We start from the raw sequence: 110,103 nt of genomic DNA, 5'->3' as shown, positions 1-110,103 counted from the left end.
AGTTGTCGACGAGCCTGTCGGGTTCGATTCCGGTGCAGGCGGCGCTGGCAGCGTACCTCCAGGAAGGTGGTTACGACCGGCATTTGCGAGGCCTGCGAATGTCCTTGCAGGCGCAGCGCAACAGCCTGTTCGACGCGGTGAACCGGCTTTTTCCGGACGGAACGCGGGTCGTGCGGCCGGCGGGCGGCTATTTCGTGTGGGTCGAGCTGCCCAGCGGCGTCGACGCGATCGCCTTGCACGGCGCCGCGCTGGCGCAGCACATCAGCCTGGCCCCGGGGCCGATGTTCTCTGCGCGGGCGGAGTTCCGGCACCACATCCGGTTGACCTGCGGCCAGCCCTGGAATGAAACGCTGGAACGCGCCATGCGCACGCTGGCAAGGCTGGTCGACGACGCACCGCGCGACGCGACGGCTTCTCGACCGTCGATCTGATCCGGTCGTTCGAGCCCGCAGCTGCACACGCCGCCAGCAGTGGCTGCGGGACAAACTGGTGCCATGCCCAAGAAACACGCCCTGCGGGGTGATCCGCGCCGCGGTGCAGCGCTCACGCGCATGGCGGCCAGTCCCACATCGGCGGGCCCGCAGATGACCCTGCAGGAGGTGCTGGACCGTCTGGGCCCCTCCATCTTCGCCGGGCTGCTCGACCCCGACGGCGTGCTGCGCTATGCCAACCAGGCGGCATTGCAGGCCATCGGCAGCGCGCCGGAGCAGGTGCTCGGCCAGCGTTTCGACGCCACCCCCTGGTGGCAAGCCTGCGAGGTCTCGCGACAGCGGCTCCAGCAAGCGCTGGCCGGCGCGGTGCGCGGCGAGGCCTCGCGCTTCGACGTGCGAGTGGCCACGAGCGGCGGCGCCACCTTGTCGATGGACTTCTCGCTGCTGCCGCTTTACGACCAGGCTGGCCGCGTGGTGTGGTTGATCCCGTCTGCGCGCGACGTGAGCGAACGTGAGCAGGCGCAGCACCAGTTGCAGCTCACGCGACAAGCCGTCGAACAGGCCAACGACGCGCTGTTGCAGGTCGGGCCCGATGGTGCCTATCGCGATGCCAACGCAGCGGCCTGCCGGCTGCTGGGCCTGGACCGCGAGCAACTGCTGCGGCTGCGTGTGCCCGACATCGAAACCCAGATCGATGTGGCGCAGTGGCCGCGGCGCTGGCGCGACTTGTGCGACCGGGGTTCGCTGCGTTTCGAGACCACCGTGCGCCACCAGGCGGGGCATGAGATTCCGGTCGACGTCTCCGTCAGCCTGGTGACCAGCGGCCAGGCGTCCTTCGCCCATGTCTGCATCGACGACCTGCGCGAACGCCGTGCCACCGAGCGGCGCATCCTGCAACTGCTGCAGTTCGACGAACTGACCGGGCTGCCGAATCGCCAGCTGCTCCTGGAGCGCTTGAACGCGACGGTGCAGACCAGCCTCCAGACCGTGGTGCTGGTGCTGGAGCTCGACCGTTTCAAGCGTATCAACGACGGTCTCGGCGCAGACATCGGCGACGCTGTGCTGCGCGAAGTGGCGCAGCGCCTCAGCGCCACCGTGCGCAGCGGCGATCTGGTGGCGCGCCGCGGCGGGGACGAGTTCGTCATCGTGATGCCGGCGCCATCCGTGCCGGTGCTGCACACGGCGCAGGCGCTGCTCGACAGCATTGCCCGTCCGATGCCGATCGCGGGGCAGGAAGTTCATATGACCTGCAGCATCGGCATCGCCACGGCACCTGCCGACAGTGACCACGCGGACACCTTGTTGCGCCGCGCCAGCGCCGCACTGCACCAGGCCAAGATGCTGGGACGCAACCAGGCCAGCATCTACGCCGGTGCACCGCACGACGACGACCCCGACCGGCTGGCGCTGGAGACAGCGCTGCGCAAGGCGCTGCGCGACGAGCAGCTCGATCTGCACTACCAGCCGCAAGTCGACCTTGCGCATGGCGGCATCGTGGGCGTGGAGGCATTGCTGCGCTGGCAGCACCCGACGCTGGGCCGCGTCGCGCCGGATCGCTTCATCCCCATCGCCGAGGAGACCGGCCTGATCGTCGCCATCGGCGACTGGGTGCTGCGCCGCGCCATCGAGCAGGCCGCGGCCTGGCAGGAGGCCGGGCTGCCGCCGCTGCGCATGGCCGTCAACCTGTCGGCGCGCCAGTTGCTGCATCCGGACCTGGCACGCCGCATCGAAGGCCTGCTCGCCTCGGCAGGCCTCGATCCCCGGCTGTTCGGCGTCGAGGTCACCGAGAGCATGCTGATCGGCAACTTCGACCAGGCGGTGCAGCACCTGCAAGCGCTGCGCGCGCTGGGCGTCGAAGTCTCGCTCGACGACTTCGGCACCGGCTACTCGAGCCTGAGCTACCTGCGCCGGCTGCCGGTGGACGTCGTCAAGATCGACCGTTCGCTGGTACCCGACGTCACCGCGCTGGCAGAAGATGCGTCGATCACCCGCGCCATCATCACGATGGCACACCAGCTGCAGATGAAGGTGCTTGCCGAGGGCGTCGAAAGCGAAGGCCAGGCGGCCCTGCTGGCGGCGCATCAGTGCGATCAGATGCAGGGTTACTGGTTCAGCGCGGCGCTTCCTGCAGCTGCAATCGAAACGATGCTTCGCGAAGATCGCAAGATCGATCCAGCGCTTCTCTTGTGGCGCTAGTTGGCGACACGCACGCCTCCTGCGGCCGATCGGCCGTTCTGCACTATGCCGCTCGGTCTTGCGCCTCGCCCTGCACCAGTGCTTGCGTGGGCTTCAGTTCGGTCGGGCTCAGGCGGAACTGCACGGCAACCTGCGCCAGCCGTCGCCCGGGCGACGGGGCCGCGGGCTCGTCGACCATGGGCAGAGCAACCGCGTCAGGCCATTTCAGGCGCGTGGCATTGCGCTGCTCCGGCGGCACCATCCGCGCCGTGGCTCGAGCACCGGCGGGCCCGGGCTTCCAAAGCGCATGCGTCTGCAACCGGCCCTGCGCGACCAGGCGCAGCGAGGCACCGATCGCGTCCGCGCCGATGCGGTCCGGCGGAAGCAGCATGACGCAGCGCGCGCAGCGCCTCAGCCCTGGACGCTCTGGACCACGTAGAACTTCGCCACGCGGTCGCTGCTTTCCCATCCGATGGGTGCACCCTGGGGCACGAACAGTGCATCGCCCGTGTCCGCCGACAGCACGCTGCCGTCAGGGGCGGCGAAGCGCACGCTGCCTGCCAGGAGATGCATGAACTCGTTCACGCGATGCGGGCGAACGATCCGGTGGTAGGGCGTCGAGTCCCACGTGCCGGCGCTGTACTGCGCACCGTCGTCGATGAAGACGTTGTCGCTGCGGCACGCCGGCGAAGGGCCCAGCAGCACGTCCGCGGGCAGCGTGGCGGAGGGCTTGAAGTCGGCGTTGGCGCTCAGGGGAAAGAGGCCGCGCCGGGTCGGCTTCTCGCAAGCAGCGGCGCAGAACACGAATCGCACGCGGGACCCGGCCTGCACGCGCAGCGAGGTACCGCATCCGATGACGGCGCCCGCCTGGGGGCCGACCACCACCGGGGCCGCGCCGTCCGCTGTCAGCGTCAGTTCCCCCTCGACCACGACGATGGTTTCGATGTGGGGATAGCTTGCAATGTCGAGCTCGCCGATGAAGCTGGTGCGGCCCGCGCTCATCGCGCCCGGGCCTTCCCACGCGATCTCGCGATGCCGTGCAAAAGGATCGTCCGTGCCGAAGGCGGCCCTGCGGAAGGCGGTTGAAACGGGCGCGCCGTCGGCGCGATGCAGTACCAGGGCCTGGGTCATTGATTGTTCCTGCGCGATGTCGTCATTGAAAGCCGTGAGCCCAGAGCTTAGGCTGCGAGCCCCTGGTGCCGGTGCTTCAATGAGGGCCCTGCGCAGGGCAGGCTGCCGTTGTGCGGGCCGCCACGGCAGATCCTGCCGTCGGCCGGACGGTCGGGCCTGCGTGCCCTCAGCGGGCGGAAGCACCGCCATCGATGGGAATGACCGCGCCCGTGATGTAGCTCGAAGCGGGCGATGCAAGGAGCAGCGCCAGGCCCTGGATTTCGTGCAGTTGCGCGACGCGCCCGAGCGGAATGTAGGTTCGCATGCGTTCGGCGGACTCGGGCAGCTTCAGGCGTCCGCCGTTGATCTCGGTTGCGAACGGGCCCGGCGCGATCGCGTTGACCAGCACGTTGAAGGGTGCCAGCTCGACCGCGGCCTGGCGAACCAGGTTGTTCACCGCCGCTTTGGATGCGACGTAGGCGTAGCCCGAAAGCGGCTCCGCGCGGATGCCCGCAATGGATGAGGTGACGATGATTCGTCCCTGGCGCCGCGGCTTCATGTGCCGTACCGAGGCGCGAAGCGTTGCCAGGACACCGTCCAGGTTGATGCGCATGACGCGGTCCCAGGCAGGGCGCTCGACGTGTTCGAGCTGGCCCGCCTCCACCGCGAAGCCGCGGCCCGCGCTGATGCCGGCATTGGCGAAGACGCAATCGAGCTGGCCGTAGCGGCGCACCGCGTCATCCACCACCGCATCCACCGCATCGGGGTCGGCGACATCCAGCACCGCCCCTTCGGCCAGAGGATGCTGCTTGCGCAGCAGCGCGACGCGCGCGTTCAGCGCGTCTTCGTCCACGTCGGTCATCAACGTGCGCGCGCCCGCAGCGAGAAGGGCCTCGGCAATCGCCGATCCAAGCCCGCTGGCGGCGCCCGTGACCAGCGCGGTCTGTCCGCCGAGATCGAAAAGTTGGTGAACGCTCATGCGGGCTGCCTCGTCTTCTTCATGGGCAGGCTCGACTCCCAGTGCTCGGCCGCTTCCACCATGTAGTGGACGGTGAGCACGACCTTCTTGAACATCCACCGGCCATCGACGCGAACATACTCGTCATCGAAACGACCGACCACGTACATGCTGCGGTCCCCGTGCACGGGGCGTCCGTCCAGGTAGCAGTGGCCGATCGCGGTGTCTCCACGCACCTCGACCTCGTGCTGGTGGATGAACTGCCGCGCGTACTGCACCGGGAAGTTCGCAAAGAAGGCGCGGATCGCCTCGCGCCCGAACACCTCCGGGCGACCGTTGTAGATCACGCTTGCGTCCTCCGAAAACAGCTCGTGGAGACGCTGGCCCTCGTCTTCGTTGACAAAGACGTGATAGCGGGCGCGCAGCGTGCGTATCGCGTCGCGGCTTTCCATTTCGTCGACCCGCGCTTGCAGTCTCGCCAGCCGGTCCTCGAGTTGCGCGAAAAGTTGGATCTCAGGATTCATTCAAGTTGCTCCGGGAAAGGTGCCGGCAGGGAAGGCGGCGTGTGGACGGGCAGAGCGCGCGCGCGTCATGGAACACCGGTGTGTTGCGCATCGAAGTCACCGAGCATCGCGTCCATGCGCCGGCGGATCGAGCCGCCGGTTTGAACGTGCGGGATCACATAGAAGCGTCCCGCGTGAACCGCCGCAAGCGTGGCCGCGGCAACGTCGGCCGCGTCGATGGGCGAAGCGGCCATTCCGAGGCGCACCCGGTCGTTGTATGCAGCGGCGGGTTCGACAGTGTCTGAAAGATGAGCCGGCCGGCTGCGCTGCGCCTGATGAATCTGCGTGGGTACCAGCGAAGGACACAGCACGGAAACGCCGATCGGATCGCCCGCCTGCTCGAGGTCGCGCGCCAGGCATTCGGAAAAGGCGACGACAGCGTGCTTGCTGGCGCAATACACGGCGGAGCCCGCGAGCGTGGCCAGGCCGGCGGCCGATGCGGTGTTGATCACACGGGCCGCAACACCGCGAGCCCGCATGCGAGGAACGAAGCTGCGCACGCCGTTGGCGACGCCGCGCAGGTTGACGCCCAGCACCCACTCCCAGTCGGCGTCGGTGGCCGTCCAGGCGGGCCCGAGCACCGCGACCCCCGCGTTGTTGAACAGCCAGTCGACCCCACCAAAGACCTTCTCGCAGGAAGCGGCGAAAGCCTCGACGTCGCCGGCGCGAGCGACGTCGCACTTCTGCGCGAACGTCGGCACGCCCAGCGTGCGCGCGAGCGCTTCGGTGGCCGCGAGGCCCTCGATATCGATGTCGGCCAGCGCGAGGGCCATGCCTTCGCGCGCACAGGCCAGCGCCAGTTCCCGTCCGATGCCACTGCCCGAGCCCGTGATCGCGGCAACGCGATGGCCGGTCATTCGAGCGACACCCCGGCGGTGCGCAGCACTTCGGTCCACTTGGCGGCCTCGCGTGCCACGTACGCCTGGAACTCCGGGTGGGGCATGTCGATGATGAAGCTGCCCACCGCATCCAGCGAGCTCTTGATTTCGGGCGACCGGAGCGTCTCGGTCACCTCGGCGGACAGGCGCTTGACGATGGCCTCCGGCGTCTTCGCCGGCGCGAAGAGACCGCCCCAGCTGAGGGCTTCGATGCCGGGGTAACCCGCTTCGGCCATGGTCGGGACGTCAGGCAGCATCGGCATGCGCTGGCCGCGCGTCACGGCCAGCGCCCGGATCTTGCCGTTGCGAATATGGGGCGCGGAGGTCTGGACGAAGTCGAACATCGCGTCGACGTTGCCCGAGATCAGATCCACCAGCGCGGCCGAACTCGCCTTGTACGGAACGTGGGTGAACCGCGTGCCGGTGCGGTTCTGCAGGAGTTCGAGACACAGGTGCCCGGACGTGCCGTTGCCGCCGGATCCGAAGTTGAGCTTGCCCGGGTTCTTCCTGGCGTACGCCGCCAGTTCGGCCACCGTGCCGATGCCCAGATGCGGGCTCACCACCAGCACGTTGGCATTGCCGGACAGGCCATGAATGGCCACGAAGTCCTTCACGGGGTCGTAGCGGATGGTCTTGTAGAGCGCGCTGTTGGTGCCCTGGGTGCCCTGCGTACCCACCAGCAGCGTGTAGCCATCGGGCGCGGCGCGGGACACGAACTCGGCACCGATCGAGCCGCTCACGCCGACCTTGTTGTCGATCACGAAAGGCTGGCCGAGCCGGGTGCTCAACACGCGCGCGATCACCCGTGTCTGCTGGTCGACGACGCTGCCCGCCGAGAAGGGCACCACAAGGGTGATAGGCCTGGCCGGATAGGCCTCCTGCGCGCGCAGCATCGGCGACAGGGAAAGCAGGCCGGCGGCGGCGGAAAATTGGCGGCGATTGATGGTCATCCGTGTGTCTCCGGCGAATCAGTTCTTGCCCAGTATTTCGGACCACCGGCCGTGGCTGTCGAGCACGTTGCCGTCTTCCAGCTCGACCTCGAAGTTCTCCAGCACCCGGCACACCAGCATGTAGTAGCCGATCGTCATCACGACCTCCATCAGCTGCTGCGGCGGCAGAAGGGCGGCCAGCGCGTCGAACATCTCGGGCGGCGCCTTGACCTGGCGCACCACGGCGTCGGTGAAGTCGAGCACGCGGTGCTCGAGACTGTCGAATGGTTCTTTGTCGGCGCTGCCTTGCGGGTGGCCGAGCACCGCTTCGACCTGCGCTGCGGGCACGCCCGCCTGCGCGGCCACGCGCCGATGCTGGGTCACTTCGTAGGTGGAGCCGCACAGCGCGCCGACCCGCAGGATCACCAGCTCGCGCAGCCTCGCGGGCAGCGAGGAATGCCGCAGGATGCTGGAGCCCAGGCCGAGGAAGCCCTGCGCGGTGGCGCCGCCGTGGGCGACCATGCGGTAGATGTTGAGCGGAGGGCGCCCGTCCAGCAGCGCGTGGAGTTCCGGCGGTGCCTCGGCCAGGTCGAAGTAGGGAATGCGAGCCATGGGTTTTTCAATCCAGTCGGATGCCGGCGGTGCGAATCACCTCGCGCCACCTGGCGGTTTCATTGCGTGCGAACTCGGCCAGGGCTTGGGGCGTGCCGCCCTGGGGCTCGATCGTCAGTTCGCGCATGCGATCGGCCACCGCCGCGGTCTGCAGCGCCCGGTTCACTTCGTGGTTGAGCCTTTCGATGATCGGCGCCGGCGTGCCGCTGGGCGCCCACAGGCCGCCCCAGGCCGCGAGTTCGCAATCGGGCAGGCCCAGTTCCTCGAAGGTCGGCACCTGCGCAAGCAGCGGCAGCCGGCTGCGCGACGTCACGGCCAGCGGGCGAATCTTCTCGCTGCGGATGTACGCAAGGTTGCCCGCCACGTTGTCGAAGATCGCCGGCAACTGCCCGCCCATCACATCGGTGATGGCCGGAGCGCTGCCCTTGTACGGAATGTGCGCGAGCTGCACCTTGGCCGCGCGATTGAGCAGCACCAGCGACAGATGGCCGCTGGTGGCGTTTCCGGGCGTGGCCACGGCGACCCGGTCGGGGGCCGAGCGGGCCAGCGCGAGAAAGCTCTTCAGGTCCCGCGCTTCGAAGGCCGGGTTGACGCAGAGCACGTTGTAGACCTTGCCTTCTAGCGCAATGGGCGCGAAATCCTTCACCGGGTCGTAGTCCAGTTTCGGATACAGGCTGACGTTCATCGCGTGGGTCGCGTTGGTGCCGTAGAAGAGCGTGTAGCCGTCGGGCGCACTGCGCGCCGCGACCGCGGCCGCGATGTTCCCGGAGGCACCGGGCTTGTTGTCGACGACCACCGGCTGGCCCAGCTGGCGTGCCAGCTGCTCGGCCAGTCGACGCGAGGACTGGTCGGCCGAGCCGCCCGCCGGGAAGCCCACGACCAGGCGCACGGGCCGGCCGGGATAGGCATCGGCCTGGCCCGCGACGGCGAAGCCAAGGTGCGGCGCCGCGACGGCGCAGGCGGCCGCCTGGAGGACGCGACGTCGTTGGAGCGTCTGCATGGCTGCCATCAGGCGCGCGGCGCGGCGATGCCGCCGGTCAGGCCGCCGTCCACGACGAGCGCATGGCCGTTCACGTAGGAGGCCTCGTGCGACATCAGGAACAACGCCGCATAGGCCACTTCCCAGCCTGTGCCCTGGCGCCCGAAAGGCAACGGCATCGCGAGGCGGTCGGACCTGCGGCGCGTCGCCGCACGACCGATGGGCGTGTCCATCAGGCCGGGCAGGATGCTGTTGCAGCGCACGCCTTTGGCCTGCCCCGCCATCGCGATCGAGCGCGCCAGCGACACCTGGGCGGCCTTGGTCGTTTCGTAGGCCGGGTTGAAGCTCGAATTGCGCAACGCGGCGATCGACGACAGCAGCACGATGGAGCCTCCGGGCGCCATGTGCCGCAATGCCTGCTGCCCGAACAGCATGCAGGAGCGCACGTTGGTCGCGTGCTCGCGGTCCCAGGCTTCGGCGCTCTGGTTGTCCAGGGAGAGTCCGCTCGCCACGCCCACCACCATCACCAGGCCGTCCAGCCCGCCCATCTTGTGCACCGCGCGCTCCACGGTCGACGCGGCGGCATCCGGCTGCGCGACGTCGGCCACCTCGGCATGGGCGGTCGCGCCCGATGCGCGCACCAGATCGCAGGTGCGCTGCAGCGACTCGGGATTGATGTCCACACAGGTCAGCGTTGCGCCCTCGTGGGCGAACAGCAGGGAAATCGCGCGTCCGTTGCCCACGGGCGGATCGGGGTCGTCGATGTCGCGTTGGCCCGCGCCCACCACGAGGATCCGGCGTTGCTCGAGGCGTCCGGCCGAGGGGCGGAGGTCACCGAGTGCTTCAGCGAAGAGCTGGAGCCCGGGCTGGATGGCTGGCGAGGTCATGCATGTTTCCTTTTGCGCGTTGGGTGCGCCCATGGTTGGTTTTTGGAAACGTTTCCGAAATGGTGGAAACCCTTGCAGGCTGTCACCTAAGATGCACCCCATGCTCTTGCCCCAAAGGGAAAGTCCCTCCGAATGAATGCAGGAAAACAGAAGATCGATCTGCGCGACGTGGCTCGGCTGGCGGGGGTGTCGCTGGGCAGTGCGTCTCGGGCGATGAACGGCGCGGGTGCGTCGGCGGCCACGCAGGAAAAGGTGAGCCAGGCCGCGGCGGCGCTGGGCTACCGTCCCAACCATGCGGCGCGGGTGCTGCGTTCGCGGCTCAGCCGAACCGTCGGCTGCCTGTTGCCCGACATCTCGAATCCGCTGTACGCACAGGTGTTTCGCGCCCTGGAGGACGAATTCCTTCGGCACGACTACCTGCTGCTGCTGGCCAACGGCGCCAACGACGCCGAGCGCGAAGTGAAGGCACTGGGAACGTTCACGCAGCGTGGCATGGACGGCGTGATCCTCGCGCCCGGCAACGAGCGCAACGCGCAACTGGTGGAGGCGTTGCGGATGCTGCCCATGCCGGCCGTCGTGTTCGACCGGGAAGTCAGCGGCGCACACGACGCCGTGCTCATCGATCACGCGGGCGGTGTGCGGCGCGTGGTCGAGCGCTTGCTGGGTCTGGGGCACCGGGACATCGCACTCGTTCTCTGGCAGGGTGACACACGGCCCGTGCGGCGCCGCGTGCAGGGCTTTCGCACCGCGTTCCAGGCTGCGGGCCTGCCGGTGCCCGACCTGCTGGTGCAGGCGCGCAGCGTCACGGCCTCGGTCAACGCGGAGGTCACCGAACTGCTCGGTCGCCCCGACCGACCGAGCGCGCTCATCGTGCAGGGCACGCACATGCTCAACAGCGCACTGCGGGCCATCTCCGCCCGGGGCCTGCAGGTGCCGCGCGACATCTCGGTGGTCGCCATCGGCGACACGCCCTTCGCGGCCGAGCACGAACCCGCGGTGAGCGTGCTCGACATCGACCAGGCCGAAACCGCGCGTTGCCTGGTCGACCTGCTGCTCACCCGGATCGCCGAGAACGGGCTGCCCCAGCGCAAGGCCCGCATCGCGCTGCGTTACGTGGAGCGCGATTCGGTGGCGCCCCCCGCGCGAGCCTCGCGCTGAGGCCGGGCCTCAGGAGCCCGTCACGCCGGCGCGCTGCCGCGGTATTCCCGGCCCAGCGCATCCACCAGTTCGGCGACCGTCGGCACGGCGCGCACGCCGGACACCGAATGGCCCGCGCTCCAGATGTCGGTCCAGCGCTGGCTCGGCGCCGCATTGGCGCCACCGCCGTAGCGTCTCCTCGCTTCTTCCACCGAGATGCTCTCGTCGAGCGCGGAGACATCGATGCCCAGCCTGCGAGCCGACGGCGCGAGAAAGCTGGCGGGCAAGCCGGTGAAGCCGCGCGTGAGCAGCACGTCGTCGATCGAACTGTCGACCAGCATCTGACGGTACTCCCCGCTCGCCAGGCTCTCCCGCGTGGCAATGAAGCGGGTGCCCATGATGCCGAGGTCGCAGCCGAGCGTCTTCGCGGCCCGCAGGGCCACGCCGTCCGACAGGCCGCCGGCCAGCACGATCGGGCCGTCGAACACGTCGCGGACCGCGCGCACGAAGGCGAAGGGGTTCGCCCAACCGGTGTGTCCGCCGGCACCCGCGGTGAGCAGCACCAGTCCGTCCACGCCCGACTCGATGGCGCGCACGGCATGGTGCAGCGAGGCCACGTCGGCGAAGACGCGGCAGCCGGCCTCGTGCAGGCGCGGCACCACGGCCGCGGGCGAGCCGACGCTGGTGATGACCATTTGCGCGCGGTGCCTGGCGATCAGTTCGACCTCGGCCATCACCCTGGCAGGGTCGCGCCGCATGATGAGGTTGGGGCAATAGGGCGCCGTGCGTGCCGGCGCGCCGGCGGCCTCGTCGTCCAGGCGGGCGAGCCAGGCGTCGAATTCGTCGAGCGTCTGGCAGTTGGCTGTCGGAAAGGCGCCGATCACGCCGGCGGCGCAAGCGGCGGACACCAGTTCGATGCCGGAGACCCGCAGCATGGGCGCCGCGATGAGGGGCAGGGCCAGCCGGTCGAGGAAGGAAAGGGCGTGGGTCATGGCAGTGCAGTCGATGCGCTCAGGTGCGCCAGGGCGGCGCGTGTTTGCTGGATGAGTTCTTCCACGATCGCCGACAGCGGCTGTATGCGCGTGGCAAAGCCGATGGCCGGCCCGAGGGAGAGCATGCCGCTGTGCCAGTCGCCGCCGCCGTAGCAGCGTTCGCGCGCCACGCGGCTGTCGAGCAGGTGGCCGAATGCGGCGTGGTCGGCCGCGCCGGCGCGCTCGATCGCGTCGACCTGGAGGGCCGTGTCGTTGCGCAGCACACGCCAGGTGTTGCCCAGCGTGTGCAGCAGGCGCATGGTGCTGTGTTCGTCGCAGCCCAGCAGGTGCTGCTTGTAGGCGGCGTGGGCGGACACCTCCTCGCTCACGAGGAAGCGGCTGCCCATCAACACCCCGTCGGCCCCCAGCGCCAGGGCAGCGGCCAGCTGGGCGCCATGGCCGATGCCGCCGCCCAGGACCAGCGGGACATGGAACTGCTGGCGTGCCGTGGCCAGCGCGCCCATCAGCATGGTGGGCAGCTCGTTGGCACCGGGATGCCCGCCTTCCTCCATGCCCACCAGCGCCACCGCGTCGGCCCCGGCGGCCTGCGCAGTTAGGGCATGCCGCACGCTCGATGCCTTGTGAATCACCACGCCGCCGCCCGCGTGGATGGCCCGGATCAGCGCATCCGGCGCATGGCCGGCAGTCTCGAAGTGGCGCACGCCGTGGGCCAGCGCGATCTCCAGCGCGCGGTGCACGCCCGTGTTCGCTTGCGGGCGCGCCGACAGCGTGAGGTTGACGCCGTAGGGGCGACCCTCCGTCAGGTCGCTGCAGCGCCGCAGCTGGTCGCGCAGCGCATCCTCGCCGTCGAAGGAGCGTGGCGTGATGAAGCCCATGCACCCCGCGTTGGTCAGCGCGCCGACGTAGCGGGCGTCCGAGAGCCACATCAACCCGCCGCCGAGGATCGGGTAGGCGAGCCCGAAGAGCCGCGTCAGGCGGGTGGACAGCGGCGGCTGGCTCACAGCTGCTGCCGTGCGTTGTCCAGGGCCGGCGCATCGGCCAGCGCCGCCGGATCGACGCCTGCCAGCGGCACCGGAAAGCGCACCAGCGACAGCGCTTGCGTGCCGTTGAACAGGCCGCGCCCCGCGAACTGCGGCAAGGCGGCCAGCGCGCCGGGGGCCACCACCGGTGCCACGGGCAGGTCGCTGCGCGCCAGTGTCTCGAAGGCCTCCGCCGAATCGCGCTGCGCGAGCTGCTGCGCGATGCGCTCGTTGATGGCCTGCGCCTGCTTCTTGCGCGCACCCAGCGTCCGCCAGCCCTCGTTCGCGAAGTCGCCCATGTCCAGCACGCTGCAAAGGCGTGCCCAGAAGTGGTCTTCCAGCGCCGCGACGCTCAGGAACTGTCCGTCACGGCAACGGAAGCTGCCGTACGCGGGCTTGACCTGCGTGGCGGCGCGCTGGCTTTCGAGGCTGGTCGCGCCGTCCGCGCGGTAGGCGCCCAGGCGCGGGTTCATCCAGTGCAGCACGCAGTCGGCCAGCGCCACGTCCAGGTGCTGGCCCCGGCCCGTGCGGTCGCGCTGCAGCAGCGCCGCCAGCGTGGACGAGAGCGCATACATCGAGCCGCACAGGTCCGCCACCGGCAGGCCGAAGTTCTGCGTCGGCGGCCCGCCGGGCTCGCCCGAGACCGCCAGCGCCCCCGCCGCGGCCAGGTAGTTGATGTCGTGGCCGGGCAGATGAGCCCAGGGGCCTTCCTGCCCATAGCCGCTGAGCGACACGTAGACCAGGCGCGGGAAGCTCTCGCGCAAGCTGGCGTAGTCCAGGCCCAGGCGCGCCATCACGCCGGGGCGGTAGGACTCCACCAGCACATCGGCCTGAGCCACCAGCTCGCGCACGCGGGCGCGCTGGGCCTCGTCCTTCAGGTCCACCAGCAGGCTGAGCTTGCCGCGGTTGACCGCTTCGAAGCCGCCCGGTCCCATGCGCCGCGCGTTGTCGCCGCCGGGCGGCCGCTCGATCTTGATGACGCGCGCACCCATCTGCGCCAGGTTCTGCGTGAAGAACGGTCCGGGCAGCAGTTCGCTGAAGTCGAGGACGGTGATGCCCGCGAGCGGGCCGGGGGCACTCATGCCACGCTCCTTTCGACGACCACCGCATCCAGCGGCAGCGCGCCCTCGCCCTCGGCGCCGACCCAGATCGGGTTGAGGTCCATCTCTTCGATGCGTTCGGCGTTGGCCATCACGAACTCGGACACGCCCATCAGCAAGCGTTCCAGTGCGGCAACGTCGGCCACCGGCCGCCCGCGCGCGCCGGCGAGCACGGGAAAGCAGCGCATCTCGCGCACCATGGACGCGGCGTCGGCGGCGCTCAGCGGCAGCAGGCGGCGGGTGACATCGCGCAGGATTTCCACATAGACCCCGCCCAGGCCGAAGGTCATCACATGCCCGAACACCGGGTCGCGCGTCACGCCCGCCATCAGCTCGACGCCGCCGCTTGGCGCCATTTTCTCGATCAGCAGCCCGTCGATGGCGGCATCGGGCTTGTGATGCCTGGCCGAGGCCATGATGTCGTCCCATGCCAGTTCCACCTGCAGGCCATGCGAAATGCCGACCTTGACGCCGCCGATGTCCGACTTGTGCAGGATGTCGGGGCTGGCGATCTTCGCGACCACGGGGTAGCCCATGCCATCGGCCAGCAGGCGCGCCTCGGCCCGGGTGCGGGCCACGGCAACCGGCAGCAGCGGGATGCCGGCCTGCCCGAGCAGCGTCTTGGCTTCCAGTTCCGACAGGTTGCGAACGGCGAGCGCTGATGCCAGGGGCATGGAAGCGGGGCGACGGCGATCGGATGGACCTGCCATGCCGCGGTGCCGCTGGCCCCATTGCGTCCAACGCTTGATGGCGCTGATCGCCTTGCCGACCGAGCGCGGCGGCGCGAAGCCTGCCGCCACCAGCATGCGGTAGCCCTCGCCCAGCCGGTCGCTCATCCAGATCGGGACGATGGGACTTTGCACACGTGCCTGCGCGGCGATGATGGTCTGCGCCATGCGGATGGTGGTTTCGCCGTAGTCCAGCGCAATGGGCGCAATCACGCAGCCCAGGTTGGGATCCGCGGCGACTGCGCCCAGCGTGCTTTCGATCAGGTCGGCGTCGCTGAGCACGGCCGCTGTCGTGTCGACGGGGTTGTTGACCGCCGCATAGTCGGGCAGCTTGCTGCGAAGCAGCTCGGTGGTGTGCGGTGCGAACTCCGCCAGGGTCAGCCCCGCCAGTCCCACCGCGTCGGCGGTCAGGGCGGTGGTGCCGCCGGACGAGCAATAGACGCCGATCGCCTCGCGCTCGCTCGGCATGGCGCGCGCGAAAAGCCAGGCGGTGTCCACCAGTTCGTCGATGTCGTCCACCTCGATCACGCCGTACTGGCGGAACACCGCGCTGTTGACTTCGGCCGAGCCCGTCAGCGAAGCGGTGTGCGACTGCGCGGCGCGCTGGCCATACGCGGACTTGCCGACCTTCAGCGCGATGACCGGCTTGCCGTTGTCGGCGGCGCACTGGAGCGCGGCCAGGAAACGCGGGCCGTCCTTGATGCCTTCCAGCAAGGTCACGATCACCTTGATGTCCGGCGCGGTTGCCATGTATTGGATGAAGTCCGCCACCTGCAGGTCCACCTCGTTGCCGGTGGACGCCCACAGCCCGATGCCGATGCCGCGCTCCATGGCCTGCATCACGTTGCGGCCCAGCCCGCCGCCCTGCGTGGCCAGGCCGATCGGGCCCTTGACCAGGTCATGCGGAAAAGAGGGCGAGAAGGTCATGCCCAGGCGCTGGTTGACGTTGGTGAGGCCGGGGCAGTTGGGGCCGTAGATGCGCATGCCGGCCTGATCGGCGATTTCCTTGAGGCGGGCCTGCGCCTGCTCTCCCTCGGCGCCGGCTTCGCCGAAGCCGGAGGTGAGGATGATGGCGAACGGCACGCGCCTGGCCGCGCATTCCTCCATCACGGCAAGCACGCCCGATGCGGGCACCGCGATGACGGCGACGTCGGGCGTCTGCGGCAGCGACGCGACGCTGGGCCAGCAGCGCCGGCCGCGCAATTCGGCCTTGGTCGGATTGACCAGGTAGAGCTCGCCGTCGATCTGCGAATGGTCCAGCAGGTTGCTGAGGGTACGCCCGCCGATGCTCTGTGGCCGATCGGACGCCCCGACCAGGGCGATGGAGCGTGGATGGATGAGGCGCGACAGGTCGGTGCTGAAGGTCGGATGGGTCATGCTGTGCAACTCCGGCGACGTTCAGGCAATGGCGGAGATGCCCAGGATCTCGCGCCCGACGATCAGGGTCTGCACTTCGGTCGTGCCTTCCGGGATGGTGCCGCCGCGGGTGTCGCGGAAAATCCGCTCGATCGGGTAGTCCGTGGCGTAGCCCAGGCCACCGTGCACCTGCAAGGCCATGCTGGCCACTTCGTGAGCGGCCTCGGTGGCGTAGAGCTTGGCGATCGACGCGGCGGTGCGTGCGCCGCTGCCGGAGTCCAGCGCGGCGGCCGCGCGCAGGCCCAGCGCCCGCGCGGCTTCGACGCGGATCGTCATGTCGACGATCAGTTTCTGCACCAGCTGGAAGCTGCCGATGGGCTTGCCGAATTGCGTGCGCGTGCGCGCGTAGTCGATGGAAAGATCGAGCGCCGACTGCGCGGCGCCCACGGCACCCATGGCGATGTTCACGCGCGCGCTGTCCAGCCCGATCAGCATCTTCTTGAGTGCGCCGCCTTCCTCGCCCAGCAGGTTCTCCCTGGGCACCTTGACGTTGTCGAAGCCCAGTTCCGCCGTGCCCGTGCTGCGCAGCACCATGGTGTCCACGCGGCGCATTTCGTAGGGCGACACGTCGCGCTCCACGAGGAACGTGGAGAGCTGGCCCTGGCAGTCCGGGCTGAAGGTGCGCGCCACGACGATGCCGAAGTCGCCGAAGGCGCCGTTGGTGATCCACAGCTTGCGGCCGTTGAGCACATAGTGGTCGCCCTGCAGGTCCGCGCGGGTCTGCACCTGCGCGATGTTGGAGCCCGTGCCGGGCTCGCTGATGGCGCTGAAGCAGCGGCGCTCGTTGGCCAGCAGGGGCTGCAGGAAGCGCTCCTTCTGCGCGGGCGTGGCTTCGGCCGCGAGCTTGTTGATCGCCGCGTTGGTGATGTTGAGCATCGTGCGCAGGGACAGCCATGCGTAGCCTGCCTCCTCCATCAGCATGGCCCAGGTGAGCTGGTCCAGCCCCATGCCGCCTTCCTCTTCCGCCAGCCGGCCGCCCAGGTAGCCGAACTCCGCCAGGGGCTTGAGCAGCTCGAAGGGGAAGGTGCGCTCTTGGTCGTGGCGGGCAACGACGGGTGCGACTTCGCTCTTCATGAAGCGGCGGATGCTGTCGCGCAGCATGGTTTGTTCTGCAGTCTGGGTGTACACGGGGTCTCCTGGTTTTTGAAGGTGAAGTTGAGCGGCGCTCAAGGCTCGTCGGGAGGCGGGGCCTTGGTGCCGCGGCGGGAAGATGTGGAAGAAGAAGAGGAGGAGGCAGGCGACGACACCGGCTGCTGCTCCCGGAAGACGACGGCCTTGACCTCCTGCAGCGCCTCGATGCAGCGCTCGCGCTGGTCGCGCATGCGGTGGGTCAGGCCGGCCACCGACAGGGCCAGGGTCTCGCCGCCGATCTGGCCGGCCACCGCCACGGCGGTCAGGCCTTCGCTGCCTTCGTTCTCGACCCAGATCCAGCCCTGTTCGCGCGCGCGCGCCACCTGCGCCTCCAGCTCGGACAGGTCGGTGATCGTTCCGGAGGCCAGCGAGCGCAGCGGCTTCAGTCGCAACTGGCGCGCCGCTTCTTCGGGCGTGCCGATCGCGAGGATCGCCTTGCCCAGCGCGGAGACGTGCAGCGCCAGCTTGTCGCCCACGTGCTGCATGTAGCGCAGCGCATGGCGGCCCTCGCTCAGCGCGATGACTTTCACGACGCCGCTCTCCAGCCTGCCGCACAGCCCGGTCTCGCCGGTGCGGTCGCGCAGCAGTTCGCACGCCTCGGCACCCACGGCATAGAGCGGGTCGCTTGCCGAGATTTCCTTGGCCACCGTCAACAGGCGCGCGGTTGGATAGAAGCGCCGGCTGCGCGCGGTGCGCAGCAGATAGCCCAACTCGTGCAGCGTGTGCAGCAGGTCGGAGCAACTGCTCTCGGGCAGGTCCATGAGCCGGGCCAGGTCCGAGTTGGACAGCTCGCGCTTTTCTCGCGCAAAGACTTCGAGCAGGGTCATCGTGCGGGTGGCCGCAGGAACGATGGTGGGCATGAATCCTCCGATAGGTCGTAGAAGTTGTCGATCATAGCGACGACATTCCCGACTTTCACGGATTTTCCATCCTGGGCGGCGATCAAAAAAGTCAGAAAGCACGGTTGTCAAACAACGAAGGGTTGAAGTAGTCTACGTCCATTCGTAGAAAAAACACAAACGAATCGAATTCCAAAACCAGGAGACAACCTTGAAAACCTTCCTCAAAGCCATTGCCGCTCTCGGCTGCGCACTTCTTCTTTCCGCCCCCGGGCACGCCGCCAGCGAGGCCGACGGCTGGCCGTCCAGGCCGCTGACCTTCGTCGTGCCGTTCCCGCCCGGAGGCATCACCGACAACACCTCGCGCCTGCTGGCGCAGAAGCTCGGCGAGAAGCTCGGGCAGCCCGTGGTCGTGGAAAACCGGCCCGGCGCGGGCGGCTCGATCGGGGTGGACTCCGCGGTGCGGCAGCCGGCAGACGGCTACACCCTGATCTACGGCACCCAGGGTACGCACGCCGCCAACCTGGCGCTCTACAAGAACGTGCGCTACGACCCGGTCAAGGACTTCACCGCCGTGCACGGCATGTCGGAGTCGCCGCTGATCCTGGTCATCAATCCGAACAAGCCGTTCAAGACGGTGCCCGAGCTGGTGGAGTACGCCAAGAAGAACCCCGGCAAGCTCAACTTCGGCTCGGCGGGCGCGGGCACGGCCACGCACCTGACGGCGGAGCTCTTCCAGACGACCGCGGGCATCAAGATGACACACGTGCCCTACAAGGGCAGCAGCCCCGCGTTGACCGACCTGATCGCCGGCAACCTCGACCTCGCCTTCGACTACGCAGCCGTGGTGCTGCCCTTCGTGCAGTCGGGCAAGCTGAAGGCGCTGGCGGTCACCGGCAAGTCGCGGCTGTCCAGCGCGCCCGACCTGCCGACCGTGGGCGAACTGGGCTATCCCGGCGCTGCGTCGAGCGCGTGGGGCGCGATGTTCGTCTCGTCGAAGACGCCGGCGCCCATCGTCAAGCGCCTTGCCGACGCCATGGCCGAAGCCATCGTGAATCCAGAGCTGCTGGCCGCCACCGAGAAGTTCGGCAGCGTGCCGATGCGCGGCATGCGCGGCGAGAAGCTGGACGCTTTCGTCAAGTCGGAAATGACGCGCTGGCGCGACGTGGTGCAGAGCTCCGGCGCCAAGCTGGAGTAGCCACGCGCTGCCCGCCCCCCGCCCCCCGCCCTTTTTGCAAAACCAGGAAACCAGTTCCATGACCAATGAATTGCGTGGCCTTCAGCCACAGCATCCAACGCTCTACCAGCTTGCGCCCGACGGTGCGTCGCTGGAGTTCCTCTTCGCGCAGTGCGCGGCCTGCGGGAAGCTCGCCTTCCCCGCCAACGTGCCCGGCTGCAGCCATTGCGGCGACCCGCTGAGCAACGCCAAGAAAGTCGCGCGACCAGGCGGCGGCAAGCTGCTGGAGTTCGTGACGCTGCATGTGCCGCTGCTGCCCGGCATGGAGGTGCCGCGCATTGCGGCGGACATCCTCATCGAGGACGGAATCATCGAAGAGGGCGTGATGGCCGGATCGGACGAGTCGTGCCTGCGGGTCGGCATGGCGCTTTGCGCCGTCGCCGTTGCGTTGCCCGGCGGAGAGACTTTTGCATGCCGCTTCGTGCCGGCCGAAGGAGCGGCGCGATGAGCAACTGGATCGACGACAACGACGGCGTGTACGTGGCCGGCATCGGCATGCATGCGTACCAGTTCCCGAGCGACACGCCCTACACGCACCTGGGGCTCGCCGCAGTGCGGGGCGCGCTGGCAGACGCGGGCCTGGCGTGGCCGGAGGTCCAGAGCGCCTATGTCGGAACCACGTCCATCGGCATGGCCGCGGGGCGCGTGATGTTCCGGCACCTCGGCGCCACGGGGCTGGCGGTCACGCAGGTCGAGAACGCGTCCGCATCGGGGTCGTTCGCGTTCCGCCAGGCCTGCATGGAGGTGGCGCGCGGCGTGAGCGACGTGGTGCTGGCCGTCGGCGTGGACAAGCACGGCGATGGCCGGCGCGCCGCCGACAAGGAAGGGTTGGCACGGCTGAGCGACACCGCCACGGTGCCCGCCGTGAAGTTCGCCATGATGGCGCGCACCTACCTGAGGGAGCGTGGCGCCGACGCGCAGGCGATGGCCAAGGTTGCCGTCAAGAACCATGGCAATGCCTCGCGCAATCCGTATGCGCAGTTCCGCAAGCCGCGCACCCTCGAGCAGGTGCTCGGCTCGCCGCGCGTGGCGGGGGATCTGACGGTCCAGCAATGCTGCCCGCGCGGCGAAGGCGCGGCCGCCGCGATCCTGGTGTCGGGCCGCGCGCTGCGCCGCCTGGGCCTGGATGCCGCTCGCTGTGTGCGCGTGCGCGCCTCGGCAGCGTGCAGCGAGACGCCGGAAACCAGCTACGGCGCCGCCGCCGTCGACCTGGTGCGCGCCAGCGCAGGCGCCGCGCTCGCGCAGGCGGCCATTCCCGCGTCGCGCCTGGATCTGCTGGAACTGCATGACGCCTTCTCGGTGGAAGAGTTGCTCTACAGCGAGGCCGTGGGTGTCTGTGAGCCGGGCGAGGGCGCGGCCTTCCTGCAGCGCGGCGACTCGCAGATCGGCGGGCGCTGCGCGATCAATGCGTCGGGCGGCCTGATCGGCATGGGGCATCCGCTGGGGCCCACCGGCATCGGCCAGATCGCGGAAATCACCCGGCAGCTTCGCGGTGAAGCCAGCGGACGGCAGCACGAGGGCGCCAACTGGGGCATGGCCCACATGATCGGCCTGGGATCCGTCGCGATCGCGCACGTGCTCTCGCGCGGCACCGCCTGAACGAAATGGAGACACCCATGACCGACAACACGCATCCTGACCACGTCGAGCTCCCGACGCTGGACTACGCCGTCCAGGGCCACGTGGCCGTCGTGACGCTCAATCGGCCCGATCGCATGAACACGCTCGGCGGCACGATGAAACCCGACCTCGCGCGCGCGTTCTTCGAGCTGGCGCGCGCGGATGCGCGCGTGCGCGCGGTGGTGCTCACCGGCGCCGGCGAGCGTGCGTTCTGCGCGGGTGCCGACATCAAGGAGCGCGCGGACCACCAGATCTGCGCGCCCGACTTCTTCGTCGCGCAGAAGACCACGCACGACCTGTTCCGCGGCATCGAGGAGTTCGAGAAGCCCACCATCGCGGCGATCAACGGGGTGGCACTCGGCGGCGGGCTGGAGCTTGCGCTGTGCTGCGACATCCGGATCGCGGCGGACCATGCCCGCCTGGGGCTGCCCGAAGTCCGCCTGGGCGTCATTCCCGCGGCCGGTGGCACGCAGCGGCTGCCGCGCCTGATCGGCGAGGCGCGCGCCAAGGCGCTGATGCTGACGGCCGAACAGATCGATGCGGCTCGCGCGCTGGACTACGGGCTGGTCACCCAGGTGATGCCGGGCGCCGAACTGATGTCCGGCGCCCTCGCGCTGGCGCGGCAGATCGGCGAGATGCCGCCGCTGGCCGTGCGCTTCGTCAAGCGGGCGGTCAACCGCGGCATGCAGACCGACCTGGACAGCGGCCTCGAGTACGAGCGCTATGCCGCGGCCCTCCTGGTGGACAGCGAGGACCGCAAGGAGGGCATGCGGGCCTTTGTCGAGAAGCGAAAACCAGTGTTCCAGGGCCGCTGAGCGCCGCCCGCATCTTCATTCATCCAACAGCAAGGAAAGTACACATGAAACTCGGTTTGGAATCCCAGGTGGCCCTGGTGACCGGAGGCGGGCAGGGCGTCGGACGCCAGATCTGCATCGAGCTCGCCCGCGAAGGCGCGCGCGTGGTCGTCAACGACCTGTTTGCCGAGCGCGCACAGGCCGTTGCGCGCGAGATCGAGAGCGAGGGAGGCCAAGCGCTGGCCGCGCCCGCGGACATCACGCAGGCCGATCAGGTGCAAGGCATGGTGGACGCCGCGCTCCGGCATTTCGATGCGCCCGTGCAGATCCTGGTGAACAACGCAGGCATCATTCCCGAGCGGCGCGAAAAGGGAGGGCGCACACCGGCCTTCGTCGACATGCCCGTGGCCGATTGGGCCAAGATCGTCAATCTCAACGTCTACGGCACCTTCCACTGCTGCCATGCGGTGCTGCCCGGCATGGTGGCGGCCAGGCGCGGACGCATCGTCAACATCATCTCGGAGGCGGGCCGGATCGGGGAAGCCAACATGGCCGTCTACTCCGGCGCCAAGGCCGCGATTGCCGGCTTCGCCAAGGCACTGGCGCGCGAACACGGCCGCCATGCGATCACCGTCAATTCCATCGCGCTGGGTGCGGTGTCGCATGAAGGCATCAAGGACGGCCCGCTGCACATCGACGCGACGCCGCAGAACAACGAACTGCTCGCCAAGATGGTGAACATCTATCCGATCTCCAAGGGCGTCGGGCGGCTGTCCAGGCCGCAGGACGTGTCCGGCCTGGTGGCATTTCTCGCGTCCGACCGGGCCCTCTTCATCACGGGCCAGACCGTCGGAGCGTCGGGCGGCTTCGCGATGATCTGACGCACCAGCGCGGTCTCAGTGCGCCCGCACCGCGGCCGATGCCGCGGCACGCAGGCCGAGCAGGTAGCTGTCCACGCCGAAGCCGCAGATCTGTCCCTTCACGATCTCGGCGAACACCGAGTGATGGCGAAACGTCTCGCGCGCATGGATGTTCGACATGTGCAACTCGACGACCGGCACGGTGAGGATCGCCAGCGCATCGCGAATGCCGTAGCTGTAGTGCGTCCAGGCACCGGCGTTGATGAGCACCGCGTCCACGCCCTCGGTGAAGGCGCGATGGATGCGCTCGCACATCGCGCCTTCGCAATTGGTCTGGAAGCTCTCGACCGCGGTGCCGAGCTCCTTGCCGAGTGCCTGCAATTGCGCGTCGATCTCGGCCAGCGTCACCGTGCCGTACTGCTTCGGGTCGCGCTTGCCGAACATGTCGTGGTTGATGCCGTGCAGCATGAGGATCTTCATGAGGTCGTCTCCAGGTCGTCGGGTCAGACCAGGGGAATGGTCATGCGGTCGATGAGGCTGCGCGTGTCGGGCCGCACGCCGCGCCACCACAGGAAGGCTTCCGCCGCCTGTTCCACCAGCATGCCGACGCCGTCGGCCAGTTTCGGCACGCCGGCGTTCTGCGCCAGGCGCAGGAAGGGCGTCAGGCCCTTGCCGTAGGCGAGCTCGTAGGCGAGCTTCGCGCCCTGCAGCGCCTGTGCGGGCAGGGGCGGCAGTTCGGCCCGGAGGCTGGCGGAGGTGCCGTTGATGACGATGTCGAAGCGCTCGCCCGCCAGATCGCCGTACCCGCAGCCTTGCACGCGGCCATGCCCGGCAAACTGTTTCGCGAGGTCGACGGCCTTGGCCTGCGTGCGGTTCGCCAGCACCACCACGCCCGGTTGTTGCGCCAGAAACGGCTGCAGTGCGCCACGCACCGCGCCGCCCGCGCCGAGCACCAGCATGCGCGCGCCCTCGAGCGGAAAGCCCAGGTTGCGCTGGATGTCGTTGGTCAGGCCCACGCCGTCGAAGTTGTCGGCAAGGATGCGTTCGCCTTCGAACTTCAGCGCGTTGGTGGCGCCGGCGAGCTCGGCGCGTTCGAGCCGCTCGGTGGCCAGTGCGAAGGCCTGCAGCTTGAAGGGGGCCGTGACGTTCATTCCGCGCCCGCCTGCCTTGCGGAATGCGTGCACGTCGTCGGCGAAGCGCTCCAGCGAGCCTTCGATCGCGCTGTAGTCGATGTCCTGGCCGGTCGCCTGCGCGAAGCTGCCATGGATCATCGGCGACTTGGTGTGTCCTATCGGGTTGCCGATCACGGCGTACTTGTCGGTCATGGCTGTTTCCTTACTTGCTGTAGAGCACGCCGTCGGCCTGCATGTCGGCGATCTGCGCGGCATCGAAGCCGAGGCTCGCCGCGATCTCCGCGTTGTGCTCGCCCAGCTCGGGGGCCACCTGCGTGATCGAGGTGTCGCAACCCGACATGTGGAAGGGCAGGTTTGGCAGGCGGATCTTTCCGAGCACCGGATGCTCCTGCTCGACCACCATGCCGCGCGCATGGATCTGCGGATCGGCCAGCACTTCGTCGATGCGCTGGACCTTGGCGGCCGGCACGTCGATGCCGTCCAGCAGCTTCAGCACCTGCGCGACCGGCCGCGCCGCCACCCACGGCTTCACCACGTCAAGAATTTCCGTGCGATGGGCATTGCGCCCGGCCGACGCGTGCAGCCGCGTGTCGCTGCCGAAACCCGCGGGGCCGCCGTTCTGCTCGACCAGCGCGGCAAAGCGCTTCCAGGCGTCGTCCACCTGCGCGGCGATCACGAGATCGCCGTCCTGCGCGCGGAACACGCCGTAGAGCGTGGAATTGGGCATGTCGTGCCCGGTCTGCACCGGCACCTCCTGGCCATTGGAGAGCGTGTAGCACTGCACCGCGTACTCGTGCATCGACACCAGCGTGTCGTACAGCGCCATGTCGATGTGCTGCCCGCGGCCGGACTTCACGCGCCCCAGCAGCGCGGCGTTGATTGCGGCGACCGCGTGGATGCCGGTGTACATGTCGCCCAGCGAGATGCGCAGCAGCGGTGGTGCTTCGCCCGGATTGCCGACCATCTGCATGATGCCGCTCTTGGCCTCCGCGATGAGGCCGAAGCCCGCGCGGTGCGCGTCGGGGCCGGTGTGGCCGTAGGCCGAGATCGAGCAGTACACCAGGCCGGGGTTGGTCTCGGCGAGTTCGGCATAGCCCAGGCCCAGCTTGTCGAGCGCGCCGGGGCGGTAGTTCTCGACGAACACGTCGGCGCTGTCGACCAGCTTCTTCATCAGCGCCCGGCCGCGTGGGTCCTTCGTGTTCACGCTGAGGCCCTTCTTGCCCATGTTCTGCTGCAGGAAATAGCCGCTGTGTTCGCCGACGAACCACGCATGCTGGCGCCCCGCGTCGCCCGTGCCGGGACGCTCGACCTTGATGACTTCCGCACCGAGCGCGGCAAGGCAGCGCCCGACATAGGGACCGGCCAGGAAGTGGCTGTAGTCGATGACGCGCAGGCCTGCCAGCGGCAGCGCCTGTTTCGGTGACGCGCTCATGCCGGCTTCCTCGGCACCATCACGCGGTGCTCGCCCTTTTGCACGACCTCGTCGCGCTGGTTGATGAGTTCGGACGGCAGCACGAGGATGCCCCAGCCCGGCTTGCTCGCCGATTCGCGCTTGCTGCCGACGTGGAATTTCACGCGCACCGTGTCGCCGAGCTTGATGGGGGCCACGAAGCGCCATTCCCAGCCGAGCGACATGCCCGGCATGAAGCGCATGTCGCTCTTCGTCTTGAGCCCGTCGGCCACCGACAGGCCGAACAGCCCGTGCGCCACGCGGGTGCCGAAGGGCGTGGTGCGCGCATAGGCTTCGTCGGTGTGAACGGGGGTGTGGTCGCCGGTGAGGTCGGCATACGCCATCACGCGCGCCTCCGTCACTTCATAGGGCGGGCTGATGCATTCCTGGCCGACGACGGCGTCGTCCCAGTATTTGTCTTCGATGGTCAAGGCGCTCATGGTGTGTGTCTCTCTGTATGGGTGGCGGATCGTCAGGCGCGGGGATCGACGGCGAGCACGCGCGCGACGGCGCCGGCGCTGGCCTGGATGAACTCGACGGCCAGGCCGTCCGGCAGGCGCAGCCAGTTGCGGCCCTGCGGCATTTCGGTCACGCCGAAGGCCTGCGCGGCGGCGAGTGCGGCTTCGAGGTCTTCGCACATCACCCCGAGATGGCCGAGGCGGCCTTCAGGCCCTGCGTAGTCCGGCTTGGCCATGAATTGCAGGCCGCCGAGGGTCCAGTACTGCACCGGCTCTTCGAGCGTGCCCTGTACTTCGCGCATCGTCATGCCGCAGACGTCGTGGAAGAACCTGATGTGCCAGTGGATGTCCTTCACCCAGATGGCGACGTGCTCCACATAGGCGCGCGGCGTGCTCATTTCGCCTCCAGCCGGCGTTCGATGCCCTTGATGGCCGCAACCAGCGTCTGGTTGACCGGCGTCGGCACGTCATGCTGCAGCCCGCCGCGCACCACCGCGCCGTTGATGAAGTCGATCTCGGTGATGGAGCCTTTCTCCAGGCTTTGCAGCATCGAGGTCTTGAATTCGTAGGGCAGGCCTTCGGCGGCCATGACCCATGCGTCGCGCGGCGACTGGATCGACAGCTTCACGCCGCTGGCCCGCGCGACGGCCATGGCCTCGGCCACCGCGGCGACGGCCGTGGCCTCGATCTCGGGCACCGCGTAGAGGCTGCCGTACACCTGGCCCGTGATGCCGCTGAGCGCGCCGGTCGAGACGTTGATGAGCAGCTTGTCCCACATCACGCCCAGGATGTTGTCGCTGACCTCGCAGGGGAGTGCGGCGCGCTCGAATTCGGCCGCGATGGCCCTGGCGCGTTCGCTCACGCTGCCGTCGAGTTCGCCGATCACCGTGCGCTTGCCGCGCGTGCCGGCAATGACGCTGCCCGGGCCGAGCAGAACGCCGCCGACGTAGGTCTTGCCGGCCAGCACGTGCGCGCGGCCGGCGACTTCGGCCAGGATCTCCTCGTGGCCCATGCCGTTCTGCAGCGACATCAGCGCGGTGCCGGGGCCGACGATCGACAGCGCGCCTTCGATGGCCGAGCGCGTGTGGAAGGACTTGACCAGCACGATCACCAGGTCGGCCGGCGGCAGGCCCTCGACGCTGTTCGCCGCGCGCACCGTGACCCGGCGTTCCGAGTCGCCTTCCTTCATGAGGAGGCCGTCGCGGTTGATGGCGTCGACGTGCGCCTGGAAAGGATCGATGAGCGTGACGTCCGACCCGCCGGCGGCGAGCGTGCCGCCGATGGCGCAGCCGAGCGCGCCAGCGCCCAGGAAATAGATCTTCATGCCTGTCTCCACAAGGAATATCTCGAAGGAATGCGCTGAAGATAGGTTGCGAGCAACATCTCGTCCATGACATGGGACGAATGGTCTACATTCCGTTTTGAAATGAACGCCGACGACGACAACCTCGATGCGGGCACGGGCCTGCTCAGCCTCAAGCTGCTGCGCCTGTTCGACTTGATCTACACCACGCAGAGCGTGACGCGCGCGGCCGACCAGCTCGGCCAGAGCCAGCCGACGGTGAGCAACTGGCTGGGCCGCCTGCGCCGGCACCTGGGCGACGAGCTGTTCGTGCGCACCGCGGCGGGCATGCAGCCCACGCCGCGCGCGGACGAGCTGATCGTTCCGGCGCGCGAGGCACTGGCGGCGCTGCGCCGCGTGGCCGCGCCGCAGGAAGTGTTCGATCCGTCGAGTGCGACGCGGCGCTTTCGCATCTGCATGACCGACGCCAGCCACATCACGCTGCTGCCGCAACTGCTGGCCCATGTGCGCGCTGTGGGCCCGGGCATTCGCCTGGAGGCCGCGCGCATCGACGAGCAGACCGGGCAGGCGCTGCAGTCCGGCCAGGCCGACCTTGCGATCGGACTGGTGCCCTGGCTCGAATCAGGCTTCTACCAACAGGTGCTCTATCCGCAGGATTGGGTGTGCCTGGTGAATGCACGGCATCCGCGCGTGGGCGCCAAGGGCATGGGCCTGCGCGACTACAAGGCCGAGGCGCACATCGGCATCGTCGGCGGCACGGGCGTGCAGTTGCTGGAGGCGGCGCTGCTTCGGCACCGTGTGGCGCGCCGCATCCTGCTGGAGCTGCCAGGCTTCCTGGGCCTGGCCGCGATCGTCTCGACCACCGACCTCGTGGCCACCGTGCCCCGCCAGATCGGCGAGACGCTGGCCCGCACCAACGGGCTCGCTGTGTTCGATTGCCCGGTGCCGGTGCCGCCCTTCACCGTCAAGCAGCACTGGCATGCGCGCTACAACCAGGACCCCGCGAACCGCTGGCTGCGCGGGCTGTGCGAGGGGCTCTTTGCCAGGAAATCGAAAGCGCGCGGCTAGCCTGATCCTCTGCGGCGATGGTTGGCCCCGTGCCAGGGCATGCGAATCAGCCGAACCTCGGCTCCTGCAGCACCAGGTCATGGCGAACGGCCTGGGCTTCGAGGCGCAGGGGAGCCGGCAAGCGGTCTCAGCGCACCAGATCCTGAAAGCGGTAGTACGCGCCGACCACGGGAAGGAACCACGGCTTGCCGAAGTGGCCGGGAATCGCCGGCCAGTCGAAATCCCGCCACGGGTTCAGGTCGGCGCGGCCATCCAGCACCTCGGCCATGATCGCACCCATGTAGGTCGACATATGGGTTCCGTGGCCGCTGTAACCCATCGAGTAGAACAGCCCGTTGCGCTCTCCGGCGCGCGGCAAACGGTCCCGCGTCATGTCGACCATGCCGCCCCAGCAATAGTCGATGCGGGTGTTTCCCAGCTCGGGAAAGACCTCCGCGAGCGATCGTTGCAGGATGGCGCCGCTCTTCATGTCCGACTTCGGGTTGGTCGTCGCGAAACGCGCGCGCCCGCCGAACAGCAGCCGGTTGTCGGGCGTGACACGGAAGTAGTTGACGAAGTTCTTCGTGTCCGTCGTCATCCGGCGCCGCGGCGTCAACCGGTCGAGCACGTCGACCGGCAGCGGTTCGGTCACGATGATGAACGCCCCGACGGGCACGATGCGTCGGCGAAACCAGGCCAATGGCCCTACGGCCGAAGTCCCGGTCGCCAGCAGCACCTGCCTGGCGCGAACGCTGCCGTCGGGCGTTTCGACCTGATGGATTGAACCGCTTTGGCGCTTGAGCGCGATGACCGGCGAGTTTTCATAGATGCGCACGCCGCGCTTGGCCGCGGCCATGGCAAGGCCGTGGCCGTAGCGGCCCACGTGCATGCCTGCGCTCTTGCCGAAGATCAGGCCCCCGAAATACCGGTCCGATCCGATCTCGCTGTGCAGTTCGGCACGCGTCACCATGTGGGTGTCGGGATCGCACTCCTTGGCCATCAGCGCCTGCGCGCGGGCCAGCTTGTCGTAGTGCTCCGGCTTGGCAGCCAGCTTGAGCTTTCCGACACGCTTGAAATCACAGTCGATGCCTTCCTCGGCGATCAGCGACTCCACCTTGCACACGCCCGCGTCGAAAGCGCGATAGAGCATGTTGGCGCGCTCTCGCCCGAGCTTGCCCGACAGCGCACAGTAGTCCTGTGCGAAACCGTTGTTGCACATGCCGCCGTTGCGGCCCGAAGCGGCACTGGCCACGGTGGCGGCATCGAACACCGCCACACTGGCGCCTTTCTTCGCCAACGCGATTGCCGCGGACAAGCCGGTAAAGCCCGCACCCACCACCGCCACATCGACGTTGCCGCCGGGCGCCTGCGTCTGACCTCCCGTGAATCTGGGAGAGGTATCGAGCCAGTAGGGCATCAGCTTCATGAAAGAACTTTCGTCATCTCTTGGATGTCATTGCATGGATGGCGCGACTCAGCCGAAGGACTGGTTGGCAAGGGCGAACAGGCGGGTGTTCGCATCGGCGCCGATCGGGCGAGCCCGGGGGTTGCGCACCATCGGCACGGCGTGGCCGACGCAGGGCAACCCCATGTCGCTCAGCCATGTGGAGAGACCGCTGTCCTCGGTCACGTCGATGCGCACGAACCGGCCGCGAGCGCGCAGGGCGAGGGCGGCGATGAGGTCCATCGCATCGACGGCGGCATCTTCGCCCGAGGCGACCACCGGCCCGATCACCACGCCGTGCCCGAATTCCCTCAGGCAGGCGTACGCCGACACACCAGCGCGCCGTTCGGCAACCATCGTCGTTCCGGCAGCGAACAATGCATCCAGCAATGCGGTCCGCTCCATCCCCGTGGCGGCCAGGTCCAGTTGGCGCAACCGCTGGTCGTCTGCGGCCTGCATGGCACGGATGCTCGACGGCGTGGTGGCAGGAAACGCCTGTGCCGGCAGCACCGACTGATGCTGGAACACGTGTGCGCGCGCGACAAACCCGAGCTGTGCGTAGAGAGGCAGCCCTTCCTGGGTGGCGTTCAGCAACACCGTGCGCTCCCGCGCCTCGTGGAGCAACTTCTGCGTCAAGGCACGCCCCAGGCCTCGTCCTCGCATGGCCGGGTCCACGATGATCATGCCGACCGAGGCATGAGTCTGGCCATAGGGCCACCACATCGCGGTGCCCACCAGGCGGCCATCGACTTCGACGGCGAAGCCGCTGCCGAGATCGAAGGCGAAGCGCCAGTCGTCTTCCCGGTATGGCCAGCCCAGTGCGCAGGATTGCCTGACTGCGTCCGGCAAGTGATCGATGCGCAACGGGGTCAGGCGCGCAATCATCTTGTCGGCCGGTGCGTGCGGGCCGCCGCGGCGCTCGGGCGTCATGGCCGTCCCTAGAAGTCCGCGACCTTGCCCCACGCCGACGACAGGAATCGGTCCGGGTGATAGGGCCGTGGATCGACGAGGGGCGCGGCGCCGCTGACGATGTCGGCGATCAGATGGCCCGCCCCGGGCCCGATGCCGAAGCCATGGCCGCTGAAGCCGGCCGCCAGCACCAGTCCGCGCAGGCTCGACATCTCGCCGATTCCCGGGACACCGTCGGGCGTGCTGTCCACATAGCCCGCCCAGGCGGCCGTGACGGGACTGCCCTCCAGTGCCGGCACGAGTTCCACCGCGCGACTGTACGTCAGCTCGACCGCCGCCGCGTCCGCCTTCGGATCCAGAATGCGCATCCGCTCCATCGGGGTCGGCTTGTCGAGCCGCCAGCGGGACCAGCCTTCATGGCCCGAGCGCACGCCCTCCAGTCCGCCGGGCGCGAGGTTGCGCCACCTTCGCTGGAACATGGGCAGGAACTGCGGTGCGAAACGCAGAAGCTGCGGTGTCGGGTCCACCCGTCCCCGGCCGCTGACGGCCAGCGTGTAGCCCCCGTCGACGCGCCGTGTCATGGAAACGCCGCTCGTGTGGAGTGCGGCCGGTATGTCTTTTTCGCCCGTGGACACCGACAGCGCCGTCTGCCGGATCGCAGCCTGGGGAAACCGGATGCCGTACTGGCGGCAGAACGAGGATGCCCAGGCACCTCCGGCGAGTACCGCGACCTGTGTGCGGATCGATCCGTGCTCCGTGACCACTGCCGAGACCCGCCCGCCCTCTGTCTCCACGCCCCGCGCCGCGCAGCCCTGGTGCACCGTTGCGCCGAGTTTCAGGAGCGCCCGGGCCACCGCCGGGGCCGCGCGCGAAGGGTCCGCGGTGCCGTCGGTGGGAGCAAAGACGCCGCCCTTCCAAGGCTTGCCGGTGGCGCGGCCGCGCTGCGCCGCTTCTTGCGCACTCAGCATCTGGGTCTTCACGTCGACCGTGCGCGCGAACTCGCCCCAGCGGGCCCAGCCAGCCAGCTCCTGCTCGCTGTTGCTTAGATAGAGCAGGCCGCATCGCTGAAAGCCGGTGACCTCACCGGTCTGCGCCGTGAATTGCTCCCACAGGTCCAGGCTCTTGGTGGCCATCGGCAACTCGCGGGCGTCCCGGTTCTGCTGGCGGCACCAGCCCCAGTTGCGGCTCGACTGTTCGGCGCCGACGCGGCCCTTTTCCACCAGCGCGACCTTCATGCCGCGCCTGGCCATGTAGTAGGCGGCGAAAACGCCGATGATGCCGCCGCCGATCACGACGACATCCGCGTGCGTCGGCAGGTCCGGGCTGGAGGCTACGGAAGATAGTGGTGCGGGCATTCTCGGAATATTCGTGAGCGGTCAGTGAAAGACTGCAGGCATGCTTGCCGTTCGTCGCCGGATGCTGAAGACGGGATCAATAGCCGACGACAGCCTTGGTCTCGAGGTATTCCTCGAATCCGTGGACGCCGTATTCGCGGCCGTTGCCGGACCTTTTGTAGCCACCGAAAGGCGCGTGGCCGTTCCAGGCCGGATAGTTGATATGCACCTGGCCCGCGCGCAGCCGGGCCGCCACGCGGCGCGCGCGGTCGCGGTCGCCGGACTGCACGCTCGCACCGAGCCCGTAGACCGTGTCGTTGGCAATGGCGATGGCCTGCGCCTCGTCGCGGTAGGGCATGACCACCAGCACCGGGCCGAAGATTTCTTCGCTCGCCACGCGCATGGCGGGCGTGACATCGGAGAACACCGTCGGGCGCGCGAAATAGCCCCGGCCCAGCCCATCGGGCCTGCCCGGACCGCCGCAGACCAGCCTGGCGCCGTCTTCGATGCCGCTGGCGATCATTGCCTGGACCCTGGCGTATTGCGCGGCATTGGCAATCGGCCCCATCGAGGTCTTTTCGTTGCGCGGATCGCCGAGCGTGATGCCGGACACCGCCGCAAGTGCCAAGGCTTCGACCTCGGCGAGCCTCGATTCGGGCACCAGCATGCGTGTGGGCGCGCTGCACGACTGGCCTGCGTTGCGCATGCCCGCCAGTACGCCCTTCGCGACGCCCTGTTCGAAATCGGCGTCGTCGAGAAAGAGGTTCGGCGATTTGCCGCCCAGTTCCTGCACCACGCGCTTGACCGTCACCGCGGCCGCCTGCGCCACGAGGACGCCGGCGCGCGTCGAGCCGGTGATGGAGATCATGTCGACGTCGGGGTGCGCCGCCAATGCCGCGCCGACCACTTCGCCCGTGCCGCCGACCAGGTTGAAGACCCCGGCCGGCGCGCCGGCGTCGTGCATCACCTGCGCAAAGAGCTGGGCGCTGTAGGGGGACAGCTCGCTGGGCTTCAGGACCACCGTGCACCCCGCGGCAATCGCGGGCGCGACCTTGGCGGTGATCTGGTACAGCGGCCAGTTCCAGGGCGTGATCAGCGCGCACACCCCGATCGGCTCCTTCGAGATGGCGAAGCCGTCCTCGATGGAAAGAAACTTGTAGCGCCGCAGCACTTCCATCTGGGTGCGCACATGCGCGATCGCGAAGGGCACATGGGCGGACCGCGCGAACCCGATGGGCGCGCCCATCTCCGTCACGATGGCCTGCGCGAACAACTCCGCGCGCGCTTCCAGCAGCGCCAGGACGCGGCCCAGCAGCGCCAGCCGTTCGTCGACCGTGCTTCGCGAGAAGGTTTCGAAAGCCCGCCGGGCTGCAGCGACGGCAAGGTCCACATCCGCCGTCGAGCCGGCCGCGACATGCCCGACGATCTCTTCGGAAAAGGGATTGACGACCGCGATCCTCGCGGCGTGGCTGCGTTCTTCCCAGCGTCCGTCGACATAGAACCGGGCGTCGTCCCCGCTGCGGTCGTCGGATGCCGTCATCGAGTTTCGCTCCACGGGTAGGTCGACAGCTGCCCCTGGCATACGTACTTGATGTGCATGTAGTCCTCCAGGCCATGCACCGAGCCTTCGCGGCCGTAGCCCGATTCCTTCACGCCGCCGAAGGGCGCCGCCTCGGCGGCCAGGGCCCCTTCGTTGATGCCGACGATGCCCGACTCCAGCGCATCGGCCACGCGCCAGATGCGCCGCACGTCGGTCGAATAGAAGTACGCCGCGAGGCCGAAGGGCGTGTCGTTGGCGGCGGCGATCACGTCGGCCTCGCTCTCGAAGCGCGTGACCGGCACCACGGGCCCGAAGGTTTCCTCGCAGCTGCACTCCATCGTCGCGTCGGCATTCACCAGCACCGTGGGCGCGTAGTAGTTGGGGCCGTCGCGTCGCGCATCGCGCAGCCGCTTGCCGCCGACGACGATGCGCGCGCCCCGCGAGACGGCATCGTGCACGTGGCGCTCGATCTTCTCGACGGCGCGCGCGTTGATCATCGGACCGATCTGCGAGGACTCGTCGCTGGCAGGCCCGACGCGCAGCGCGCCGACACGTGCCACCAGCTTGTCCACGAACGCATCGTGCACGGCAGCCTGCACGAACACGCGGTTCGGGCACACGCAGGTCTGGCCGCCATTGCGGAACTTCGCGGCCATCAGGCCTTCCACCGCGGCGTCGAGGTCGGCGTCTTCGAACACGATGAAGGGGGCGTTGCCGCCGAGCTCTAGGGACAGTTTCTTCAGCGTGTCGGCCGAACGGCGGGCGAGGTGCTTGCCCACGGGCGTCGAACCGGTGAACGTGATCTTGCGCACGCGCGAGTCGTCGAGCCAGGCGTCGACGACTTCCGGCGTGCGTTCGCGCGAGGCGGTCACGATGTTGAGCACGCCCGGGGGCACGCCCGCTTCCTGTGCCAGCTTCACGAGCGCGAGCGAGGTCAGGGGCGTGTCTTCGGCCGGCTTGCACACCACGGTGCACCCGGCGGCGAGTGCCGGCGCGATCTTGCGCGCGATCATGGCCGCCGGAAAGTTCCACGGCGTGATCGCGGCGACCACGCCCACGGGCTCCCTCAGCGCGAGCATGCGGCGGCCCGTCACCGGCGCCGGGATCACCTCGCCGTTGGCGCGCGTCGCTTCTTCGGCGAACCATTCGATGTAGCTGGCCGCATAGGCCACCTCGCCGCGGCCCTCGGCCAGCGGCTTGCCCTGTTCGCGCGAGATCAGCCGTCCCAGGTCTTCCTGGCGGGCCATCACGAGGTCGTTCCAGCGCTTGAGGATCTGCGCGCGCTGCTTCGCGGGCACGGCGCGCCATGCGGGGAAGGCCGCATGCGCGGCATCGACGGCCGCGCGTGCATCGGCGGGCGTGCCGTCGGGCACGCTTGCGAAGACGCCGTCGGTCGCGGGGTCGGTGACGTCGAGGCGGCGCGCGTCGCTGGCTTCACGCCACTCGGCGCCGATGAGATGCCGCCCGGGCATCAGGTCTGCAGGTTGGAGTTCGGTGGTCATGGTTGAAAAGTCTTTCCTGGTTTCAGGCCGCCGCGACGCGCTCGGCGATCGCAAGGCCCACTTCGGTTGTGCTCGCGGAACCGCCGAGATCGCGCGTGCGCGGGCCGTCGCGCAGCACCGCCTCGATGGCTTCCAGGATCGCGTCGTGCGCGGCCCGCCCCGCGCCTTGGCCCTGGGTGAGGAAGTCCAGCATCAGCGCGCCGGACCAGATCATCGCGATCGGGTTGGCGATGTTCTGGCCGTAGATGTCGGGCGCGGAGCCGTGCACCGGCTCGAACAGCGACGGGAACCTGCGCTCCGGATTCAGGTTGGCCGAAGGCGCAAGGCCGATGGTGCCGGTGGTCGCGGGCCCGAGGTCGGAGAGGATGTCGCCGAACAGGTTGCTCGCCACCACCACGTCGAAGCGCGTGGGCTGCAGCACGAAGCGCGCCGACAGGATGTCGATGTGCTGCTTGTCGATCGTCAGCTCGGGGTAGTCGAGGCCGACCGCGTCGGCGCGCTTGTCCCACCACGGCATGCTGATGGCGATGCCGTTGCTCTTGGTGGCCACCGTCAGGTGCTTGCGCCGGCGCGCGCGCGCCGTCTCGCAGGCAAAGCGCAGCACGCGGTCGGTGCCGTGCCGGGAGAACACCGATTCCTGGATCACGATCTCGCGCTCGGTGCCTTCGTACATGACGCCGCCGAGCGAGGTGTACTCGCCTTCGGTGTTCTCGCGCACCACGAGGTAGTCGATGTCGCCGGGCTTGCGGCCGGCCAGGGGGCAGGGCACGCCCTCGAAGAGGCGCACCGGCCGCAGGTTGATGTACTGGTCGAATTCGCGGCGGAACTTCAGCAGCGACCCCCAGAGCGACACATGGTCGGGCACCGTCGCGGGCCAGCCGACGGCGCCGAAGTACAGCGCGTCCACCCCCTTGAGTTGCTCCTTCCAGTCGTCCGGCATCATCTGGCCGTGCGCCGCGTAGTGGTCGGCGCTCGCCCAGTCGATGGTGCGGCAGTCGAGTTCGAAGCCGAAGCGCTCCGCGGCGGCCTGCACCACGCGCAGGCCCTCGGGCATCACTTCCTTGCCGATGCCGTCGCCGGCGATCACCGCGATGCGGAAGGTGGGCGTCATTTCGGTCCTGCTCATGATGCGATGGCATGGGGGCGGTCCATGCGGTCCATGTCGTCGAGCCAGCCCTGGCGCAACTCCGGCACCGAGCGCGCCAGCAGCTCGTAGTAGGGGTGGTGCGGGCCGCGGTCGTAGTCGGCGCGCGCCACCTGCGCGAGCTTGCGGCCGTGCTGCATCACCACGATCTCGTCGCACACGGCGCGCACCGTGTGCAGGTCGTGGCTGATGAAGAGATAGGACACGCCGAGCTCGCGCCTGAGCTCCGCGATCAGGTCGAGCACCGCGGCGCCGACCACCGTGTCGAGCGCGGAGGTCACTTCGTCGCAGAGGATCAGGTCGGGCTCGGCCGCCAGTGCGCGCGCGAGGTTCACGCGCTGCTTCTGCCCGCCCGAGAGGCCGCCGGGCAGGCGCCCGGCGACGGTCTGCGGCAGCTTCACCAGGTCGAGCAGTTCACGGATGCGCCGGCGCAGCGGCTCCCCGCGCAGGCCCTTGTAGAACTCCAGCGGCCGCGCCAGGATGCGCTCGATGGTCTGCGACGGGTTCAGCGCCGTGTCGGCCATCTGGAACACGATCTGGATGCGGCGCAGCTCGTCGCGTTCGCGCTGCTGCAGCGTCGGCTTCAGTTCGCGGCCGTGGAAGAGCACGCTGCCGCTGCTGGGTTTCAGCAGGCCCGCCACCGCGCGTGCCAGCGTGGTCTTGCCCGAGCCCGATTCGCCGATCACGCCGATCGCCTGGCCGCGGTAGAGCTTCAGGTCGATGTCCTGCAGGATCGGCTTGGCCGGGCGGCCCTGCGCGTCGGCCGGGCCGTAGCCGGCCGAGAGCTGGCGCACCTCGAGCAGCAGTTCGCGGCCGTCGTCCGTGGCACCGGCCGCAGCGCGCGTCTGCGGGCGTGCCGCGGCCAGCAGGCTGCGCGTGTAGTCGTCGGCCGGCGCGGCGAGGATCTGCCCCGTCGCGTTCATCTCGCGCATGCGGCCGTTGCGCAGCACCAGGATGTGGTCGGCCATCTGCGCCACCACCGCCAGGTCGTGGCTCACGTAGACGGCGGTGGCGCGGCGCTCGCGTACCACGCGGCGGAAGGCGCGCAGCACCTCGATCTGCGTGGTCACGTCCAGCGCCGTGGTCGGCTCGTCGAGGATCACGAGATCGGGGTCGCCGATCAGCGCCATCGCAGCCATCAGCCGCTGCAGCTGGCCGCCCGAGACCTGATGCGGATAGCGCGCGCCGATGCCTTCCGCGTCGGGCAACGCCAGCTCGCGGAACAGCGCCACGGCCTTGGCCTGCGCCTCGGCCCGCTTGCACAGGCCGTGGATCACGGTGGGCTCGATCACCTGGTCCATGATCGTGCGCGAGGGGTTGAACGATGCGGCCGCGCTCTGCGCAATGTAGGAGACGGTGCGCCCGCGCAGCGCGCGCTGGGCGCGGGCATCGAGCGACAGCACTTCCGTGTCGCCGATGCGCACCCGGCCGGCCGAGATGCTGCAGCCCTGGCGTGCATGGCCCATCAGCGCCAGCGCGGTGGTGGTCTTGCCCGAACCCGACTCGCCGATCAGCGCCAGCACCTCGCCGGGCTGTACCGAGAAGCTCAGGTCGTCGACCAGTGTGCTCGTGCCCGCGCGGATGCTCAGGCCCTCGACGGTGAGTGGTGCTCCCATCAGCGTTTCCCCATTTCGCGCGCGGCACGGCCGGGCAGGTTGTCGATCACCAGGTTGACCGAGATGGTCAGGCTCGCGATGGCCAGCGCCGGCACGATGACCGAGGCGCCGCCCATGGCCAGCGCGCCGATGTTCTCGCGCACCAGCGAGCCCCAGTCGGCCGCCGGCGGCTGGATGCCCAGGCCGAGGAAGCTCAGGCTCGCCAGCAGCAGCACGATGTAGACGAAGCGCAGGCCCAGGTCGGCCAGCATCGGGCCGACGATGTTGGGCAGGATCTCGCGCAGCATGATGTAGAGCGTGCCCTCGCCGCGTGCGCGCGCCACCGTCACGTAGTCGAGCGCGTTGATGTTGACGGCCAGCGAGCGCGCGATGCGGAAGGCGCCCGGCACGTAGATGATGGCCGCGGTGGCGACCAGCATCGGCACCGAGGAGCCGAAGCCCGCCACCATGATGAGCGCGAACATCTTGCTCGGGATCGCGGTCAGCGTGTCCAGGCCGCGGCTGAGCGTCGCGTCGAGCCAGCGGCCGCTGGCGGCGGCCAGCAGCGCCAGCGTGGTGCCGATGCCGCTGGCCACGACCGTGGCGAGCAGCGCCACGCCGACCGTGTAGCGCGCGCCCTGGACCACGAGCGCCAGCATGTCGCGGCCGAGGTAGTCGGTGCCGAGCCAATGCGCCGCGCTGATCGGCATGAACACGTTCGAGGTGCCCGTCGCCGCCGTGCCGAACGAAAGCAGCCAGGGGCCGAAGGCCGCCGCGAGCACCCAGAACAGCAGCACCGCGAGGCCGAGCAGGCCGGAGGCGCCAAAGGCGCCGAGCCAGCGCCTCGCGCCGCCCCGGCGTTCTTGCGCCACCGGCGCCAGGGAGGCCGCGGCGTTCACGGCCTCGGGAGTTGTGGACGTTTCCATGACGCTTCCTTCAGCGGTGCCGCAGCCGCGGGTTGGCGACGATGCCGCAGATGTCGGCGGCGGTCACCAGGATCAGGTAGGCGCTGCAGAAGATCATGGCGCAGGTCTGCACCAGCGGCATGTCGCGCTGCGAGACGCCGTCCACCATCAGCTTGGCGATGCCCGGGTAGTTGAAGATGGTCTCGACGATGATCACGCCGCCCAGCAGGTACGACAGGCTCAGCGCCACCGCGTTGGCGATCGGCCCCACGGCGTTCGGCAGCGCGTGCGCCAGCACCGTGCGCATCGGCGAGGCGCCCTTGAGCCGCACCATCTCGATGTAGGGCGCCTCGAGCTGGTCGATCACGGCGGCGCGCGTCATGCGCATCATCTGCGCGACGATCACGCAGCACAGCACGAGCACCGGCATCGCGAAGGCCTGCAGCATCTGGCCGAGCGAATCGATGTCGCTGACGAAGGACAGCGCCGGCAGCCAGCGCAGCTTCACCGCGAACACCAGCACCGCCAGCGTGGCGACCAGGAACTCCGGCACCGACACCACCGCCACCGCCGAGGTGGAGGCCGCGCGGTCGAACCACGAGCCGCGCCATACCGCCGAGGCGATGCCCAGCGCGAGCGCGATGGGCACCGAGAACAGCGCGGTGACGGCGGCCAGCAGCAGCGAGTTGGGCAGGCGGCTGGCCACCAGTTGCGACACCGGCATCTGCGTGGTCGCCGAGCGGCCCAGGTCGCCCTTTGCCATGCCGAGCAGCCATTGCGCATAGCGCCTGGGCGCGGGAACGTCCAGGCCCATCTGCACGCGCAGCGCGGCGAGGGCTTCCGGCGTTGCGTCCTGCCCGAGTTGCTCCTCGGCCGCGTCGCCCGGCAGCACCGCCGTGATCGAGAACACGATCACCGACACCGCCAGAAGCGACAGCAGCGCCAGCGCAACGCGCTGCACCAAGAGCTTGAGGATCAGTCGATTCATCTCAGCAATCCCATTTCACCGGAGGCAGTAGCGCACCGACGCGGCCGGCGGAGCCAGGCCCCTTCGGGAAACACCGCGGAACCGGCTTTGCCGGGCCGCAGGTGTTGCCCCCGGAAGGGGGTTGGCGAAGCGACACGAAGTGCGCGAAGCCTGGGGGCGAGTCATGATTCAAGCCAGACGTTCTCGGCGAAGTTGTAGCCCATGAGGCCGCCCAGCGGAATCGGCGACAGCCCCTTGAGCTTGGCGCTGTGCCCGTCGATGCTCGCGAGGAACAGCGGAATGCCGATGCCCGCGTCCTGGTGGATCATGGTCTGCATGTCGGCATACATCTGCTTGCGCTTGGCCAGGTCGGTCTCGGCGCGCGCGGCCAGCAGCAGCTGGTCGAATTTGTCGCTCTTCCAGCGCGACTCGTTCCAGGCAGCGCCCGACTGGAAGAACTGCGTGAGCAGCACGTCCGCGCTCGGGCGCGGGTTGACGTTACCGAAGCCCACCTGGCTGTTGAGCCAGTGGTTCGACCAGTAGCCGTCCGCCGGCATGCGCTTGATGTCGATCTCCAGGCCGGCGCGCTGGGCGGTCTGCTGCAGCAGCAAGGACATTTCCACCGAGTACAGCGCGGCGGGCGAGGCCACCATCGACACCTTGCCGGTGACACCGGATTTCTGCAGGTGGAACTTGGCCTTGTCGAGGTCGAAGGGGCGCTGCGGCAGGCCGGCGAAGTGGAAGCGGTTGGTCGGGTCGATCGGCTGGTCGTTGCCGACCACCGCGTAGTCGAGCGCGATGGTTTTCTTCATCTGTTCGCGGTCGAACAGGTGCTTCATGCCGAGCACGAAATCGGGGTTGGCGCCGGGGCCCACGTCCTTGCGCATCACCAGGTCGGAGTACTGGCCCGACTGGGTCACGAAGATGCCGAAGCCGGGCGTGCCCTTGACGCGCTCCACCGAGCGCGGATTGACCGAGGCCACCAGGTCCATGCCGCCCGACAGCAGCGCATTGACGCGCGCGCTCTCGTCGCCGATGCCGACGAACTCGATCTCGTCGAGGTACGGCTTGCCGGGCTTCCAGTAGGCCTCGTTGCGCACCACCAGCGAGCGGATGCCGGGCTTGAACTCCTTGAGCTTGTAGGGGCCGGTGCCGATGCCGGCGTTGAAGTCGGTGGTGCCGTCCTTGACGATCTGGAAGTGGAAGGTGCCCAGGATCACCGGCAGGTCGGCGTTGGGCGCGCTCAGCACGATCGTCACTTCATTCGCGCCCGTGGCCTTCACGCTCTCGATCTGGTCGGCCAGCACCTTGGCCTTGGAGGCGACGGCGGGCTCCTTGTGGCGCATCACCGAGAAGACCACGTCGGCGGGCGCGAGCGCCTTGCCGTCGTGGAAGGCGACACCCTTGCGCAGCGTGAACACCCAGGTCTTCGCGTCCTTCGTGGTGAAGGATTCGGCCAGCGCAGGTTGCGGCGCGAGGCTGCCGTCCAGCGAAGTCAGGCCGTTGTAGAGCATGTTGCAGCGCGAGTAGTCGGTCTGGTTCGACTGCTTGGCGGGGTCGAGCGTGTCGGTCGCGGCGGCCGTGGCGCCCGCCACCCGGATGCGGCCGCCGCGCCGCGGCGTCTGCGCGTGCGCCGACACCGCCATGCCCGCGAGGCTGCCGGCCAGCGTGGCCTGCATGCCGCCGGCCATCAGCATCGCCAGGATGTCGCGCCGGGAGGCGCCGCGCTTGAGCGATGCCATGACACGAAGGCTTTCATCGGGGCCGACGAGGTTTTCGAAGCTCTTGTTGCTGCTGTCGCTCATGGTGGGTGCTCCTGGGAGGCCGTGGGTGGAAGAAAAAAGCGGAAACGAAAGAAAGAAGGGGCGAAGGCAAGCCTCAGGCCAGCCTGTCCTTGAGCCGGTAGTAGAGGCCCACCGCCGGAAGGAACCACGGCGGGCCGAAGTGGCCGGGAATGGCGGGCCAGTCGCGGCCCTGCCACGGGTTGGCGCCCGCATCGCCGTTCATCACGGCGGCCATGCGATCGCCCATGTGCACCGACATCTGCGTGCCGTGGCCGCTGTAGCCCATGGCGTAGTAGAGGCCGTCGCGTTCGCCGGCGTGCGGCAGGCGGTCCTGCGTCATGTCGACCAGTCCGCCCCAGCAATAGTCGAGCCGCACCTCGCCGAGCTGCGGAAAGGTCTGGGCCAGCCCTGCGCGCAGGATCTCTCCGCTGGCGGCGTCCGACTGCGGGCTGGAGACCGCGAAGCGTGCGCGCCCGCCGAACACCAGCCGGTGGTCCGCCGTGAGCCGGAAGTAGTGGTGGATGTTCGCGATGGTCGTGTAGGTGCGCTGTCCCGCGAGCAGCGCCTGCGCGCGCTCCGCGCCCAGCGGCTCGGTGACGACGATGAAGCTGCCGATCGGCACGATGCGCCGGCGCAGCCAGCCGAAGCTGCCGTACCCGCCATGGCGCGTCGCGCCCGTGGCCAGCAGCACCTGCTGGGCGGCGACCGTGCCGCGCGCTGTGTGCAGCCGGTGGGCGTGGCCCTGGCCCACCCGTTCGATGCGGCGCACCTCGGTGCCGGTGTGGATCTGCGCGCCGCAGCGCTGCGCTGCCGTCGCCAGCCCGTGCGCGAAGCGGCCCATGTGCATCTGGCCGCTGCGCCTGTAGAGCAGGCCGCCGTGGAAGCGATCGCTCTGCACTTCGGCGCGCACGCGTGCCGCGTCCAGGATCTCGATGTCGCTGTCCACGCCATCGTCGAGCAGGCGCCGCGCGCTGTGCGCGAGCGCGCTCATCTGGTTCGCCCGCGTGGCGAGCTTGAGCTTGCCGTGGCGCATGAAGTCGCAGTCGATGGCTTCCTCGCGCACCAGCCGCGCCACGGTGTCGACCGCGGCGTCGTACGCGTGGTACCAGCCGCGTGCGCGTTCGACGCCCACCTTGGCGGCCACATCGGCGTAGTCGACCGCCAGCCCGTTGTTGACGTGCCCGCCGTTGCGCCCCGACGCTTCGGCCGCCACCCGCGCGCCGGCTTCGAGCACCGCGACACGCGCGCCCCGCCTGGCCAGCGCCAGCGCCGCCGACAGGCCGGTGAAGCCGCCGCCGACGATGGCGACGTCGACCTGCGCCGGCAGCTCTCGCGCTTCGGGCACGAAGGCAGGTGCCGAATCGGTCCAGTAAGAGTCGAGCTTCATGGCTGGGGGCTGGTGCGGTGGAGAAGAAAGATCAGAGACCCACGACGCCGGGCAGGCCGCCGATGTCCTTGATTTCCGTGTAGCGGTACGCCGGATTGCCGGGCCCGTGGCCGCGGTTGACGAACACCTTGTTGACGATGCCCAGGTCGTCCGCCGACATCAGGTCGTAGCGCAGGCTGGACGAGACGTGCAGCACGTCTTCAGGGTTGCAGCCCAGCGAGTCGAGCATGTACTCGAAGGCCGTCAGGCGCGGCTTGTAGGCCTGGGCCTGCTGCGCGGTGTAGACGCGGTGGAAGGGCGCGCCCAGCGTCGCGACGTTCTTCTGGATCTGGTCGTCCGATGCGTTCGACAGGATCACCAGCGGAATTTCCTTGGCCACCTTGGCCAGGCCGGCGGGCACGTCGTCGTGCGGGCCCCAGGTGGGCACCGCGTCGTAGATTTTCTGCGCGTCGATGTCGAAGTACTGGATCTTCCATTTGCGGCACAGGCGTCGCACGGCGTTCTTCAGCACCACCTCGTAGGGCTGCCAGGCGCCCAGCACCTCGTCGAAGCGGTAGGCCGCGAAGTCGGCGATGAACTGCGCCATGCGCTCGGCCGGAACGCGGTCGGCAAAGAGCTCGTGGGACATCTCCGCCATGCGGAAGCGGGTCAGCGTTCCGTAGCAGTCGAAAGTCACGTACTTGGGTTTGAAGGTCATGGTCTCTGGTCCTGTGTGTCGTTAGTTCGTCGGCCTGTTGGAACCGGTCGCTGGCCACTTCTTCAGACGGCAATTGCGACAAGCAAATTACGGATTGATTGCAGCACGCAGCAAGGCAGCAGTTGTACGGAAATACGTTGCCCGCCGCGATGAAGCTGCGGTTTGGAGGGCCGGCGACGGCATGCCATGCGGTCTGCCCTGCGCAGGTGCGGCGTGCACCTCGGTGCGCCGCCGATGCACGGCGATGCGGCCGGCATCGGCCGGGAAGATCTGTCGCGTCTGGAAGGCTTGCATGGGCGTGTGATCGGTGGGACTGCGCAAGAGCGGCGGTCCATGCTAGGCAGGTTGGCGCAGCATTTGTATGCGTACAGCGGCGCCCCACCGCAGCGAATTGCAAAACCGGGGCGCTCGGCAGCCGAAGCTTGCAAGTTGCGTCGCGGGTCGCTTCCGGTCTGGCAACGCGCGCCGATGTCGTCCAAGATGGAAGGGAAATCCCTTTGCTGCGAGACCCTTCAATGCCCGACCAGACCCCGAATGCACCCGCCGGCGACGGCGTGGTGCTCAGACCGATGACCCCCTCCGACCTGCCGTCCGCGCAGGCGCTGACCGACCAGTTGCGCTGGCCGCACCGGCTGGCGGACTGGGAGCAGGTGTTCGCGCATGCGCAGGGCGTGGTGGCCGAGCGTGACGGCGAGATCGTCGGTTGCGCGCTGCGCTGGCTCTGGGGCGAGCGCCACGCAAGCCTGGGCCTCGTGGTCGTGACGCCGGCCTGCCAAGGCCGCCGCATCGGGCATCGCCTGATGAGCGCGGTGCTCGACGGCCTGGAGGAGCGCACGGTGCTGCTGCACGCCACCGCCGAGGGGCGCGGCCTCTACGAGCGCCTGGGCTTCGTGCGCACGGGCGAACTGCGCCAGCACCAGGGCCTCGCGCAGCCCGCGCCGCTGGTGGCCCTGCAGCCCGGCTGGCGACTGCGGCCCGCCGGTGTCCACGAGGCCGCCGCGTTGCAGGCCCTGGACGCCGCGGCGCGCGGCATGCCGCGCGATGCACTGATCAAGGATCTGCTCGCCAGCGCCGACGCCTGCGTGGTGCTCGACCAGGACAACGAACCGCGCGGCTTCGCAATGCTGCGCCGCTTCGGGCGCGGTCATTCGATAGGGCCGGTGGTCGCGCCCGATCTCGATGGCGCCAAGGCGCTGATCGCGCACCTCGCCAGCGTGAATGCCGGGCACTTCACGCGCATCGACATCGACTTCGACAGCGGACTGGCCGAATGCCTGGAGAGCATCGGGCTGCTGCGCGTGGATGCGCCCACGACGATGGTGCGTGGTGCGCCTCTCGTGACGCCGCCCGGCGGGCCCTCGCTCTTCGCCGTCGTGACCCAGGCCGTGGGATGAGCGCGTGCTGTTCAGGGCGCGAGCGCGCCGACCGGGTACCAGCCTGAGCCGATCTCCTCATGAAAACCACCTTCCTCTACAAATCCGACCCGGCAAGAGGCCGTCTGTGGGCCGACGTGTTCCGTCGACGCGCGCCCGACATCGACTTCCGCATCTGGCCCGACATCGGCGATCCGGCGCAGGTGCGCTTCCTCGCGGCGTGGGAGCCGCCGGACGACCTGGCGACGCGCTTCCCCGATCTGCAGGTGCTGTTTTCTTCGGGCGCGGGCGTCGACCAGTTCGACTTCGCGTCGCTGCCACCTGCGCTGCCCGTGGTGCGCATGGTCGAGCCCGGCATCGTGCGCGGCATGGTCGAGTACGTGACGCATGCGGTGCTCGGCCTGCACCGTGACATGCCGCAATACCGGCGCCAGCAGCAGGAGGGCCTCTGGAAGCCGCTGACGGTGCGCCCTGCGAGCGAACGCCGCGTCGGCGTGCTCGGGCTGGGCTCGCTCGGGCAGTCCGTGCTGGCACAGCTCGTGGCGCTGGGCTTCGACTGCGCGGGCTGGAGCCGTTCGCGCCATGCCGTCGACGGCGTGCAATGCCATGCCGGCGCGGACGAACTGCCGGCCTTCCTCGCGCGCACCGACATCCTCGTGTGCCTGCTGCCGCTGACCGATTCGACGCGCGGTTTTCTCGATGCGCGGCTGTTCTCGTTGCTGCCACCGGGCGCCGGGCTGGTGCATGTGGGGCGCGGGCCGCAACTCGTGGATGCCGACCTCCTGCGCGCACTCGCCAGCGGACAGATCGGCGATGCGGTGCTCGACGTGACCGATCCCGAGCCGCTGCCGCCGGAGCATGACTTCTGGCGCCATCCGCGCATCCAGCTCACGCCGCACATCGCGAGCATGACGCAGCCATTGAGCGCGGCGGAAGTGGTGCTCGACAACCTCGCGCGCTTCGAGGCAGGCAAGCCGATGGTCGGGCTGGTCGACCGCGCGCGCGGGTACTGAGCGGAGGAATCGCAGGCCGCCGCACGATCTGCTGCACGCCGCATGCACAACCGCAGGCTGCTGCGTGCGGCACCCCCAAAGCAGCACCACCTCGCAGGGCGTGCCGCCTAAGCTGAAGGCATCGAAAGCTTCCTCCGCTCTCGCTCCTTCACAGCCCATGACGCACCCCACCGCACTGCCCCAGCAAGCCGCGCTCGACGCCGTCGACCGCGCGCACCTCATCCACCCCGTCTCGCCCTGGCGCGTGCACGAGCAGCGCGGGCCCACCGTGCTGGCCTCGGGCCAGGGCGCCTGGCTCACCGACGGCAACGGCCACCAACTGCTCGACGCCTTCGCCGGCCTGTGGTGCGTGAACGTGGGCTACGGGCAGGAGAGCGTGGTGCAGGCCGCCACCGAGCAGATGCGCAAGCTGCCGTACGCGACCGGCTACTTCCACTTCAGCAGCGAGCCGGCCATCCGCCTGGCGCAGAAGCTGGTGCAGATCACGCCCGCGTCGCTGACCCGCGTGTACCTCACGCTGGGCGGCTCCGAGGCGGTCGATGCCGCGGTGCGCTTCATCGTGCAGTACTACAACGCGACCGGCCGGCCGTTGAAGAAGCAGTTCATTTCGCTGGAGCGCGGCTACCACGGCTCGTCGTCCACCGGCGCGGGCCTCACGGCGCTGCCGGCCTTCCATCGCGGCTTCGACCTGCCGCTGCCCACGCAGCACTACATCGCGTCGCCCTATGCCTACCGCCATGCCGACGGCGCCGATCCGCAGGCACTGATTGCCTCGTCGGTCGCGGCGCTGCGCGCCAAGGTGGCCGAGCTGGGCGCGGACAACGTGGCGGCCTTCTTCTGCGAGCCCATCCAGGGCTCGGGCGGCGTCATCGTGCCGCCCAAGGGCTGGCTCAAGGCCATGCGCGAGGCCGCGCGCGAGCTGGACATCCTCTTCGTGGTCGACGAGGTGATCACCGGCTTCGGCCGCACCGGCCCCATGTTCGCCTGCGAGGCCGAAGGCGTGGAGCCCGACCTGATGACCATGGCCAAGGGCCTGACGGCCGGCTACGTGCCGATGGGCGCGACCATGATGTCCGAGAAGGTCTACGCCGGCATCGCCGACGGCGCGCCTGCGGGCGCATCCATCGGCCACGGCGCGACCTATTCGGCGCACCCGGTCGGCGCCGCTGTCGCGCTCGAGGTGCTGCGGCTCTACGAGGAAGGCGGCATCCTGGCCAACGGCCAGCGCGGCGCGGCGCATTTCTCGGCCGGGCTCGACGCGCTGCGCGCGCATCCGCTGGTGGGCGACGCACGCCACCGCGGCCTGCTGGGCGCGCTGGAGCTGGTGAGCGACAAGGCCAGCAAGCGCGGCTTCGATGCGGCGCTCGGGTTGTCCGACCGCATCTTCGCAGCCGGCTATCGCAACGGGCTGGTGTTCCGCTCCTTCGGCGATCACATCCTCGGCTTTGCGCCCGCGCTCACCTTCACGCAGGACGAGTTCGCGCAGCTGTTCGCGCGCCTGAAGAAGACGCTCGACGACGTGCTCGACGCGCCCGACGTCCGCGCTGCGCTGGCGACTTGAAAGGACTGCCCCGGCATCGCGCCGACGAAGCAGAATCGAGGCCTCTTTCGCTTTTTTCAGGATTGCCATGTCTGAAGCTTTCAAGATCGACCGACTTGACCTGCGCATCCTGTCCCAGTTGCAGAAGAACGGGCGCATGACCAACGTCGACCTGGCCGACGCGGTCGGGTTGTCGCCCAGCCCCTGCCTGATCCGGGTGAAGCGACTGGAGCAGGCCGGCTACATCGCCGGCTACGGCGCGCACCTGCGGCTCGAAAAACTCGGCGACACGCTGACCGTGTTCACCGAGGTCACCCTGTCGGACCACCACCGCGAGGATTTCGTGCGCTTCGAGGCCGCGATCCGCGAGGTCGACGAGGTGCTCGAATGCCATCTGGTCAGTGGCGGCTACGACTACCTGCTGCGCTTCCTCACCCGTGGGGTGAACCACTACCAGGAAGTGATCGAGGGGCTGCTCGAACGCAACATCGGTATCGCGAAGTACTTCAGCTACATCGTCATCAAGTCGCCGTTCATCAAGACGCACTGTCCGATCGAACGGCTCTTTCCCCACGAGCGCTGACCGGCGCCTGCGCGATGCAGGCGACGGCCGTGGTGCTCAATGCCCGGCTTCGACCGCATCGGCCAGTTCGGCCAGCGTGTGGAAGCGGTAGTCGGGCACGGTGTGCTTCGACTCGATGGTGCCGCCCGAACCTTTCTGCGCATGACGGCGCTCGATCCAGCAGGTCGTGATGCCCAACTGCTTGGAAATGCCGATGTCGTGGTACTGGCTCTGTGCCACGTGCAGGTTGTCGGCCTGCTTGAAGCCCCAGGCGCCTTCGAAGCGGCCGCGTGCATAGGCGAAGTAGCGCGCATCGGGCTTCTCGCACAGCGCGTCGTCGCAGCTCAGCAGCATGTCGAAAGGCGAGCCCAGCGTCTTGTCGAAATGCGCCAGTGCCCAGGCCTGCGCATTGGTCATCGTCACCAGCTTGAAGCGCTTGCCGAGCCGCTTCAGCGCTTCCACCGCATCGGGGAAGGCCGGCCATTGCGAGACCGAATCGCGCAGGCCCTGGGCAATGGCGTCGTCATCGGGCAGGCCCAGCGCGGGGGCGACCGCGTGCCAGCAGCGCGCCAGGTCGTCGGGATACCAGCCGGCGTTGCCGTCGGCACGTGCGCGCCGGTAGGCGGCGAGGAAGTCGTCGTCGCTCACCCGGGCATCGGGCGCCACGCTGCGCAGATAGGCGAGCATGCCGCCCTCGAAATCGATCAGCGTGCCGACGACGTCGAAGGTGAGGACCTTGAAATCTTTCAGGGACATGGAACAGCTCCAGGAAGGAAGTGGGATGGCTTCGTCGAGCATAGGTCCGCCACCGGGAGCACGGTCCTGAACTGGGGTTACGCCGCGGCACAGGATGTCGTTGTCGGCGGCCCTCCAGCATCTTCTTGCGCAAAGGGTGAATGGCCCGGCGGCCTGCCGCCTCGGGGCAGTCGCAATCAACCGGCCTCGGGATCGCGAGGCAGCCCGCCATTTGCCCGACGAGCGAGCATCGAACGAAGCTTGCACGATGCCATCCCGACGTTGGCGGCGTCCTTCAATGCATCCTGAAGCCTGGGCAGCAGATCGGGAACGGAACCGAGCGCAGATCGGGCGGCCGGCTCAAGCACCGAACTGCGCTCCAGCGTGCTTGGCCGCAATGCGTGATCGAGCTCGCAGACGACTTGCGCCAGAGCGTTGCCGAGTGGCGCGGGGCCGGGCGCTCGCCCATGCAACGTGAGTGAAAGCCGCGCGTTCGAGAGATGCGACATCAGGTCGTAGGCCGCTGCCAGCCACAGTGTCAGTTCCGCGGCGGGGAGCCGAACGGAAGCCGGTTCCGCCAGGGTTCGCGACTGGGTTGCCCCGATCGCGCGGATCGCGTCGTATGCGCGTTGCCGGGTGAATCTTGGCAAGCCTGGAGATGCTTCGTCCAGCTTCAGGATCTCCGCGGCGTAGGCGCGGATGGCCTCATGTGCCTGGCGTAGATCGTTCGACAGGCGGCGTCTCTCCCAGCTGGGCAATGCGTAGCTCGCGGCCCATCCGACGAGGGCGCCGATCACGGTGTCGGCGACACGCTCCAGGATGCTGAAGTCGGTGCCGTGCGCGACGAGATGCGCCTGCAGGACCGCCATCACGGCGGCCGCGGCGGCGGTGACCGAGTAGCGCACACCCAGGTATGCGTGGGCAACACCCGCAGCGACCAGAAAGCACAAGGTCAGAAAGAGCGTCGAGGAGCTCCACGCCAGAAGCGCCACCACCACACACCCCGACAACGTACCCCATACGCGGGCATTGCGTCGCACGAGCGTCTGCGCCAGACTGCCTTGCATCACGACCGTGACACTCAGAAGTACCCACTGCGGATGCGCAGTCCAGGGCAGGAGCCGGCAGATGGCGTAGGCCGATCCGGCAGCCAAGGCGGTCCTCACCGCGTACCTGAACGTGGGAGAGTCGGGCCGCAGTTGCGTCCAGATGGCAGCCCATCGCCACGCGTCAGGCGCGATGTAGCGGCGAAGGTCCGAGCGCCGACACGGCAGCCGGGGCTGCTCGATGGCGGTGTGCATTGCCTGTATCGCCCGAACGTGGGCGAACTGGCTTCGAAGGATCTCGGCGACGACCCGTCGCGCGTCATCGCGTCCATCGCCGGCTCGCGCCTCCAGCGCATCGAGAAGGCGCCCGATCTGCCGTTCCACCGTCGCGTCGAGCGGCTGCAGCCTGGCGGTTCGGACATGCTGCGCGACACCTTCCATAGCAAGCGCCATGTGCTGGAGCACGTCGGCAAAAATCAGTCGCTCCTGCAACGAGGCGGTGCCATGCCGGACAAGCGCCGTGTCGATCTTTCCGGCAATGGCGAGATCGCGCAGGTCCGTCAATCGCAGAAGAACGCAGGTTTGCAGGTGCGCCGCAGGCCCGTCGGTGTTCGCGAAGATCAGATCCCGCGCGGCTTGCATCTGCTCGGCAAGCTTCGCTTCCTGGCGCACGACCTGTTCCTGCACCTGCAGATCGGCGGGATCGCGCGTGCGCGCCGCCAGTGCACGAAGAAGACCGGCCATGTCCTGCACGACTGACGCCAGCGCCAGTCTTCGCCAGGTCGGTTGCAGGAGATGCGCGGTGAGGACAGCCCAGATCCAATAGCCTATGGCGCCGACCAGCCCCCAGGCGGCGGAGTCGACCGTCAGGCCTTGCGACGCTGGAACGGACATCGCGAAGACGAGTGACATGGTGGTCGCAAAAGAAACCGTCCCGGCCTTCGGTCCCCAGGCTTGGAGGAGCATGGCAGCGAACACGATCAGAACGACGGTCGGGATCACGATCGCTTCGCAGGGCCTGACTGCCAGGAACAACGTTGCGCAGACGGTACTGGCGATGACTGCCGCCAGCACGCGCCGTGCCACGCGGTCCGTGGTGGTCACGACGTCGGCCAGGCTGGCACAGACGCCCGTTGCAATCGCGGCTTGCGCCGCATGGGCACCTGCCATCAGCAGTATGGAGCCTTGCACGAGCATCAGCCCTGATGCGACAGTCAAGCCGTTGACCACCCAGGCCGGCATCCGGAGTAACGCCCGAAGCGGAAGATGAATGCGGCGGCCGCGGGGCGCGGAAGCGGGGACAGCGCTCATGATCGGCCTCGTCACCTTGAGCCGGCGTTCAACGCGCCAAGCACTTCGGCTGCAATGGCGGAGGCGCTGATGGCCGAGGGGAATCCTCCGTAGAAGGCCAGGTGTGTGATGAGCGCCGATATCTGTGGCTTTTCCAACCCGTTGTCGATGGCGCGCCGCAGATGTGCCGGCAGTTCCTCCGGCCGGTGCAAAACGATCAGTGCGGCGAGCGTCGCGAGGCTGCGCTCTCTCGCAGAAAGGCGATCATCCGCCCACACTTGCGAGAACAGCGGATCTTCGACGAGCGCCGAAAGTTCAGGCGTGAAGGCGCGTGCCGTCTCGCGCGGCGACTGGTTGTGGTTGTCGCTTTTCATGAGCTTGCATCAAGGGTGTTGTGCGCGCGGCCAAGACGTCGGACGCGGAAGCAGCGACACCGCGCGGTGTCGCCGCCGACGCTTCTTCCTATGCGGCGACAGCCGTGGCGTTGGCCAGCGCCGCACGGGCGATGCTCTGTGCGAACAAAGGCGTTTCGCGGCTGTTGTGGTCCCCGGAGGCCACCTGACGATCGTGCGATGCCTGCTCGAAGGTCACCCCGTGGCTTGCGATGAAATTCAGGAAGTCCTCCGTCGGGTGGGACACCACCGAGTTCGTGTACTCGGTGCGTCCGTCGCTCAGGCCCTTGGCGCTGAGCTCCCAGATGACCTGCACCCGCGTGCGGCCCGCCGGTGTGAAGACATCCGAGGTGGAGACCATGAGACAGCGGCGCTTTCCGACGACTTCACCCACGTAGTGCTGGATGACCAGACCGGTGCCGATCTGCTCCACATTGATGGACATCGGACGACCATCATCGGTGCGGGTCGTGCCGCACGAGATGTGGTCCGGCGGCGCGCACCGCTGGTACTCGGCTTCGGCCAGGCCGAAGAGCCATTTGCCGATGTCGATCTGCTCGATGGGGACGTCGATGATGTGGCTGAAGGCCGATTGGGAGAGGACGAGGTCGCTGCGGATGATGTCGGTCATGAGGACTCTTTGAAAGGACATTGGATGGAGGCGAAAGTGCCAGCCGGTGTTGGAAACTGCGCGCGGCGCTGTTGCCGGGATCCAATGTCTCAAGCCCGTGTTGCGGCGGGATTCCAGCCGCGCCGTCGAGCGTTTCAGCTGTAATCGCCCGGGCAATCAACCACCGGGCAGCAGGAGAATCTTCCCGACGCTCTCGCCCGATTCCATGCGCCGATGGGCCTGTGCCGCCTCGCAGAGCGCATAGGTGCTGTCGATCACCGGACGGATCACGCCGCCCGCCAACGCATCGAGCCAACGCTGCGCGAAGCGCTGGACCATGGCCTGCTTGACCTCGGGCGGACGCGACTTCATCACCGTGCCGAAGATCTGCAGGTGGCGGTACAGCAGCACGTCCATCGGCAGCACGGCGCCCTCGGTGCCTCCGAGCAGGCCGACGACCACCAAACGCCCGCCCACTGCCAGCGAACGCACGTTGCGCTCCAGGTAAGAGGGGCCGACGAAGTCGATCACGACGTCCACGCCTTGGCCGTGCGTCTTGCGGGCCACCACGGACTGGAAGTCGTCGGTGCGGTAGTCGATCACCTCGTCGGCGCCGAAACGCTCGACGGCACCGCGCTTGTCGCCGCCCGCGGTGGCGAACACGCGCGCGCCGGCGGCGTGTGCAAGCTGTACCGCGGCGGACCCGACCCCGCCCGCCGCTGCATGGATCAGCACCGATTCGCCGGCTTGCAGGCGGGCCAGATGGAACAGCGCCTCGTGCGCCGTCACGAACACCTCGGCCACCGCGCCGGCCTCGCGCAGCGCGAGGCCGGGCGGGACGTGCATGGCCATGCGGTGATCGATGCGCGACAGTTCGGCATAGGCGCCCCCGCCCACGATGCCCATGACACGGTCCCCGATGGCGTAACCCCGCACCTGCGACCCCATGTCCACCACCGTTCCGGCGATTTCCAGGCCCATGATGTCCGAGTCACCGAAGTTGGCGCGCCCGTAGGCCCCTTTGCGATGCGACATGTCGGCGCGGTTGACGCCGATCGAGGCATTGGCCACCAGCAGGTCATGGGGCCGAACCTCCGGGCGGGCAACCTCGCGGGTCGTGAGCACTTCGGGTCCGCCGAACTCGTCGAAAACGATGGCTTGCATGGCTTGTTTCTCTTTCATTCCAGAACGAGGTGAAGGCCCTTGACCGCTTCGGCCCAGACCTTGTCTTGCTGCGCAAGAAATTGCCTGAACTGCTGGGCGCTTCCCGTGTCGGGCTGCATTCCGAGTTGCTCCAGGCGCTGGCGCAACGCGGGATCGGCGAAGGCCTGCGCGGCGGCCTTGTTGAGCTTTTCCACGTTGGCGGGAGACAGTCCCCGGGGGCCGAAGAAACCGAACCAGCCCTGCACGCCGAAACCGGGATAGCCCGACTCGGCCACGGTGGGCACGTCGGGCAGCACGGAGACGCGGCTCGGGCCGGTGATCGCCAGGACCTTGATGCGCTTGTTCGCGTGGTACGTCATGGTGGTGGCCAGCGATGTCTCGAAGGACAGGTCGATATGGTTGGCGAGCAGGTCCTGCATCGCGGGCGCGGCACCCTTGTAGGGGACGTGGACCATGTCGACCCTGGTCGCCTTCGCCAGGATCTCGGCGCTCAGGTGCGGGATCGAACCCGGACCCACGCTCGCATAGGTGACCTTGCCGGGATTCGCCTTTGCGTACCTGACGAACTCGGCGAAGGTGTTGAACGGCGCGCCGGGCCCGGCGATGACGGCGCCCGGGGTGTTGACCAGGTTGGTGATCGGCGTGAAGTCGCGCGCCGGGTCGAACGGCAGCTTGCGGCTCAGGTGGGGACCGATCGACAGCGCGCTGACGGTCAGCACGCCCAGGGTGTAGCCGTCTGGCGCCGCCCTTGCCACGGCCTGCGTCCCGATGTTGCCTCCAGCGCCTGCGCGGTTGTCCACCACGACCGGTTGTCCGAGCGCCGTTGCCATGCGATGTGCAAGTTCACGCGCCACCACGTCGGTCACGCCGCCCGCCGGAAACGGGACGACCAGCGTGATCGGGCGGCTGGGGTAGGTGTCTTGCGCGAGAGCGTGGCCGCAGAGTGGTCCGAATGCAATGGCAAGCGCCACGATAGCGCTGGTGCGAATGCCTCGCGTGGTGAGCTTCATGGTGATGTCTCCTGTTTTTTCTGTGCCTGCGTATCAGACCTGGCTGATGAACTTCGTGTGGAGGTAGCTCTGGATGCCTTCGGCACCACCTTCCGAGCCATGGCCGCTGTCCTTGATGCCGCCGAACGGCAGCTCGCAAACAATCATCTGCGCGTGGTTGATGCCGATCATTCCGGCCTCCAGCTCGTCACCCACGCGCAGCGCGGTACGCGCCGACTCGGTGAATGCGTACGCCGCCAGCCCGTACGGCAGCCGGTTCGCTTCGGCGAGGGCTTCGTCGATCGTGTCGAACGGGCGCACCACGGCCAGCGGACCGAAGGGCTCCTCGTGCATGACCTTGGCATGCGCCGGCACATCCGTGAGGATGGTGGGCTGCCAGAACAGCCCGGGACGGTCGATGCGCTCGCCGCCGGCGCGCACCGTGGCGCCGCAGGCGCGGGCGTCGGCCACGAGCGCCGCGATGGCCTCGATGCGCCTTGCGTTCGACACCGGACCCACCTGCGTTTGTGGATCGAGGCCGTCGCCGAGCTTCAAGGCCTGCGTCTCGGCGATGAACCTGCTCAGGAACGGCTCGTACACCGTGCGCTGCACCAGGATGCGCGTGGGCGACAGGCAGATCTGCCCGGTGCCGCGGAACTTGTTGGCCGCCAGCAGCCGGGCCGCCGCGTCGATGTCCGCGTCGGCGAACACCAGCACCGGCGCATGCCCACCCAGTTCCAGCGTGATGGGCTTGAGCGCCTGGCCGGCCTGGGCGGCCAGCAAGCGTCCGACCGGCACCGAGCCGGTGAACGAGACCTTGCGGATCACGGGCGATTCGATGAGATGCCGCGAGATCAGCTCGGGCACGCCGAACACCACGTTGAGCACGCCCTTGGGCAGGCCCGCGTCGTCCAGCGCGCGCGCGATGGCCAGGGCCGTCGCGGGGCACTCCTCGCCCGGCTTGATGACGACCGAGCAGCCGGCGGCCAGCGCGGCCGCGATCTTGCGGCTGGGCGTGATGGCCGGAAAGTTCCAGGGTGCGAAGGCCGCGACCGGGCCGATCGGTTCCTTGTGCACGCGCTGGTGCACCTCGGGGCGCCGCGAGGGGACGGTGCGGCCGTAGACGCGGCGGCCCTCTTCGGCAAACCACTCGAAATAGTCCGCCGAACTCGCCAGCTCGTACCGAGCTTCATGCAAGGCCTTGCCCTGCTCCAGCGTCAGCTGCCGGGCGATGGGCTCGGCGCGTTCGCGCAACAGCGCGGCCGCGCGGCGCAGCACCTGGGCCCTGTCGTAGGCCGGCGTGCGGCGCCATAGCGCGAAGCCGCGATCCGCGGCCTCCAGGGCGCGATCCAGGTCGGCCTGGCGTGCATGCGGCACGTGGCCGATCACATCGCCCGTGGCCGGGTTGAACACCGCCGACGTGTCGCGGCCGGTGCCGTCGATCCACTCGCCGTCGATGAACAGAAACAACTCGTCGTAGGGCTCGGTCACGGGGTCTCCTTTGCTTTGCATGCTTAAATCGGTGAAGTGGGGGAATCGTAGGCAGGCACCTGCCAGCGAACAATCACCCGCCCCGCGAAACATCTTTGCAAGGAGCGCAAATGTGAGCCAGGCTCGAACCATGGAAAACCTGGAAGTCTTCGTCGACACGGTGCGTGCCGGCTCCTTCTCCGCCGTGGCGCGGCGCAGGGGTGTGGCCGTGTCGTCGGTGGCGCGGCAGATCGACGCGCTGGAACAGGAACTGAAGGCGTCGCTGTTCACGCGCTCCACACGGGCCATGCGCCCCACGGACGCGGGAGAGCTGCTCTTTCGCCGCGCCGTGCAGATCCTCAGCGACCTGGCCGATGCCCGCAGCGAGGTGAGCTCGGTCGAGGCCGCGGTCGAGGGCGTTCTGCGCGTGAGCTGCCTGCCCACCTTCGGGCGGCGCTATGTGGTTCCTTGCCTTGCCAGGCTGTTCGAGGCCCACCCGGGGTTGAGCGTGGAGCTCGACCTGACCGAGCGCATCGCCGACCCGACCACCGAGCGGCTGGATCTGGCCATCCGCTTCGGCCATCTGCCCGACAGCGCGCTCGTGAGCACCAAGCTCGCCGACCAGACCTACGTGGTGTGCGCCGCGCCGGACTACCTGCGGCGCCACGGCCCGCTGCAGTCGCTCGACGCCCTGGGCACGCACCGGTTGATCGACAAGCGCCGCAGCCAGAGCCAGCTCGGCTGGCGCGAAGTGTTGGGTGACGACCTGCCGCAGCACGGCTGTTGCGTCTTCGAAGCGGACGACTACGACGCCCAACGACACGCGGCCGTCGATGGCGTCGGCATCGTCCGCCTGCCGGACTGGGTGGTCGGGCACGACATCGGCCGCGGGGCGCTGGTGGCGCTGCAACCGCAGGGCTTGCCACCGGCCGAGGTGACCGGCATCCACCTGGTGCGGGCACTGCCACGCCCCAGTGCCCGCTTGAAAGCCTTCGCCACGGCATTGACCGACTTCGTCGGCCGCCCGGCGAGCTGGCAGCGCGCGATGGCACAGGGCGCCTGAGGACGCAGGCCCTGCTCACTTCGCGCCGGGCAGGTCCGGCGTGCCGCCCTGCTGTGCGGGCTTGCGGTCCGGGTGGCGCGCTTCGCGCGATGCGACGCGCGTCTGGCCCGACTTGGCGGACTTGTCGCTGCCGATGCTGTCGTCCTCGGCCGTCTTGAGTTCGTCGCCGCCCACGGCCTTGACCTTGCCGGGCGTCCTCGCGTCCTTCTTCGCTTCGGCGCGCAGTTGCGGCTTGCTGTCGAGGATCGGCGAACGCGTGGACGATGCGTCGCCGCCGGCCTGGGCGTGGGCCAGGCCGGCCGTGGCTGCGAGTGCGAAGGCTGCGAGCGTGTAGATAGCTTTCATCTGGAGACCTCTGTGTGCTTGTCGGTGAATGGATGTGTGATGCGCTGTTCGCTCACCACGCCGTGATTCTTCAAGCGCGCGGCTTCGCATTCATTTCAGGCCAGGGGTCGCGGATTACGTGTGTAACTCAGCCGGCCGGTACCGTGCCTTGCGGCCGCAGCGGCGGGACCGCGGTCTCGCGCATCACCGCTTCCGTCGAGCGATAGCGTTCGGCCATGGCGCGCTCGGTCGGCGTGCTGAGCTGTGCCTGCATGTAGGCGCCGAGTGCGCGCGCGTGGTGCACGATGAAGCTGCCTGCCTCCCGGCGGCTTCGTTCGTAGGCTTTCAACGCGTCGGCAATATCCACGTGGCTGTCGAGTGCGCGCACCAGCATGGCCGCATCGCTGCCGGCCTTGGTGACGCCCATGCCGCAATGGGGCCGGGCGACGAATGCCGCGTCGCCCAGGAGCGCGACGCGCCCGAAGGCCAGGCGCTCGCTTTCCAGGTCGAAAATGGGCTGGAAGAAGAGGTTGTCGGTTTTCTCGACGACCTCGGCGAACTGCGGTGCGAGCACGTCCTGGGCGGCCTGTCTTGCCGCGGCCAGGACCTCGGGGCGAATCAAGGGCGGCGGAATGCCGTCGGGCCACGTCTTGCCGGACGCGTCGGTCAGCATCTCGCGCAGCGTGGTGGCCTGGTCGGCGGGCCGGTACCAGACGAAGTTGTAGCGACGTTTGCCCGGCGCCACGCTGTTGCCGTGTCCCGCGACCGGGTAGGCGATCATCTGTTCGCGTGGCGGCAGGCCGAAGGCGAAGAACGGGAAGAGTTCCTCCAGCGTGCGGGGCGAGAGGCTGGCTTCTTCGACCAGGCCGCGCCACGCCACGTAGCCCGCGTACTGCGGCATCGCCTGCGGCAGCAGGACCTTGCGAACCGTGGAGCGCAGGCCGTCGGCGGCCACCAGCAGATCGCCGCGCTCGACCTTGCCGTCGGAGAACACGACGCGCACGCCCTGCGCATCCTGCTCGAACGACACCAGCTGCTTGTCGTTGTGGTAGCGCTCCGACGGAAAGGCCCGGCGCAGCACCTGGTAGAGGCGCCCCCAGGCAGTGAGCGTCTGCGGCAGCGGCCTGGAATCCTCGCGCGTGCCGTCGCGCGCAAGCGTGATCCGCTCGCGCACCTCGACGCCGATGCCGTCCGCGACGTCGACACCGGCCGCCGTCAGTACCTCCATGAGCTCCGGATGCGTCACGACGCCCGCACCGCGGCTTTCGAGATCATCGGCCACGCGTTCGTACACATGCACATCCCAGCCGCTGCGCAGCAGCAGGTTGGCCGCGAACAGCCCGCCGAGCGATCCGCCGATGACCAGGGCCTTGCGAGCCGGTGCAGACGACGCGCTCATGCCGCAGCTCCCGGCGCAGTGCCCGCGGCGAGCGCCCGCGCCTCTTCCGCAGCGAAGTTCAGTTCGATCGTCACGCCTGACGGGTCTTCCACGAACACCTGGTGCAGCCCCAGGCTGGGAACGGTGCGCTCGCGGAACGCCAGGCCGGCGTCGCGCAGACGCTGGTGCACATCCGGGAGATCGCTGGCCAGGAATGCCAGGTGGTCGACAGCGGCACTGCCATGCAGCGATGCCTGCGCCTTGTCGCCGAGGTAGGCGATCAGGCCTTCGGGCGAACTGGCATCGATGCCGATGATGTGCACCACACCGAACTGCGCCTCGTCGCCCCCTTTGTAGAGCCACAGCCCCGGAAAGTCGAAGGGCGGGCGAAACCCTTCCTGCAGGCCGAGCACGTCGACATAGAAGCGGCGCGACGCGTCGAGATTTGTCGTGCGAACCGAATAGTGCGCGAGGGTCTGGATGGTCATTGTGTCCTTTGGGCAATGAAGACGAATGGGGAAAAAAGAAGAGAACCGCGCGCCTCAGCCCGCGGAGATGAGCGCTGCCAGGCGTTCGGCCGTGAGCGGGAGGTCGCGGGCACGCAGGCCCAGCGCTTGGGCCACGGCATTGGCCACCGAAGCGGCTGCCGGGCCGGCGGCCGCTTCGCCCACGCCGAGGCTCGGCTCGTGCGGTCTGTCGATGACGTGCACGGCGAGTTCGGGGATCTCGTCGAAACCCAGGATCGGGTAGTGGTCCCAGTCGCAGGACGTGATGCCCGTGGCGTCCCATGTCACGCTTTCCTTGAGCGTCCAGCTCAGCGACTGGATGAGTCCGCCTTCGATCTGGTTGACGAGGCCGTCGGGGTTGATCGCCGCGCCCGCATCGACGGCGACCCAGGCCTTCTCGACCCGGATCTTTTCCTCGACGCTGACCTGCGTCACCACGGCGCAGTAGGCGGCGTGGTTCTTGTAGCGCCCCAGTGCAATGCCCAGGCCGCTGCCCGAGCCCGCCTCGGTGCGCTGCGACCATCCGGCCATGTCTGCCACTGCCTGCAGCACTTCCCTGGCGCGGGGATCGGACAGATGGCGCAGCCTGAAGGCGACGGGGTCTTCGTCGCGCAGCGCGGCCAGTTCGTCCATGAAGCACTCGATCGCGAAGAGGTTGGCGTAGGAGCCGAGCGAGCGCAGCGCGGAGACCCGCACGGGCGAATCCGCAATGAAGTGATGGTCGACCTGCTGGTGCGGCAGGTCGTAGATGGCGATCGCGTTGCGGTGGCCGCCGCCCATCGGCAGCGGCATGTCGCGCGGCACGGACGGGTGTTGTGGCGGCTCGAGCGCCCAGGCGCCCAGGAGGTTGACGCCTTCTCCCCAGCCGGGGCGGTTCATGTGGGTGTGGCTCCAGATGGCCATCTCCCAGCGCTCGATGCGCCCCGTGTCGTCCAGGCCCGCCTGCAGCCGCACCGCGCTCGCCGAGCCGAAAGGTGCCACGGACATCTCGTCTTCCCGCATCCACTGCACCCTCACCGGCAGGCCGGTGCGCGTGGCGATGAAGGCCGCGTCGAAGGCCACGTCGTCGGCGCCGTTGTGTCCATAGCAGCCCGCGCCCGGCGCATGGATGACTTCGACCGTGCCGGCGTCGCGCCCCAGCGCGCGGGCGATCTGGCCGCGCAGCGGAAAGACGCCCTGCGTGTGCGACCAGACGCGCAGCACGTCGCCGCGCGGGTCGGCCACCGCGCACGACGGGCCGATCGACGCATGGGCCAGATACGGCCGCGAATAGGTGGCGGTGTGGGTTGGGCGGGAGGCGGCAGGCGAACCCTCTTCATGCACCCGTTGCGCGTGGCTGGGCATGTGCTGCAGCAGCGACACGGTGTCCTCGCTGGCGTGCGGCAGCGGCACGTCGGTGAATTCGAGCAGCTTTCTGGCCTTGGGCAACGCACGGACCAGCGCGCCTTCATGGGGTCCCACCAGGGCCAGGAAATCGCCGCAGCGCACCACCTGCGCGACACCGTCGAGCGCCTGGAGCTGCGCCAACGGCAGCGACTTCAGGCGTTGGGCGGGATGCCGTCCGCGCAGCATGCGCGCATGCTGCATGCCCGGAATCACGAGGTCCTGCAGATAGGCCGCGCCGGTGAGCTTGGCGGCGAAATCCAGCCGCGGCAGCGACCGCCCGGCGTAGGGTGTCTCGGTGCGGCGAGGAGCCGGCGGCGGCGCCAGGATGCCCACGTCCAGGCTGACGCCATCGCTGAGGGCCCAGTAGCTCGTCTGTCGGCCGCCGCCCGCATCGCGAAAGCATCCGGCTTCGGCATGGACCTGCGCGGGCGCGACGTTCCAGCGTCTTGCAGCCTCTGCGCGGAACAGGGCAAAGGCGTACGCGCAGGCCCAGCGCACGGCGGCCCCGCCGTACTGCACCGACAGGCTGCCGGCCGTGTAGCCCTCGTCGGGCGACAGTTGGGTGTCGCCCGCCACCAGCGCGACCTGTGCCGGCGCCAGGCCCAGCGCGTCGCAGGCGATCTGGACCAGAGCCGTCGCGATGCCCTGACCCAGTTCGACCTTGCCCGTGAACACGGTGAGCTGTTGTCCCGGCCCCACCCGCACCCACTGGTTCAGCAGCGGGTGCGCCTGGATGGCGGGTGGCGGGGTCTCTCCGGGGCTCATGCCGAGGCCTCCTCAAGCAGGCGGGCGGCCGCGGCCTCGATGGCCCGCAGGATCCGCGCATGCGCGCCGCAGCGGCAAAGATGGCGGTGCAGCGTGTCCTGCAACTGCGCCGGCGTGGGCGAGGTGGTGCGGTGAAGCAGTGCCGTGACCGACATCATGATGCCGTTGATGCAGTAGCCGCACTGGGCCGCCTGCAATTCCACGAATGCGTCGAGCACCACGGCGCCGACCGGGTCGCCGGCCAGCTGTTCGGGGGTCGAGAGCGAGCGTCCGGCCACGCCCCACATCGGCATGTCGCACGACTGCACGGCCCGCCCGTCCATCAACACCGTGCAGGCCCCGCAGTTGCCGGCGCCGCAGCCGAAGCGAACGCCCTTGCAGTCCAGGTCGTTGCGCAGCACGTAGAGGAGCAGGTCGTTGTCGCCGGCCTGCACGCGGTGGCTCACGCCGTTCACTTGGATTTCGATGGAAGGGGTCATGGGTGGACTCGAGCGTTGGAAGGAGCGGGCATGCGTCAAGCCGCAGGCATCGCCGGCGGCTTGCGCAAGCCGGCCGCGCGCCGGTAGGGCGGCGGATAGAAGGGTTCGACACCCAGCGTCTCCGCCGCGCGCCATACCCAGCGCGGGTCGGCCAGGAAGGGGCGTGCCAGGGCGACCTGGTCGGCCTGGCCCTGCGCGATGATCGCGGCGGCCTGGGCGGGCTCGGCGATGCCGCCGACCGCCCGCGTGACGATCCCGGTGCGCTTGCGCACCTCGTGGGCCAGCCCGACCTGGAAGCCCGGGCCGAACGGAATGCGCGCGCCCGGCACCACGAAGCCGCTGGAGACGCACACGTAGCCGAAGCCGATGGCCTGTAGCGACTGCGCGAGGCGCACGGCATCGTCGATGCCGAGCCCGCCCGCATCCCAGTCCGTGCCGGTGATGCGCGCGCCGAGCACGCGGCCCGCCGGTGCAAGACCGCGCAGCCGCTGTGCGATGCGCAGCGCCAGGCGGTCACGACCCGCCTGATCGGCGCCCCACGCGTCGCTGCGGCGGTTGGACAGCGGCGACTGGAACTGGTGCAGCAGGTAGCCGTGGGCACAGTGGAGCTCGATGACGTCGAAGCCCAGCCGCACGGCCCGCCGCGCGGCGTCGACATAGGCCTCGACGAGGCGATCGATGCCCGCCTCGTCGAGCGCCTGCGGCGTGTCCCATCCTTCGGCGAAGGGCACGGCGGATGGTGCGGCGCACTGCCACGGGAGCGCTTGCGAGGTCGTCGGCCGCAGCGGCCCGCCGCCTTCCCACGGCGCATGGGCCGACCCCTTGCGGCCCGCATGCCCGAGCTGGATGCCGAAGCGCGTGCCCGGTGCCGACACGGCGCGTGCCGCATCCAGCACCCGGCCCAACGCCGCTTCCGCCTCGTCGCTGTACAGGCCGAGGCAGCCGTGGGTGATGCGCCCGCGCGCTTCGACCGCCGTGGCTTCGACCATGACCAGGCCGGCGCCCGACATGGCGAGCTGCATCAGGTGCTGCAGATGCCAGGTGTTCGCCATGCCGTCGATGGCCGAGTACTGGCACATCGGCGAGACGACGATGCGGTTGGGGAAATGGACATCGCCGATGCGCAGCGCTTCGAACAGAGGGGACATGGGGGTGTGCTCCGCGGGGTGCTCAACGCACCGGCGTGATGTTCAGCAGCTTCACCGCATTCAGCCCCTCGATGCGGGCGACCTCGTCGGCACTCAGGTCCTTCACCTGCGCGATGAGTTCGCGCGGATGCTCCTCGCCCATGTCGTAGGGGTAGTCGGTGCCCATGAGGACGCGGTCGGCGCCGAAGGTGTCGACCAGGTGCCGCAGCATCTCGGGGTCGAAGACCATGGTGTCGACGTAGAAGGTCTTGAGGTAGCTCGAAGGCGCCCGGTCGATCACGGTGCGGCAGTCGGGGCGCGCGCGCCATGCGTGGTCCATGCGCGCCCAGTAGTGCGCCACGTAGCCGCCGCCGTGCGCCGCGATGAACTTGATGTTCGGATAGCGGGCCACCACCCCGTCGAAGATCAGATGGCTCACGGCCACCGTGGTGTCCAGTGGGTTGCCGATGACGTTGTTGAAGTAGTGGTTGGTCAGCCGCGCACCGTCGGAGTACCCGACGGGGTGCAGGAACAGCACGGCGCCGAGCTGGTCGGCGCGCGCGAAGAAGGGTTCCAGGCCGAGCGACGCGTCCGTGAGGTTGCGTCCGTTCACGTTGGTGTTGATCTCGATGCCGCGCAGGCCGAGGGTGCCGACGGCGTGGTCCAGTTCCTGGATCGCGAGCTCGGCATTCTGCAGGGGCACCGAGCCGAGGCCGACGAAGCGCTCGGGCGTGGCGGCCACCAGCGTGGCGATGCCCTCGTTCACCTGGCGGGCCAGTCTGGCGCCGCGCTCGGGCGGCGCAAAGTAGAAGTAGTGGAACGGTGCCGGGCTGACCGCCTGGATGTCGATGCCCATGCGGTCCATGTCTTCGAGCCGCTGGTCGATGCCCGTGAGCTTGGGGGCGCGGTCGCGCATCTGTGCGACGTTCGTCTGCCGTGTCAGCTCGTTGGCGTAGATCACGCTGGGGTCGTGCGCGCCGACGTCGAGGTCCGCGCTGGCCTTCACCACGTCGGGGTTGAGGTAGTGGCAATGGACATCGACCACCGGGTTGCGCTGGCCGCGCGCGGGCGTGGAGGCACTGGCCGCGCGCGGCGCGGAGAGCGCCGACGCGCGACGCCTCGGCGCGTTGGTGGCACCGTGCGCATGGGTCGGGTCGGTGCAATGGGGCGAACAGGTGTAGAGCATGGGGGTGTTCCGTGGATAGCGAAGAAAGAGGTGTGAGAAATTCAGAACACGCCGAGGTGGCGCGTGGCCAGCGTCGGCTCGGCCCGCACCGCCTCGGCCGTGCCGGCATGCACGACTCGGCCGGTGTTGAGCACGACCACGTCGTCGGCGACGTCGAGCGCCAGGTGGAAGTTCTGCTCCACCAGCACGATGGAGAGCCGGTCGGCTTTCAGCGTCTTGATGGCCTGCGCCACCTCCGCGACGATCATGGGCGCCAGCCCTTCGGAGGGCTCGTCGAGCAGGAGCACGCGGGGGTTGCCCATCAGCGCGCGGCCGATCGCGAGCATCTGCTGCTCGCCGCCCGACAGGGTGCCCGCCCGCTGGCGCGAGCGCTCCCGCAGGCGGGCGAAGGTGGCGTATACACGCTCGAGCGTCCAGGCCTGCGCGCACGGCGTGGCGCGCGGGGCGGCCTGTTGCGCGACCTGCAGGTTCTCGAGCACCGTGAGGCTCGGAAAGATCCGCCGCCCCTGGGGCACCAGCCGCATGCCGGCGCGCGCGATGCCTTCGGGCGACATGCGCTCCACGGCCATGCCGCCGAGCCGGATGGTCCCGGCCCGCGGCGACAGCAGCCCCGCGAAGGCGTTCAGCGACGTGCTCTTGCCGGCGCCGTTGCGCCCCAGCAGCGCCAGCACCCGGCCTTCGCCCAGCGACAGGGACAGCCCGTGCACCACCTGGCTCTGCCCGTAGCACACGTCGAGCTTGTTCACGTGCAATGCTTCAGTGACCAAGATAGATCTCCTTGGTTCTCGGATGGTTCACGACCGTCTGGCGGTCCCCTTCGACGATCACCTGCCCGTAGTGCAGCACGGTGATCTGTTCGGCGAACTCGAGCGCGACATCCATGTCGTGCTCGATCATCAGGATGGCGGTCTCGCGCGACACCTTCGCGATGAGCCGTTGCACCACGGTGCGCTCGTCCTGCGACAGGCCCGCCAGCGGCTCGTCGAGCAGCAGCAGGCGCGGGCGCTGCGCCAGGCCCAGGGCGAGCTCGACCCGGCGCTGCTCGCCGTACGACACGTCGCATGCCCGCTGCAGCGCCTTGGCCCCGAGGCCCACGCCTTCGAGCAGTTCGACCGCGTGGTCATGCAGGTCGGTGCGCTTCGACAGGTCGACGGCCGCGTTGTGCCGCAGTGCCATCGGTGCCAGCAAGCCCAGCACCACGTTGTGCGCGAGCGTGTCCCTGGGAAACAGCGTGATGATCTGGTAGGTGCGCGACAGCCCGCAACGTGCGCGCGCCGGCACCGGAAGGCGCGTCACGTCGGTGCCGAAGATGCGGATCGAGCCCGCGTCGGGCCGGATCTCGCCGGCGATCAACCCGAACAGCGTGGTCTTGCCCGCGCCGTTGGGTCCGATGATCAGCCGCCGCTCGCCCGGCTGCATGGTCAGCGAGACGTTCTGGGTCACGGCAATGCCGCCGAAGGACTTCTTCAGTCCCCGGACTTCGAGCGCGGCGGTCATGCGCGGTCTCCCTTGGCTCGGGCAAACAGCGCGCGCACCCCGGGCACGATGCCGTGCGGCATCACCAGCACGATGAAGACGAACACCGCGCCCAGCAGCATGTTCCAGCGCTCGACATAGCCCGAGGCATAGTTCTTCAGCAGCACGACCAGCAGCGCCCCGATGGCCGGTCCGGCCAGCGTGCCCGCGCCGCCCGCGATCACGCTGAGCAGCACCTCCGCCGAGGCGGTGACCGACAGCACGCTGGGATGCACGTACTTGTGGAAGTAGACGTACAGCAGGCCGGCCACCGCGCCCAGGAAGCTGGCCCCCACGAAGGCGCACCAGCGGATCGCCCAGACGTTGTAGCCGAGCGAGCTCATGCGCCGCGCCTGGTCCCGCGTGCCGCGCAGCGACGCGCCGAAGGGAGAGTCGACCAGGCGTGCGACCACCACCAGCACCAGGGCCGTGATCAGGAGAACGAACCAGTAGTAGGCGTTGCTGTTCTCCATGTCGATGCCCAACGGCATGGGCCGCGTGAGGCCGGACAGCCCGTTGTCGCCGTTGGTGACGGCGGTCCACCGGTAGGCCACGCCCCAGACGACCTGCGACAGCGCCAGGGTCAGCATCAGGAAGCTCAGGCCCGAGGCGCGTAGCGCGATCCAGCCGAACACGCCGCCGATGGCGGTAGTGGCCAGCAGCGTGAGCGGTGCCGCCATGGCATGCCCGAGGCCGAGGTGCAGCGCCAGCCAGCCGGCGATGTACGCCGACAGGCCGAGGTAGGCCGCATGACCCAGCGAGGTCAGGCCGGCATAGCCGACCAGCAGGTTGAGGCTGGTGGCGAAGATCACGGCGATCAGGATCTGGCTGCCGAGGTTGACGTAGTACTCGCCGAGCACCGCCGGCAGCAGCGCCAGCAGTGCCAGCAGCAGGAGACATGCAAGCTTCTTCATGCGCGTGCACTCCCCAGCAGGCCGGCAGGGCGGAAGGCCAGCACGACGATCATCGGCAGGAAGAGGATCACATACGCCAGGTCGGGAACCAGCGCGGTGCCGAAGGTGTAGATGAACCCGATGATGAAGCTCGCGATGAAGGTGCCCACGAGGCTGCCGACGCCGCCCAGGATGACGACGATCAACGCCAGCGGCAGCATGTCCGCGTCCAGGCCCGGATAGGCCGAGAGCATCGGTCCGCCCACGGCCCCGCCCAGTCCGGCAAGCGCCGCGCCGAGGCAGAACACGCTCGTGAAGAGCGCCGAGGCCCGGATGCCCACGGCGCGCGCCATCGGCATGTCGTCGACGCCGGCGCGGATGCGCGCGCCCAGGCGGGTGCGCTCGAGCAGCAGGAACAGCACGGCCGCCGCAACGACCGCGACGACGATGACCGCCAGCCGGTAGCTCGGAAAGCTGAAGCCGAGGACACTGGCGGGGCCCGCCAGCAGGGAGGGCGGCGCGACCGGTATCGGGTCGCCGCCCCACAGCACCAGGCACAGGTCCGCCGCAATGAACGACAGCCCCAGCGTGGCAAGCACCTGCGCCTGCGAATTGCCGGTCAGGCGTCGCAGCACCAGCCGCTCGATGAGGCCGCCGATGGCCGCGGTGGCGAGCGCCGCGGCCACCACCGCGGCGGCGAATCCCCAGCCTGCGCGCGCCACCTGGGCCGCGACGTAGGCGCCCATCATGAACAGTGCGCCGTGGGTGAGATTGGCGATGCGCATCAATCCGAAGATGAGCGCGAAGCCCGACGAGAGCAACAGCAGCAGGCCGCCGAGGGCGAGGCTGTTGAGTGTTTGGGTCAACCAGAATTGCATGGTTCTGCCGGTACGCTGGGGTGCTTCGGCGCGTTCAGCCGACCAGATTGCGCGCAGGCGGCCAGTCGCGCGAATAGACCGGTTCGGCCAGGAACTTCTTCGGGTCGTAGTTCCAGAACTGGCTCACGTTGTCGTAGGTATCGATGATGCTGTTGACCAGCCGGCCTTCCTTGCGCTCGACCTTTCGCACATAGACGTTGCCCACCACGTTGCCGTAGCTGTCGAACTTCACCGGGCCGCGTGCCGTCATCGCCTGGGTCTGCTGCAGCGACGCGCGCAGCTGCTCCTTGTCGAAGGACTTGCCCTTCATGGGCGCCAGTGCCGCATCGAGCACCGAGGCGCTGACGTGGGTGCAGGCCGCATAGAAACCGGGGTCGTAGCTGTAGGCCTTGCGAAAAGACGCGACGAACGCAGCGTTGACCGGGTTGGCGAGTTCGGCCGAGTACCAGTTCACCGTGACGATGCCCAGTGCCTCGTCGCCCATGTTGCGAAGCACGGCCTCGTCGAGTGCGGTCATGCCGCCGACCAGCGCGAGCTTGCCCCGCAGGCCGTACTCGTTGAACTGCCGGATGAAGCGAAACCCGTTGGAGCCGGCGAAGCCGAGGAACACCGCGTCGGCCTCGCGGCTGAGCTGCGCGAGGAAGGTGCCGTAGTCGGGCGCGGTCAGGGGCGGGAAGAGCTTCTGCACGACCTTGCCGCCCGCCTCCTCGAAGACCCGCTGAAAACCCGCGGTCATCTCGTGTCCGTACGCGATGTCGTCCGCCACGAGCACCATGCGCTTGTACTTGAGCTTCTTCGCGCAGTAGTCGGCCAGCGGATGGGCGCATTGCGCCGACGTCGAGCTTGCACGAAACAGCCAGGGGCTGGCCTTGCGCTGCGTCATGTCTTCGGCCGCGGCCACCGGGAACACCGGGATCTTGCGGGCGCGCATGTAGTCGTCGGTGGCCAGCGCCTCGAACGCGGCCAGCGGGCCCATCAACACCTGCGCGCGTTCGCGCTCGACGAGTTCCTGTGTCTTGGTGCGTGCCGTCGACGGCACGCCGCCGGTGTCGGCGACGAACAGCTCGACCTTGCGCCCGCCCAGCATCTGCCCGTTGGCGGCGAGGTAGGCCTGCAGCCCGCGCTCCATGTCGAGGCCGCCCGAGGCGAACGGGCCGGTCTTGGCCGTCAGCAGCCCCAGGCGCAAGGGTTCGGCTGCGCCCTGGGCGCGCGCCAGCACGGGCAGGCCGAGCGTGGCGCCGGCAGTGGCGGCGGTGGCGATGAAGCGCCTGCGGTCGATGGTCATGGTGTCTCCGATCTGTGGGGGTGGAACTCGTCCTGCGTCGATCGTCAGTGTCTTTTTAATGATCGATTGATCAATAGTATTCGCTGAAAGGCACTGCGGCAAGACCGAATCGAGGCCGGAGAGGACGGGTTTTCCCGGATCAGCGGTGCATGGCCCGCGCTTCCTTGGTGATCGGTCGATAGCGTGCGCCGCATGGCTGTGCCCAGTGAGCGGAGGCTCGGCGTGCACGGATGTGCCCGGATTCGGAGGGTGCTCGGATCAGACCCGAAAAGTCCGACATGCAGAGAAATATTGTCCTTTTCGGACGTCAAGACGACATTGATCATTTGATCAACGCCGCGCTTCGGACAGGACCGGCGGACCTCGAATGCGAGCCTCGCTCGCCAACTTCCCGACGTTATTGGCTTACGAAATGACTGCTACTCTTTCCGCGTCCGTCCAGCGAAAGGTGATCCGGCGCATCGTCCCGATCCTGATGCTGATGTACACCATGGCCTACCTGGACCGCATCAACATCGGCACGGCCGCCCTGCGCATGAATGCGGAGCTGGGCATTTCCCAGCAGGTCTTCGGCCTGGCCGCCGGCCTGTTCTTCATCGGCTACCTGCTGCTGGAGATTCCCAGCAACATCATCCTGCACAGGATCGGCGCGCGCGTCTGGCTCACGCGGATCATGGTCACCTGGGGGCTGATCTCCGCCTGCACCGCCTTCGTGCAGAACGGCTGGCAACTCGTCGCGGTGCGCATGCTCCTGGGCTTTGCGGAGGCGGGACTTTTCCCGGGGCTGATCTATTGCCTGGCACTGTGGTTTCCGCCGAGCATGCGCGGGCGCATGCTCGTGATCCTGGTCCTGCCCTGGGCGGTGATCGTCGGCACGCCGATGTCGGCGGCCATCGTGCAGTACGCCGACGGCCTCATGGGCTTCTCGGGCTGGCGGATCATGCTCTTCGTCGAGGGTCTGCTGCCCGTGCTGCTGGGCTTTTACTCCGCCCGCTACCTGACCTCCAGGCCCGAAGATGCCGACTGGCTCACGGACGCGGAAAAGCGCGAGGTCATCGCGGCCAGGGAGTCTGATGGCGCCGCCGTGTCTGCGCATGCCGACAAGCCCTTGCCCGCAACGCTGCTGCAACCGCACCTCGTCCTGCTGTCGCTCGCCTATGCGACGGCGCAGATGGGCTTCTACGCAAGCCTGATCTTCACGCCGCAGATCGTGCAGGAATTCGGGCGCCTCTTCGGCACCACGCTGTCGACCGTGCAGGTCGGCTTGCTGTCCGCCATACCGAGCATCATCGGAATGACGCTGTACTGGTTCTGGGTCGCGCATTCCGACAAGACGAACGAACGCGTCTGGCACGCGATTGCCTCTTTCGTCACGGCCGCGGTGGGCATTGCCGTCCTTGTGAGCGTGCGCAATCTCTACGCGTCGATCCTCGGGCTGTCGCTGCTGACGGCCGGCCTGGTCAGCGGCCCGATCTGCATCTGGCAGCTGACCGCGATCGGTGTCAGGGGCAAGACGGCGGCCGTCGTCTTCGCCTACGTCAACTCCTTCGGCATCGTCGGCTCCATGTTCAGCCCGTACTTCATCGGCTACCTCAAGGACCGCACGGGTTCCTACGACGCGGGGCTGCTGTTCCTCGCCATCGCGGCACTGCTGGGCGCCGCGCTGGTTTTCGTCGCGAGTCGCGGGATGCGCCGCGCGGGGCTGCTGGGTGCCAGCGACCGGCGCGCCGCCGCGCGCATCGAGCGGGCCTGACATGCGAGCCCTCAGCGCGCCATGCGCAGGACGAGGGCCGCGAGTGCGGAGGCCGTGGCCAGGGCCGTGACCGCCATCCACCCGAAATGCGCGAACAGCACCGCCGCCAGCGCGGATCCGATGGCCATGCCGATGAACATGCCGGTGAACAGCACCGCGTTGAGCCGGCTCCGTGCGCCCGGATCGATGCCGTAGACGATCGACTGGTGGGCGATCAACACGGCCTGGATGCCGAGGTCGAAGCCGACGGTGCTCGCGACGAGCACCCAGAGCTGCGCACCCGGCGCCATGAACAACGACAGTCCCATGACCGCGAACGACCCGACGACCAGCGCAGCGCCCAGGCGGGTGACGAGTGCCGGACCGCGGCGGTCCGCGACGCGCCCTGCCACCGGTGCGATCAGCGCGCCGGCGGCACCCGCCAGGCCGAAAGCGCCCGCTGCTGCGGCGCCGAGGTTGAAGGGCGCCGCGTGCAGCATGACTGCCAAGGTCGACCAGAAGGCGCTGAACCCGACGGACAACAGGCCTTGCGACCAGGTCGCACGACGCAGTTCGGCATGCCGGTGCCACAGCGCGCCGAGCGAGCGCAGCAGGGCAAGGTACGACAGGTGCGTGGTCGCCTTGAAGCGCGGAAGCCGGTTCCAGGCGACCAGGCCGACCACAGCGATGCTCACGCCGGCCACCGCGAACATCGCGCGCCATCCCCAGTGCTCGGCGACGAACCCGCTGACCACGCGCGAGAGCAGGATGCCGGACAGCAGCCCTGTCATGACCGTGCCGACGACCTTGCCGCGATGCGTTTCCGGCGCGAGCGTGGCCGCTGCCGGCACGATGTCCTGCGCCATCGTGGCGGCCAGGCCGATCACCAGGCTGGCGACGAAGAGCGTGGAGATGGAAGGCGAGAGCGCGGCCATGAACAGCGCGGCGCAGAGCACGGCGGCCTTGATCAGGATGATGGTGCGCCTGTCGCGGCGGTCGCCCAGCGGCGCCAGCAGCAGGATGCCCATCGCGTAGCCGAACTGGGTGAGCGTCGGCAGCAGGCCCACGGCCTGCGTCGAGGCGCCGATGTCCGCGCCCAGCACGCCCAGCATGGGTTGGCTGTAGTAGAGCGACGCCACCGACAGGCCGGCGCCGGCCGCCAGCATCCAGGTGAGCGAGGGCGCGAGTCCTGCCGGTTCGGCCGGCCGGACCCCCGGCGCGGCCGATGCATGCACATCTTGAATATGGGACATGGTGTTAACCCTTAAACGTTTCGATGCCGCAAGTCTGACGCCGCTTGCAGGCGATTGGTAGCATCGTGGAGCGAACAACGTTTATTCGCGCGACGTATAGAAGAGGGATTCATGGCATCCACGCGGCCCGATCACATCACCGCTTCCAGCAGCGACCGCGTCGAGCTGCTGCAGACCTTCGTCCACATCGTGCAGGCTGGCAGCCTTTCCGCGGCGGCCGTGCAACTGGGCTCGACCCAGCCGACGGTGAGCCGCCGGCTGCAGGCCCTGGAACTCTGGCTCGGCGTGAAGCTGCTGCAGCGGTCGACCCACGCGATGAAGCTCACCGAGGACGGCGAGCGGTGTTTCGAGCGGGCCAAGGCGATGCTGGCCGACTGGCATGCGTTCGACGCCGAAATGCGTGGCGTCGACAACGAACCGGAAGGGACTCTGCGCGTGGTCGTGCCGCACGCCTTCGGACAGGCGCTGCTGGTGCGTCCGCTGGCCGAATACCTGCGCCGCTACCCGCGTGTGTCCGTGGAATGGCTGCTCCACGACAGGCAGCCCGACTTCGTTGCCGAGGGCGTCGATTGCGCCATCCATGTCGGGGAGGTGACCGATCCGCTGGTGGTGGCGCGCAAGCTCTCCGAAGTGCCGCGCATCGCAGTGGCGGCCCCGAGCGTGCTGGCCGGGCGGCCCACCCCCACGCACGCCGGCATGCTGGCGGACTGGCCCTGGCTGGCGCTGCGCACCTTCTACCGCAACGAGCTGATGCTGGTGCACACGTCCACCGGCGAGCGGCAGCAGCTGGCGATCGCCCCGCGCATGATCACCGACAGCCTGTTCGCGCTGCGCAGCGCGGCGCTCAACGGCCTGGGCGTGTGCGTCGGGTCCAGCTGGCTCTTCAAGGACGACCTGGCGCGCGGCGAGCTCGTCGAGGTGGTGCCCGACTGGCAGGCACCGCCGCTGCCCGTGTTTCTCACATACCCGCCCGCACGCTTCTATCCCGCCAAGCTGCGCCAGTTCCTCGAGCTCGTTCGCCAGTCGGTGCCCGTGGCGCTGGACACCGCCACACCCGTCACTCCCATCACCCCCGCCACGGGCGGAACATGAGGCCCGTGCCTAGAATTCGGCCTTCCCGCTGGACCGCCCCAAGACCACCCCCATGCATCTGATCGAACTTCGGATGCTCCGCCAATTCGTCAGCGTGGCCGAGCACGAAAGCATCTCCCGTGCGGCCGAGGCCCTGCACATTTCGGCGTCGCCCCTGAGCCGCACCATCCTGCAGCTCGAGGCGCGCGTGGGCTTCGCGCTGTTCGAACGGGTGGGCCGCTCGCTGCGCCTGAACAACGCCGGTCGCGAGCTGCTGGCGAATGCACGCGAGCTGCTGCGAAGCAACGAGACCCTGATGCGCGACCTGCAGCGCAGGGCCGACGGCATCGGCGGCACGGTGGTGATCGGCCACATGGCCGGCGCGCTCTACAACGGCATCATCCCCGGCACGGCGCGGCAGGTGCAGCTCGCCCATCCCTCGATCGCCTTCCAGTTCGAGGGCGCGGAGGAGCTTCAGCAGCTCGAGGCCCTGCGCCGCGGCCGGCTCGACTTCGCCGTGCAGACGCAGGAGGTGACCGATCCCTCGCTGGCGTCGCGCCTGTACAGCACCGAGAACTACGTGCTGCTCATGCCCAAGCGGCACCCGCTCGTCGCGGTGGCCGATATCCCCTTGCAGATGCTCGTCGACGCGCAGTGGGTGGTGACGCCCGAACGCAGCGGGCCCTCGCTGCGCGCGAAATTCATGACGGCCTGCCGCCGGCTGGGATTCGAGCCGCGCGTGGCTTGCGTGGCGGGCGACATCGTCTCGGCGCTCGCGCTGGTGGCCAACGAGTTCGGGCTGTGCGCGGCGCAGGAAAGCCTGGTGCAGTTCGCTGGCGAAATGATCGTCGCGCGGCCGCTGCCGCTGCTGGAGATGCAGACCGAGTACCGGATCGTCTGGCGGCCGGAGGCCGTGTCGCCCGCGGCGCAGCGCTTTCTCGATGCGCTGCCGCACGTGCCGCACCCTGCGCGCGTGCGCCGCGCGGCGGCGCCGAAGCACAGCGTGGCGCGGCCGGTGCGCGGGCGCGGCGAGGGCGCGCGAGGCCGTGCCTCCAAGCGCTGAGCGCGCGGTGCGCGGCCGCACGGCCTGCAGTCGCGCTCAGGACCGTTGCGCCTTCAGCACCACCGGCACGCCGGCAATGAAGGCATCGACACGCATGTCGATGAGACGCTCGAGATTCCTGGGCGTGGGCAATTCGTAGATCCACTTGCGCACGCCGATGTAGAAGACGCTCGAATGCATGGCCCAGACGAGCTCGACCTCCTCGTCTTCTTCCTGGGCGTTGCGCGGTTCGGGAATGCCGTGGCTGTGACGCAGCTCGCGGGCAATCACCACGAAGTGCCGCTCGCGCAGGCGCGCGAGGTACTTCTGGTTGATGCCGCCGCGGCTGAGGCCCGCATAGATGAAGATGCGCACCCATTCCCCGCGCAGCACGAAGCGCGCGTAGTCCTTCAGGTAGCGCTTGAGCCGCTCGGGCAGCGGCACCGAGCGGTCCGCCAGCCATTCTTCCCATTCCGGGTTCCAGCGCCGCACGAACACGTCCTCGTAGACGCGGTCGACCAGCGCCTCCTTGGTGGGAAAGTAGCGGTAGAGCAGGGGCTGCGTGATGCCGAGCTCGCCGGCCAGTTCGCGGGTGCTGGCATCGAAGCCCTTGCGCGCGAAGAACGCGGTCGCCGCCTGCACGATCTGGTGTTCGCGGTCCTCTGGCGCGAGGCGCCTTCGCGCCGGCGGCGCCGCGCTGTCTTGGACCCCGGGGGGCTTGCTGGTGGCCATGTGGGTCGGGATGTCCCTGGTTTATTGATCGATTGACAAATTAGCTCGCCCGCTTCAAAGTGATCGGACGATAAACAAAGGCGCCTGGCGCGTCAAGGCGAGCGCCACGCGACGGAGATGATCCCATGAACCAGAGGACCTTGATCCGCAACGCCGACGTCATCACCATGGAAGATGCGTGCGGCGAGATCCGGGGATGCGACATCCTGATCGACAACGGCACCATCGTGCGGGTCGCGCCGGACATCGCGTCCAGCCATGGGCCGAGCTGCGAAGGCGCGGCGGTGGTGGAAGCGAGCGGGATGATCGCGCTGCCGGGCCTCATCGATGCGCACAACTGCATGTGGCAGACGGTGCTTCGCGGCTATGTGCCCGACCTGTGGACGGGCAACTACTTCACCCGGCTGTTGCCGCTGCGGCGTTACTTTCAGCCGGTCGACAACTTCAATTCAGGCTGTGTCGGCGGCCACGAGATGCTTTCCTATGGCACGACGACGGTGGTCGACTATTGCCACAACATCCGCGCGCCCGGCTATGCCGACGCTGCGATCGAGGGGCTGCGCGAGTCCGGCATCCGGCACGTCTTCACCTACTCGTTCATGAGCGAATTGCCCGACGCCTTCGACAGCGAGGCCGCGCGCTTCGCGGATGCGCGGCGGGTGTTCGAGCGCTTCGACGATCCGGGCAGCCGCACCACGGTGAACTTCGGCATCGAATCGATCGGGACGGCGAACGTGGCCGGCCAGCTCGCGTTCGCTCGTGCGCTGGGCGCGGCGAGCTGCATTCACCTGAACGCCCGGGGCGACGTCGCGGCGCTGGACGACCAGGGCCTGCTGGGGCCCGATCTGCTGGGCATCCACGGCAACCTGCTCACCGACGAGGAGCTGCGGCGCATGGCGCGCAGCGCGATGCCGCTGTGCTTCACGCCTTCGGCGGACGTGCAGGGCACGCCCGCCGACGTGGTGCGGCGCGCCGCCGAGCACGGTGTGCCGGTGGTGTTCGGCTGCGACGTCCCATGCCACGTGGCCTCGGACCCCATGATGCAGCTGCGCGTGATGTACGCCGTGCAGGGTTTCATCGACGGCCTGACGGCGCGTGCCCGCGAGGAAGTCACCGGCCGCCGGCCTGCGGTGCGTCCCGGCATGCCCCTGCTGCGGCCCGCCGACCTGATCCGCCGCGCGACCATCGGCTGTGCGCAGGTCCTGGGCATGGCCGACCGGATCGGCTCGCTCAAGGCAGGCAAGCGCGCGGACATCGTGCTCGTTCGAAAGGGCCTGTTCGGCGATTCGATCGCGGACGATCTGTGCGCCCACCTCCTGCTGCAGACCAGCGCGCGGGAGATCGACACGGTGTTCGTGGACGGACAGGCGCTGCTGTCCGGCGGGCAACTGCTGAACCATGACGCGGGCCGCACAGCGCAGAGGGTCTCGCAGTCGAGGGCGGCCATCTTCGCTGCTGCGCGCAACGGCGGTTGAAGCGTGGCGCGGGGCTCGAGCCGCGCGAGGCCCGCCTCCTACTGGCGCATGCCCGCGAACTCGACGATGCGCCGATACTGGCCCGCGTCTTTCGTCATGATCTGCGCAAGGTTCTCGTCGCCGCGGCCGACCACGACGCCGATCAGCTCCAGGCGCTGGCGCACGGCCGGTTCGCGCAAGGTGTCCTTCAAGGCGGCCTGGAGCTTGGCGACGATGTCCGGCGGTGTCTTGCGCGGCGCCATCAGTGCATACCAGGCCACCAGGTCGTAGCCCTTGAGCGCGGGATGCTCGCCCAGCGCGGGAACGGCGGGCAGCAGGGCGATGCGCTGCGCGCTGGTCACCGCGACCGGCACGATGCGACCGCTGTCGATGAAGGGCTTGGCGGCCCCGGGCCCGAGGAATGCGAACTCGATCGAGCCGCCGGCCAGGTCGCTGCCGATGTTGCTCGCGCCGCGATAGGGAATGTGCGTGATCGACAGCCCTGCCTGCTTCTTCACGAGCTCGCCCGAGAAGTGCAGCATCGAGCCGATGCCCGAGGTCCCGTAGCTGTACTTGCCCGGGTTCGCCTTCACGGCCGAGACGAACTGCTCGAGCGTCTTCACGCCGCTTTGCGTGGATGCGACCAGCACCAGCGGAATGGCACCCACGTAGCCCACGGGCACCAGGTCTTTCGAGGCGTCGTATTTCTGGGCCGGATTGAGCAGCTGCGTGGCGACGAATTCGCTGCTGGAGCCGAAGACCAGCGTGTGGCCGTCGGGCGCGGCGTTGACGACACGCTGCACGCCGATGGCCCCGGCAGCACCGCCCAGGTTCTCGACCACGACGGGGGTGGCCAGCTGCCTGGCGAGGCCGTCGGCCACGGCGCGCCCCACGGCGTCGACGCTGCCGCCCGCCGGGTAGCCGATGACGATCGAGACGGGACGGCTCGGGTAGGCCACCTGGGCCTGTGCGAGGCCCGCCGCGAACAGCGCCGCCGCCAGCGCCAGCACGCCGCGGGCGCGAAGCAGCGTCTTCATGGGGCCTCCAGTTGCACGGCGGCGCGCCGGATTTCCTTGACGCCCTGGTCCGTGTCCACGCCGACGGCGTAGAAGCCGGCGGGGCCGCCGTTGTAGCGGATCTCGAAGGGAAAGCCGCGCGGCGAGGCCACATCGCCCAGCCAGGCGGCCAGCGCCGTCTCGGACTCGCCGATCTCGATCCACGCGATGCCGCGCCCATGGGTGGTACCCGATCCCGGGACGACCGGCAGGCTCGCCGCATGCGTGCCCGCGTCGGGCTTGAAATACAGGTTGGGCTTGCCCGACGGCCATGCCGTGAGCGCGCTGGGTGTCTGCAGCGCGAAGCCGCGCGTCCCGTTCATCATCTGGCGCCCGGCGTCCTTGCCGGTCGTGCGCTCGTCCACCGTGGTGCGATGGTGCGCGGCGAACGCGTCGAGTTCGTCGCGGGTGTCCGCGCGAAGGCACCAGCCGATGAAGCGTTCGCCCGCCTGCGTCTGGCGCGCCATGAAGGCCGTGAAGGGAACGCCGTCTCGCAGCTTGCGCTGGTCCACGATGCTTTCAAGCTCGATGTACACGTCCGGCGCCAACGGCACCACGCGATGGCCGACGCCGTAGAGCGGAAAAAAGCCCCCGTCGTAGTTGCCCAGGCCCGTCTCCTGGCTGAGCCTGAAGGTGGATTCGTAGACGTTGGGCGTTGCGAGGCAAAGATGGTCGAAATGGATCAATTCGAAGTCCTTCCAGAATGGCGGCGATCGTTGGATGCGGATGCTTGCGCCGGAGAGCTCCGGTACGCGTTCGACCGAATCTTCGGCGTCTTCACCATGTCTAGAAAGGACAATATTCATCAGTATTCATGACATCGCAGGTCATGCATGCCGCGCCGCGGCAACTGCCAGGACCTGGGGCAGCGCCCGCGACGGGATGCCCCTGCCGCCACCTCGCGCCGCGTTCAGCCCTGCGCGAACGCCAGCAGATCGCTGTTGACGTCATCCTTGCGCGTGGTGCACATGCCGTGCGGCGCGCCCTGGTAGACCTTCAGCACCGCACCCTTCACCAGATTCGCCGACAGCATCGCCGAGTCGGCGATGGGCACGATCTGGTCGTCGTCGCCGTGGAGGATGAGGGTCGGCACATCGAACTTCTTCAGGTCCTCGCTGAGGTCGGTTTCCGAGAACGCTTTCACGCAGAAATACGAGGCCGGCATGCCTGCGGCCATGCCCTGCTGCCAGAACGATTCGCGCACCCCGTCGGACACCTTGGCGCCCGCACGGTTGAAGCCGTAGAAGGGCATGCTCAGATCCTTCCAGAACTGCGAGCGGTCGGCCAGCACGGCGGTGCGGATCTGGTCGAAGGCCGCCAGCGGTGTGCCGCCCGGGTTGGCGGGCGTCTTGACCATCAGCGGCGGCACGGCGCCGATGAGCACGGCCTTGGCCACGCGCGCGGTGCCGTGGCGGCCGATGTAGCGCGCGACCTCGCCACCGCCAGTCGAGTGGCCGACGTGAATGGCGTCCCTGAGGTCGAGCTTCTTCACCAGCTCGGCCAGGTCGTCTGCGTACGTGTCCATGTCGTTGCCCTGCCAGGGCTGGCTGGAACGGCCGTGGCCGCGGCGGTCGTGCGCGATGCAGCGAAAGCCTTGCGAGGCCAGCGCGAACATCTGGTCCTCGAAGGCGTCGGAAGACAAGGGCCAGCCGTGGCTGAACACGACGGGCTGGCCACTGCCCCAGTCCTTGTAGTAGATCTCGGTGCCGTCGGTGGTGGTGATGCTGCTCATGAAGAACTCCTGGGGTTGAATGGAGCCTTCACTGTCGGCGCCGCGTGTTGCGCGGGCATTGCAGCGGGCGGTGTGCCTGTTTCAGCCGTAATGCGCCCTGCAAGCTCTCAGTCCCTCGCGCGCCGTCAGCGTGCGTCCAGCGCGTGCGCCAGGCTTTCCGCGAGCTCCTGCAACCCCAGCGGCTTGCGCAGCAGCGCGACCACGCCGGCGTCGCGCGCACGCTGCTCGAGCGCCGCACCGACATTGCCGCTGGCCAGGATCACCGGCAGGCCGGGGCGCAGGGCGAGCACCCTGGCGGCGAGCTCGCTGCCTGCCATGCCGGGGAGCATCTCGTCGGTGAGCACCGCATCGAAGCGCTGCGGGTCGGCCAGGAAGGCCTCCAGCGCGCGTTCGCTCGAATCGAAGCCGACCGGCTCGTAGCCCAGCTCGGCCAGCAGTTCCTCGGCCAGCTCGACCAGCGGCCGCTCGTCGTCCACCACCATCACGACCTGCCCGTTGCCGCGCGGCCAGGCCGGGTCGGGGCGCGCGGGCGGCGCCTCGGACTCGCCGCACACGGGCAGCCACACCGTCACGCGCGTGCCGTGGCCGGGCTCGGACTCGATGTCGATGGCGCCGCCCAGGTCGGTGACGATGCCGTGCACCATCGACAGCCCCAGGCCCGTGCCTTCGCCCAGCTTCTTGGTGGTGAAGAAGGGATCGAAGGCGCGCTGCAGCACCTCGGGCGGCATGCCCGCGCCGGTGTCGGCGACCACCAGCCGCACATAGGTGCCGGGAGCCAGTTCGCCATGCAGCATCGGCTGCGCCACGCTCGAGGTGGCGCGATCCAGCCCGACCGCGATGCTGCCGGCGTCGCCCAGCGCCTGGGCGGCGTTGGTGCACAGATTCATCACCACCTGGTGCAGTTGCGTGCCGTCGCCCAGCACGGCGGCCGTGCCGGCCTCCAGCCGCGTGTCGATGCGGATGGCCTCGGGCAATGTCGGGCGCAGCATCGCCAGGGCCTCTTCCACCACGGCCTGGATGTTCACCGGCAGGCGCTCGGCCACGCCGCTGCGGCTGAACTCGAGAATGCGGCGCACCAGCACGCGCGCGCGCGCGCCGGCCTGCATCACGCGGTCGATGTAGCGGCGCATGTCGCTGCCGGGCTCGGCATGCTGCTGGGCCATCTCGCCGAAACCGAGGATCGCGCCCAGGATGTTGTTGAAGTCGTGGGCGATGCCGCCGGCCAGCGTGCCCAGCGACTCCAGCCGCTGGGCCTTCTGCAGCCGCGCCTGCAGGGCCGCCTTCTCGGCCTCGCCGGCTTCCAGGCGCCGCAGCTGGCGCAACAGCCCGGCGATCGTGAGCACCACCAGCGTCGCGAGCAGCAGCGTGCGCACGATGGCGCTTCGCATCTCGTCGTGCCAGGGGCGCAGCGCATGGTGTTCGTCGCGCGTGATGGTCAGGGTCAGCGGCCGCTTGCCCAGGCCCACGGCGGCGACCAGCTTGGCCCTGCCGTCGACGGGGCTCACCGAGCGGTCGATCAGCGGGGCGCCCCGCAGCGCCGTGAGTTCCGGAAAGCGCTGGCCGCTGGGCATGCCGGGCTCCTCCGGCTGGCGCACCACCAGCGTGCCGTCGTCCAGCGTGAGCAGCAGCGCGCTGCCTTCCCCCAGCGCCAGGGCCGAATAGGCGGCCTGCAGTTCCTGCAAGGTGACGATGGCGGTGACGACCCCGTCGAAGCCGCCCCCCGGCGCCGTGAGCCGGCGTGACACCACCAGGGCGGGGCGCCCGTCGGTGCGCGTGACGACCGGCTCGTTGATGAACAGGCCGTCCGCGGAGCCCTGGCGCTGGTGCTGGAAGTACGGCCGGTCCGAGACGTCCGCCAGCGGCTCGCCCGTGACGCGCGAGCGGTGCCGCTGCCGGCCCTGGGCGTCGACCACCGTCAGCACGCTGACCTGCGACACGCCCACCACGCGCGAGGCGAGCGCCTCCGCGACGGCTTCGGGCGCCAGCGCACGGCCGGTGGTCTCCCACCACTCGCCGGTGTCGCGCAGCAGCAGGTCGACGGCCTGGAGGTTGCGGGCGCCCTGCTCGGCCAGGGCCTTGGCGAGGTTGCCGAGCTCGCGTTCGGTCGCGAAGGTGATCTGCTGGTGCAGGCGCCAGCCGTCGTAGACCGCCGAGCCGGCGAATGCCGCCACCAGCACCACGCCCGCCGCGATGATCCGCTGCCGCAGCCGCTCGCTCGACGTCATGCGGCGAGGGCGGCCGCGACGGCGCCCAGCAGCTCTTCCCGGGAGCAGGGCTTGGCGAGCAGTCGGCTGACCCCCAGCGCCCGGGTGACCTCCGAGGTGTCGCCCAGGCTGCGCGCCACCTGCGCGGAGATGCCGACGACCGCCGAGCGCGGATACGCGGCGTGCACGGCCTGCACGGCGCGCAAGGCGTCGCCGCTGCGCGAGCGCGGATGCGGCAGGTCGAGCACGACGAGGTCGACCGTGGGGTCGGCCGCGGCGTCGAGCGCGGCGCCATGCCGCGGCAGCGAGCGGACCCGGTGTCCCTCGCTGCCCAGCCATTCGGAGATCAGCACGCGCATCGCGCCATCTTCCTCGAAAACCATGATGTTCGACATGAAATCAGTCCCTGTTCGTGCCGGCGCTCCAGCGCCCCAGGAACGTATTGGCGCCGACGCAGGTGCCGGGGCGATGTCAGATCGGCGGCGCTTCATTTCATTTGTAATGTGCCGGTAGGCGCCCGTAGGACCAATTGAATTACGCTTCGGGCGCCATGAACACTGCTGCACCCCACATCCTCGTGGTCGACGACGACCCGGCACTGCGCGAGCTGATGTCCGCGTACCTGACGGAGAACGAATTCCAGGTGACGGCCGTGGCCAGCGGCGCCGAGATGACCGCGGTGCTGCAGGAGACGGTCATCGACCTGGTGCTGCTCGACCTGCGCCTGGGCGGGGAGGATGGCATGCAGCTGGCGCGCGGCCTGCGCGACACCAGCGAGCTGCCGGTGATCATCGTCACCGGCAAGCAGGACGAGGCCGACCGTGTCATGGGCCTGGAGATCGCCGCCGACGACTACGTCACCAAGCCCTTCAGCAACCGGGAAATGCTCGCGCGCATCCGCGCCGTGCTGCGCCGCTATCAGGCGCGCACCGAGGCGGCGCCGGCCGGGCGCAGCACCAAGCGCCGGGCCTACCGCTTCGCGGGCTGGGAGCTGAACCTGCTGGCGCGCCGGCTGACCTCGCCCGAGGGGCAGCGCGTGGAACTGAGCAACGGCGAGTTCAACCTGCTGCTGGCGCTGTGCGAGCAGCCCCAGCGCGTGCTCTCGCGCGACCAGCTGCTGGAGCTGTCGCGCCTGCATGGCGCCGAGGTGTACGACCGCTCCATCGACGTGCAGATCCTGCGGCTGCGCCGCAAGATCGAGATCGATGCCTCGGCGCCGAAGATGATCCGCACCGAGCGCGGGGCAGGCTACGTGTTCGAGCCGCAGGTGCAGGTGCTGCACTGAGGCGGCGCGCACCGGGCCCTTGCGTCCCGGTGCCATCGTCCGTTCAGCCCTGGCGGCCGCTCTCGAACAGGAACCATGCGCGGCGCTCGGTCTCGTCGATCCAGACCTCCAGCAGGCTGGCCGTGGCCACGTCGCCGTAGCCGTCGCACATGCCGTGCGTGGCGCGCATGAAGTCGACCGGGCGCAGGTTGTCCTCGCGCAGCTCGGCCAGCATGTCCGCCGGGGTGACGAACGGCGCATCGTTGTCCGACAGGCGCTGGTGGCGCGTGATGTCGCCGATCGAGCGCAGCGTGGTGCCTCCCAGCTTGCGGGCGCGCTCGGCGATGGGGTCGGTCATGGCGAAGATCTGGTCCGACTGCTCGTCCAGCATCAGGTGGTAGTCGCGAAAGTGCGGGCCCGACATGTGCCAATGGAAGTTCTTGGTCTTCAGGTACAGCGCGAAGCTGTCCGCGAGCAGGGCGGCAAGGCCGCCGCCGATGTCGCGCCGGGCCTCGGCGCCAAGCGCGGTCGGCGTGTGCAAGGGCGCCTGGCGGCGGGCGATGGTGGATTCAGGTGTCATGGACATGGAAGTGCCTGCAGGTTGTATCGGTCGCATCGGAGAGGGTGGATGGACCGCCGGCTGATGCTTGGCCGGTGGCCCATGGATGCACTTTGCGCCGGGCCGGTTGCCTGGTCATTTCATTTCAGGCGGCCATGTTGCAGATGCAATTCCGTACTGCCGTGCACGTGGCGAATGTCGCGCCGCGCTACAGATGAAATATGTCGCCGCCTTCATGAAACCGCGGTGCAAGCGGCAACCCGCACGATGGCACCTGGTCGCCACCGACTTCCCGCGCGCACTTCGCTTCGTGTGCAGCAACTGAACACTTCAATCCGCCCAAGGACAACGTCATGACCCGCTCCGCCGACGCAGGCATCCGCCAGTACGAACACCCCGCCGGAGGCTGGGACGCGCTGGGCGCGGTCGCCAAGGCCATCCACGGCCAGATGAGCGCCGTCTCGGGCACGCGCATCATGCTGCGCAACAACCAGCCCGACGGCTTCGACTGCCCCGGCTGCGCGTGGCCCGACCCGAAGCACACCTCGGCCTTCGAGTTCTGCGAGAACGGCGCCAAGGCCGTGACCTGGGAAGCCACGCGCAAGCGCGCCACGCCCGAGGTGTTCCAGCGCTACACCGTGAGCGAGCTGCTGGGCTGGCGCGACCACGACATCGAGGACCTGGGCCGCCTCACGCACCCGATGGCCTACGACGCGGCCACGGACCGCTACGTGCAGATCGGATGGGACGAGGCCTGCGCGCGCATCGCGAAGGTGCTGAAAGCGCTTCCCTCGCCCGACATGGCGGAGTTCTACACCTCGGGCCGCGCGTCGAACGAAGCGGCGTTCCTCTACCAGCTGTTCGCGCGCGCGTACGGCACCAACAATTTTCCCGACTGCTCGAACATGTGCCACGAAGCCACCAGCGTGGGCCTGCCGCAGTCGATCGGCATCGGCAAGGGCACGGTGTCGCTGGAAGACTTCGACCATGCCGACCTGATCATCTCCATGGGGCACAACCCCGGCACGAACCATCCGCGCATGATGACCACGCTGCATGCGGCCGCACGGCGCGGCGCACCGATCGTGGTGTTCAACCCGCTGCGCGAGCGCGCGCTGGAACGCTTCGCGGCGCCGCAGGACCCGCTGGAGATGGCCACCTTCAGCGCGACCGACATCGCCAGCGACTACCTGCAGGTGAAGGTCGGCGGGGACGCCGCCGCGCTCAAGGGCGTCATGAAGGCCGTGCTGGCCCTCGATGACGACGACCTGGCCGCCGGCGGCGCGGGCCTGCTCGACCGCGATTTCATGGCCGCGCACACCCAGGGCTTCGAGGCTTTGGCCGATGACCTGCGCGCCACCGAATGGGCAGACGTGGAGCGCGCCTCGGGCCTGGGCCGCGCGTCGCTCGAGCATGTGGCAAGGCTCTACTGCAAAGCCAAGGCCACCATCGTCGCCTTCGGCATGGGCATCACCCAGCATCGGCTGGGCACCGACAACGTGCAGCAGATCTCGAACCTGCTGATGCTGCGCGGCAACTACGGGCGCCCCGGCGCGGGCATCTGCCCGGTGCGCGGACACTCCAATGTGCAGGGCAACCGCACGGTGGGCATCGACGAGAAGGCGCCGCTGGCGCTGCGCCAGGGCATCGAGCGGGTCTACGGCTTCACGCCGCCCGCGCGGCCCGGGCACGACGCCGCCGAAGCCGTCGAAGCCATCGAAGCGGGCCGCTCGAGATTCCTCATGTGCCTGGGCGGCAACCTGGCCGTGGCCATGCCCGACCCGCAGCGCACCTTTGCGGCCATGCGCGGCCTGGAAATGGTCGTGCACATCGCGACCAAGCCCAACCGATCGCACCTGCTCACCGCCAGGCAAAGCCTGCTGCTGCCCTGCCTCGGGCGCACCGAACTCGACCTGCAGGCGGGCGGCGCGCAATCGATCACCGTGGAAGATTCCATGTCGATGGTGCACGCTTCCACCGGGCGCCTGCCGCCGCCGTCGGACCAGGTGCGTTCGGAGCCGGCCATCGTCGCGGGCATCGCCAAGGCGGTGCTGGGCGACCGGCACGGCATCGACTGGGATGCCCTGGTGGCCGACTACGGCCGCATCCGCGACGACATCGAGGGTGTCTTGGCGGGGTTCGCCGACTACAACCTGCGCATCCGGCAGCCGGGCGGGTTCCGGCTGCCGATCGGACCTGCGCAGCGCATCTGGCACACCCCCTCGGGCAAGGCGCAGTTCATGGTCATGCCGGGCATCCAGGAGGACCCGCGCGCGGCAGGCGCGGCGGTGCTGACCCTGGCCACGCTCAGGAGCCATGACCAGTACAACACCACCATCTACGGCTTCGACGACCGCTACCGCGGCATCTTCGGGCGCCGGGACGTGGTGTTCCTGAACCCCGACGACCTGGCCGCGCAAGGCCTGGCGCCGGGCGACCGCGTGGACCTGGAAGCCGTGCCCTTCGAAGGCGAGGCGGCCTCGCCCGGCGCCGTGCTCAGGAACCTCACCGCGGTGGCCTACGACATTCCCAGGGGATCGGCCGGAGCCTACTACCCCGAGGCCAACGTGCTGATCGCGCTGTCGCACCGTGATCCGCGCAGCGGCACGCCGTCGTACAAGTCGGTGCCGGTTCGCGTGCAGCGCGCGCGTTGATGCCGCAGACGGCGGGCGCGGACGAAACTCGTGCGCCCAGGCGTCACTGGCAGGTGGCCCATGCCGTTGTAGGGATTGGGGGCAGCGGCTGAACGCCAGGTGGCCGGACCACGACGGCAGAGGTGACCCCTACCGCGTAAGGCAAGCCAGTGTCACTGAGCGTCGTCTGTCTGACGGCGTTGCGTCGCGAGCAGCGCAAATACCGCCAGCCGCTTCATCACGCGCAGATGCACCCCGTTGCGGAAGGCCTCGGGTCGCGCCAGATGGGTCATGAGCACGAAGCCAAAGAGCGGCATCACCAGTCGTCCCAGCGCGTAGAGGCTTCCGCTGGCCTCGTGCAGCAGGTACTTGTTGATGTGGTCCCCCGCCATGAGCACCAGAGCAACCCATTTGAGCGCCTCCAGCGAACCGTCCGGAACCGTCCAGGGCTGTGCCCGTGCGGACGATGGCGATGCCGCGAAAGCGGCGCGCAGCGCTGCGCGCGCCGTTCGCGCGGCGGCCAGGCCCGCCGCGGCAAGGCGTGTCCGGTCGCGTTGGCCTGGACCTGCGTCGCGACCTAAGAGCGCTCATGGCTTGGCTCCTCGAGGGCTCGGCCACCGCGTACGCGACCCTGCATGGGCATCGCACGTGGACGTCGTGCCGGCAGACGGATCGAACGGCCTTGCTCCAGCGCATCGGCCATCCGTTCGCGGATCAGGTGCATCAGCCCTTGCTGCGAGGCCCGATCGGTGGTGACGCGCCGCGCGTATTGCGCGGCGAGCTCGAGGGCTGCCCCGGCCGCGGCCAGCCCGGGTTCCTGGCGCAGCAACGTCTCGAAGAGAGGTCCTCCTGTGCGCACGTGCTCGGCGTGGCGCTTCATGGCACGCAGGTGATCCGCGGTTTCGACGCGCCACCTCGCGCGCTGCACGACGAGGGTCTTTTCGCTGATGGCGTCACCCGCCATGTCGCGGGAGGCGTCCCGGATCTTGACCGGATGGGTGCCCTCCTGGCGCAGCACCACCTCGTCACCGAGGCGTGGACGGGAGGCCGATTCGGCAAGGGCGCGCTCGAGATCCGCGCCCCAGACGGTGCGCTCACCGGCTTCCGAGCGGACCGTCGCGTAGAAGGACATGCGCTGTGTAGCGTCGAACCGGTACGGCGCGGCCCCCGCGGCGACGAGCAGGCCCTGGATGGTTGGGCGCGAGCCCTCGCGCGATCGCGGCCCGTCATTGAATTGCTGGCCTGGATCGGGGCCGCTGTCCGGGGCTGCCGGCCTCTGTCCGGCGCCACGCGACGGAGGCCTGCGCACCTGCATCCGATGCAGCTGCTGGATTTCGGCTGGCATGGGCTCATAGCCCTGGACTTCGATCCCGCGCAACGTGGCCTCGCGCCACAGGTTCTGCCGGAAAGCCTCGGTGCCTCTGAGCGAGATTGCCTGCCAGCCGCGCGCTCGCGCGATCGCGACGACGTTGCGCAGTACCTCGAGGTTCTCGGTCCCTACACGGATGCGATGGCCTTCGTCGATGAACGCCAGCGTGCGATCCGGGAAGAAATAGCGGTCGTCGACGCGCAGGTAATTCCGCTCGATGGCGTCGGGGACACGGGCGTGTGTGCCGTGGGCGGGCGCAGCGTCCGCTTGGACAGTGCCGGCCAAGTCCCCGGACATGCTGCCCTCGCTGTCGGTGGCGAGGCCTTCAGGGAGTTCGATGCGGGACATGGTGGCATCCTTTGTGATGAGGGTAAGGGAAGGTGACGGGCGCGGCCGCTGGAACGGCTTCAGGTCTTCGGGTCTTCAGTCGAGGACCTGCGCCATGAAGGCTTCGGCACAGCGCTGGAGGTCCTCCTCACTGAGCTTCTCGACGGGGATTTCCACGTCGTCGAAGTCGAACGAAAAGTCCTCCAGCCTCCATTCATCGTCCTGTTCACCGCCGCGCCGGACATCCGCATCTTTCGTTGACGCAGGGCGGCCGCGCGGCCGCAGCGCGCCGGGATCGGCGGGCAGGGCGGGACACTCCCCCGCGGCGGCGGCCTCGCTGTCGGCGGGTACCGCCCCTGCGGCTGTGACAGCGCGCCCCGATCGCGCCACGTCCAGCTTCGGCACCGGCGGGGGAGGCAACTCCCTGCTCGCGAAGACCTTGTCGCGGAAGTAGAAGATGCGCTGCGCGAGCACGGGGCGCAGTCCTTCATAGAAAAGGATCATCCGGGAGGAACCGAGCTCCTTGATTTCCTGTGGCAGCAGCAGGCGGCGAGGCTGGTCGCTGATGGTGACGGAGGCAGACTTGCCCGCGCCGCCCCACATCGGACGGCTGATGCTCCTTTGCCGGACCGTGCGGGTGCCCAGTTCCCGCGAGATGGCTTCTGCATCGTCGTATTCCCTCGGCGGGAACACGATGCGTGCGGCCAGCATCTTCCTGATGGACTTGGCGCCTTCGAGTCCGTATTTCTCCACGAGCTGGGAGTTGGACTGCACGATGATGACCGTGCGCACGTTGTACCCTGGCAGGAAGGCGGTGGACTCCGCAATGACAGGGATCCGCCCCAACGCTGGAAATTCGTCGAGCATCAGGAGCAGTTGGTGGCGCAGCGCCGGGTTGTGCTCCGGCAACTCGCGCGTCTGCAGGCCGATGGCCTGCTGGAAGAAAAGATTGAGCAAAGGCTGCAGGCGAGCGATGTTGTCCGGATTGATCTGGACGTAGATCGAGATCGGCCGCTTGCGAAGCTCGCGCAGATCGAAGTCGTTGGCGGACGTGGCCGCGTCGATCATCGGGTTGAGCCACAGGTCCAGGCGGCTCGTGAAGGTCTTGCGGATGCTCGAGGCCGTCGTCGGAGCGAGGTCGATGACGTCATACAGACTCTGGACCGCCTCATGGGACAGCGGATAGCCGGCCCGGTCGCAGGCGTCGATCACCCGCTTCCAGTGCTTCTGGAAACCTTCGTCGTCGCTGGCCATGCCCTGGCGAAGCACTTCCCCCAGGGTGCGTGGGGCCCCCTCGGTCTCGAACAGGTAGAGGGCGATGCCCAGGAAAAGCGAGCGCGCCGACGAGGTCCAGAAAGGATCTCCGGCCAGCGGATCGGGAAACAGCATCGTGCCGATGCGCTGCAGATCGTCGATGCAGCGGTAGGGCGACTCGGACACGTAGCCCAGCGGGTTCCAGCGCGCGGAGCATTCGCGCTCGGACAGGGGGTCGAACAGGTGGACGGCCTGCCCGTGCGCCGCGCGAAAACCCGCGGTACGCATGAAGTTCTCGCCCTTGACGTCGCTGACGATGGTCGAGCCGGGCCAGTTCAGCAGGTTGGGAATCACCACGCCCACGCCCTTGCCGCTGCGAGGGGGCGCTTCCAGCGCGGCCCCCTGCTGGCCCGGCAGGACCAGATAGCGCCCGCCCAGGCGTCCGAGGATGATGCCGTGTTCGTCGAGCAGGCCCGCCTTCGCGATCTCGCGCCGGCTGGCGAAGCGCGCTTCGCCGTAGAGGGGGCGCTGCCTCGGCAGCATCGCGAGGCCGACGAGACCCAGCGTCAGGGCCTGCGAACCCACCAGCGAGGCCAGGAGCGTGCGCCACACCGCGGGACGCTCGCCTTCGGTCGCCCAGTACTGGTAGAGGGTCAGCAGCGTCGCATGCGCCGGCGGCAGTTTCATCGCGACGAGGAAGACATAGCCAGCCAGATACAGGCCAAACGTCGCCGCTGCAAGCAGCGCGACCGCGATCCTGAAAGGGCTAGGCCAGGCCTCGGAGCTTGGTGCCTGGTTCATGCCAGATCTCCCGCACGATCCGGTGCTGCCGCTCGCGTGCGCACTGCACCACCACATCCACGCTCAATTGGGCCAATTCAACGCCTTCGCGCGTGCTCATGCCGCGACCAGCAGGACTGCGTCTCATGAGCTGGGCCAAGGCCACGAAGGCCATCTCGGCACTGTCCGCATGCACGCTGGTGATCGACCCGGGATGACCCGTGTTGACGGACACCAGGTAGTCGTAGACCTCCTCGCCGGTGCGCAGCTCCGACACGAAGACCCGGTCGGGGCGCTGCCGCTTCGCGCTCGCCAGCAACTGGCCGGGCGTGACCTCCGCCTGCCCTTGGGCACCCTGCGAATAGAAGAGCCGCACATGGTTGGGCTGGTTGCGCAGCGACAGCTCCTTCACGTCCTCGATGGTGATGAGCCGGTCCTGCGCAGGCACCTCGAGGATCAGCGCCTTGCTGACCGTGGTCTTGCCGGACCCGGTGGCGCCGGACAGGAGGATGTTCTTGCGCAGCTGGACGGCCCGGCGCAGGAAAGGCACGAACTGCCCACCCTCAAGAAGCGCCGCGAGCTCGCGGTCGTCGTCGCGCAGCTCTTGAGAGGCCGCCTGCGGCGCTCGCACCCCGGGTGCGCGGCGCGTCTGCGCGAAGACGTGGCGTTGTTCAAGTTCCTCCAGGGTCCAGATGGCGCCTGACGGCCGCCGGATGGTGATCGATACGGTGCCTTCCAGGGTGGCCGGCGGCAGCACGAGCTGGATGCGTTCGCCGCCGGGCAATGTGGCGGACAGCAGCGGTTCGCTCGCAGAGACGCGCTGGCGCGTGAAGTTGGCCACCAGCTTGGCAATGGACATGCACCATTCGAAGCTGGCGAACGCGAGGACCTCGCGCGTCCAGCCCGTCTGCCGCTCCACGAAAGCCGCGCCCGGCGCGTTGATGCAGATCTCGGTCACTTCCGGGTCGTTCAGCAGCGGCTCGAGCGGGCCGAGAAACAGCGCCAGCGACGAGGGTGGGGTCGTTGCAGGGCCAGGCGGCGCCGCACCCGGAGGCTGACCTGCAGGCTGAAGGCCGCTGGGCGTCGCGCCGGACTCGCGCTCAAGGAGGGGTGGAGACGGTCCTAAGGGCATAGACGCTCCTGAAATCCACATCGCGGGCGACCAGGATCTGGATGCGCTCGCCCTGGTTCTTGATGATGGTGGGTGGCATCGAGACCGTGCTTCGCAGGATCTCCGTGAGCACGTCGCGGCTGCCCTGCGGCGCCAGCACCACGCCGGTGCCACCGCCGACGGTGGAGCCTCCTTGCCGATGCGCGGCGAAGGCCTGCATGGTCCCGTCGATCACCGAGACCAGGATGGCCGCGCCGAAGCGCTCCCAGAAATGGGTATCGACGAAGCCGGGCAGGCCGTTGCGGCCGAGTTCGTCCGTACCGGGCGATGCGAGCTGGACGACGACGCCGGTGGGCGTGCGCGCTTCGTTCCAGAGGATGAAGACGCGCCCCTGGCCCTGGCGGGGAGCCCCGCGTTGCTCGCCCACGTACTTGGTACCGCGTTCCAGGAGGACCACCTTGCCGTCCGCACCGTAGATGTCGTTCGCACCGATGCAGGTGGTCATGCCTTCGTAGGTCGAGTCGATCGCCGTTTCCAGCGTGCAGTCGATGAAGGCCCCCTTGGGCAGCAGCAGGCGCCGCGTCGCGAGCATCGTGGCGGCGATGGCGGGCGTGGGCGTCGGCTTGAGGTTCGCCGCAAGCGGACTGCTCCCGTTGCTTGTGGTCGCTGCCCCGGAGGCCGGGGCGGCGCCAAGCAGTTGCGCCATGTGGGGCACGCCACCGATCCCGCTGAAGGAAGGCGTGTCCGTGGCGGTTCCCAAGGATGCATGCGCGGGTGCGTTGCCGCCCTGCAGCATTGGCGCACGCCGCAGGACCGGGGCGGCCAGCTGCCGTTCAAGGGCCAGCTCTTCGGGTGTCTTCGGCGGAGGTCCGCTGCTGGCCGCTGCGGCCGCAGGCGCGGGGGGCGGCCCCGCGCTGGCTGCCGAGGCTGCATCGGACGCGCGGGGCGGCTGGATGTGCCCCAACGGCGGGACCTTCATCTCGCCGCCGGCACGGGCCATGGCCGTCCTGCGCGCAGCTTCTAGACTCTCGCGGTTGCGGGAATACTGGGTGCCGTAGTACCAGAAGAGAAACCCGGCGCCAAGGAGAAGGATGGTGGAAAGGGCCAGCGAACTCCTGATCCTCGATTGGATGGATCGCTCGCGATTGACCGCGGGAATGGTGCGCTCTCCCTCGACCGACGCGCCCTCTCCGTCTGCCGGGCGTTCGGCGTGCTCGTGCATGTCGCGTGGGGCGAGGATCTCCCCGGTCGCCGGGTCCACCTCGCCGGCTGCACCACCGGGGCGTCGGTTCCCGGGTTCGAATGAAGATGGTTGTTCCACGCCGCTGTGCGAGGTCATGGGCCGTCTCCGGCGGTGAGGCGCTGGACGCCTTGCACGCTCGTGTGGGTCGTGGTGCGGGCACCGTCGCCGTGGAAGGACCGGTTCACGACGCAACCCACCAGCCTGCCGCGGCGCAGGATGAACCGTCGTGCGAGCCGGTGGATGACCACCTCGTCGTCCTCGACGTTGAAGTTCAGCAGCGACTCGGATCCGTCGTCGTTCTGCACGAACAGCGCCGGGAATTCGGCACGAGCCTGGAAGCGCAGCCGAGTCTGGATGCCGTCGTCGGAAGCGCTCAAGGGCTTCAGCGACCCGCTGCCGCAGAACCAGTAGTCGGTGTTGCGCGGCCCCTCGGGTGCCCGCCGCATGAGCGCTTCGGCACGGCGACGTTCCTCGTCGGCTGCCGCCGCACGCGCTTCGTCCTCGGGATAGGTGAAGCGAATCGAATACACCATGCGCCGCCCCGCAGCCCCCGAGGGCGCATGGGCGGAGACCACGTAGTCGAAGTGATAAGCCCGCCGGTTGGTGAGCACGGTGAGGTTCGTGGCGGCCCGTGCTTCCCTCGGCTTGATGAAAAAATGGTTGCGCTCCGCGCCCACATCGAAGGCGCCGTTGTCACCCGAGCCGAGGTTCACGAACTCCTCTCCCTCGGCGAAACGCAGATGAATCTGATAGCCCACGTAGCCATGCAGCGCGACGACGTCATCGGCGTTGTAGGCAACGACCCGAACGCGCGCATCCACCTTGCCCACAGGGGGCACGGTCACGGCATCCGCGAAAGGCGCCGCGAAGCACAGCAGCGAAGCCATGCCGGTTTCCAGCGCCACGCGCCACGGGCAGCGGTAGGACTTCATCGCGCCTCCTGCGGGTGGGCCGGAGCGCTCGCGGTGGCGACCTCGGGTTCGCGGCGGTACTCGACGATGCGGAAACCCAGTGGATTGAGCGAGCGCCATTTGTTGTCCTTGGAAGGCTGGACGTATGCAAACTCCACGGTCGAGACCCAGTGACTCGCCTGCTCGTCACCGGTACCGCCGGCGCGGGTGTATCGGGTGAACCGGACCTGGGCCAGCCTGTCCCTGCCACTTTCCAGCTTGAGAAAGCTGACGGAGCGAATCTGCGTCCGTATGGTCGTGCCGTCCTTGTAGGCGTTCAGGGGAGAGGCCGGATTGTTCGCGGCCCACAGGGCGGCCCATTCCTGGTTGAGACGAGGCGAATTCTGCGAAGCGACCAGCTCATAGTCCGTCTCCGCGATCCCATAAAAGTAGCGCTCGCGGGCCACCACATAGTTCTGCAGCAGATTGCGCGTCACCACCTGTTCGATGTCGGTCGTACCTTCGTAGGCCGGAACGATGTCGACGATGCCTGTGCTGCTGTCCACACGGATCAGAACGGGAACAGGCTGCTTGAGCGGTGTGAGACCGGCAACGGCGGCCACAGAGAGCACAGCGATACCGGTTGCGACGGCGGTCAAGACCCACGCGAGCCTGGCCGAACGCTCCGACCGGCGAGCGCGGTCGAGCTCCCAGTTCCGGGCTTCTGCCAGGTAGCTTTCAATACCGGCGTTGCGATTCACTGACCGCTCCCGGGATGGTGGTGCCTGTCGCGGCATTGATCGGCGTGAGCGGCCCTTCACACTCAGGCGGCAGCGGCGGGCGAGTGCCGCAGGAAGAAATCAGGGCCGATGCAAGGAGAGTGACCACGAGCCTCATCGAACGCTCCCTTCGGTCAGTCCGTCCGGCCGTGATTCGGCATGGCCCGCTCGCGCGGGATCACCGTGCCGCCGCGGCGCGATGTCCCGTCGCGAACCATCGAGGCGATCCCGGAGCCGATGCGGTGACCCGCCTGGCGTCGGAAGGAATCCCACCGACTTCCGGGTTGTCGACCCATGCCGTCGAGGACGCCCCGCCCGACCTCGTAGCCGGTGCGTTTGGCACCGCCCATGGCCCACTGCGCCATCCCGCTGACCACGCCGAACGAGGAGAGCGCGACACCACTTGCAAGGCTCGCAGCAATGGGCATGACCTGGCGCATGACAAGGAAGATGAACGCGGAGGCCAGGCACACTCTGGCGCCCTCCGTGACGGTGACCGCGCTTCCCAGCGAGACGGCATTCTGGGTGTATGAGCGAAGAACATGCAGAAGGAGTGCCGCCGTCAGCGTGACGAGCACCGTGATGAGTGCGTAGTTGGCGAGCTGGGCGAGCCACGCCTCGAAGAAGCGCTTGGTGGCGTCGAAGAACAAAAGGGCAATGAATAGCGGGCCCAGCGCGAGGAGCAGAGCCAGGGCGACCTTGGACAGTGCCAACAAGAATGCGGTGACGACGACCGTCAGCCCAATCAGCAGATAGACAAGAAATCCTGCGAGATAGTAGGCAAAGTTTTCGTTGAGCACGCTTCCCTTGCTCAACAACTGCTCTGCGATCGAATTTCCGTCCATCCAGATCTGGTCGACCGCGGATACAGTCGACGCAGAACCGAGAATGGCTGCGGCCAGCTGGTCAGGGCCTCGCGTAAATGTGTCTACAGCAACGTCGTTGTACATCCAGAGTCTTAGACTGAGACCCAGCACGATGCCAACCATGAAAATGCGCTTCACACCTTCCCAGAGGGGTTCTTGAATTCGTCCAGAAAGGCTCAGGAAGCCCCAAAGCATCACGTAGACAGTCGCGAGCGTGACCACCGCAGGTTCGATTGCCGAGGCGATTCGGGCAGCATTGGTGCTCACATAGACGCTTAGCTGCGCCGTCAGCCACGTGAAGAATTGCTCGAAAAATCCCATGTGGAGCTCCGGCTCACTCAATGTTCGGGAGTCGATGGCAAGGGGACGGGCTTCAGATCCTTGATGTGCCCGATGCCCTCCAAGACCCTGCGAATCGTGTCTTCATTCCTGGACTCCGATCGCATCCGTGCTGGAGGGTCGGCGGGCGTTGCAGGGTGGCGTCTTTCACTGACTTGTGCGACCGCGTAGATGCCTGCGGCCAAGATGGAAACTAGAACGTACGCCCATTTGCGTCCAGGCATTTCAGACTCCTTCGTTGCTCAGTAGTTGACTGCTGAGATCGTCTTGATGCTGCCGATGTCGCTAGCGGCTTTCTCGCGGATGCGTTGAGTTCGAATAGCCTCTTCGGCCTGCGCCATCTGATACAGCGCCTGCAGCTTCGTCTGCTCGTTCGTGAGCATGTTCTGCTCGGCCTGGATCCTGGCCTGCAGATCCTGGATGGCCTTCGGGTCCTGGGCGGAGGCAATGCGGTCGATCAGTTGCTGCAATGCGGAGAAGCGCTGGCTGGTGTTCTGGTAGGCGCTTCGGGTCGTGCCGTTGAGCATGGCCGCCGATCGCCGCCCCTGCTCGACGACCTGGCGAAGCTCGGGACTGAGCGCGTCCATCTGGGTGCTCGACAGTACGCTGTTGGCCTTCATGACGGATTGCACGAGGTTGCTCAGGCCGGCGTAACTGGTCGACGAACCGTTGACCGTGCCCATCAGGTCGCCGTAGCTGGTCGGGAGATAGTTGCGCGCCGCATCGGAGGTCTGAAGCAGTTGCTCCATTCCTCGGGGACCCGTCATCGCGTTGTACGTCTGCGTGAGCTGGTTCTTCGTCTGCTGGAGCTGTTCGTACTGCTTTTGCATCGCAGAAATCTGCTGTTGCCAGTACATGACCTGCTGGATGAGATTGGCAATCGCCGTGAAGTCGATCACCGGGATGCCGGCCCTGGCCTGCAGCGGCGCCAGAAAAGTGGCGCCGGCGATGAAGAGGGCGAGAAGATGTCTACGCATGGGAATCCTCCTGAGAAGACGTTGACGGGGGAGGCCCTCCTGCCAGCGTCGCGCGGAAAGGCGCCAGCCATTGATCCGGATGCGGGCCCAGCATCCTGATGAATTCGCGCATGAGACGGACATTGCCGGTGCGCCCCGAGATGACGTGCAGCGCATCGTCGAAGCCCCTGAGGTCGAGCTGCGCCACGACGCTCACATGGTTCTGCTTGATCAGAAACTGCCGCGAACCGGGTTCGAGTTCCTGCTTGATCAGTGCGAACTCCCGGTCCGTCAGATTGAAGCCCTGCGTGTATTCGTCATGGTCCGCTTCCGGATTCGGAAACAGGATCTTGGTTGGCGTCTGCTCGACGATGGCCCGGGCGATGCTGGAATCGAGCACGTGGCTGGTGCTCTGCGTAAAGGTGACAATGCTGGCGTTCTTCTTTCGCCAGGTTTCCAGGCCGTTTTTGGCGAACGTGGCGAAGGCGGGATCGTCCAGGAGCTTGGCGAATTCGTCCATCCAGCACACCAGGGGACGTCCGTCCACCATCGTGTGGACCAGATGGAAGAGATACATGGTCAACGGCGCGCGCACGACCTCGTTGTCCAGGAAATCCGTGACGTCGAAGCCGACCAGCGCGTGGCGCGAAAGCAGGGGCGCCACGCGGTCTTCGTCGTTGTCGAAGACCCAGCCATAGGCGCCGTTCTCCGACGAACACCATCTGCGCAGCCGCGCGTGCATGCCTTCGGGGTCGGTGACGTCCAGAAAGGAGACCAGCCGAGAGAGGCACCGAAAGGGGCGTGCCAGGCGCAGCGTGCCTTGGAGCGCCTGGTCGAGGTCATCCTCCTGGCGCACCGTCAGGCTGTCGCCGGGCGTGCGCAAGACCAGGCGGCGCAGCCAACGCCGCATGAATTCGACGTTGTCGGGCATCGAGTCGTCGAGTTGCAGGGGATTGCAGCCCGTCGGCGCGCCGTTCTGGATGGGCAGGTACTGGCCGCCGAGTGCCCGCACCAGGATGTGCAGGCCCTCGTCCTTGTCGAAGATGATCTGGGTGGCATCCAGGCGATTGCAGATGGCCGCCATGCAGAAACCCAGCAGGGTGGTCTTGCCCGTACCAACTGGACCCACGCCGGTGAGGTGTCCCACGTCGCGTCGGCTGCCGCCATCGGGACTGCGCGGGTCGCTCGCGTGCAGCGAGAAATAGTAGGGAGACCCCGCGCGGGTCATGAACATCGTCAGCGCGCTGCCCCAGTAGTTGCCTGTCGCGCGGCCCGTGGGGAAAGTTGTGGAACGGCGACATCGCCGCGAAGTTGCGGCTCGTGATCGGCGCCTTGCGGCTGCGGTAGCCGAAGTTTCCCGGCAGCTGGGCCCAGAAGGCTGCCTCCAGCGCGAGGTCCTCGCGGGCGACGACCATCCCGGTGTCGCCCAACAGGTATCGGGCACGGGCCATGTGGTCGTTGAGCTGCTTCAGGCGGGGCTGGTGCACGCGCCCGCCGACGCCGTCCTCAACATCGGCCAGCACGTGGAGGCTGAAATGATGGTCTCCCGCGACGAACCGGTTGCTCGCGAGGTCGTCCAGGGCCTCCTTGAGCTCTTCCGCCTGGGACAGCGCCAGATCTCCGGCGGCCGCCATCCGACGGTATTGGCGGCTCATCATGTCCGTGGCGCTGCCCTTGGCGAGGAAGGTGAAGCTCTGGGTCAGCACGAAGGGAAACGGGGCCGTCAGCAAGGCGTCGAACATGCCCGGCGCCGTGGGTGTCGGGTACTCTTTGATGCCGAGGAAGGCGCCGATCCGGGTTTGGGTGCCCGTGCGGTATTCCATGGCTTCATGACCAAAGAACGGCCGCGTGGTCGCCAGAACCTCGTCAAGAGGCGCCCGCGTCAGCGGCATGCGCTGCCACTCCCCGTTGATCAGCAAGCCGTAGAACTCCGCGAGCGAGGAACAGAGACTGCCGCTGTCTTCGGGTTGATAGATGCCCAGAGGCTGCGGATCGTAGCGCTCCAGGGCGACAAGCAATTCCTGGCGCAGCTTGTCGCACAGGTCCAGGGAGTCGCGAAGCTCCGCGCGCTCGCCTTCGCTATCGGTGCGCTTGAGCAGACGCAACGCGGCATTGCCCACCCGTGTGGATTGGGGCCGAAAGACGGTCGACAGGTAGAGCTCATTGACCATCAGCCTCTGCCCCGCCATCTTCTGCCGATAGCGCTGTTCGACCTCACCAGCGAAACCCGGGACCGTCCGGCCCGTGGGATAACCGAGCTCGCGGCGTCGCACCACATGGGTCCACAGCGCCAGGTGGGGAGAGGCGATGTTGCGCAACAGGACGTTGAGTCGTTCATGCCAGTTGTTGATGTCCTCGTCGTCCGCGCTCTCGAAGCTGATGCCGCCCAGGCGCAGCGTCTGGACATAGTCCCCGGCGCGCGTTCTCGCAACGTGCGCATCGACATGGGCGGTCAGGGGAATCATCGCGGCGGCGCTGAGTTCGCGCTGCAGCGTTCTTTCGGAGCGGCTCAGCAGGTGCATTGCTTGCCCCTTTCAGGCCGCGCCCGATAAAGCACCTCGACCGGGCGCGAGCGCCGCCGTCCGTGCGCGTCCGGCAGATCCACCGCGAGGGGGCTGTACGAGTTGGCACGCCAGAATCGCAGATTGCCGTTGACCATGGCCGGCAGCCGGGTGCGCCCCCACAGCTGCAGCAGGTCGAAGAAGCGCGGCTCATGCAGGCAGACCAGGAAGAGCATGCCGTGGATCGGCAAGAACGCCAGCAGCCACGCGAGGTTCTTGGTCACGATGAAGGATTCGCTCGTGACCACGATGTTGAACATCATGGCCGAGTAGGTGACTCCCCAGACCATCGGGGGCCGGGTCATGCCGACGAACAACGCGTCGACGACGATGCCTTGGTTGCGGCTCATGGCACCTGCCTTTCAGACCCCGAACAGGCCCCGGATCCATGTCACGATCTGCGGACCGCCGAAGACCAGCACGGTCCCGATGACCACTGCAACCATCCACCACCAGCTCAGGCGCCCGAACCAGGCCATGGCCCCGGAGACCATGACCGCGACGGCTGCCAGCGGGGTGAGGATGGTGACGAGTTGCTGCTGCGTGGCGTTGGCACCCCTGGCGAACGGACTGCTGGCGATGGCCAGTTCCGGCAGCACGATCAAAAGGCCCACGAGCAGCAACGGCCACGCTCGACGGATTCCGACAGGCATGATGGCTTACTCCTTTCTGGTGGCGCCCCCAGCGTGGACATCGAGTGCCTGTTGCGGTGCGCTCGGAAGCGGTGCGGGTCTTTTGGCCTGGCGACGGGCGCCGTAGACGTCCCACCACCGCAGCGCCGGCGCGGTGGTGCTCGCGATCGCAGCCAGGCGGCCCGCACCCGCCCGGTCGCGGGCCGGGGCCTGGGCCGGCGTCCCACCGAGATTGCGTGCCGTCGAAGCCAATTCGCGCTTCAAGGCGGCGATGTCGGCGCGCAGCCGGGCCTGCTGCCGCGCGGCCTGGTTCGCAGTCTCCGGGTCGGATGCACCGAGGTGTTCGGCGCGGTGTCTCTCGAGGCCTTCGAGCTCCTCCTCGGACCTCTTCAACTCCTGCCGAAGGATCTCGGTCCGTTCACTGTCGCGCTCGCCTTGCTCGGACGGGGTGACGATGCGCCGAGGCGCGGAGGAACCCTGCGCCTGCGCCTGCACAATGCCCGTGCAGGCCGCGCCGGACGCGATGACCACCAAGGTGGCCAGGGCGGTCTGGATGCCCTTGCTCGCCAGGTCGCCGCGTTGAAAGTCCTTGAATCGCATGGGCGCACTGTCTGCCCATGCTGCCTGGCAGGTCTACTGGCTCTTTTGACAGTGGCGCTCCTCGCAAGCGAGGTGCGAAATTCCGCATTGCGATGCCGTGAAGTTCCGCATCGCGAGGAGCGGATCATGGGCAACGTGGTGGTCTTCGGCAATCAGAAGGGTGGCGTCGGCAAGTCCACACTGAGCGTGTTGTATACGCATTGGCTGGCCGACCTGCGGCGGCAGGCCGTCTGCGTGATCGACCTGGACGGTCAAGCCAACAGCACCAAGTCGTTGCGCCAGTACCGCGCGGACAGCGGCGCCCGGGCATTGTTTGACTCGGGTGCGATCCCGGCCTTTCCGCGCAGCGAATCTTCCATCGTGCTGATGGCCGGCTGCAGGCAGCTGGCCGACGTCGAGCTTGCGAGGCCGGAGGTGGTGATTCCCGCATTTCGCAGAAGCGTCGCCGACTTGGCGCGGGCGTTCGATACCGTGGTCATCGATACCCCGCCGGCGCTGGGCCTGCGCATGACGGCAGCGCTGATGGCCGCGACGGCGGTGGCGTGTCCGATCGAGCTGGAGGAGTACAGCATCGATGGCGTGACGGACATGCTCAAGACCGTTTTCGGCATCAAGCACCGCTACAACGCGCAGCTGCGGCTGGCGGGGATTGTGCTGAACCGGTTCAATGCCCATTCCTCGCGGCAGAAGGCAGCGATGCAGCAGCTGGTGGCGAACTTCCACGAACTCGTGATTCCGGCGCGGATCTCGACACGCTCCGCCATCCCCGAGGCGCTCGCCACGGGTGTGCCGGTGTGGCGCTCGCCCAGGAGCGCGGCGCGCGAGGCGAGCCTTGAGGTGACGAAGGTGTTCGGCTTGCTCCAGCAGCGCATCCTCGCGCCGGAAGCCGCCGCGGGGGCGCCGGGGGAGAGCGCATGAGCCCAACGAAGGAACTGGACCTGAGCTCGCTGTCCCGGTTCAAGGCGACGGACCTGCTGGCCGAAGGGACGGACCGTCTTGCGCCCGCAGCGCCGAGGCAGGTGGCGCTGGATGCGATCGACCTCGATCCCGGCCAACCGCGCAGGGGCATGCGGACGGAGGGGATCGCCGAGCTGGCCGAATCGATACGCAGGCATGGCGTGCTCGAGCCCGTCTCGCTGCGCAGCCACCCCGCTCATGTGGGCCGGTACATCGTCAATCGAGGCGAGCGCAGGGTGCGTGCGGCCCGACAAGCGGGCCTGCTGAGCGTGCCGGGCTTCATCGACGAGCGCGTCGATCCTTTTGCGCAAGCGGTGGAGAACCTGCACCGCGAAGACATGTCGCCCTTCGATCTGTCCACCTTCATCGCCGAGCGGGAGAGGGAAGGGCATACCCGCGCGGAGATAGCGCGCAGGCTGGGCAAGCCGCGCTCTTTCATCACCGAGGCGGCCAGTCTCAACGACGCGCCGACGCAGTTGCGGCAAGCCGTGGAGCAAGGCCGGATCGGTGGCGATGTGCGCACGCTGTACCGGCTGGTGACGGCGGTGCGCAACCGGCCGCAGGCGGTGCAGGAGCTTCTGGCACAAGGCCACGCGATCAATCGATCGAAGCTCGACGAAACGATGGAGCGCACGGACCCCTCGCATGCGACGTCGCCGGCGCGCACCCATCGGGCGGCGCCGGTCGCCAGTGGCGGGCGCACGGTACTGGTGGTGGATCACAAGGGGCAGCGCGGGTCTCTGCGTCTCAGGGCCTGCAGCAGTGATGTCGGGGAAGTCTGTTTCGCCGATGGATTCCGCGTCGTGCTGCCGTTGGCCGAACTGCGCCCCGTGTGCTGGGCCACGGAGGGATAGCCGCCCCAGTGATCACCGGGACGCGCCGGGCTTGCTCATTGGGATCATGTGGTGTTGCCGGTACTCGCGGGGTGTCATGCCCAGGACGCGAAGGAATGTTCTGCGCATCACTTCCTGCGAGCTGTAGCCGCATTGCGCCGCAATGGTCTTGAGGGGGCGTGTGCCCGCTTCGATCAGGCGACATGCCGTGTCCAGGCGAATCTGCTGCACGCCATGTGCTGGCGTGAATCCCGTCGCGCGACTGTAGAGGCGGGTGAACGAGCGCGTGGACATGGGAAATCGCTGCGCCAGCCGGGCCACATCGAGCTTTTCGTGCAGGTGTGCAGCGATCCACGCGTGCAGCATGGCGATCCGCGGGTCCGGCGCAGGGTGATCGATCAGGCTGCTGCGGTAGCGCATCGGTCCGTAGCGCCGACTGCGCGGTTCTGGCAGGCGCTCGGCCAGCGTGTCTGCGAAGACAGATCCCTGATCCGCCTCGAGCCATGACAATGCGAGGTCCGTTCCCTGGCCCGCCTCGATGAGCCGCCAACGCGGCGAGACGGGGGAGGCGGCGGTCCAGTCCGACGGCCTTTTCTTGAGGGCCGACAAGCCGAGGGACGGGGAACCTGTCGGCCGGCGCGCCGGGGCGGGCCTCGGTGTCAGCGCAAGCGCGTCGACATCGACAGCCGCGCAGCGAACCAGGTGCTGCTGGTTGTTCGAGAACCATCCCTGAAGACGCTGCACATCGCTCCTGCCAGCGGGTTCACTCCCCGCCCGGGGCCCGCCCGTGATGACGAGCGAATTCGCATACCCGTCGAGCCGATGCGGCAATACCTGCGCTGCCAGCAGGACGCCGCTGGAACTGCAGACCGCGCGGCCCTCAATGGAGACCAGCTGCACGGCATAGGCGGCCACCTTGTCTTCGTCATGGCGCAGCGCGTTGGCGCCCTCGAAGACCGCAAGCATGCTGCTGACGTCGACGAGAGGAAATCCCGGCAGCAGCAGAAACCAGACCGTGTGCATCGCTGAGGGGCATGGATCCCTAGATCGGGAAGCGTGTCGCGGTCATCCGGCGGAGCTTCTTTCGAGGCTGCCCAGACTTGCATGTTGGCGTCCCGTGAGATTGGCAGAAATGGTGGTCATTTCGCTGTCATAGGGTGGAACATCGCTTCTAGACTGTTGGTCCTTGCTTCAAAGGCACATCTGGAAGGTGTCGCCGAGCTCGGTAAATATGGCGAGGTTGGACGACGCAGCGACCGCAGCCTACGGGCGCTGCATCAAGATTCCGTTGAGACCGCGCGCCGCGATCGCTGGCGGCGCCCCGGGGATGTAGGAAGGGGCCTCCATGAATGATTGGACACAAGATGTTCTCGGCCAGTTGAGCGAAGTGAACGAGGCATCCCAGGCGCTCGAGCTGATCCACGTGGCGGCGAGGCATCTCGGCTTCGAGAGCTGTGCTTATGGACTGCGCGTCCTCTTTCCATTCACCCGATTCGAGGCCCGGATGCTCAGCACCTACGATGCGCAATGGAATCGCCGGTACCTGGAGCAGGGCTACCTTGGGATCGATCCCACCGCCATTCACGGGTCGCGCAGCCGGGCACCGGTCATCTGGTGCGATGACGTCTTTCGGGACACGCCGCAGATGTGGGATGAAGCGCGCTCTTTCGGGTTGCGCGTCGGATGGGCGCAGTCGGTCTTCGACGCCGATGGCCGCGTGGGCATGCTGTCGCTTGCGCGCTCGAGCGAGCCGCTCACGGCCGCAGAGCTGCGCACCAAGGATCCCTTGCTTCAGTGGCTTGCCAGCACGGCCCACCGGGTGCTGTCGCCCCGTCTTGGAGAGAGCCCCTGGCTCGAACTCGCGCCGTTGACCAGCCGCGAGGTGGAGGTGATGCGATGGACGGCCGACGGCAAGACGAGCGAGGAAATCGCGATCATCCTGGACATCTCCGAGCGAACGGTGAACTTCCATGTCAGGAATGTAATGGCCAAACTGCATGCCAACAACAAGAGTTCGGCGGTGGCGCTTTCCTCGCGCCTCGGGGTCCTGAGCTGAGCTGAGCGTGCCTTCGCGGCCGGTGCATGACACGGTGCGCCTGATCATCGGTGGGCGCCGTCCTGGCGACCGGGGCCCGGACGCCAGGTGCTGTCCACGTCGATCGCGCAGGCGAACAGATGCCGGCGGCCGATGCGCACCGGCGGTGCCAAGCGGCGCGCACGCAGACCCGCCTGGCGCAGGATGCGCTCCACGCCCAACGGCGAGACGCTGATCAGTCTCTGAGCTCCTTTCTGCGCGACGGTGCGCATCGCCACGCTCAGCATCTCCAGCGCCAGCGACGATCTGAGGAGATCCTCATGCGGCGCACCCGGCCGAGCGTCCAGATCCACGGCCGCGAACCGCGACAACTCCCAGATCTTCGGCGAGCATGGCGCCGGCTTGCTGCCCAGCAGCTCGGGGAACACGGTGGCCAGAAGATAGGGCCGATGGGTCGAGAGCAGGCGGCCGGTCCCGACGATCTGGCCGTCGGCGTTACGGGCAATCAGATACGCGGTGTCCTTGCGATCGAATTCATCCAGCTCGAACCGCGCGCGTGTGTCCAGATCCCAGCCCAGCTTCTCGACGAAGACCCGGTGCCTGTAGCGAGCCATGTCGAACAGCATCTCCGCGGAGAAAGAATCGACGGTCCCGGTGATGATCTCCATGGCGCTCTCTCGCTCAATGAAGCCGCATTAAAGCGTCCCGTAAAACGCCGGTGCACTGGCAGAACTGGCAGTTGCCGAGGGCGGCGAAACGATCCGACGCAAGGCGGCAGTGCGAGGAGGGCAACCGCGCTGACCGCTCGCCGGAGATCGCGCGCGCTCGTTCAGGAGCGTCGCATCGTCCAGAGGGCGCTTACACCTGCCGCGGCAATGAGGAGGACACCGATGATGGCGCCTGGGCGGGGTGTGTCATGCCAGATGAAGTAGCCCAGCAGCATGGCCCAGACGATGAGGCTGTAGCGAAAAGGCATGATGACCGAGAGATCGACGCCGCGGCAGGCGGCGATGAGCGCATAGTTGCCCAGCGCGGCGCAGGCGGCCGCCCCGGCCAGTGCCATGACGTCCCGCTGGCGCAGGACGCCCCAGTGCTCGACGCCGCTCAGCAGCAGTCCGACCACGCAGACGGCAAAGGTGGTTGCGACTGCGATCGCCGCGGAAGGGATCTCCGCCGGGATGCGACGCGTCAACAGATCGCGCCCGGCCAGCGAAGCGGCGCACAGCAAGGCACAGACGTGCCCGGCGGCCGAAGCATCCGGTCGTGCCGTCGGCTGGATCACCAGCAAGACGCCGGCGAAGCCGATGCCGGCCACGAGCAGGCGCCCGCCTTGCCAGGGCTCCCAGCGCAGCGCCATCGCCGACAGCGCGATCATCAGCGGCGCGGTCATCATCAGGGTGCTCACGGTGGCCAACGAGGCCAGCGACAGCGCCAGCACGGAAGTGAAGGCGGTGCCGACCTCCAGGCCGCAGCGCGCGAGGACGATCGGTTCGAGCGCGGCGCGCCAGTTGCCTCGCGCTCCCCAGGCGAGGGGCAGGACGAGCAGGCTGGCAAAGGCGCCACGCACGGCCAAGACTTGGCCCGGCGGCAGATCCCGTGCGCACAGCTTGACGAGCGCATCGTTGAGCGCGTAGCAACCCATGGCCGCCAGCATCAGAGCGATGCCCCTGCGATGGGCATGCGCCGGGTTCATGGCGCGGGCGAGGAGGGCGGCGGCATGCCCGGCACCGCGCCCAGAGGGGCGCCGCATTGCCTGAGCACGTCCCACAGGGCCTGGGCCTTGAGGACGATCTCCGCGACTTCGTCATCGGGGTCGGACATCGCGACGATGGCGCCCCCCGCGCCGATGGAGATCCGGCCGTTGGCTGCCACCAGGGTGCGGATCACGATGTTGAGCTGCGTTGTGCCGTTGAGTGACAGATAGCCGATGCTGCCGGAGTAGATGCCGCGTGCAGCACCTTCGATCTCGTCCAGGATCCTCATCGTGCGCACCTTGGGCGCTCCGGTCATGGAGCCGCCGGGAAAAGCGGCGCGCACACAGTCCACCGCGCCCAGGTCGGCGCGCAACCGGCCCCGGATGGTGCTGACGAGCTGATGCACCGTGGCGTAGGTTTCCACGGCGAACAGGCTCGGGACATGGACGCTGTCGATCTCGCAGACCCGATTGAGGTCGTTGCGCAGCAGGTCGACGATCATCAGGTTCTCCGCGCGGGTCTTCTCGTCGGCGGTCATCGCCTCGGCGATCGCAAGGTCCTCCTCGGGCGTTGCGCCGCGCGCGGCGGTCCCCTTGATCGGCTTGGACTCCACCGTGCGGTCGCCGGAGATGCGCAGGAAGAGTTCGGGGGAGGCGCACAGCACCGTGCAGCCGCCGATGCGCAGATAGGCGGCATAGGGTGCCGGATTGTGCTGGCGCAGGACGCGGTAGATGTCCAGCGCCCGGATGCGCCCCTCGCCCGCCAGTTGATTCGTGAGGCAGACCTCGTAGGTCTCGCCCTGCAGGATTTCATGCTGGCATCGAAGAATGAGGTCCCGGTAGGTCTGCAGGTCCAGGCGCCATGCCAGCGGCTGCAGGTCGTGGGCTGCGTCGTTGCTGGAGAGGGCGGCTTTCGGTACGCTGGCGAGGCACTCGCGCATGGCCTGCATCCAGCGGCGGTTCTCATCGCCCGGCGTGGCCTCGTCCAGGCAGGCGATCCAGACCTGTTGCTCCGCATGGTCGAACGCGAGGAAGCGATCGGCGAGGATCCATGCGGCGTCCGGTGTGTCCGCACCGTGCGCGCGAGAGCCATCCAGCTCCCGCTTGAGCTCGTAGCCGTAGTAACCCACGAAGCCGCCGGTGAAATCGAACGGAAGCCAGGGGGATTGGAGCGGTACGTCGGGGATGTGCGTGCGCAGGTAGTCGAAGATGCTTTCGTCGCGTACCTGGACGACGCCCCCCCGGCGCACCAGCAGCTCGCGCGGCGCCGTGCAGTAGGTCAGCACCTGGGCGCGCGGCCCGCTGGCATCGCCCATGAACGAAAAACGTGCCCGCCCGGCTTCGGTGAGGCTGCTGTCGAGCCAGAACGCGCAGTCGCTGTGCCCGAAGGCGTTCACGAAGACGTCTTCCGCGTCGGCGGCCGTGTCGACGCACTCGGCGTGCAGCGAGAGTGCATGGGGACCTTCGAACCGCAGGGAGGCGCCGGCGCCGTCGCGAAGCTCTCGCCGCCTCGCCTGCGCGTACCACTCCTGCGTCAACTCCCGGAAGTTGCGCAGCAGCCGCGCGCCGAATTCCGTGCAGATCGACTCCGGATGAAACTGCACGCCCCACCAGGGGCGAGCCACGTGGCACAAGGCCATCAGTGTGCCGTCAGACGTCCAGGCCAGCGGTTCCAGGGACGATGGCAGCTGAGTAACCGCCAGGGAGTGGTACCGCACCGCCTCGAAGCGGTCGGGAATGCCACGAAAGAGACTGCGCTGCGAATGGGAGATGCGGTCCAGGCGCCCGTGCATCGGTCGCATCGCGAGGTCGACCTTCGCGCCGCAATGGTGGGCGATCGCCTGGTGGCCCAGGCAAACGCCGAGTACGGGCTTGTGGGAGTGCCGCAGCGCGTCCGCCGAGATCCCCAGGTCTGCGGCGTGTTGCGGGCGCCCGGGGCCCGGCGAGATCACGATGTTGTCGAACGGCAGGCGTTCCACTTCCTCCCAGGGCTTTTCGTCGTTGCGCAGGACGATCGGTGGCTGCCCGTTGCAGGCAGCCAGATACTGGTAGAGGTTGTAGGTGAACGAATCGTAGTTGTCGATCAAGAGGGTGCGCATGAGAGGCTCCTGGGTGGGTGGGAGGCCTCTGCATCGTTGGGGAATCGCACGACTGGCACAACTGCGCAATCTGCCAGTTTCCAAGACGGGCGCCGCGGGGTCGCTGCGGCGCGCGAAGACCCGATACCGGCGCCGCGGCATCCGTGCCGAACGAGGGCCGAGGCGACCCTGCGTTCATTCGGTGCGCGATGCCTATACCCTGGTGTGCGGCCCCGTCAGGACGTTGACCCAGGGCGGGCTCGACACCCGGTACTTCGTCGGCGCAGGATTCCTGTTCGGCAAAAACATGGTGCAGGAAGCCAAGGTGCTCGTAACAGCCGCCGGTTCTTGAATCACCCGGTCGCAGTCCTCATGGTCGTGCCCGGGGAACTTCAGCTCATTGCCTCCCCCAGAAGTCAGCCGCCCGCACCAAGCTCCCCATCGCAGGCCATGGACGCCCTGCAGGCCAGTGGCACCAGCCGATCCTTGCGCCATCCTGGTGCTGCCATGTGTTGGAGAACGCTTGGGGAGCACTGGCCATGAAGCATGCAGCGCCGCTAGCTTCGGCCGCTCATTCCATCTGCTTTCAACCAGACTGCCGTGGCATCGTGCCCGAGGCGGTCTTGCGTCTTGCTCCAGAGCTGCCGGTCGTCGCGCCCAAGCTCAGAGACATCCATTTCCACGCATCGTCTAGCCGTGCAAGCCGCATAAGATCTGGCCATGTCCGCCGCATCATTCGTACGCCCTCGGTGCACCGCGTGCTCGCGCCCGCTCAGCGCCTGCCTCTGCTGCTGGGTTGCGCCTACGGCACCTGGCGCACTGCCTCTTGGTTGTCGGTGAGGCCTTTGCGACGCCGGCCTGGCCGGCGGACGGCAAGCGCACACTGCTGCTGTACCCGGACAGCCTTCAAGAAACCGCCACGCATCCGCGCGCCCCATCCCCACCCGCGCCATCGCCCGCATGGTTGCAAACCCCATCGCGCCTGCGCCTGATCGTCCTCGACGGCACTTGGCGCAAAAGCCGCAAGATGCTCTGCCTAAGCCCGCCGCTGCAACAGTTGCCACGCTTGGCTCTGCGCGATGTTCCGCCTTCGCGCTACCATGTCCGCAAAGCCCATGGGGCTGACCAACTGTCCACGCTGGAAGCGACCTGTTTGGCCTTGTGCCAACTGGAAGGCGATGCGGCGCGGTTCCAGCCCTTGTTGACTGCCTTCGACGGATTTGTCGAGCACTTGGGGCGGGCGGGCGGGCAGCGGAACGCGCAAGCCACTGCGATCTCACCTCCAACGAAGGTCACGGCGCTCGTGGAAGAGAACGGTCGCATGGCCGGTGCCTGGCCGCATTCCGCCGAAGAGCGCCTGGTCCGATGAGTCAAGGTGCTCGCGATGTGGAGCGTTGGTCTGTTTGTCTAGATCTGGAGCACCCTCACCTGCGATGATTCTTCACGGAACTGTGCTTTCGAGCCTACTGGCCATGTAGAACTGCACGGTGCGCGAGTTCGTTGTCCGCCGGTCAAGCACTTCAGCGTCGGGCAGTCCATACAGGCCACGGGCCAGCCGTTGCAACTTGCCGGTCTGGTGCAGCCGGATCAGCAGCTGCGGCGACCGGCCGTGCTCGCGTAGATCCGCCGCACGCGCCGGTGCCGGGCCAGTTCGAGGATGTGGTCGGACTGGTTCACGAGGAGGAGTTTGATGTTCGCATTACTTTTGTTCAAGTGATGCGATATCCAATCAGTATTGCGGTGATTTCACAGCTCGCCGACTTGCGCATGGCCGCCGAGGCCTCCTCCATGGCGGTGAACCGGGGCGACAATCAAAAGGCGTAGACCTAGGTGGTTGGCTGGAGCGAAGTCCTTGCAGCTGGGCGGTTGATTTCCACGCAATCCTGACCCTCAGGTAGACACTTCTGGATGGAATTCAACACCCGGAGGATGGTTTAGTCAGCTCCAACGATACTTGAACGTGCCGCAACCTGCCAACCTGTGCTGAACCGGCCATGTATGGCAAGGTCCGTTTGCTCGACAATGCTTATCTGTCTGGGTAGACGGGCAGATGGAAGGGTAGGGCACTGCTTGAACAACAATTCAGGCTGTGCTATACGCTATGATGCGTCCTAAGGACGCATCATAGCGTATAGCAGTAGATTTTTCAAACTTTCCGGACTTTACGGATTCGATATCACAGGATAAAATACGTGTCCTAAGGACACGTATTTTATCCTGTGAATGAAAAGCCAATCCCGCCTGAGGCCCTGAGCGCACTGGTCAGACCTGTCCAGGAGCGACTGGGGGCGTGGGAGCGCCCCGTTGTAACCGGGTACGAACTGGGTGTGCTGGCCTCCACCCATGCTGAAAATCATGCCATTACGTTGCATGTGTATACGGAACTGGTCCGCATGCTGACGTCCTTCGGGCTGATTTCATCGGCAAAGGAGTTCAAACCGGGCTCGGTGTTTCATATTTTTGGGCGAAACAGGCCGCTGTCCATGGAGGTGGCCTGTTCGGTTGACCCGTTCGCCTATGTGAGCCATCTCAGCGCCATGGAGTACCACGGCATCACAGACCGACTTCCTAAGGTCCTGTATCTGTCCACCCCGCCGGCCCAAGAATGGAAAGAACAGGCAGAGGCACGCATGGACAAGGACCTCAAGGAATTCAAAGAAGGCTACCTTGCGGCCAAGCTGCCAGCGTTGAGATTTCAGAAGATTGAGCGCATCGATGGCGTGCGTGTTGAATTGATGCGTCGTTCACATCGGGGCGCCTTCAAGATCATCAAGTCCCCGCCTATACGCGTGGCAATGGTCGGGCGAACGTTCCTGGACATGCTTCGCGAGCCGGACTCGTGCGGGGGCATGTTACATGTCGTCGATACATACCGCGAATATGCAGGTAAGTACTTCAAGCTCATCCTTGACGAAGTGAGCAGCCACGGAACGTTGATTGAGAAGGCCCGGGCCGGTTACCTGTTGGAACAGGTATGCGGCAGATTCGACCCAGTGATTGATGATTGGGCTTCCGCGGTTCAGCGGGGCGGCTCTCGGAAATTGGATCCCCAAGCGGAATACTCGCCATTTTTCTCGGAGCGATGGGCACTATCGGTCAACGTGCCTTCGCTGGAAGGTACGCAACTTGAGTCCGGTGAGCCATGAACGAAGTAGAAATCGAAACATGGGTTGCACAGGCCCCGCAGGGGCAGCAAGGTTTCAGGGAAGCGGTGCATACCATCCTCGACAGCATTGGTCACTCCCAGAATCTGAGTGCCAAGATGGTGATGAAGGGTGGCCTGCTACTGGCTATCCGCTATGACAGCTCTCGGTATACCCGGGACCTTGATTTTTCCACCAGAGAGCGATACACGGCAGAAAGTGCTGATGCGACTTTGGCAGAGCTGAAAGACGGGCTGCTTTCTGCAGAGGACCGCCTACCTTACGCAACGGCATGCCGTCTTCAGTCACACAAGGTTCAGCCTAAGGGAGAAAACAAGACCCATCACAGCTTGGTGCTAAAAATTGGATTCGCCGCTCGCAGCAATGCGGCTGCCATGGCCCGTTTGGAGGCGGGAACGTCGCCGCAGGTCGTGGAAATCGACTACAGCTTCAATGAGGCCGTCTTTGATGTGGAGGTGCTGGAACTGGAGGGGGGTGCAACTATTCACTCCTACACGTTGAACAATGTTCTGGCGGAGAAGATGCGGTCCCTGTTACAACAGCCCGTTCGCAAACGAAATCGCCGACAAGATGTCTACGACATCTGGATGTTGCTGGAGTCGGGACCTGCGCTGACAACTGAGGAGCTTGCCAAGGTCCACGAAATATTGGTGGCGTCATGTGGCTCCAAAGGCATCGCCCCGAACATTGAATCCATGGAAGCCGATGCGGTAGTCGCGATGGCACGCGCCGGCTACCAAGATTTAGCCGACGACGTGGATGGTGACCTGCCCGCATTCGACGACGCGATGAGTCGGGTATTGTCCCTGTATCGCAGTTTGCCATGGTGAGCGGAGTCGAACTGGCCGCCTTGGAGCATCTTGTTCAGCTTTTCCCTAGTGATTGACTGTTGATTTCCATCCAGAAGTGACCCACTTGGCCCGGTGATTTCCATCTAAATCT

The 110,103-nt window shown here is 68.0% G+C and carries 107 protein-coding genes and 2 pseudogenes (1 of these 109 only partly in view); 28 read left to right on the top strand and 81 right to left on the bottom strand.

Annotated features, from left to right (window positions below):
• Positions 1-431: the end of an aminotransferase-like domain-containing protein gene (locus QRN67_RS15985; protein WP_285412561.1), read on the top strand. Its footprint begins 1,039 nt before the window's first position; 431 of the gene's 1,470 nt are visible here — the last part of the coding sequence; its start codon lies beyond the left edge, outside the window; its stop codon occupies positions 429-431.
• A gap of 63 nt (positions 432-494) precedes the next feature.
• Positions 495-2,627 (top strand): putative bifunctional diguanylate cyclase/phosphodiesterase, encoded by a 2,133-nt coding sequence (locus QRN67_RS15980; RefSeq protein ID WP_285412559.1) that lies wholly within the window; start codon positions 495-497, stop codon positions 2,625-2,627.
• A 43-nt stretch (positions 2,628-2,670) separates the two neighbouring features.
• Here the strand turns inward: QRN67_RS15980 and QRN67_RS15975 are convergent, their stop codons facing one another.
• The 9 genes from QRN67_RS15975 to QRN67_RS15935 form a co-directional block, all read right to left on the bottom strand.
• Positions 2,671-2,997: a hypothetical protein gene (locus QRN67_RS15975; protein WP_285412558.1), complete on the bottom strand. Its 327-nt coding sequence runs from the start codon at positions 2,995-2,997 to the stop codon at positions 2,671-2,673.
• Positions 2,998-3,017: 20 nt separating this feature from the next.
• Positions 3,018-3,737, bottom strand: coding sequence for a cupin domain-containing protein (locus QRN67_RS15970; RefSeq protein ID WP_285412556.1), 720 nt, complete (start codon positions 3,735-3,737; stop codon positions 3,018-3,020).
• 166 nt (positions 3,738-3,903) lie between these two features.
• Positions 3,904-4,695: an SDR family NAD(P)-dependent oxidoreductase gene (locus QRN67_RS15965; protein WP_285412555.1), complete on the bottom strand. Its 792-nt coding sequence runs from the start codon at positions 4,693-4,695 to the stop codon at positions 3,904-3,906.
• A complete protein-coding gene (locus QRN67_RS15960) occupies positions 4,692-5,198 on the bottom strand; it encodes a nuclear transport factor 2 family protein (RefSeq protein WP_285412554.1) in 507 nt (168 codons plus the stop codon). The genes QRN67_RS15965 and QRN67_RS15960 overlap by 4 nt, the downstream gene beginning before the upstream one ends.
• A 65-nt stretch (positions 5,199-5,263) precedes the next feature.
• A complete protein-coding gene (locus tag QRN67_RS15955) occupies positions 5,264-6,094 on the bottom strand; it encodes an SDR family NAD(P)-dependent oxidoreductase (RefSeq protein ID WP_285412553.1) in 831 nt (276 codons plus the stop codon).
• Positions 6,091-7,065 (bottom strand): Bug family tripartite tricarboxylate transporter substrate binding protein, encoded by a 975-nt coding sequence (locus tag QRN67_RS15950; RefSeq protein WP_285412552.1) that lies wholly within the window; start codon positions 7,063-7,065, stop codon positions 6,091-6,093. Before QRN67_RS15950 ends, QRN67_RS15955 begins: the two co-directional genes overlap by 4 nt.
• 18 nt (positions 7,066-7,083) lie before the next feature.
• On the bottom strand, positions 7,084-7,656 hold the full coding sequence (locus tag QRN67_RS15945; protein ID WP_285412551.1) for a carboxymuconolactone decarboxylase family protein: 573 nt from the start codon (positions 7,654-7,656) through the stop codon (positions 7,084-7,086).
• 7 nt (positions 7,657-7,663) lie between these two features.
• Positions 7,664-8,656 carry a Bug family tripartite tricarboxylate transporter substrate binding protein gene (locus QRN67_RS15940; protein WP_081271079.1) on the bottom strand — a complete coding sequence of 331 codons (993 nt, stop codon included), beginning with the start codon at positions 8,654-8,656 and terminating at the stop codon, positions 7,664-7,666.
• Between the two features lie 8 nt (positions 8,657-8,664).
• On the bottom strand, positions 8,665-9,522 hold the full coding sequence (locus QRN67_RS15935) for an SDR family NAD(P)-dependent oxidoreductase (RefSeq protein WP_081271078.1): 858 nt from the start codon (positions 9,520-9,522) through the stop codon (positions 8,665-8,667).
• Between the two features lie 132 nt (positions 9,523-9,654).
• On the opposite strand from QRN67_RS15935, the gene QRN67_RS15930 reads away from it, so the two are divergent.
• The gene (locus QRN67_RS15930) at positions 9,655-10,680 is read left to right on the top strand and encodes a substrate-binding domain-containing protein (RefSeq protein ID WP_285412550.1); all 1,026 of its coding nucleotides are present in this window, start codon (positions 9,655-9,657) and stop codon (positions 10,678-10,680) included.
• Positions 10,681-10,700: 20 nt separating this feature from the next.
• Here the strand turns inward: QRN67_RS15930 and QRN67_RS15925 are convergent, their stop codons facing one another.
• Genes QRN67_RS15925 through QRN67_RS15900 form a run of 6 tightly spaced genes read right to left on the bottom strand, consistent with a single transcriptional unit; the run spans position 10,701 to position 17,905 of the window.
• Complete coding sequence (locus tag QRN67_RS15925; protein ID WP_081270991.1) at positions 10,701-11,651, bottom strand: NAD(P)H-dependent flavin oxidoreductase; 951 nt, start codon at positions 11,649-11,651, stop codon at positions 10,701-10,703.
• Positions 11,648-12,652 carry an NAD(P)H-dependent flavin oxidoreductase gene (locus QRN67_RS15920; RefSeq protein WP_081270990.1) on the bottom strand — a complete coding sequence of 335 codons (1,005 nt, stop codon included), beginning with the start codon at positions 12,650-12,652 and terminating at the stop codon, positions 11,648-11,650. Before QRN67_RS15920 ends, QRN67_RS15925 begins: the two co-directional genes overlap by 4 nt.
• A complete protein-coding gene (locus tag QRN67_RS15915; RefSeq protein WP_285412549.1) occupies positions 12,649-13,752 on the bottom strand; it encodes a CaiB/BaiF CoA transferase family protein in 1,104 nt (367 codons plus the stop codon). Before QRN67_RS15915 ends, QRN67_RS15920 begins: the two co-directional genes overlap by 4 nt.
• Positions 13,749-15,875, bottom strand: coding sequence for an acetate--CoA ligase family protein (locus tag QRN67_RS15910; protein WP_081270988.1), 2,127 nt, complete (start codon positions 15,873-15,875; stop codon positions 13,749-13,751). The genes QRN67_RS15915 and QRN67_RS15910 overlap by 4 nt, the downstream gene beginning before the upstream one ends.
• A gap of 21 nt (positions 15,876-15,896) precedes the next feature.
• Positions 15,897-17,042 (bottom strand): acyl-CoA dehydrogenase family protein, encoded by a 1,146-nt coding sequence (locus QRN67_RS15905; RefSeq protein WP_275892592.1) that lies wholly within the window; start codon positions 17,040-17,042, stop codon positions 15,897-15,899.
• Between the two features lie 38 nt (positions 17,043-17,080).
• Entirely contained in the window at positions 17,081-17,905 is an 825-nt protein-coding gene (locus QRN67_RS15900) for an IclR family transcriptional regulator (RefSeq protein WP_081270987.1), read from the bottom strand.
• Positions 17,906-18,095: 190 nt separating this feature from the next.
• On the opposite strand from QRN67_RS15900, the gene QRN67_RS15895 reads away from it, so the two are divergent.
• The 5 genes from QRN67_RS15895 to QRN67_RS15875 are packed head-to-tail and all read left to right on the top strand — an operon-like array spanning position 18,096 to position 22,416.
• Complete coding sequence (locus QRN67_RS15895) at positions 18,096-19,082, top strand: Bug family tripartite tricarboxylate transporter substrate binding protein (protein ID WP_285412548.1); 987 nt, start codon at positions 18,096-18,098, stop codon at positions 19,080-19,082.
• Between the two features lie 58 nt (positions 19,083-19,140).
• Entirely contained in the window at positions 19,141-19,569 is a 429-nt protein-coding gene (locus tag QRN67_RS15890; protein ID WP_081270985.1) for a Zn-ribbon domain-containing OB-fold protein, read from the top strand.
• A complete protein-coding gene (locus tag QRN67_RS15885; protein WP_285412547.1) occupies positions 19,566-20,720 on the top strand; it encodes a thiolase family protein in 1,155 nt (384 codons plus the stop codon). Before QRN67_RS15890 ends, QRN67_RS15885 begins: the two co-directional genes overlap by 4 nt.
• 17 nt (positions 20,721-20,737) lie before the next feature.
• Positions 20,738-21,556 carry an enoyl-CoA hydratase/isomerase family protein gene (locus QRN67_RS15880; protein ID WP_285412546.1) on the top strand — a complete coding sequence of 273 codons (819 nt, stop codon included), beginning with the start codon at positions 20,738-20,740 and terminating at the stop codon, positions 21,554-21,556.
• Between the two features lie 44 nt (positions 21,557-21,600).
• Positions 21,601-22,416, top strand: coding sequence for an SDR family NAD(P)-dependent oxidoreductase (locus QRN67_RS15875; RefSeq protein WP_106937885.1), 816 nt, complete (start codon positions 21,601-21,603; stop codon positions 22,414-22,416).
• A gap of 15 nt (positions 22,417-22,431) precedes the next feature.
• Here QRN67_RS15875 and aroQ read toward each other — a convergent pair whose 3' ends face one another.
• The 6 genes from aroQ to QRN67_RS15845 are packed head-to-tail and all read right to left on the bottom strand — an operon-like array spanning position 22,432 to position 26,760.
• Entirely contained in the window at positions 22,432-22,875 is a 444-nt protein-coding gene (aroQ, locus tag QRN67_RS15870) for a type II 3-dehydroquinate dehydratase (RefSeq protein ID WP_285412544.1), read from the bottom strand.
• 23 nt (positions 22,876-22,898) lie between these two features.
• Complete coding sequence (gene aroE, locus QRN67_RS15865; RefSeq protein WP_285412542.1) at positions 22,899-23,720, bottom strand: shikimate dehydrogenase; 822 nt, start codon at positions 23,718-23,720, stop codon at positions 22,899-22,901.
• A 10-nt stretch (positions 23,721-23,730) separates the two neighbouring features.
• On the bottom strand, positions 23,731-24,960 hold the full coding sequence (locus QRN67_RS15860) for a CaiB/BaiF CoA transferase family protein (RefSeq protein WP_081270980.1): 1,230 nt from the start codon (positions 24,958-24,960) through the stop codon (positions 23,731-23,733).
• A complete protein-coding gene (locus QRN67_RS15855; protein ID WP_081271075.1) occupies positions 24,957-25,409 on the bottom strand; it encodes a MaoC family dehydratase in 453 nt (150 codons plus the stop codon). The genes QRN67_RS15860 and QRN67_RS15855 overlap by 4 nt, the downstream gene beginning before the upstream one ends.
• A 41-nt stretch (positions 25,410-25,450) precedes the next feature.
• Positions 25,451-25,834, bottom strand: coding sequence for a VOC family protein (locus QRN67_RS15850; RefSeq protein WP_285412540.1), 384 nt, complete (start codon positions 25,832-25,834; stop codon positions 25,451-25,453).
• A complete protein-coding gene (locus QRN67_RS15845) occupies positions 25,831-26,760 on the bottom strand; it encodes a ketopantoate reductase family protein (RefSeq protein WP_081270978.1) in 930 nt (309 codons plus the stop codon). The genes QRN67_RS15850 and QRN67_RS15845 overlap by 4 nt, the downstream gene beginning before the upstream one ends.
• Before the next feature lie 102 nt (positions 26,761-26,862).
• Here QRN67_RS15845 and QRN67_RS15840 point away from each other — a divergent pair, with 102 nt between their 5' ends.
• Complete coding sequence (locus QRN67_RS15840) at positions 26,863-27,807, top strand: LysR family transcriptional regulator (RefSeq protein WP_285412539.1); 945 nt, start codon at positions 26,863-26,865, stop codon at positions 27,805-27,807.
• A 127-nt stretch (positions 27,808-27,934) separates the two neighbouring features.
• Here QRN67_RS15840 and QRN67_RS15835 read toward each other — a convergent pair whose 3' ends face one another.
• The 13 genes from QRN67_RS15835 to QRN67_RS15775 all read right to left on the bottom strand — a co-directional run bounded on the left by QRN67_RS15835 (position 27,935) and on the right by QRN67_RS15775 (position 43,288).
• Positions 27,935-29,212: an NAD(P)/FAD-dependent oxidoreductase gene (locus tag QRN67_RS15835; protein ID WP_285412538.1), complete on the bottom strand. Its 1,278-nt coding sequence runs from the start codon at positions 29,210-29,212 to the stop codon at positions 27,935-27,937.
• A gap of 48 nt (positions 29,213-29,260) precedes the next feature.
• Positions 29,261-30,160, bottom strand: a complete 900-nt coding sequence (locus QRN67_RS15830; RefSeq protein WP_285412537.1) for a GNAT family N-acetyltransferase — start codon at positions 30,158-30,160, stop codon at positions 29,261-29,263.
• An 8-nt stretch (positions 30,161-30,168) separates the two neighbouring features.
• Complete coding sequence (locus QRN67_RS15825) at positions 30,169-31,494, bottom strand: NAD(P)/FAD-dependent oxidoreductase (protein WP_285412536.1); 1,326 nt, start codon at positions 31,492-31,494, stop codon at positions 30,169-30,171.
• 76 nt (positions 31,495-31,570) lie between these two features.
• Positions 31,571-33,013: an aldehyde dehydrogenase family protein gene (locus tag QRN67_RS15820; protein ID WP_285412535.1), complete on the bottom strand. Its 1,443-nt coding sequence runs from the start codon at positions 33,011-33,013 to the stop codon at positions 31,571-31,573.
• Positions 33,010-34,515, bottom strand: coding sequence for an NAD-dependent succinate-semialdehyde dehydrogenase (locus tag QRN67_RS15815; protein ID WP_285412534.1), 1,506 nt, complete (start codon positions 34,513-34,515; stop codon positions 33,010-33,012). The genes QRN67_RS15820 and QRN67_RS15815 overlap by 4 nt, the downstream gene beginning before the upstream one ends.
• Before the next feature lie 22 nt (positions 34,516-34,537).
• A complete protein-coding gene (locus QRN67_RS15810) occupies positions 34,538-35,626 on the bottom strand; it encodes a tartrate dehydrogenase (RefSeq protein WP_106937874.1) in 1,089 nt (362 codons plus the stop codon).
• Positions 35,627-35,637: 11 nt separating this feature from the next.
• Complete coding sequence (locus tag QRN67_RS15805; protein WP_285412533.1) at positions 35,638-37,275, bottom strand: ABC transporter ATP-binding protein; 1,638 nt, start codon at positions 37,273-37,275, stop codon at positions 35,638-35,640.
• On the bottom strand, positions 37,275-38,180 hold the full coding sequence (locus QRN67_RS15800; RefSeq protein ID WP_285412532.1) for an ABC transporter permease: 906 nt from the start codon (positions 38,178-38,180) through the stop codon (positions 37,275-37,277). The genes QRN67_RS15805 and QRN67_RS15800 overlap by 1 nt, the downstream gene beginning before the upstream one ends.
• Positions 38,181-38,190: 10 nt before the next feature.
• Positions 38,191-39,147: an ABC transporter permease gene (locus tag QRN67_RS15795; protein ID WP_081270968.1), complete on the bottom strand. Its 957-nt coding sequence runs from the start codon at positions 39,145-39,147 to the stop codon at positions 38,191-38,193.
• A gap of 161 nt (positions 39,148-39,308) precedes the next feature.
• Positions 39,309-40,931 (bottom strand): ABC transporter substrate-binding protein, encoded by a 1,623-nt coding sequence (locus QRN67_RS15790; protein WP_285412530.1) that lies wholly within the window; start codon positions 40,929-40,931, stop codon positions 39,309-39,311.
• A gap of 73 nt (positions 40,932-41,004) precedes the next feature.
• On the bottom strand, positions 41,005-42,297 hold the full coding sequence (locus tag QRN67_RS15785; protein WP_285412529.1) for an NAD(P)/FAD-dependent oxidoreductase: 1,293 nt from the start codon (positions 42,295-42,297) through the stop codon (positions 41,005-41,007).
• 31 nt (positions 42,298-42,328) lie between these two features.
• Positions 42,329-42,994: a haloacid dehalogenase type II gene (locus QRN67_RS15780; RefSeq protein WP_081270965.1), complete on the bottom strand. Its 666-nt coding sequence runs from the start codon at positions 42,992-42,994 to the stop codon at positions 42,329-42,331.
• 87 nt (positions 42,995-43,081) lie between these two features.
• Positions 43,082-43,288, bottom strand: coding sequence for a hypothetical protein (locus QRN67_RS15775; protein ID WP_285412527.1), 207 nt, complete (start codon positions 43,286-43,288; stop codon positions 43,082-43,084).
• 221 nt (positions 43,289-43,509) lie between these two features.
• On the opposite strand from QRN67_RS15775, the gene QRN67_RS15770 reads away from it, so the two are divergent.
• From QRN67_RS15770 to QRN67_RS15755, 4 genes are all read left to right on the top strand, one after another.
• Positions 43,510-44,388, top strand: coding sequence for a GNAT family N-acetyltransferase (locus tag QRN67_RS15770; protein WP_285412525.1), 879 nt, complete (start codon positions 43,510-43,512; stop codon positions 44,386-44,388).
• A 59-nt stretch (positions 44,389-44,447) separates the two neighbouring features.
• Complete coding sequence (locus QRN67_RS15765) at positions 44,448-45,380, top strand: 2-hydroxyacid dehydrogenase (RefSeq protein ID WP_285412524.1); 933 nt, start codon at positions 44,448-44,450, stop codon at positions 45,378-45,380.
• Positions 45,381-45,537: 157 nt separating this feature from the next.
• Positions 45,538-46,941, top strand: coding sequence for an aspartate aminotransferase family protein (locus QRN67_RS15760; protein ID WP_285412522.1), 1,404 nt, complete (start codon positions 45,538-45,540; stop codon positions 46,939-46,941).
• Between the two features lie 67 nt (positions 46,942-47,008).
• Positions 47,009-47,503 (top strand): Lrp/AsnC family transcriptional regulator, encoded by a 495-nt coding sequence (locus tag QRN67_RS15755; protein WP_081270961.1) that lies wholly within the window; start codon positions 47,009-47,011, stop codon positions 47,501-47,503.
• Positions 47,504-47,539: 36 nt separating this feature from the next.
• Here the strand turns inward: QRN67_RS15755 and QRN67_RS15750 are convergent, their stop codons facing one another.
• From QRN67_RS15750 to QRN67_RS15720, 7 genes are all read right to left on the bottom strand, one after another.
• Complete coding sequence (locus QRN67_RS15750) at positions 47,540-48,238, bottom strand: HAD-IA family hydrolase (protein WP_285412520.1); 699 nt, start codon at positions 48,236-48,238, stop codon at positions 47,540-47,542.
• A 176-nt stretch (positions 48,239-48,414) separates the two neighbouring features.
• Positions 48,415-50,574, bottom strand: coding sequence for an FUSC family protein (locus tag QRN67_RS15745; protein WP_285412518.1), 2,160 nt, complete (start codon positions 50,572-50,574; stop codon positions 48,415-48,417).
• 11 nt (positions 50,575-50,585) lie between these two features.
• The gene (locus QRN67_RS15740; RefSeq protein ID WP_081270958.1) at positions 50,586-50,927 is read right to left on the bottom strand and encodes a carboxymuconolactone decarboxylase family protein; all 342 of its coding nucleotides are present in this window, start codon (positions 50,925-50,927) and stop codon (positions 50,586-50,588) included.
• Positions 50,928-51,015: 88 nt separating this feature from the next.
• Positions 51,016-51,576: a hypothetical protein gene (locus tag QRN67_RS15735; protein WP_081270957.1), complete on the bottom strand. Its 561-nt coding sequence runs from the start codon at positions 51,574-51,576 to the stop codon at positions 51,016-51,018.
• Between the two features lie 156 nt (positions 51,577-51,732).
• On the bottom strand, positions 51,733-52,719 hold the full coding sequence (locus QRN67_RS15730) for an NAD(P)H-quinone oxidoreductase (protein ID WP_285412516.1): 987 nt from the start codon (positions 52,717-52,719) through the stop codon (positions 51,733-51,735).
• 14 nt (positions 52,720-52,733) lie between these two features.
• Complete coding sequence (locus tag QRN67_RS15725) at positions 52,734-53,729, bottom strand: Bug family tripartite tricarboxylate transporter substrate binding protein (RefSeq protein ID WP_285412514.1); 996 nt, start codon at positions 53,727-53,729, stop codon at positions 52,734-52,736.
• Between the two features lie 33 nt (positions 53,730-53,762).
• Positions 53,763-55,220: an NAD-dependent succinate-semialdehyde dehydrogenase gene (locus tag QRN67_RS15720; protein ID WP_503010901.1), complete on the bottom strand. Its 1,458-nt coding sequence runs from the start codon at positions 55,218-55,220 to the stop codon at positions 53,763-53,765.
• A 109-nt stretch (positions 55,221-55,329) separates the two neighbouring features.
• Here QRN67_RS15720 and QRN67_RS15715 point away from each other — a divergent pair, with 109 nt between their 5' ends.
• On the top strand, positions 55,330-56,241 hold the full coding sequence (locus tag QRN67_RS15715) for a LysR family transcriptional regulator (protein ID WP_240204954.1): 912 nt from the start codon (positions 55,330-55,332) through the stop codon (positions 56,239-56,241).
• Between the two features lie 15 nt (positions 56,242-56,256).
• Here QRN67_RS15715 and QRN67_RS15710 read toward each other — a convergent pair whose 3' ends face one another.
• The 12 genes and pseudogenes from QRN67_RS15710 to QRN67_RS15655 form a co-directional block, all read right to left on the bottom strand.
• Complete coding sequence (locus tag QRN67_RS15710) at positions 56,257-56,586, bottom strand: hypothetical protein (RefSeq protein WP_081270952.1); 330 nt, start codon at positions 56,584-56,586, stop codon at positions 56,257-56,259.
• Between the two features lie 127 nt (positions 56,587-56,713).
• Positions 56,714-57,964 carry an FAD binding domain-containing protein gene (locus tag QRN67_RS15705; RefSeq protein WP_285412509.1) on the bottom strand — a complete coding sequence of 417 codons (1,251 nt, stop codon included), beginning with the start codon at positions 57,962-57,964 and terminating at the stop codon, positions 56,714-56,716.
• On the bottom strand, positions 57,961-58,431 hold the full coding sequence (locus QRN67_RS15700; RefSeq protein WP_081270950.1) for a VOC family protein: 471 nt from the start codon (positions 58,429-58,431) through the stop codon (positions 57,961-57,963). The genes QRN67_RS15705 and QRN67_RS15700 overlap by 4 nt, the downstream gene beginning before the upstream one ends.
• 54 nt (positions 58,432-58,485) lie before the next feature.
• On the bottom strand, positions 58,486-60,600 hold the full coding sequence (locus QRN67_RS15695; protein ID WP_285412508.1) for a xanthine dehydrogenase family protein molybdopterin-binding subunit: 2,115 nt from the start codon (positions 60,598-60,600) through the stop codon (positions 58,486-58,488).
• Positions 60,597-61,079 (bottom strand): (2Fe-2S)-binding protein, encoded by a 483-nt coding sequence (locus QRN67_RS15690; protein ID WP_285412507.1) that lies wholly within the window; start codon positions 61,077-61,079, stop codon positions 60,597-60,599. The genes QRN67_RS15695 and QRN67_RS15690 overlap by 4 nt, the downstream gene beginning before the upstream one ends.
• A 35-nt stretch (positions 61,080-61,114) precedes the next feature.
• Positions 61,115-62,227 carry an NADH:flavin oxidoreductase/NADH oxidase gene (locus QRN67_RS15685; protein ID WP_285412506.1) on the bottom strand — a complete coding sequence of 371 codons (1,113 nt, stop codon included), beginning with the start codon at positions 62,225-62,227 and terminating at the stop codon, positions 61,115-61,117.
• 22 nt (positions 62,228-62,249) lie between these two features.
• On the bottom strand, positions 62,250-63,392 hold the full coding sequence (locus tag QRN67_RS15680) for an amidohydrolase family protein (protein WP_285412505.1): 1,143 nt from the start codon (positions 63,390-63,392) through the stop codon (positions 62,250-62,252).
• A gap of 41 nt (positions 63,393-63,433) precedes the next feature.
• Positions 63,434-64,159, bottom strand: a complete 726-nt coding sequence (locus QRN67_RS15675) for an ABC transporter ATP-binding protein (RefSeq protein ID WP_199852018.1) — start codon at positions 64,157-64,159, stop codon at positions 63,434-63,436.
• Positions 64,149-64,820 (bottom strand): annotated as a pseudogene (locus tag QRN67_RS15670) (ABC transporter ATP-binding protein); the annotation flags it as partial. The pseudogene QRN67_RS15670 and the gene QRN67_RS15675, both read right to left, overlap by 11 nt.
• 65 nt (positions 64,821-64,885) lie before the next feature.
• Entirely contained in the window at positions 64,886-65,821 is a 936-nt protein-coding gene (locus QRN67_RS15665; protein WP_106937855.1) for a branched-chain amino acid ABC transporter permease, read from the bottom strand.
• Positions 65,818-66,678, bottom strand: coding sequence for a branched-chain amino acid ABC transporter permease (locus QRN67_RS15660; protein ID WP_285412504.1), 861 nt, complete (start codon positions 66,676-66,678; stop codon positions 65,818-65,820). Before QRN67_RS15660 ends, QRN67_RS15665 begins: the two co-directional genes overlap by 4 nt.
• Positions 66,679-66,712: 34 nt before the next feature.
• Positions 66,713-67,963, bottom strand: coding sequence for an ABC transporter substrate-binding protein (locus QRN67_RS15655; RefSeq protein WP_285412503.1), 1,251 nt, complete (start codon positions 67,961-67,963; stop codon positions 66,713-66,715).
• A 412-nt stretch (positions 67,964-68,375) separates the two neighbouring features.
• Between QRN67_RS15655 and QRN67_RS15650 the strand changes: the two genes are divergently transcribed.
• Positions 68,376-69,716 carry an MFS transporter gene (locus tag QRN67_RS15650; protein ID WP_285412502.1) on the top strand — a complete coding sequence of 447 codons (1,341 nt, stop codon included), beginning with the start codon at positions 68,376-68,378 and terminating at the stop codon, positions 69,714-69,716.
• Positions 69,717-69,727: 11 nt separating this feature from the next.
• Here the strand turns inward: QRN67_RS15650 and QRN67_RS15645 are convergent, their stop codons facing one another.
• Positions 69,728-70,948 (bottom strand): MFS transporter, encoded by a 1,221-nt coding sequence (locus tag QRN67_RS15645; RefSeq protein WP_081270939.1) that lies wholly within the window; start codon positions 70,946-70,948, stop codon positions 69,728-69,730.
• Between the two features lie 111 nt (positions 70,949-71,059).
• On the opposite strand from QRN67_RS15645, the gene QRN67_RS15640 reads away from it, so the two are divergent.
• Both QRN67_RS15640 and QRN67_RS15635 read left to right on the top strand, forming a co-directional pair.
• Positions 71,060-72,040 carry a LysR family transcriptional regulator gene (locus QRN67_RS15640; RefSeq protein WP_285412500.1) on the top strand — a complete coding sequence of 327 codons (981 nt, stop codon included), beginning with the start codon at positions 71,060-71,062 and terminating at the stop codon, positions 72,038-72,040.
• Between the two features lie 73 nt (positions 72,041-72,113).
• Positions 72,114-73,082 (top strand): LysR family transcriptional regulator, encoded by a 969-nt coding sequence (locus QRN67_RS15635; protein WP_285412499.1) that lies wholly within the window; start codon positions 72,114-72,116, stop codon positions 73,080-73,082.
• A gap of 36 nt (positions 73,083-73,118) precedes the next feature.
• Here the strand turns inward: QRN67_RS15635 and QRN67_RS15630 are convergent, their stop codons facing one another.
• Entirely contained in the window at positions 73,119-73,793 is a 675-nt protein-coding gene (locus QRN67_RS15630) for a TetR/AcrR family transcriptional regulator (protein WP_106937850.1), read from the bottom strand.
• Positions 73,794-73,918: 125 nt separating this feature from the next.
• Here QRN67_RS15630 and QRN67_RS15625 point away from each other — a divergent pair, with 125 nt between their 5' ends.
• Positions 73,919-75,268 carry an amidohydrolase family protein gene (locus QRN67_RS15625; protein ID WP_285412498.1) on the top strand — a complete coding sequence of 450 codons (1,350 nt, stop codon included), beginning with the start codon at positions 73,919-73,921 and terminating at the stop codon, positions 75,266-75,268.
• 38 nt (positions 75,269-75,306) lie between these two features.
• On the opposite strand, the gene QRN67_RS15620 is transcribed toward QRN67_RS15625, so the two are convergent.
• The 5 genes from QRN67_RS15620 to QRN67_RS15600 all read right to left on the bottom strand — a co-directional run bounded on the left by QRN67_RS15620 (position 75,307) and on the right by QRN67_RS15600 (position 80,633).
• Entirely contained in the window at positions 75,307-76,284 is a 978-nt protein-coding gene (locus tag QRN67_RS15620; protein ID WP_285412497.1) for a Bug family tripartite tricarboxylate transporter substrate binding protein, read from the bottom strand.
• The gene (locus tag QRN67_RS15615) at positions 76,281-76,988 is read right to left on the bottom strand and encodes a VOC family protein (RefSeq protein ID WP_285412496.1); all 708 of its coding nucleotides are present in this window, start codon (positions 76,986-76,988) and stop codon (positions 76,281-76,283) included. The genes QRN67_RS15620 and QRN67_RS15615 overlap by 4 nt, the downstream gene beginning before the upstream one ends.
• Before the next feature lie 224 nt (positions 76,989-77,212).
• The gene (locus QRN67_RS15610) at positions 77,213-78,034 is read right to left on the bottom strand and encodes an alpha/beta fold hydrolase (protein ID WP_285412495.1); all 822 of its coding nucleotides are present in this window, start codon (positions 78,032-78,034) and stop codon (positions 77,213-77,215) included.
• A 125-nt stretch (positions 78,035-78,159) separates the two neighbouring features.
• Positions 78,160-80,259 carry an ATP-binding protein gene (locus QRN67_RS15605; protein ID WP_081270343.1) on the bottom strand — a complete coding sequence of 700 codons (2,100 nt, stop codon included), beginning with the start codon at positions 80,257-80,259 and terminating at the stop codon, positions 78,160-78,162.
• Positions 80,256-80,633 carry a response regulator gene (locus QRN67_RS15600; protein ID WP_172839931.1) on the bottom strand — a complete coding sequence of 126 codons (378 nt, stop codon included), beginning with the start codon at positions 80,631-80,633 and terminating at the stop codon, positions 80,256-80,258. The genes QRN67_RS15605 and QRN67_RS15600 overlap by 4 nt, the downstream gene beginning before the upstream one ends.
• A 155-nt stretch (positions 80,634-80,788) precedes the next feature.
• Between QRN67_RS15600 and QRN67_RS15595 the strand changes: the two genes are divergently transcribed.
• Positions 80,789-81,523, top strand: a complete 735-nt coding sequence (locus QRN67_RS15595; RefSeq protein ID WP_081270341.1) for a response regulator — start codon at positions 80,789-80,791, stop codon at positions 81,521-81,523.
• Between the two features lie 43 nt (positions 81,524-81,566).
• On the opposite strand, the gene QRN67_RS15590 is transcribed toward QRN67_RS15595, so the two are convergent.
• On the bottom strand, positions 81,567-82,088 hold the full coding sequence (locus QRN67_RS15590) for a Dps family protein (RefSeq protein ID WP_285412494.1): 522 nt from the start codon (positions 82,086-82,088) through the stop codon (positions 81,567-81,569).
• A 326-nt stretch (positions 82,089-82,414) separates the two neighbouring features.
• Between QRN67_RS15590 and QRN67_RS15585 the strand changes: the two genes are divergently transcribed.
• Positions 82,415-84,715 (top strand): FdhF/YdeP family oxidoreductase, encoded by a 2,301-nt coding sequence (locus QRN67_RS15585; protein ID WP_285412493.1) that lies wholly within the window; start codon positions 82,415-82,417, stop codon positions 84,713-84,715.
• 26 nt (positions 84,716-84,741) lie between these two features.
• Here the strand turns inward: QRN67_RS15585 and QRN67_RS33310 are convergent.
• From QRN67_RS33310 to QRN67_RS15515, 15 genes and pseudogenes are all read right to left on the bottom strand, one after another.
• Positions 84,742-84,875, bottom strand: a pseudogene (locus QRN67_RS33310) (IS701 family transposase); the annotation flags it as partial.
• A complete protein-coding gene (locus QRN67_RS15580) occupies positions 84,868-85,119 on the bottom strand; it encodes a TraX family protein (RefSeq protein WP_285412769.1) in 252 nt (83 codons plus the stop codon). The pseudogene QRN67_RS33310 and the gene QRN67_RS15580, both read right to left, overlap by 8 nt.
• Before the next feature lie 152 nt (positions 85,120-85,271).
• Positions 85,272-86,411, bottom strand: a complete 1,140-nt coding sequence (locus tag QRN67_RS15575) for an LPD7 domain-containing protein (RefSeq protein WP_285412492.1) — start codon at positions 86,409-86,411, stop codon at positions 85,272-85,274.
• Between the two features lie 75 nt (positions 86,412-86,486).
• Positions 86,487-88,445, bottom strand: a complete 1,959-nt coding sequence (locus tag QRN67_RS15570) for a type IV secretory system conjugative DNA transfer family protein (protein ID WP_285412491.1) — start codon at positions 88,443-88,445, stop codon at positions 86,487-86,489.
• Complete coding sequence (gene virB11 / locus QRN67_RS15565; RefSeq protein ID WP_285412490.1) at positions 88,411-89,556, bottom strand: P-type DNA transfer ATPase VirB11; 1,146 nt, start codon at positions 89,554-89,556, stop codon at positions 88,411-88,413. Before virB11 ends, QRN67_RS15570 begins: the two co-directional genes overlap by 35 nt.
• A complete protein-coding gene (virB10, locus tag QRN67_RS15560; RefSeq protein ID WP_285412489.1) occupies positions 89,525-90,874 on the bottom strand; it encodes a type IV secretion system protein VirB10 in 1,350 nt (449 codons plus the stop codon). Before virB10 ends, virB11 begins: the two co-directional genes overlap by 32 nt.
• Entirely contained in the window at positions 90,871-91,710 is an 840-nt protein-coding gene (locus QRN67_RS15555; RefSeq protein ID WP_285412488.1) for a TrbG/VirB9 family P-type conjugative transfer protein, read from the bottom strand. The genes virB10 and QRN67_RS15555 overlap by 4 nt, the downstream gene beginning before the upstream one ends.
• Entirely contained in the window at positions 91,707-92,429 is a 723-nt protein-coding gene (locus QRN67_RS15550; RefSeq protein ID WP_285412487.1) for a VirB8 family type IV secretion system protein, read from the bottom strand. The genes QRN67_RS15555 and QRN67_RS15550 overlap by 4 nt, the downstream gene beginning before the upstream one ends.
• 152 nt (positions 92,430-92,581) lie before the next feature.
• Positions 92,582-93,634 carry a TrbL/VirB6 family protein gene (locus tag QRN67_RS15545; protein ID WP_285412486.1) on the bottom strand — a complete coding sequence of 351 codons (1,053 nt, stop codon included), beginning with the start codon at positions 93,632-93,634 and terminating at the stop codon, positions 92,582-92,584.
• Positions 93,635-93,894: 260 nt separating this feature from the next.
• Positions 93,895-94,629: a TrbJ/VirB5 family protein gene (locus QRN67_RS15540; protein WP_285412485.1), complete on the bottom strand. Its 735-nt coding sequence runs from the start codon at positions 94,627-94,629 to the stop codon at positions 93,895-93,897.
• Entirely contained in the window at positions 94,622-95,539 is a 918-nt protein-coding gene (locus QRN67_RS15535; protein WP_285412484.1) for a VirB4 family type IV secretion/conjugal transfer ATPase, read from the bottom strand. Before QRN67_RS15535 ends, QRN67_RS15540 begins: the two co-directional genes overlap by 8 nt.
• Positions 95,448-97,130 carry a VirB4 family type IV secretion/conjugal transfer ATPase gene (locus tag QRN67_RS15530; protein WP_285412483.1) on the bottom strand — a complete coding sequence of 561 codons (1,683 nt, stop codon included), beginning with the start codon at positions 97,128-97,130 and terminating at the stop codon, positions 95,448-95,450. Before QRN67_RS15530 ends, QRN67_RS15535 begins: the two co-directional genes overlap by 92 nt.
• Entirely contained in the window at positions 97,118-97,519 is a 402-nt protein-coding gene (locus tag QRN67_RS15525) for a VirB3 family type IV secretion system protein (protein ID WP_285412482.1), read from the bottom strand. The genes QRN67_RS15530 and QRN67_RS15525 overlap by 13 nt, the downstream gene beginning before the upstream one ends.
• A 12-nt stretch (positions 97,520-97,531) precedes the next feature.
• Positions 97,532-97,822 carry a TrbC/VirB2 family protein gene (locus QRN67_RS15520; RefSeq protein ID WP_205368219.1) on the bottom strand — a complete coding sequence of 97 codons (291 nt, stop codon included), beginning with the start codon at positions 97,820-97,822 and terminating at the stop codon, positions 97,532-97,534.
• 6 nt (positions 97,823-97,828) lie between these two features.
• The gene (locus QRN67_RS15515) at positions 97,829-98,401 is read right to left on the bottom strand and encodes a hypothetical protein (protein ID WP_285412481.1); all 573 of its coding nucleotides are present in this window, start codon (positions 98,399-98,401) and stop codon (positions 97,829-97,831) included.
• 126 nt (positions 98,402-98,527) lie between these two features.
• Here QRN67_RS15515 and QRN67_RS15510 point away from each other — a divergent pair, with 126 nt between their 5' ends.
• Complete coding sequence (locus QRN67_RS15510; RefSeq protein ID WP_285412480.1) at positions 98,528-99,319, top strand: ParA family protein; 792 nt, start codon at positions 98,528-98,530, stop codon at positions 99,317-99,319.
• The gene (locus QRN67_RS15505) at positions 99,316-100,212 is read left to right on the top strand and encodes a ParB/RepB/Spo0J family partition protein (RefSeq protein WP_285412479.1); all 897 of its coding nucleotides are present in this window, start codon (positions 99,316-99,318) and stop codon (positions 100,210-100,212) included. The genes QRN67_RS15510 and QRN67_RS15505 overlap by 4 nt, the downstream gene beginning before the upstream one ends.
• 12 nt (positions 100,213-100,224) lie before the next feature.
• Here the strand turns inward: QRN67_RS15505 and QRN67_RS15500 are convergent, their stop codons facing one another.
• The gene (locus QRN67_RS15500; protein ID WP_285412478.1) at positions 100,225-101,214 is read right to left on the bottom strand and encodes a GlxA family transcriptional regulator; all 990 of its coding nucleotides are present in this window, start codon (positions 101,212-101,214) and stop codon (positions 100,225-100,227) included.
• Positions 101,215-101,536: 322 nt separating this feature from the next.
• Between QRN67_RS15500 and QRN67_RS15495 the strand changes: the two genes are divergently transcribed.
• Positions 101,537-102,247, top strand: coding sequence for an autoinducer binding domain-containing protein (locus tag QRN67_RS15495; RefSeq protein ID WP_285412477.1), 711 nt, complete (start codon positions 101,537-101,539; stop codon positions 102,245-102,247).
• A gap of 44 nt (positions 102,248-102,291) precedes the next feature.
• Here QRN67_RS15495 and QRN67_RS15490 read toward each other — a convergent pair whose 3' ends face one another.
• The 3 genes from QRN67_RS15490 to pabB all read right to left on the bottom strand — a co-directional run bounded on the left by QRN67_RS15490 (position 102,292) and on the right by pabB (position 106,018).
• On the bottom strand, positions 102,292-102,894 hold the full coding sequence (locus QRN67_RS15490) for an acyl-homoserine-lactone synthase (protein WP_285412476.1): 603 nt from the start codon (positions 102,892-102,894) through the stop codon (positions 102,292-102,294).
• A 161-nt stretch (positions 102,895-103,055) separates the two neighbouring features.
• The gene (locus tag QRN67_RS15485) at positions 103,056-103,919 is read right to left on the bottom strand and encodes a DMT family transporter (protein ID WP_285412475.1); all 864 of its coding nucleotides are present in this window, start codon (positions 103,917-103,919) and stop codon (positions 103,056-103,058) included.
• The gene (gene pabB / locus QRN67_RS15480) at positions 103,916-106,018 is read right to left on the bottom strand and encodes an aminodeoxychorismate synthase component I (protein WP_285412474.1); all 2,103 of its coding nucleotides are present in this window, start codon (positions 106,016-106,018) and stop codon (positions 103,916-103,918) included. Before pabB ends, QRN67_RS15485 begins: the two co-directional genes overlap by 4 nt.
• Positions 106,019-106,199: 181 nt before the next feature.
• On the opposite strand from pabB, the gene QRN67_RS15475 reads away from it, so the two are divergent.
• Positions 106,200-106,349, top strand: coding sequence for a hypothetical protein (locus QRN67_RS15475; RefSeq protein ID WP_285412473.1), 150 nt, complete (start codon positions 106,200-106,202; stop codon positions 106,347-106,349).
• A gap of 474 nt (positions 106,350-106,823) precedes the next feature.
• A complete protein-coding gene (locus QRN67_RS15470) occupies positions 106,824-107,366 on the top strand; it encodes a DTW domain-containing protein (protein ID WP_350226887.1) in 543 nt (180 codons plus the stop codon).
• Positions 107,367-107,438: 72 nt separating this feature from the next.
• Here the strand turns inward: QRN67_RS15470 and QRN67_RS15465 are convergent, their stop codons facing one another.
• On the bottom strand, positions 107,439-107,585 hold the full coding sequence (locus QRN67_RS15465; protein WP_285412768.1) for a hypothetical protein: 147 nt from the start codon (positions 107,583-107,585) through the stop codon (positions 107,439-107,441).
• A gap of 50 nt (positions 107,586-107,635) precedes the next feature.
• On the opposite strand from QRN67_RS15465, the gene QRN67_RS15460 reads away from it, so the two are divergent.
• The 3 genes from QRN67_RS15460 to QRN67_RS15450 all read left to right on the top strand — a co-directional run bounded on the left by QRN67_RS15460 (position 107,636) and on the right by QRN67_RS15450 (position 109,991).
• On the top strand, positions 107,636-107,821 hold the full coding sequence (locus QRN67_RS15460) for a hypothetical protein (RefSeq protein ID WP_285412472.1): 186 nt from the start codon (positions 107,636-107,638) through the stop codon (positions 107,819-107,821).
• Positions 107,822-108,324: 503 nt separating this feature from the next.
• On the top strand, positions 108,325-109,143 hold the full coding sequence (locus QRN67_RS15455; RefSeq protein WP_285412471.1) for a type IV toxin-antitoxin system AbiEi family antitoxin domain-containing protein: 819 nt from the start codon (positions 108,325-108,327) through the stop codon (positions 109,141-109,143).
• Entirely contained in the window at positions 109,140-109,991 is an 852-nt protein-coding gene (locus QRN67_RS15450) for a nucleotidyl transferase AbiEii/AbiGii toxin family protein (protein ID WP_285412470.1), read from the top strand. The genes QRN67_RS15455 and QRN67_RS15450 overlap by 4 nt, the downstream gene beginning before the upstream one ends.
• The last annotated feature ends 112 nt before the right edge of the window (positions 109,992-110,103 follow it).

The sequence above is a fragment of the Variovorax sp. efr-133-TYG-130 genome, from assembly GCF_030208835.1.
Taxonomy (GTDB): Bacteria; Pseudomonadota; Gammaproteobacteria; order Burkholderiales; family Burkholderiaceae_C; genus Variovorax.
The sequence above is the reverse complement of the archived record's forward strand: the minus strand, read 5'-3'. Positions and strand labels throughout refer to the sequence as shown.

What these genes read in the sequence shown, in the direction of transcription:
- QRN67_RS15980 (WP_285412559.1), top strand. Translation starts at nt 495, where the DNA reads ATGCCCAAGAAACACGCCCTGCGGGGTGATCCGCGCCGCGGTGCAGCG.
- QRN67_RS15975 (WP_285412558.1), bottom strand. Translation starts at nt 2,997, where the DNA reads ATGCTGCTTCCGCCGGACCGCATCGGCGCGGACGCGATCGGTGCCTCG.
- QRN67_RS15970 (WP_285412556.1), bottom strand. Translation starts at nt 3,737, where the DNA reads ATGACCCAGGCCCTGGTACTGCATCGCGCCGACGGCGCGCCCGTTTCA.
- QRN67_RS15965 (WP_285412555.1), bottom strand. Translation starts at nt 4,695, where the DNA reads ATGAGCGTTCACCAACTTTTCGATCTCGGCGGACAGACCGCGCTGGTC.
- QRN67_RS15960 (WP_285412554.1), bottom strand. Translation starts at nt 5,198, where the DNA reads ATGAATCCTGAGATCCAACTTTTCGCGCAACTCGAGGACCGGCTGGCG.
- QRN67_RS15955 (WP_285412553.1), bottom strand. Translation starts at nt 6,094, where the DNA reads ATGACCGGCCATCGCGTTGCCGCGATCACGGGCTCGGGCAGTGGCATC.
- QRN67_RS15950 (WP_285412552.1), bottom strand. Translation starts at nt 7,065, where the DNA reads ATGACCATCAATCGCCGCCAATTTTCCGCCGCCGCCGGCCTGCTTTCC.
- QRN67_RS15945 (WP_285412551.1), bottom strand. Translation starts at nt 7,656, where the DNA reads ATGGCTCGCATTCCCTACTTCGACCTGGCCGAGGCACCGCCGGAACTC.
- QRN67_RS15940 (WP_081271079.1), bottom strand. Translation starts at nt 8,656, where the DNA reads ATGCAGACGCTCCAACGACGTCGCGTCCTCCAGGCGGCCGCCTGCGCC.
- QRN67_RS15935 (WP_081271078.1), bottom strand. Translation starts at nt 9,522, where the DNA reads ATGACCTCGCCAGCCATCCAGCCCGGGCTCCAGCTCTTCGCTGAAGCA.
- QRN67_RS15930 (WP_285412550.1), top strand. Translation starts at nt 9,655, where the DNA reads ATGAATGCAGGAAAACAGAAGATCGATCTGCGCGACGTGGCTCGGCTG.
- QRN67_RS15925 (WP_081270991.1), bottom strand. Translation starts at nt 11,651, where the DNA reads ATGACCCACGCCCTTTCCTTCCTCGACCGGCTGGCCCTGCCCCTCATC.
- QRN67_RS15915 (WP_285412549.1), bottom strand. Translation starts at nt 13,752, where the DNA reads ATGAGTGCCCCCGGCCCGCTCGCGGGCATCACCGTCCTCGACTTCAGC.
- QRN67_RS15910 (WP_081270988.1), bottom strand. Translation starts at nt 15,875, where the DNA reads ATGACCCATCCGACCTTCAGCACCGACCTGTCGCGCCTCATCCATCCA.
- QRN67_RS15900 (WP_081270987.1), bottom strand. Translation starts at nt 17,905, where the DNA reads ATGCCCACCATCGTTCCTGCGGCCACCCGCACGATGACCCTGCTCGAA.
- QRN67_RS15890 (WP_081270985.1), top strand. Translation starts at nt 19,141, where the DNA reads ATGACCAATGAATTGCGTGGCCTTCAGCCACAGCATCCAACGCTCTAC.
- QRN67_RS15885 (WP_285412547.1), top strand. Translation starts at nt 19,566, where the DNA reads ATGAGCAACTGGATCGACGACAACGACGGCGTGTACGTGGCCGGCATC.
- QRN67_RS15880 (WP_285412546.1), top strand. Translation starts at nt 20,738, where the DNA reads ATGACCGACAACACGCATCCTGACCACGTCGAGCTCCCGACGCTGGAC.
- QRN67_RS15875 (WP_106937885.1), top strand. Translation starts at nt 21,601, where the DNA reads ATGAAACTCGGTTTGGAATCCCAGGTGGCCCTGGTGACCGGAGGCGGG.
- aroQ (WP_285412544.1), bottom strand. Translation starts at nt 22,875, where the DNA reads ATGAAGATCCTCATGCTGCACGGCATCAACCACGACATGTTCGGCAAG.
- aroE (WP_285412542.1), bottom strand. Translation starts at nt 23,720, where the DNA reads ATGACCGACAAGTACGCCGTGATCGGCAACCCGATAGGACACACCAAG.
- QRN67_RS15860 (WP_081270980.1), bottom strand. Translation starts at nt 24,960, where the DNA reads ATGAGCGCGTCACCGAAACAGGCGCTGCCGCTGGCAGGCCTGCGCGTC.
- QRN67_RS15850 (WP_285412540.1), bottom strand. Translation starts at nt 25,834, where the DNA reads ATGAGCACGCCGCGCGCCTATGTGGAGCACGTCGCCATCTGGGTGAAG.
- QRN67_RS15845 (WP_081270978.1), bottom strand. Translation starts at nt 26,760, where the DNA reads ATGAAGATCTATTTCCTGGGCGCTGGCGCGCTCGGCTGCGCCATCGGC.
- QRN67_RS15840 (WP_285412539.1), top strand. Translation starts at nt 26,863, where the DNA reads ATGAACGCCGACGACGACAACCTCGATGCGGGCACGGGCCTGCTCAGC.
- QRN67_RS15835 (WP_285412538.1), bottom strand. Translation starts at nt 29,212, where the DNA reads ATGAAGCTGATGCCCTACTGGCTCGATACCTCTCCCAGATTCACGGGA.
- QRN67_RS15830 (WP_285412537.1), bottom strand. Translation starts at nt 30,160, where the DNA reads ATGACGCCCGAGCGCCGCGGCGGCCCGCACGCACCGGCCGACAAGATG.
- QRN67_RS15825 (WP_285412536.1), bottom strand. Translation starts at nt 31,494, where the DNA reads ATGCCCGCACCACTATCTTCCGTAGCCTCCAGCCCGGACCTGCCGACG.
- QRN67_RS15820 (WP_285412535.1), bottom strand. Translation starts at nt 33,013, where the DNA reads ATGACGGCATCCGACGACCGCAGCGGGGACGACGCCCGGTTCTATGTC.
- QRN67_RS15815 (WP_285412534.1), bottom strand. Translation starts at nt 34,515, where the DNA reads ATGACCACCGAACTCCAACCTGCAGACCTGATGCCCGGGCGGCATCTC.
- QRN67_RS15810 (WP_106937874.1), bottom strand. Translation starts at nt 35,626, where the DNA reads ATGACGCCCACCTTCCGCATCGCGGTGATCGCCGGCGACGGCATCGGC.
- QRN67_RS15805 (WP_285412533.1), bottom strand. Translation starts at nt 37,275, where the DNA reads ATGGGAGCACCACTCACCGTCGAGGGCCTGAGCATCCGCGCGGGCACG.
- QRN67_RS15800 (WP_285412532.1), bottom strand. Translation starts at nt 38,180, where the DNA reads ATGGAAACGTCCACAACTCCCGAGGCCGTGAACGCCGCGGCCTCCCTG.
- QRN67_RS15795 (WP_081270968.1), bottom strand. Translation starts at nt 39,147, where the DNA reads ATGAATCGACTGATCCTCAAGCTCTTGGTGCAGCGCGTTGCGCTGGCG.
- QRN67_RS15790 (WP_285412530.1), bottom strand. Translation starts at nt 40,931, where the DNA reads ATGAGCGACAGCAGCAACAAGAGCTTCGAAAACCTCGTCGGCCCCGAT.
- QRN67_RS15785 (WP_285412529.1), bottom strand. Translation starts at nt 42,297, where the DNA reads ATGAAGCTCGACTCTTACTGGACCGATTCGGCACCTGCCTTCGTGCCC.
- QRN67_RS15780 (WP_081270965.1), bottom strand. Translation starts at nt 42,994, where the DNA reads ATGACCTTCAAACCCAAGTACGTGACTTTCGACTGCTACGGAACGCTG.
- QRN67_RS15775 (WP_285412527.1), bottom strand. Translation starts at nt 43,288, where the DNA reads ATGCAAGCCTTCCAGACGCGACAGATCTTCCCGGCCGATGCCGGCCGC.
- QRN67_RS15770 (WP_285412525.1), top strand. Translation starts at nt 43,510, where the DNA reads ATGCCCGACCAGACCCCGAATGCACCCGCCGGCGACGGCGTGGTGCTC.
- QRN67_RS15765 (WP_285412524.1), top strand. Translation starts at nt 44,448, where the DNA reads ATGAAAACCACCTTCCTCTACAAATCCGACCCGGCAAGAGGCCGTCTG.
- QRN67_RS15760 (WP_285412522.1), top strand. Translation starts at nt 45,538, where the DNA reads ATGACGCACCCCACCGCACTGCCCCAGCAAGCCGCGCTCGACGCCGTC.
- QRN67_RS15755 (WP_081270961.1), top strand. Translation starts at nt 47,009, where the DNA reads ATGTCTGAAGCTTTCAAGATCGACCGACTTGACCTGCGCATCCTGTCC.
- QRN67_RS15750 (WP_285412520.1), bottom strand. Translation starts at nt 48,238, where the DNA reads ATGTCCCTGAAAGATTTCAAGGTCCTCACCTTCGACGTCGTCGGCACG.
- QRN67_RS15745 (WP_285412518.1), bottom strand. Translation starts at nt 50,574, where the DNA reads ATGAGCGCTGTCCCCGCTTCCGCGCCCCGCGGCCGCCGCATTCATCTT.
- QRN67_RS15740 (WP_081270958.1), bottom strand. Translation starts at nt 50,927, where the DNA reads ATGAAAAGCGACAACCACAACCAGTCGCCGCGCGAGACGGCACGCGCC.
- QRN67_RS15735 (WP_081270957.1), bottom strand. Translation starts at nt 51,576, where the DNA reads ATGACCGACATCATCCGCAGCGACCTCGTCCTCTCCCAATCGGCCTTC.
- QRN67_RS15730 (WP_285412516.1), bottom strand. Translation starts at nt 52,719, where the DNA reads ATGCAAGCCATCGTTTTCGACGAGTTCGGCGGACCCGAAGTGCTCACG.
- QRN67_RS15725 (WP_285412514.1), bottom strand. Translation starts at nt 53,729, where the DNA reads ATGAAGCTCACCACGCGAGGCATTCGCACCAGCGCTATCGTGGCGCTT.
- QRN67_RS15720 (WP_503010901.1), bottom strand. Translation starts at nt 55,220, where the DNA reads ATGCAAAGCAAAGGAGACCCCGTGACCGAGCCCTACGACGAGTTGTTT.
- QRN67_RS15715 (WP_240204954.1), top strand. Translation starts at nt 55,330, where the DNA reads ATGGAAAACCTGGAAGTCTTCGTCGACACGGTGCGTGCCGGCTCCTTC.
- QRN67_RS15710 (WP_081270952.1), bottom strand. Translation starts at nt 56,586, where the DNA reads ATGAAAGCTATCTACACGCTCGCAGCCTTCGCACTCGCAGCCACGGCC.
- QRN67_RS15705 (WP_285412509.1), bottom strand. Translation starts at nt 57,964, where the DNA reads ATGAGCGCGTCGTCTGCACCGGCTCGCAAGGCCCTGGTCATCGGCGGA.
- QRN67_RS15700 (WP_081270950.1), bottom strand. Translation starts at nt 58,431, where the DNA reads ATGACCATCCAGACCCTCGCGCACTATTCGGTTCGCACGACAAATCTC.
- QRN67_RS15695 (WP_285412508.1), bottom strand. Translation starts at nt 60,600, where the DNA reads ATGAGCCCCGGAGAGACCCCGCCACCCGCCATCCAGGCGCACCCGCTG.
- QRN67_RS15690 (WP_285412507.1), bottom strand. Translation starts at nt 61,079, where the DNA reads ATGACCCCTTCCATCGAAATCCAAGTGAACGGCGTGAGCCACCGCGTG.
- QRN67_RS15685 (WP_285412506.1), bottom strand. Translation starts at nt 62,227, where the DNA reads ATGTCCCCTCTGTTCGAAGCGCTGCGCATCGGCGATGTCCATTTCCCC.
- QRN67_RS15680 (WP_285412505.1), bottom strand. Translation starts at nt 63,392, where the DNA reads ATGCTCTACACCTGTTCGCCCCATTGCACCGACCCGACCCATGCGCAC.
- QRN67_RS15665 (WP_106937855.1), bottom strand. Translation starts at nt 65,821, where the DNA reads ATGAAGAAGCTTGCATGTCTCCTGCTGCTGGCACTGCTGGCGCTGCTG.
- QRN67_RS15660 (WP_285412504.1), bottom strand. Translation starts at nt 66,678, where the DNA reads ATGCAATTCTGGTTGACCCAAACACTCAACAGCCTCGCCCTCGGCGGC.
- QRN67_RS15655 (WP_285412503.1), bottom strand. Translation starts at nt 67,963, where the DNA reads ATGACCATCGACCGCAGGCGCTTCATCGCCACCGCCGCCACTGCCGGC.
- QRN67_RS15650 (WP_285412502.1), top strand. Translation starts at nt 68,376, where the DNA reads ATGACTGCTACTCTTTCCGCGTCCGTCCAGCGAAAGGTGATCCGGCGC.
- QRN67_RS15645 (WP_081270939.1), bottom strand. Translation starts at nt 70,948, where the DNA reads ATGTCCCATATTCAAGATGTGCATGCATCGGCCGCGCCGGGGGTCCGG.
- QRN67_RS15640 (WP_285412500.1), top strand. Translation starts at nt 71,060, where the DNA reads ATGGCATCCACGCGGCCCGATCACATCACCGCTTCCAGCAGCGACCGC.
- QRN67_RS15635 (WP_285412499.1), top strand. Translation starts at nt 72,114, where the DNA reads ATGCTCCGCCAATTCGTCAGCGTGGCCGAGCACGAAAGCATCTCCCGT.
- QRN67_RS15630 (WP_106937850.1), bottom strand. Translation starts at nt 73,793, where the DNA reads ATGGCCACCAGCAAGCCCCCCGGGGTCCAAGACAGCGCGGCGCCGCCG.
- QRN67_RS15625 (WP_285412498.1), top strand. Translation starts at nt 73,919, where the DNA reads ATGAACCAGAGGACCTTGATCCGCAACGCCGACGTCATCACCATGGAA.
- QRN67_RS15620 (WP_285412497.1), bottom strand. Translation starts at nt 76,284, where the DNA reads ATGAAGACGCTGCTTCGCGCCCGCGGCGTGCTGGCGCTGGCGGCGGCG.
- QRN67_RS15610 (WP_285412495.1), bottom strand. Translation starts at nt 78,034, where the DNA reads ATGAGCAGCATCACCACCACCGACGGCACCGAGATCTACTACAAGGAC.
- QRN67_RS15605 (WP_081270343.1), bottom strand. Translation starts at nt 80,259, where the DNA reads ATGACGTCGAGCGAGCGGCTGCGGCAGCGGATCATCGCGGCGGGCGTG.
- QRN67_RS15600 (WP_172839931.1), bottom strand. Translation starts at nt 80,633, where the DNA reads ATGTCGAACATCATGGTTTTCGAGGAAGATGGCGCGATGCGCGTGCTG.
- QRN67_RS15595 (WP_081270341.1), top strand. Translation starts at nt 80,789, where the DNA reads ATGAACACTGCTGCACCCCACATCCTCGTGGTCGACGACGACCCGGCA.
- QRN67_RS15590 (WP_285412494.1), bottom strand. Translation starts at nt 82,088, where the DNA reads ATGTCCATGACACCTGAATCCACCATCGCCCGCCGCCAGGCGCCCTTG.
- QRN67_RS15585 (WP_285412493.1), top strand. Translation starts at nt 82,415, where the DNA reads ATGACCCGCTCCGCCGACGCAGGCATCCGCCAGTACGAACACCCCGCC.
- QRN67_RS15575 (WP_285412492.1), bottom strand. Translation starts at nt 86,411, where the DNA reads ATGTCCCGCATCGAACTCCCTGAAGGCCTCGCCACCGACAGCGAGGGC.
- QRN67_RS15570 (WP_285412491.1), bottom strand. Translation starts at nt 88,445, where the DNA reads ATGAACCAGGCACCAAGCTCCGAGGCCTGGCCTAGCCCTTTCAGGATC.
- virB11 (WP_285412490.1), bottom strand. Translation starts at nt 89,556, where the DNA reads ATGCCCTTAGGACCGTCTCCACCCCTCCTTGAGCGCGAGTCCGGCGCG.
- virB10 (WP_285412489.1), bottom strand. Translation starts at nt 90,874, where the DNA reads ATGACCTCGCACAGCGGCGTGGAACAACCATCTTCATTCGAACCCGGG.
- QRN67_RS15555 (WP_285412488.1), bottom strand. Translation starts at nt 91,710, where the DNA reads ATGAAGTCCTACCGCTGCCCGTGGCGCGTGGCGCTGGAAACCGGCATG.
- QRN67_RS15545 (WP_285412486.1), bottom strand. Translation starts at nt 93,634, where the DNA reads ATGGGATTTTTCGAGCAATTCTTCACGTGGCTGACGGCGCAGCTAAGC.
- QRN67_RS15540 (WP_285412485.1), bottom strand. Translation starts at nt 94,629, where the DNA reads ATGCGTAGACATCTTCTCGCCCTCTTCATCGCCGGCGCCACTTTTCTG.
- QRN67_RS15535 (WP_285412484.1), bottom strand. Translation starts at nt 95,539, where the DNA reads ATGCCCGACAACGTCGAATTCATGCGGCGTTGGCTGCGCCGCCTGGTC.
- QRN67_RS15530 (WP_285412483.1), bottom strand. Translation starts at nt 97,130, where the DNA reads ATGCACCTGCTGAGCCGCTCCGAAAGAACGCTGCAGCGCGAACTCAGC.
- QRN67_RS15525 (WP_285412482.1), bottom strand. Translation starts at nt 97,519, where the DNA reads ATGAGCCGCAACCAAGGCATCGTCGTCGACGCGTTGTTCGTCGGCATG.
- QRN67_RS15520 (WP_205368219.1), bottom strand. Translation starts at nt 97,822, where the DNA reads ATGCCTGTCGGAATCCGTCGAGCGTGGCCGTTGCTGCTCGTGGGCCTT.
- QRN67_RS15515 (WP_285412481.1), bottom strand. Translation starts at nt 98,401, where the DNA reads ATGCGATTCAAGGACTTTCAACGCGGCGACCTGGCGAGCAAGGGCATC.
- QRN67_RS15510 (WP_285412480.1), top strand. Translation starts at nt 98,528, where the DNA reads ATGGGCAACGTGGTGGTCTTCGGCAATCAGAAGGGTGGCGTCGGCAAG.
- QRN67_RS15505 (WP_285412479.1), top strand. Translation starts at nt 99,316, where the DNA reads ATGAGCCCAACGAAGGAACTGGACCTGAGCTCGCTGTCCCGGTTCAAG.
- QRN67_RS15500 (WP_285412478.1), bottom strand. Translation starts at nt 101,214, where the DNA reads ATGCACACGGTCTGGTTTCTGCTGCTGCCGGGATTTCCTCTCGTCGAC.
- QRN67_RS15495 (WP_285412477.1), top strand. Translation starts at nt 101,537, where the DNA reads ATGAATGATTGGACACAAGATGTTCTCGGCCAGTTGAGCGAAGTGAAC.
- QRN67_RS15490 (WP_285412476.1), bottom strand. Translation starts at nt 102,894, where the DNA reads ATGGAGATCATCACCGGGACCGTCGATTCTTTCTCCGCGGAGATGCTG.
- QRN67_RS15485 (WP_285412475.1), bottom strand. Translation starts at nt 103,919, where the DNA reads ATGAACCCGGCGCATGCCCATCGCAGGGGCATCGCTCTGATGCTGGCG.
- pabB (WP_285412474.1), bottom strand. Translation starts at nt 106,018, where the DNA reads ATGCGCACCCTCTTGATCGACAACTACGATTCGTTCACCTACAACCTC.
- QRN67_RS15450 (WP_285412470.1), top strand. Translation starts at nt 109,140, where the DNA reads ATGAACGAAGTAGAAATCGAAACATGGGTTGCACAGGCCCCGCAGGGG.